The sequence below is a fragment of the Paraburkholderia sp. 40 genome (genome assembly GCF_050434105.1).
Taxonomy (GTDB): domain Bacteria; phylum Pseudomonadota; class Gammaproteobacteria; order Burkholderiales; family Burkholderiaceae; genus Paraburkholderia; species Paraburkholderia tuberum.
The window spans coordinates 3,547,437-3,662,779 of the sequence record NZ_JBNPVY010000004.1; the positions used below are offsets into that span (position 1 = coordinate 3,547,437).

At 64.4% G+C, this 115,343-nt stretch carries 97 protein-coding genes, 1 tRNA gene and 4 pseudogenes (1 of these 102 only partly in view); 46 read left to right on the forward strand and 56 right to left on the reverse strand.

The window, feature by feature from the left end; genetic code table 11:
- The first annotated feature begins 259 nt into the window (after positions 1-259).
- Together gloA and OKW28_RS38425 are read left to right on the forward strand one after the other, a co-directional pair.
- Positions 260-655 (forward strand): lactoylglutathione lyase, encoded by a 396-nt coding sequence (gloA, locus tag OKW28_RS38420; protein WP_018419422.1) that lies wholly within the window; start codon positions 260-262, stop codon positions 653-655.
- Between the two features lie 354 nt (positions 656-1,009).
- Complete coding sequence (locus OKW28_RS38425; protein WP_429453193.1) at positions 1,010-1,957, forward strand: DMT family transporter; 948 nt, start codon at positions 1,010-1,012, stop codon at positions 1,955-1,957.
- Between the two features lie 42 nt (positions 1,958-1,999).
- Here the strand turns inward: OKW28_RS38425 and rsmA are convergent, their stop codons facing one another.
- The 4 genes from rsmA to OKW28_RS38445 form a co-directional block, all read right to left on the reverse strand.
- Positions 2,000-2,842: a 16S rRNA (adenine(1518)-N(6)/adenine(1519)-N(6))-dimethyltransferase RsmA gene (gene rsmA, locus OKW28_RS38430; RefSeq protein WP_184034614.1), complete on the reverse strand. Its 843-nt coding sequence runs from the start codon at positions 2,840-2,842 to the stop codon at positions 2,000-2,002.
- 108 nt (positions 2,843-2,950) lie between these two features.
- The gene (pdxA, locus tag OKW28_RS38435) at positions 2,951-3,961 is read right to left on the reverse strand and encodes a 4-hydroxythreonine-4-phosphate dehydrogenase PdxA (protein WP_429453195.1); all 1,011 of its coding nucleotides are present in this window, start codon (positions 3,959-3,961) and stop codon (positions 2,951-2,953) included.
- A gap of 13 nt (positions 3,962-3,974) precedes the next feature.
- Entirely contained in the window at positions 3,975-5,339 is a 1,365-nt protein-coding gene (locus OKW28_RS38440; RefSeq protein ID WP_429453197.1) for a peptidylprolyl isomerase, read from the reverse strand.
- A 65-nt stretch (positions 5,340-5,404) separates the two neighbouring features.
- Positions 5,405-7,777 carry an LPS-assembly protein LptD gene (locus OKW28_RS38445; RefSeq protein WP_429453199.1) on the reverse strand — a complete coding sequence of 791 codons (2,373 nt, stop codon included), beginning with the start codon at positions 7,775-7,777 and terminating at the stop codon, positions 5,405-5,407.
- 224 nt (positions 7,778-8,001) lie between these two features.
- On the opposite strand from OKW28_RS38445, the gene OKW28_RS38450 reads away from it, so the two are divergent.
- Together OKW28_RS38450 and murU are read left to right on the forward strand one after the other, a co-directional pair.
- The gene (locus OKW28_RS38450) at positions 8,002-9,069 is read left to right on the forward strand and encodes an aminoglycoside phosphotransferase family protein (protein WP_429453201.1); all 1,068 of its coding nucleotides are present in this window, start codon (positions 8,002-8,004) and stop codon (positions 9,067-9,069) included.
- A gap of 3 nt (positions 9,070-9,072) precedes the next feature.
- On the forward strand, positions 9,073-9,786 hold the full coding sequence (gene murU, locus OKW28_RS38455) for an N-acetylmuramate alpha-1-phosphate uridylyltransferase MurU (protein WP_429453202.1): 714 nt from the start codon (positions 9,073-9,075) through the stop codon (positions 9,784-9,786).
- 3 nt (positions 9,787-9,789) lie between these two features.
- Here the strand turns inward: murU and OKW28_RS38460 are convergent, their stop codons facing one another.
- Positions 9,790-11,688 carry an ABCB family ABC transporter ATP-binding protein/permease gene (locus tag OKW28_RS38460; protein ID WP_429453204.1) on the reverse strand — a complete coding sequence of 633 codons (1,899 nt, stop codon included), beginning with the start codon at positions 11,686-11,688 and terminating at the stop codon, positions 9,790-9,792.
- 206 nt (positions 11,689-11,894) lie between these two features.
- Here OKW28_RS38460 and OKW28_RS38465 point away from each other — a divergent pair, with 206 nt between their 5' ends.
- Both OKW28_RS38465 and OKW28_RS38470 read left to right on the forward strand, forming a co-directional pair.
- On the forward strand, positions 11,895-12,290 hold the full coding sequence (locus tag OKW28_RS38465; protein ID WP_429453206.1) for an acyl-CoA thioesterase: 396 nt from the start codon (positions 11,895-11,897) through the stop codon (positions 12,288-12,290).
- A 123-nt stretch (positions 12,291-12,413) separates the two neighbouring features.
- Positions 12,414-13,025, forward strand: a complete 612-nt coding sequence (locus OKW28_RS38470) for a glutathione S-transferase family protein (RefSeq protein WP_429453208.1) — start codon at positions 12,414-12,416, stop codon at positions 13,023-13,025.
- A gap of 61 nt (positions 13,026-13,086) precedes the next feature.
- Here the strand turns inward: OKW28_RS38470 and OKW28_RS38475 are convergent, their stop codons facing one another.
- Positions 13,087-16,275: a sensor domain-containing protein gene (locus OKW28_RS38475; RefSeq protein ID WP_429453210.1), complete on the reverse strand. Its 3,189-nt coding sequence runs from the start codon at positions 16,273-16,275 to the stop codon at positions 13,087-13,089.
- Between the two features lie 225 nt (positions 16,276-16,500).
- Positions 16,501-16,977: a nitrate reductase associated protein gene (locus OKW28_RS38480; protein ID WP_429453212.1), complete on the reverse strand. Its 477-nt coding sequence runs from the start codon at positions 16,975-16,977 to the stop codon at positions 16,501-16,503.
- 157 nt (positions 16,978-17,134) lie between these two features.
- Between OKW28_RS38480 and fdhD the strand changes: the two genes are divergently transcribed.
- Positions 17,135-18,019, forward strand: a complete 885-nt coding sequence (gene fdhD / locus OKW28_RS38485; RefSeq protein ID WP_429453214.1) for a formate dehydrogenase accessory sulfurtransferase FdhD — start codon at positions 17,135-17,137, stop codon at positions 18,017-18,019.
- 67 nt (positions 18,020-18,086) lie between these two features.
- On the opposite strand, the gene OKW28_RS38490 is transcribed toward fdhD, so the two are convergent.
- The 18 genes from OKW28_RS38490 to OKW28_RS38575 form a co-directional block, all read right to left on the reverse strand.
- The gene (locus OKW28_RS38490) at positions 18,087-18,857 is read right to left on the reverse strand and encodes an enoyl-CoA hydratase (protein WP_429453216.1); all 771 of its coding nucleotides are present in this window, start codon (positions 18,855-18,857) and stop codon (positions 18,087-18,089) included.
- A gap of 116 nt (positions 18,858-18,973) precedes the next feature.
- Positions 18,974-20,173: an acetyl-CoA C-acyltransferase gene (locus OKW28_RS38495; protein WP_429453218.1), complete on the reverse strand. Its 1,200-nt coding sequence runs from the start codon at positions 20,171-20,173 to the stop codon at positions 18,974-18,976.
- Positions 20,174-20,299: 126 nt separating this feature from the next.
- The gene (locus tag OKW28_RS38500) at positions 20,300-22,735 is read right to left on the reverse strand and encodes a 3-hydroxyacyl-CoA dehydrogenase/enoyl-CoA hydratase family protein (protein ID WP_429453220.1); all 2,436 of its coding nucleotides are present in this window, start codon (positions 22,733-22,735) and stop codon (positions 20,300-20,302) included.
- 123 nt (positions 22,736-22,858) lie between these two features.
- The gene (locus OKW28_RS38505; RefSeq protein WP_429453222.1) at positions 22,859-24,646 is read right to left on the reverse strand and encodes an acyl-CoA dehydrogenase C-terminal domain-containing protein; all 1,788 of its coding nucleotides are present in this window, start codon (positions 24,644-24,646) and stop codon (positions 22,859-22,861) included.
- A 98-nt stretch (positions 24,647-24,744) separates the two neighbouring features.
- Positions 24,745-25,344, reverse strand: a complete 600-nt coding sequence (locus OKW28_RS38510) for a TetR/AcrR family transcriptional regulator (RefSeq protein WP_184027146.1) — start codon at positions 25,342-25,344, stop codon at positions 24,745-24,747.
- Between the two features lie 294 nt (positions 25,345-25,638).
- Complete coding sequence (gene clsB, locus OKW28_RS38515) at positions 25,639-26,898, reverse strand: cardiolipin synthase ClsB (protein ID WP_429453224.1); 1,260 nt, start codon at positions 26,896-26,898, stop codon at positions 25,639-25,641.
- A complete protein-coding gene (nudB, locus tag OKW28_RS38520) occupies positions 26,895-27,410 on the reverse strand; it encodes a dihydroneopterin triphosphate diphosphatase (protein ID WP_090803007.1) in 516 nt (171 codons plus the stop codon). The genes clsB and nudB overlap by 4 nt, the downstream gene beginning before the upstream one ends.
- A 220-nt stretch (positions 27,411-27,630) precedes the next feature.
- The gene (aspS, locus tag OKW28_RS38525) at positions 27,631-29,430 is read right to left on the reverse strand and encodes an aspartate--tRNA ligase (protein ID WP_429453226.1); all 1,800 of its coding nucleotides are present in this window, start codon (positions 29,428-29,430) and stop codon (positions 27,631-27,633) included.
- 75 nt (positions 29,431-29,505) lie between these two features.
- The gene (locus tag OKW28_RS38530) at positions 29,506-30,162 is read right to left on the reverse strand and encodes a DUF502 domain-containing protein (RefSeq protein WP_429356582.1); all 657 of its coding nucleotides are present in this window, start codon (positions 30,160-30,162) and stop codon (positions 29,506-29,508) included.
- Positions 30,163-30,237: 75 nt separating this feature from the next.
- On the reverse strand, positions 30,238-30,555 hold the full coding sequence (locus OKW28_RS38535) for an FmdB family zinc ribbon protein (protein ID WP_429453228.1): 318 nt from the start codon (positions 30,553-30,555) through the stop codon (positions 30,238-30,240).
- A gap of 172 nt (positions 30,556-30,727) precedes the next feature.
- Positions 30,728-31,348, reverse strand: coding sequence for a methyltransferase domain-containing protein (locus OKW28_RS38540; protein WP_429453230.1), 621 nt, complete (start codon positions 31,346-31,348; stop codon positions 30,728-30,730).
- A gap of 6 nt (positions 31,349-31,354) precedes the next feature.
- On the reverse strand, positions 31,355-32,932 hold the full coding sequence (gene ubiB, locus OKW28_RS38545) for a ubiquinone biosynthesis regulatory protein kinase UbiB (RefSeq protein ID WP_429453232.1): 1,578 nt from the start codon (positions 32,930-32,932) through the stop codon (positions 31,355-31,357).
- Between the two features lie 15 nt (positions 32,933-32,947).
- Positions 32,948-33,592: a ubiquinone biosynthesis accessory factor UbiJ gene (locus OKW28_RS38550; protein WP_184027113.1), complete on the reverse strand. Its 645-nt coding sequence runs from the start codon at positions 33,590-33,592 to the stop codon at positions 32,948-32,950.
- 174 nt (positions 33,593-33,766) lie between these two features.
- A complete protein-coding gene (locus OKW28_RS38555) occupies positions 33,767-34,768 on the reverse strand; it encodes a TIM44-like domain-containing protein (RefSeq protein ID WP_429453234.1) in 1,002 nt (333 codons plus the stop codon).
- Between the two features lie 37 nt (positions 34,769-34,805).
- Entirely contained in the window at positions 34,806-35,537 is a 732-nt protein-coding gene (ubiE, locus tag OKW28_RS38560) for a bifunctional demethylmenaquinone methyltransferase/2-methoxy-6-polyprenyl-1,4-benzoquinol methylase UbiE (protein WP_429453236.1), read from the reverse strand.
- 66 nt (positions 35,538-35,603) lie between these two features.
- Positions 35,604-36,017 carry a gamma-butyrobetaine hydroxylase-like domain-containing protein gene (locus tag OKW28_RS38565; protein ID WP_429453238.1) on the reverse strand — a complete coding sequence of 138 codons (414 nt, stop codon included), beginning with the start codon at positions 36,015-36,017 and terminating at the stop codon, positions 35,604-35,606.
- A 97-nt stretch (positions 36,018-36,114) separates the two neighbouring features.
- Positions 36,115-36,543, reverse strand: coding sequence for an HIT family protein (locus OKW28_RS38570; RefSeq protein WP_429453240.1), 429 nt, complete (start codon positions 36,541-36,543; stop codon positions 36,115-36,117).
- Positions 36,544-36,576: 33 nt separating this feature from the next.
- On the reverse strand, positions 36,577-40,683 hold the full coding sequence (locus tag OKW28_RS38575) for a DUF3683 domain-containing protein (RefSeq protein ID WP_429453242.1): 4,107 nt from the start codon (positions 40,681-40,683) through the stop codon (positions 36,577-36,579).
- Between the two features lie 502 nt (positions 40,684-41,185).
- Here OKW28_RS38575 and ilvA point away from each other — a divergent pair.
- Genes ilvA through queF form a run of 3 tightly spaced genes read left to right on the forward strand, consistent with a single transcriptional unit; the run spans position 41,186 to position 44,498 of the window.
- Positions 41,186-42,751 carry a threonine ammonia-lyase, biosynthetic gene (ilvA, locus tag OKW28_RS38580; RefSeq protein WP_429454595.1) on the forward strand — a complete coding sequence of 522 codons (1,566 nt, stop codon included), beginning with the start codon at positions 41,186-41,188 and terminating at the stop codon, positions 42,749-42,751.
- Between the two features lie 23 nt (positions 42,752-42,774).
- Entirely contained in the window at positions 42,775-43,677 is a 903-nt protein-coding gene (locus tag OKW28_RS38585; RefSeq protein WP_429453244.1) for a 5'-nucleotidase, read from the forward strand.
- Positions 43,674-44,498, forward strand: coding sequence for an NADPH-dependent 7-cyano-7-deazaguanine reductase QueF (gene queF, locus OKW28_RS38590; RefSeq protein ID WP_429453246.1), 825 nt, complete (start codon positions 43,674-43,676; stop codon positions 44,496-44,498). Before OKW28_RS38585 ends, queF begins: the two co-directional genes overlap by 4 nt.
- A gap of 92 nt (positions 44,499-44,590) precedes the next feature.
- Here queF and OKW28_RS38595 read toward each other — a convergent pair whose 3' ends face one another.
- The 3 genes from OKW28_RS38595 to OKW28_RS38605 all read right to left on the reverse strand — a co-directional run bounded on the left by OKW28_RS38595 (position 44,591) and on the right by OKW28_RS38605 (position 47,424).
- Entirely contained in the window at positions 44,591-44,977 is a 387-nt protein-coding gene (locus OKW28_RS38595) for a RidA family protein (protein WP_008923846.1), read from the reverse strand.
- A 71-nt stretch (positions 44,978-45,048) separates the two neighbouring features.
- Positions 45,049-46,530, reverse strand: coding sequence for an N-acyl-D-amino-acid deacylase family protein (locus OKW28_RS38600; protein ID WP_429453248.1), 1,482 nt, complete (start codon positions 46,528-46,530; stop codon positions 45,049-45,051).
- Between the two features lie 3 nt (positions 46,531-46,533).
- Positions 46,534-47,424 (reverse strand): MurR/RpiR family transcriptional regulator, encoded by an 891-nt coding sequence (locus OKW28_RS38605; protein WP_429453250.1) that lies wholly within the window; start codon positions 47,422-47,424, stop codon positions 46,534-46,536.
- Positions 47,425-47,579: 155 nt separating this feature from the next.
- Here OKW28_RS38605 and OKW28_RS38610 point away from each other — a divergent pair, with 155 nt between their 5' ends.
- Positions 47,580-48,857 (forward strand): amino acid deaminase, encoded by a 1,278-nt coding sequence (locus OKW28_RS38610; RefSeq protein WP_429453252.1) that lies wholly within the window; start codon positions 47,580-47,582, stop codon positions 48,855-48,857.
- A gap of 104 nt (positions 48,858-48,961) precedes the next feature.
- Here OKW28_RS38610 and OKW28_RS38615 read toward each other — a convergent pair whose 3' ends face one another.
- Together OKW28_RS38615 and OKW28_RS38620 are read right to left on the reverse strand one after the other, a co-directional pair.
- Positions 48,962-49,462 (reverse strand): MarR family winged helix-turn-helix transcriptional regulator, encoded by a 501-nt coding sequence (locus tag OKW28_RS38615; RefSeq protein ID WP_429453254.1) that lies wholly within the window; start codon positions 49,460-49,462, stop codon positions 48,962-48,964.
- Between the two features lie 30 nt (positions 49,463-49,492).
- Positions 49,493-51,088, reverse strand: coding sequence for an MDR family MFS transporter (locus tag OKW28_RS38620; RefSeq protein ID WP_429453256.1), 1,596 nt, complete (start codon positions 51,086-51,088; stop codon positions 49,493-49,495).
- Between the two features lie 137 nt (positions 51,089-51,225).
- Here OKW28_RS38620 and OKW28_RS38625 point away from each other — a divergent pair, with 137 nt between their 5' ends.
- Complete coding sequence (locus OKW28_RS38625) at positions 51,226-52,065, forward strand: EcsC family protein (protein WP_429453257.1); 840 nt, start codon at positions 51,226-51,228, stop codon at positions 52,063-52,065.
- Here OKW28_RS38625 and OKW28_RS38630 read toward each other — a convergent pair.
- The 8 genes from OKW28_RS38630 to OKW28_RS38665 form a co-directional block, all read right to left on the reverse strand.
- The gene (locus OKW28_RS38630; protein WP_184067089.1) at positions 52,032-53,000 is read right to left on the reverse strand and encodes an alpha/beta hydrolase; all 969 of its coding nucleotides are present in this window, start codon (positions 52,998-53,000) and stop codon (positions 52,032-52,034) included. The two genes, OKW28_RS38625 and OKW28_RS38630, sit on opposite strands and share 34 nt — an antisense overlap.
- A 143-nt stretch (positions 53,001-53,143) precedes the next feature.
- Positions 53,144-53,578 carry a CHRD domain-containing protein gene (locus tag OKW28_RS38635; RefSeq protein ID WP_429453260.1) on the reverse strand — a complete coding sequence of 145 codons (435 nt, stop codon included), beginning with the start codon at positions 53,576-53,578 and terminating at the stop codon, positions 53,144-53,146.
- A gap of 449 nt (positions 53,579-54,027) precedes the next feature.
- A complete protein-coding gene (locus OKW28_RS38640; protein ID WP_429453262.1) occupies positions 54,028-58,440 on the reverse strand; it encodes an ATP-binding protein in 4,413 nt (1,470 codons plus the stop codon).
- A gap of 149 nt (positions 58,441-58,589) precedes the next feature.
- A complete protein-coding gene (aqpZ, locus tag OKW28_RS38645; protein ID WP_429453264.1) occupies positions 58,590-59,336 on the reverse strand; it encodes an aquaporin Z in 747 nt (248 codons plus the stop codon).
- A gap of 242 nt (positions 59,337-59,578) precedes the next feature.
- Positions 59,579-60,223, reverse strand: coding sequence for a response regulator transcription factor (locus OKW28_RS38650; RefSeq protein ID WP_184053864.1), 645 nt, complete (start codon positions 60,221-60,223; stop codon positions 59,579-59,581).
- Between the two features lie 108 nt (positions 60,224-60,331).
- Positions 60,332-61,021 carry a response regulator transcription factor gene (locus tag OKW28_RS38655; RefSeq protein ID WP_090802973.1) on the reverse strand — a complete coding sequence of 230 codons (690 nt, stop codon included), beginning with the start codon at positions 61,019-61,021 and terminating at the stop codon, positions 60,332-60,334.
- 136 nt (positions 61,022-61,157) lie between these two features.
- Entirely contained in the window at positions 61,158-61,826 is a 669-nt protein-coding gene (locus tag OKW28_RS38660; RefSeq protein ID WP_429453266.1) for a response regulator, read from the reverse strand.
- Positions 61,827-62,092: 266 nt separating this feature from the next.
- Complete coding sequence (locus OKW28_RS38665; RefSeq protein WP_429453268.1) at positions 62,093-63,457, reverse strand: MFS transporter; 1,365 nt, start codon at positions 63,455-63,457, stop codon at positions 62,093-62,095.
- A 95-nt stretch (positions 63,458-63,552) separates the two neighbouring features.
- On the opposite strand from OKW28_RS38665, the gene OKW28_RS38670 reads away from it, so the two are divergent.
- The 7 genes from OKW28_RS38670 to OKW28_RS38700 all read left to right on the forward strand — a co-directional run bounded on the left by OKW28_RS38670 (position 63,553) and on the right by OKW28_RS38700 (position 70,230).
- Positions 63,553-64,440 carry a LysR family transcriptional regulator gene (locus OKW28_RS38670; protein WP_429453269.1) on the forward strand — a complete coding sequence of 296 codons (888 nt, stop codon included), beginning with the start codon at positions 63,553-63,555 and terminating at the stop codon, positions 64,438-64,440.
- Between the two features lie 500 nt (positions 64,441-64,940).
- Positions 64,941-65,666 (forward strand): c-type cytochrome, encoded by a 726-nt coding sequence (locus OKW28_RS38675; RefSeq protein ID WP_429453270.1) that lies wholly within the window; start codon positions 64,941-64,943, stop codon positions 65,664-65,666.
- Positions 65,663-67,012, forward strand: coding sequence for a c-type cytochrome (locus tag OKW28_RS38680; protein ID WP_429453272.1), 1,350 nt, complete (start codon positions 65,663-65,665; stop codon positions 67,010-67,012). The genes OKW28_RS38675 and OKW28_RS38680 overlap by 4 nt, the downstream gene beginning before the upstream one ends.
- Before the next feature lie 51 nt (positions 67,013-67,063).
- Positions 67,064-67,240 (forward strand): hypothetical protein, encoded by a 177-nt coding sequence (locus OKW28_RS38685; protein WP_429453274.1) that lies wholly within the window; start codon positions 67,064-67,066, stop codon positions 67,238-67,240.
- A 2-nt stretch (positions 67,241-67,242) separates the two neighbouring features.
- Complete coding sequence (locus OKW28_RS38690; RefSeq protein ID WP_429453276.1) at positions 67,243-67,815, forward strand: cytochrome C oxidase subunit II; 573 nt, start codon at positions 67,243-67,245, stop codon at positions 67,813-67,815.
- Positions 67,802-69,427: a b(o/a)3-type cytochrome-c oxidase subunit 1 gene (locus OKW28_RS38695; RefSeq protein ID WP_429453278.1), complete on the forward strand. Its 1,626-nt coding sequence runs from the start codon at positions 67,802-67,804 to the stop codon at positions 69,425-69,427. The genes OKW28_RS38690 and OKW28_RS38695 overlap by 14 nt, the downstream gene beginning before the upstream one ends.
- Positions 69,424-70,230 (forward strand): c-type cytochrome, encoded by an 807-nt coding sequence (locus tag OKW28_RS38700; RefSeq protein WP_429453280.1) that lies wholly within the window; start codon positions 69,424-69,426, stop codon positions 70,228-70,230. Before OKW28_RS38695 ends, OKW28_RS38700 begins: the two co-directional genes overlap by 4 nt.
- Positions 70,231-70,275: 45 nt before the next feature.
- Here OKW28_RS38700 and OKW28_RS38705 read toward each other — a convergent pair whose 3' ends face one another.
- Complete coding sequence (locus OKW28_RS38705; protein ID WP_429453282.1) at positions 70,276-71,922, reverse strand: methyl-accepting chemotaxis protein; 1,647 nt, start codon at positions 71,920-71,922, stop codon at positions 70,276-70,278.
- Between the two features lie 261 nt (positions 71,923-72,183).
- On the opposite strand from OKW28_RS38705, the pseudogene OKW28_RS38710 reads away from it, so the two are divergent.
- Positions 72,184-72,983, forward strand: a pseudogene (locus OKW28_RS38710) (hypothetical protein).
- 149 nt (positions 72,984-73,132) lie between these two features.
- On the opposite strand, the gene OKW28_RS38715 reads toward OKW28_RS38710, so the two are convergent.
- Both OKW28_RS38715 and OKW28_RS38720 read right to left on the reverse strand, forming a co-directional pair.
- Positions 73,133-73,663: a single-stranded DNA-binding protein gene (locus OKW28_RS38715; RefSeq protein ID WP_090802962.1), complete on the reverse strand. Its 531-nt coding sequence runs from the start codon at positions 73,661-73,663 to the stop codon at positions 73,133-73,135.
- A 146-nt stretch (positions 73,664-73,809) separates the two neighbouring features.
- A complete protein-coding gene (locus OKW28_RS38720) occupies positions 73,810-74,997 on the reverse strand; it encodes an MFS transporter (RefSeq protein WP_429453284.1) in 1,188 nt (395 codons plus the stop codon).
- Between the two features lie 302 nt (positions 74,998-75,299).
- Between OKW28_RS38720 and uvrA the strand changes: the two genes are divergently transcribed.
- The 3 genes and pseudogenes from uvrA (at position 75,300) to OKW28_RS38735 (ending at position 80,802) form a co-directional block, all read left to right on the forward strand.
- Positions 75,300-78,173 (forward strand): excinuclease ABC subunit UvrA, encoded by a 2,874-nt coding sequence (gene uvrA, locus OKW28_RS38725; protein WP_429453286.1) that lies wholly within the window; start codon positions 75,300-75,302, stop codon positions 78,171-78,173.
- A gap of 34 nt (positions 78,174-78,207) precedes the next feature.
- Positions 78,208-79,293 (forward strand): AI-2E family transporter, encoded by a 1,086-nt coding sequence (locus OKW28_RS38730; RefSeq protein ID WP_429453288.1) that lies wholly within the window; start codon positions 78,208-78,210, stop codon positions 79,291-79,293.
- Between the two features lie 283 nt (positions 79,294-79,576).
- Positions 79,577-80,802: pseudogene (locus tag OKW28_RS38735) on the forward strand (PepSY-associated TM helix domain-containing protein).
- Positions 80,803-80,860: 58 nt separating this feature from the next.
- Here the strand turns inward: OKW28_RS38735 and purU are convergent.
- From purU to OKW28_RS38760, 5 genes are all read right to left on the reverse strand, one after another.
- Positions 80,861-81,730, reverse strand: coding sequence for a formyltetrahydrofolate deformylase (purU, locus tag OKW28_RS38740; protein ID WP_429453290.1), 870 nt, complete (start codon positions 81,728-81,730; stop codon positions 80,861-80,863).
- A gap of 84 nt (positions 81,731-81,814) precedes the next feature.
- The gene (locus OKW28_RS38745; RefSeq protein ID WP_429453292.1) at positions 81,815-82,693 is read right to left on the reverse strand and encodes an NUDIX hydrolase; all 879 of its coding nucleotides are present in this window, start codon (positions 82,691-82,693) and stop codon (positions 81,815-81,817) included.
- A 73-nt stretch (positions 82,694-82,766) separates the two neighbouring features.
- Positions 82,767-83,381, reverse strand: coding sequence for a LysE family translocator (locus tag OKW28_RS38750; RefSeq protein WP_429454597.1), 615 nt, complete (start codon positions 83,379-83,381; stop codon positions 82,767-82,769).
- A 172-nt stretch (positions 83,382-83,553) separates the two neighbouring features.
- Entirely contained in the window at positions 83,554-84,120 is a 567-nt protein-coding gene (locus OKW28_RS38755) for an adenine phosphoribosyltransferase (protein ID WP_184062472.1), read from the reverse strand.
- 81 nt (positions 84,121-84,201) lie between these two features.
- Positions 84,202-86,199 (reverse strand): cation:proton antiporter, encoded by a 1,998-nt coding sequence (locus tag OKW28_RS38760; RefSeq protein ID WP_429454599.1) that lies wholly within the window; start codon positions 86,197-86,199, stop codon positions 84,202-84,204.
- Between the two features lie 206 nt (positions 86,200-86,405).
- On the opposite strand from OKW28_RS38760, the gene kdsD reads away from it, so the two are divergent.
- The 11 genes from kdsD to OKW28_RS38815 all read left to right on the forward strand — a co-directional run bounded on the left by kdsD (position 86,406) and on the right by OKW28_RS38815 (position 95,850).
- On the forward strand, positions 86,406-87,389 hold the full coding sequence (gene kdsD, locus OKW28_RS38765; RefSeq protein WP_090802947.1) for an arabinose 5-phosphate isomerase KdsD: 984 nt from the start codon (positions 86,406-86,408) through the stop codon (positions 87,387-87,389).
- Positions 87,389-87,949 carry a KdsC family phosphatase gene (locus OKW28_RS38770; RefSeq protein ID WP_184026959.1) on the forward strand — a complete coding sequence of 187 codons (561 nt, stop codon included), beginning with the start codon at positions 87,389-87,391 and terminating at the stop codon, positions 87,947-87,949. The genes kdsD and OKW28_RS38770 overlap by 1 nt, the downstream gene beginning before the upstream one ends.
- On the forward strand, positions 87,946-88,533 hold the full coding sequence (lptC, locus tag OKW28_RS38775; RefSeq protein WP_429453294.1) for an LPS export ABC transporter periplasmic protein LptC: 588 nt from the start codon (positions 87,946-87,948) through the stop codon (positions 88,531-88,533). The genes OKW28_RS38770 and lptC overlap by 4 nt, the downstream gene beginning before the upstream one ends.
- Positions 88,534-88,572: 39 nt before the next feature.
- Positions 88,573-89,244, forward strand: a complete 672-nt coding sequence (lptA, locus tag OKW28_RS38780; protein WP_429453296.1) for a lipopolysaccharide transport periplasmic protein LptA — start codon at positions 88,573-88,575, stop codon at positions 89,242-89,244.
- Positions 89,245-89,261: 17 nt separating this feature from the next.
- Entirely contained in the window at positions 89,262-90,038 is a 777-nt protein-coding gene (gene lptB, locus OKW28_RS38785) for an LPS export ABC transporter ATP-binding protein (RefSeq protein WP_090805577.1), read from the forward strand.
- 193 nt (positions 90,039-90,231) lie between these two features.
- The gene (locus OKW28_RS38790; RefSeq protein WP_429454601.1) at positions 90,232-91,749 is read left to right on the forward strand and encodes an RNA polymerase factor sigma-54; all 1,518 of its coding nucleotides are present in this window, start codon (positions 90,232-90,234) and stop codon (positions 91,747-91,749) included.
- A 170-nt stretch (positions 91,750-91,919) separates the two neighbouring features.
- Positions 91,920-92,276 (forward strand): ribosome hibernation-promoting factor, HPF/YfiA family, encoded by a 357-nt coding sequence (gene hpf, locus OKW28_RS38795; protein ID WP_027199628.1) that lies wholly within the window; start codon positions 91,920-91,922, stop codon positions 92,274-92,276.
- A 342-nt stretch (positions 92,277-92,618) separates the two neighbouring features.
- Positions 92,619-93,134, forward strand: a complete 516-nt coding sequence (locus OKW28_RS38800; RefSeq protein ID WP_184026940.1) for a PTS sugar transporter subunit IIA — start codon at positions 92,619-92,621, stop codon at positions 93,132-93,134.
- Positions 93,135-93,214: 80 nt separating this feature from the next.
- Complete coding sequence (hprK, locus tag OKW28_RS38805; RefSeq protein WP_008921706.1) at positions 93,215-94,183, forward strand: HPr(Ser) kinase/phosphatase; 969 nt, start codon at positions 93,215-93,217, stop codon at positions 94,181-94,183.
- Positions 94,184-94,281: 98 nt separating this feature from the next.
- Positions 94,282-95,175 carry an RNase adapter RapZ gene (gene rapZ / locus OKW28_RS38810; protein ID WP_041734268.1) on the forward strand — a complete coding sequence of 298 codons (894 nt, stop codon included), beginning with the start codon at positions 94,282-94,284 and terminating at the stop codon, positions 95,173-95,175.
- 39 nt (positions 95,176-95,214) lie between these two features.
- Positions 95,215-95,850, forward strand: coding sequence for an LON peptidase substrate-binding domain-containing protein (locus OKW28_RS38815; RefSeq protein ID WP_013088324.1), 636 nt, complete (start codon positions 95,215-95,217; stop codon positions 95,848-95,850).
- A gap of 68 nt (positions 95,851-95,918) precedes the next feature.
- Here OKW28_RS38815 and mutY read toward each other — a convergent pair whose 3' ends face one another.
- Positions 95,919-97,052 carry an A/G-specific adenine glycosylase gene (gene mutY, locus OKW28_RS38820; RefSeq protein WP_429453298.1) on the reverse strand — a complete coding sequence of 378 codons (1,134 nt, stop codon included), beginning with the start codon at positions 97,050-97,052 and terminating at the stop codon, positions 95,919-95,921.
- Between the two features lie 7 nt (positions 97,053-97,059).
- A complete protein-coding gene (gene mutM, locus OKW28_RS38825) occupies positions 97,060-97,890 on the reverse strand; it encodes a bifunctional DNA-formamidopyrimidine glycosylase/DNA-(apurinic or apyrimidinic site) lyase (protein ID WP_184053933.1) in 831 nt (276 codons plus the stop codon).
- 87 nt (positions 97,891-97,977) lie between these two features.
- Here mutM and OKW28_RS38830 point away from each other — a divergent pair, with 87 nt between their 5' ends.
- The 8 genes from OKW28_RS38830 (at position 97,978) to hisC (ending at position 105,233) form a co-directional block, all read left to right on the forward strand.
- The gene (locus tag OKW28_RS38830; protein WP_429453300.1) at positions 97,978-99,819 is read left to right on the forward strand and encodes a tetratricopeptide repeat protein; all 1,842 of its coding nucleotides are present in this window, start codon (positions 97,978-97,980) and stop codon (positions 99,817-99,819) included.
- Entirely contained in the window at positions 99,819-100,451 is a 633-nt protein-coding gene (gene lolB / locus OKW28_RS38835) for a lipoprotein insertase outer membrane protein LolB (RefSeq protein WP_429453302.1), read from the forward strand. The genes OKW28_RS38830 and lolB overlap by 1 nt, the downstream gene beginning before the upstream one ends.
- An 89-nt stretch (positions 100,452-100,540) precedes the next feature.
- Positions 100,541-101,422, forward strand: coding sequence for a 4-(cytidine 5'-diphospho)-2-C-methyl-D-erythritol kinase (gene ispE, locus OKW28_RS38840; protein WP_429453304.1), 882 nt, complete (start codon positions 100,541-100,543; stop codon positions 101,420-101,422).
- A 52-nt stretch (positions 101,423-101,474) separates the two neighbouring features.
- Positions 101,475-101,551 (forward strand) — tRNA-Gln (locus OKW28_RS38845).
- Positions 101,552-101,611: 60 nt separating this feature from the next.
- Entirely contained in the window at positions 101,612-102,568 is a 957-nt protein-coding gene (locus OKW28_RS38850) for a ribose-phosphate pyrophosphokinase (RefSeq protein ID WP_008921698.1), read from the forward strand.
- Positions 102,569-102,731: 163 nt separating this feature from the next.
- A complete protein-coding gene (locus tag OKW28_RS38855; RefSeq protein WP_429453306.1) occupies positions 102,732-103,349 on the forward strand; it encodes a 50S ribosomal protein L25/general stress protein Ctc in 618 nt (205 codons plus the stop codon).
- 148 nt (positions 103,350-103,497) lie between these two features.
- Positions 103,498-104,103: an aminoacyl-tRNA hydrolase gene (gene pth / locus OKW28_RS38860; protein ID WP_429453308.1), complete on the forward strand. Its 606-nt coding sequence runs from the start codon at positions 103,498-103,500 to the stop codon at positions 104,101-104,103.
- A gap of 50 nt (positions 104,104-104,153) precedes the next feature.
- Positions 104,154-105,233 (forward strand): histidinol-phosphate transaminase, encoded by a 1,080-nt coding sequence (gene hisC / locus OKW28_RS38865; RefSeq protein ID WP_429453310.1) that lies wholly within the window; start codon positions 104,154-104,156, stop codon positions 105,231-105,233.
- Between the two features lie 78 nt (positions 105,234-105,311).
- Here the strand turns inward: hisC and OKW28_RS38870 are convergent, their stop codons facing one another.
- The 3 genes from OKW28_RS38870 to OKW28_RS38880 form a co-directional block, all read right to left on the reverse strand.
- Positions 105,312-105,569, reverse strand: coding sequence for a YfhL family 4Fe-4S dicluster ferredoxin (locus tag OKW28_RS38870; RefSeq protein WP_429453312.1), 258 nt, complete (start codon positions 105,567-105,569; stop codon positions 105,312-105,314).
- A gap of 33 nt (positions 105,570-105,602) precedes the next feature.
- Positions 105,603-106,220 carry a hypothetical protein gene (locus OKW28_RS38875; protein ID WP_429453314.1) on the reverse strand — a complete coding sequence of 206 codons (618 nt, stop codon included), beginning with the start codon at positions 106,218-106,220 and terminating at the stop codon, positions 105,603-105,605.
- A 991-nt stretch (positions 106,221-107,211) separates the two neighbouring features.
- Complete coding sequence (locus OKW28_RS38880) at positions 107,212-107,592, reverse strand: hypothetical protein (RefSeq protein ID WP_429453316.1); 381 nt, start codon at positions 107,590-107,592, stop codon at positions 107,212-107,214.
- 240 nt (positions 107,593-107,832) lie between these two features.
- On the opposite strand from OKW28_RS38880, the gene OKW28_RS38885 reads away from it, so the two are divergent.
- Positions 107,833-108,180 carry a winged helix-turn-helix domain-containing protein gene (locus tag OKW28_RS38885; RefSeq protein ID WP_429453318.1) on the forward strand — a complete coding sequence of 116 codons (348 nt, stop codon included), beginning with the start codon at positions 107,833-107,835 and terminating at the stop codon, positions 108,178-108,180.
- Between the two features lie 35 nt (positions 108,181-108,215).
- Here the strand turns inward: OKW28_RS38885 and OKW28_RS38890 are convergent.
- The 3 genes and pseudogenes from OKW28_RS38890 to rsmD form a co-directional block, all read right to left on the reverse strand.
- A pseudogene (locus tag OKW28_RS38890) lies at positions 108,216-108,376 on the reverse strand (porin); the annotation flags it as partial.
- A gap of 296 nt (positions 108,377-108,672) precedes the next feature.
- Positions 108,673-109,182, reverse strand: a complete 510-nt coding sequence (gene coaD, locus OKW28_RS38895; RefSeq protein ID WP_062125937.1) for a pantetheine-phosphate adenylyltransferase — start codon at positions 109,180-109,182, stop codon at positions 108,673-108,675.
- Positions 109,183-109,282: 100 nt separating this feature from the next.
- Positions 109,283-109,897 (reverse strand): 16S rRNA (guanine(966)-N(2))-methyltransferase RsmD, encoded by a 615-nt coding sequence (gene rsmD / locus OKW28_RS38900; RefSeq protein ID WP_187619203.1) that lies wholly within the window; start codon positions 109,895-109,897, stop codon positions 109,283-109,285.
- A 250-nt stretch (positions 109,898-110,147) separates the two neighbouring features.
- On the opposite strand from rsmD, the gene ftsY reads away from it, so the two are divergent.
- Complete coding sequence (ftsY, locus tag OKW28_RS38905) at positions 110,148-111,299, forward strand: signal recognition particle-docking protein FtsY (protein WP_429453320.1); 1,152 nt, start codon at positions 110,148-110,150, stop codon at positions 111,297-111,299.
- Positions 111,300-111,411: 112 nt separating this feature from the next.
- Here the strand turns inward: ftsY and maiA are convergent, their stop codons facing one another.
- Both maiA and OKW28_RS38915 read right to left on the reverse strand, forming a co-directional pair.
- Positions 111,412-112,056 carry a maleylacetoacetate isomerase gene (gene maiA / locus OKW28_RS38910; protein WP_429453322.1) on the reverse strand — a complete coding sequence of 215 codons (645 nt, stop codon included), beginning with the start codon at positions 112,054-112,056 and terminating at the stop codon, positions 111,412-111,414.
- 34 nt (positions 112,057-112,090) lie between these two features.
- Positions 112,091-112,789 (reverse strand): fumarylacetoacetate hydrolase family protein, encoded by a 699-nt coding sequence (locus tag OKW28_RS38915; protein WP_429453323.1) that lies wholly within the window; start codon positions 112,787-112,789, stop codon positions 112,091-112,093.
- A gap of 222 nt (positions 112,790-113,011) precedes the next feature.
- Here OKW28_RS38915 and ybiB point away from each other — a divergent pair, with 222 nt between their 5' ends.
- Together ybiB and OKW28_RS38925 are read left to right on the forward strand one after the other, a co-directional pair.
- Positions 113,012-113,983 (forward strand): DNA-binding protein YbiB, encoded by a 972-nt coding sequence (ybiB, locus tag OKW28_RS38920; protein WP_429453325.1) that lies wholly within the window; start codon positions 113,012-113,014, stop codon positions 113,981-113,983.
- A gap of 381 nt (positions 113,984-114,364) precedes the next feature.
- Positions 114,365-115,343: pseudogene (locus OKW28_RS38925) on the forward strand (2-isopropylmalate synthase) (its annotated part continues 8 nt past the right edge of the window); the annotation flags it as partial.

A 115,343-nucleotide genomic window follows, 5' to 3' on the forward strand; every position in this document is an offset into this window, starting at 1 on the left:
GATTGTCCGATATATCAGACTGCTATCTGACAAACCGGATTGATGCTGAGTGTTGGACACTAATATCAAACCGGCAACCGCACACAAACCCTTATTGCCTATACTTTTTTGTTCAAATAAGTCGGATCGAATTCCACGAGGCGCATCGAGTCCGCGGTGGGCCGGGCGGGCGGCGCGGCTTCGGGCTCAAGCTATACGGCAATCATTTACAATTGCCGCAGGTCGACGCATTTATCCACAAACTATCAAAGGAGTCCTCATGCGAATCTTGCATACTATGCTTCGAGTCGGTGATCTGGACGCATCGATCCGGTTCTACACCGAAGTTCTAGGAATGCGCCTGCTTCGAAAGAACGACTACCCGGACGGGAAGTTCACCCTCGCATTCGTCGGTTACGAGGACGAATCCGAAGGCGCGGCGATCGAACTGACATACAACTGGGACACGAGCAAGTACGACCTCGGAACCGGCTACGGTCACATCGCCCTCGAAGTCGACGACGCCTATGCGGCATGCGAAGAAGTGAAGAAACGCGGCGGTGTCGTTACACGCGAAGCTGGGCCCATGAAACACGGCACGACTGTCATCGCCTTCGTCGCCGATCCGGACGGGTACAAGATCGAGTTGATACAGAAGAAGGGGCGAGTCGACTGACGTCCGGTGGCGGGCACGAGTCGCGCTGGCAGCCAGAACGATGAAAACACAGCCCGGCTTCACGTTGCACCCGGCGAATTGACGCCGGGCGAATTCGCCCGGCAATCTTGCCTCGTGCCGACACCATTAAAAAACGCCGACGACTGACGCTCGGCGTTGCCCGCAAGAAAATCAGGCAACTCAGACGCATCAACGACCGGCATCCGAGCGCGCCCACCGAAATCTCTACGGCTCGGCGCACGCTCACAGAAGACAGGGCTTCGGCTCGCGCAGGCAGGTTTGCTATCGTATGGCCTTCGCCGCGCACCGGACCGACCGGCTCGGCGTGCACTCTCCACCTCTTCACCCACCGCCATGAGCACGACCACCGCCTTGCCCGCGCGCCGCGCCCCGGATAGCTTCGCGATCCTGTTGATGATCGGCCTGTGCGCAATCTGGGGGCTGCAGCAAGTCGCGATCAAGACCACCAATGCGGCGGTGCCGCCGGTCTTTCAGGCGGGACTGCGCTCGACGATCGCGGCGCTGCTCGTGTGGGCATGGGCACGCTCGCGCGGCACGCCGCTCTTTCGCGATGACGGCACGCTCGGCGCGGGCCTGCTCGCGGGCGTGCTTTTCGCGGCCGAATTCGTCTGCATCTTTCTCGGTCTGACGCTGACGAGCGCGTCGCGCATGGCGGTCTTTCTGTACACGGCGCCGTGTTTCACGGCACTCGGCCTGCACTGGTTCGTCGATGGCGAACGCATGCGGCGCATCCAGTGGCTCGGCATCGTCGTCGCGTTCGCGGGGATGGCGCTCGCGTTCGCGGACGGCTTCCTGCACACGGACGCGGGCACGGCTGCAAGCGCGGCCCACGGCTCGACGTTCGCGGGCGCGGCCGGCGATGCGCTCGGCGTGCTCGGCGGCATCGCGTGGGCCGCGACCACGGTGATCGTGCGCGGCTCGCGGCTCGCGCGGACGAGCGCGAGCAAGACGCTGTTCTATCAGCTGACTGTGTCGGCGGTGGTGCTGCTCGCGCTGGCGCTGGGGCTCGGCGAGGTGCGCGTGGAAAGCGTGACGCCGCTCGCGCTCGCAAGCCTCGCGTATCAAGCTGTGATCGTCGCGTTCGTCAGCTATCTGTTGTGGTTCTGGCTGTTGACGCGTTACATCGCGTCGAGGCTGTCGGTGTTTTCGTTTCTGACGCCGCTGTTCGGCGTCACCTTCGGCGTGCTGCTGCTCGGCGAGTCGTTCAGCGCGCGCTTTCTGATCGCCGCGCTGCTGGTGCTGACCGGCATCGCGCTCGTCAACGCGCCGGCGAAACGGTAAGCGGGCTCGACGGCGGCGCCCTGCCGCCGTCGAGCGTCGAGTCTATTCCGGCGCAGCGGCCGAGCGCGCCGCCACCGCCTGCGCCACACTCACGTATTCGGCGACCGGCACGTCCTCCGCGCGGCGTTGCAGATCGAAGCCGAGCGCGTCGAAATCGACGGTGTCGCGCAGCGCGGCAAGCGTGTTGCGCAACATCTTGCGACGCTGCGAGAACGCCGCCGTCACCACCCCGCCGAGCACGCTTTCGTCGACCACCGGCAGTTCGTGCCGCTCGTACGGAATCATCCGCACGATCGCCGAATCGACTTTCGGTGGCGGCTGGAACGACTCGGGCGGCACGTCGAGCTGCTTGTCGATCACGTAGCGGTACTGCAGCATCACCGACAGGCGACTGAACGCCTTCGTGCCCGGCTCCGCCACCATCCGCTCGACCACCTCGTTCTGCAGCATGAAGTGCTGATCGATCACGCGCTCCGCGAACGTCGCCAGATGAAACAGCAGCGGGCTCGAAATGTTGTACGGCAGATTGCCGACGATGCGCAGCGACGCCTTGTCGCCCGGTGCCGCGAGCGAGCCGAAGTCGAACTCGAGCGCGTCGCCCGCGTGCAGTTCGAGCAGGTTGCCGAACTTCGTCTTCAGACGGCCGATCAGATCGCGGTCGAGTTCGACCGCGTGCAGCGGCGTCTCGGGCGTCGCGAGCCGCTCGATCAGCGGCTCGGTCAGGGCGCCGAGGCCCGGCCCGATCTCGACCATGCGCTCGCCGCGCTGCGGCCGGATCACGTCGACGATCGAATCGATCACGCCCATGTCGACCAGGAAGTTCTGACCGAAACGCTTGCGCGCGAGATGGCCCTGGTGCCGGCCTTGCTGTCTGCTGGTGGACATCGGAGAAACGCTAGAAAGAAAACTGCTTGAGAATGAAAGACGTCACGGTGGAAACACGACGCCACGCGGCGCGTCACGAGCACCGCGACCGCCCACGCTACTCACGCCTCAGCCCGCGCGACGATGCTGCGCCATCGACACCGCCGTGTCGATGGCGGCCATCAGGCTACCCGCGTCGGCGCGGCCGGTGCCGGCCAGATCGAGCGCGGTGCCGTGATCGACCGACGTGCGGATGATCGGCAGGCCGAGCGTCACGTTGATCCCTTCGCCGAACGTCGCGAATTTCAGCACCGGCAGGCCCTGGTCGTGGAACATCGCGAGCACGCAGTCGGCTTCGTCGAGATAACGCGGCTGGAACAGCGTGTCGGCCGGATACGGACCGCGCGCGTCGACGCCCTCGCCGTTCACCTGCCGCAACGCCGGCATGATCACGTCGATTTCCTCCCGGCCCAGATAGCCGTTTTCGCCAGCGTGCGGATTGAGCCCCGTCACGAGGATGCGCGGCGCGGGCAAACCGAAGTGGTGACGCAGGTCGTGATCGATGATGCGCAGCGTTGCAACGAGGCTTTCGATCGTCAAAGCCGCCGACACGTCCTTCAACGGCAGATGCGTGGTCGCAAGCGCGACGCGCAGCGGCCGCTTGCCGGTGCCCGCGAGCATCATCACGACGCGCGGCGTATGGGTGCGCTCGGCCAGATATTCGGTGTGGCCGGTAAACGGCACACCGGCGTCGTTGATCGTGCTTTTTTGCAGCGGCGCGGTGACGATCGCGTCGAACCTGCCGGCCACCGCGCCGTCGATCGCCGCATCGAGCAGATCGAGCACATAGCGGCCGTTCGCGGCGTCGAGCTTGCCTGCCTGCGCTGGTGCGCCCAGCGAGTGATGTTCGAGCCGCACGCGCGGGCCTGGCGCGAGCAGCGCCGCCCAATCGACGCCGACCGCGCGCGCGCGCTCAGCGAGCAGTTGCGCATCACCGAGCACGGTGAACTGCGCGTGAGGCCAGTGCGCCGCCGCGCCGGCCAGCGCCTGCGCGGTCAGCTCGGGACCGACGCCGGCGGGTTCGCCGGTCGTGATCGCGATCTGCAGCGGGCGGTGGGGGGGCTGGGCAGCGCTCGTCATCGCATTGGCTCTGTTATTGCACGTTCGCCGTGGCCGGCTTCACTTCGACGTACGCGGTATCGCGCAGCTCGCGCAGCCAGTCGGCATACGCCTGTTCCGCCTTGCGCTGGCCGATGGCCTGACGCGCGAGATCCATCTGCTGCGCAATCGAGCCTTCCGCATCGCGGCGGCCGAGCACCTGAATCAGGTGGTAGCCGTATTCGCTGCGCACCGGGTCGCTGATCTGACCGTCCTGCAGCGAGTTCATTGCGCGCTCGAACTCGGGCACCGTCTCGCCCGGGCTGACCCAGCCGAGGTCACCGCCTTGCGACGACGAGCCGTCCTGCGAGTAGGTGCGCGCGAACTTCGCGAAGTCGCCGCCGGCGGCGATCTGGTTGCGGATGTCGAGCAGCTTCTGGCGTGCCTGCGGTTCGGACAGACCGTCGCCGACGCGCAGCAGAATATGGCGCACGTGCGTCTGCACGAGCTTCGGCGCCTCCGCGCTGGTGCCCTGGCCGGCACGGCGCTCGACCAGACGCACGATCTCGAAGCCGTCGTTGGTGCGGATCAAATCCGGATTGATCTCACCCGGACGCAGTGCCGACGCGGCCTTCACGAACTCGGGCGGCAGCTTCGACGGCGCGAGGAAGCCGAGATCGCCGCCGTTCTTCGACGCGTCCGGCGCCTGCGAATTGGCTTTCGCGAGCTTTTCGAAATCCGCGCCGCCCTTCGCTTCGGCGAGCAAACCCTCGGCCTTCTTCTGCGCCGCCTCGATGTCGGTCTCGGACGCGTTCAGCGGCGCCTTCACGAAAATGTGCTGGACGTGCAGGTCGTTCGTCTGGCCAGCGCCCGGGCCGCGCTGGCTGGCGATATAGTTCGCGACCTCGGCGTCCGTCACCGTGATCTTGCTGTCCACTTCCTTTTCGCGCAGACGCGACAGCGTCAACTCCGTGCGCGCGTCGCTCGAGAAGGTGGTCCAGGGCACTCCTTGCGCTTCGATGCGCGCGCGGTACATGGCGAGCGACATGTTGTTCGCCTGCGCGAGACGCTCGAGCGTGCGCTGCACGGCCGCGTCGTCGATGGTGATGCCGTCTTCCTTGGCCTTCTGCAGCTGGATGCGCTCCAGCACCATCTGCGTGAGCACCTGCTGGCGCAACTGGTCCGTCGGCGGCACCGGAGCGTTCTGCTGGTTCAGCCGGTGCGCGATCAGACCGACCCGCTCGTCGAGCTCGCGCTGCGTGATGACACCGTTGTTGACCACTGCGGCGATGGTGTCCACCGTCTGGCCGCTATTGCCGGCCAATGCCTGCGCCTGTACCGACGCGACTGGAACGAAGGACGCCGCGGCGACGAGACCCGCCGCGAGTATTGCCAAGCGAAGCTGTTTCATGATTGCCACAGATACTCCAATGATGTCGGGCGCTTCGCCCGTCTTTTCGCAAGCCGTGAATGACCGGGCGACCGTCATTCGTAGTTGGTGAACCGCGACTCCGGCGGTGGCGGTGGCGGCAACGGCATGTAGCCGGCCACACTGCTGCGGAACGCGGTCATCAGCCCGTTGTCGACGCTCGACAAGCCCTTGAACGTCAACTGCGCCAGAAACCGTGTGCTCGACTGATTCTGTCCCGACGAGTTCAGGCCGTTCGCGTAGCGCTGGATGCCGGCGCCGAGCGTCCAGCAGTCCGCGTCGTATTGCAGGCCGACCAGGCCGTCGACGACACGGTGGCCACCCAGGTCGTAGTTGAACCGGCCGACACCGTACATCCGGTGCGTCAGCGGCCATTGGCCCGAAATCAGCACCTGATTGATCGGCTGGTTGTCGAGCGTGGTGTTGGCGCGCGTGTAGCGGTACGCGACGTTGATGACCTTGCCGGTCTCCGGACTGAACCCGAAGCCGACACTCGTCTTCGTGAGCTGGTTATTGTCCGCATTATATTGGAACGCCGTTTCCGAAGCGAAACCGGCGCCCAGCTTGATCGACGCGCCCGCGATCAGGTCCGAGTGCGTGGCCTGGGTACTGGTCTGGGTCGGCGTCAGCGTGACGCGCTGATCCCGGAAGTAATACTGCTGCGCGATCACGAAGCGCGCGCGCTCGTCGCCAGTGGACGGGTTGATGAAGCGCGTGGTGAGACCGGCGGTCAAGCGGTTCGCGTCGGCGATCCGGTCGTTACCGACGAACGTATTCGGCGTGAAGATTTCCGCGAGACCGAAGTCGGATTCGGCGGTATCGAACAGCGGCGCGTTGTTCTGGTTGCGGTACGGCGTGTACACGTAGTACAGGCGCGGCTCCAGCGTCTGGATATAGTCCGCGCCGAAAATGCGCACCGAGCGCTCGAACGTCAGTCCCGTGTCGAACGTGAAGGTCGGAATCGACTCGGTGAAATTCTTCTGCGCCCCCGGCACGTTCGCCAGATCGGTGCCGATGTTGTTCAGGTTGTACGACGCAAAGTGCCACTGCACCTTCGGCGTGACGAAGTAGCCCGGCCCCACCACCGAATACGACAGGTACGGGTTGAACAGTACCCGCTGGCCTTCGCTCAGATCCGCGGTGGTGATGCGGAAGTTCGTGTAGTCGGCTTCGGCGCCGAAATCGAAGCCGCCGATGTTGTACTTCGCGTACTTGACGTTCAACTGCGGCTCGCGGCCGTACGGCGCGACCGACGGCTCCAGCGTCTGCCAGTGCTGCTCACGCGCGAGCACGGACCACGGTCCGTTGTTGTAGGTCAACCCGGCTTCCTGCTGATACAGGAGCTGGGTGCCGTTCATGAACTGGTTGACCGACGACGACAGGTCTTCCGGATAGGTGTTGTCCGAAACCTTGTTGTAATAGATGTAGCCGCCGAAGCCGTTACCGAAATTCTGGTTGTGCTGGATGTACAGCGCGTAGCGGTTGGTCTTCGTCAGGCGATCGTCGGGCAGAAATTCACCGGTGATCGACCCGGAATACGTCGGCGACAGATAGCGGAACGTGCTCTGCAACTGCACACCGCGCTTCGAGATCAGACGCGGCGTGACCGTCAAATCGCGATTCGGCGCGATGTTGAAGTAATACGGTACCGACAGCTCGAAACCGTTCGTCGAGCTCAGCGAGAACGTGGGCGGCAACAGGCCGCTGCGCCGATCGCCCGACAGCGGGAACGACAGCCACGGCGAGGCGAACACCGGCACGCCCTGGAAGAACAGCACGCTGTTGTAGGCGACGCCTTCGTCGGCGCCGGTGTCGAAATCGAACTCGCTGCCCTTGATGTACCAGGCCGGATTGTCCGTGCACGCGCACGCCGTGTAGGTGCCCTTCGTGAACACGGAGCGCTCGGCGTCGAGCAGGTCGACGCGCTGCGCGCTACCCGAGCCGCCCGTCAGCGTGAAGTGGTATTTCGGCGCGGTCATGAAGCCTTCGGTCGAATCGACGCGCAGATGCGCTTCGGGTCCGATGAAGGTATTGCCGGTATTGATCACGTGGACATTGCCGTACGCATCGGCCATGTCCGTGTCCTGATCGTAGTGCAGGTCGTCGGCCTTGATCACGGACGTGTTGTGCCGCACTTCCGCCGAGCCCTTGGCGGCCAGATCCTGGTCGATCGTGCCGCTCGCGTGGTCGCCGAGCACAAAGGTGGCCGGCCGCTGGCCCGTTTGCAACGGATGATCCTCGAGCTGCGGCGCAAGCTGCATGCCCCACGGCGGGTAGACCGCCTGCGGTTGCGCAGCTTCCCCCACCAGCTGGGCGTGCGCAAGCGCGGGCATCAGGCCCGGAACGGCGATCAGCGCCGCGACGAGCCGCCTTTTGCGCGGCACTACTGCACAGGAAGGAGTGGTATCGGAAAGCTGTCTGGGCGGCATGTATCGTTTGGCGAGTCGACCCGTGCGCAAGCTTCCGTCGTCACGATCCACCGCCTGCACACCGCGACCGTTAGAGTCGGCTGCACGTCTGGATTCCCAATTTGCCGAGTGATAAGGCGGGCGGTAAAACGGAGCACGCGAAAGCTGGCGTGTGAGTCGCGTCAAAAAAGTCGTGGGGTATTATATGGCAAGACGTTGTCCCCAAGAATTTGCCGCCGCTTTTCATGACGCTGCCTTCCACCCAAGATTTCACCGACACCCGTCTCTCCCTGCTCAAGGCCTGGCTGCAAGGCCACGCGGCGCGCCATGCGCTCGAGCCCGACACCCTCGTTCCGGCCTCGTCCGACGCCAGTTTCCGCCGTTATTTCCGGCTCGCCGGTAAGGCGGCGCAAGGCAATGGCGCGGCCACGCTGATCGCCGTCGACGCGCCGCCGCCCGAAAAATGCCGCGAATTCGCACAGATCGCGCAATTGCTCGCCGCCGCCGGCGTGCACGTGCCACGCGTGCTCGAGGTCGACTTCGACGCGGGCTTCATGCTCGTCACCGATCTCGGCACCGCGTCGTATCTGGGCGCGCTGACCGACGCGCAGGCCGCGGGCGACACGCGCGCGGCTCGCGCGCTGATGCGCGACGCGCTCGACGCGCTGATCCGCTGGCAGCTCAGCTCGCGCGAAGACGTGCTGCCGCCGTTCGACGAAGCGTTCCTGCACCGCGAGCTGGAGCTGATGCCCGAGTGGTTCATCGGCCGGCACCTTGGCCGCGAGGTCGATGCCGCTACGCGCGCGCTGCTCGATCGCACGTTCGCGCTGCTGATCGCGAGCGCACGCGCGCAGCCGCAAAGCTTCATGCTGCGAGATTTCATGCCGCGCAATCTGATGATCGCCGAGCCGAACCCAGGCGTGCTCGACTTCCAGGACGCGGTGTACGGGCCGATCACGTACGACGTCGTGTCGCTGCTGCGCGACGCGTTCCTCAGCTGGGACGAGGAGTTCGAGCTCGACTGCTTCGCGTACTACTGGGAGCGCGCCAAAAAAGCCGGCCTGCCGGTCGATGCCGATTTCGGCGAGTTTTACCGCCAGCTCGAATGGATGGGGCTGCAGCGGCACATCAAGGTGCTCGGCCTGTTCTGCCGCATCAACTACCGCGACGGCAAGGCGCATTACATGAACGACCTGCCGCGCTTCATCGGCTATGCACGCAAGGTGGCGGAGCGTTACGCGCCGCTGCGCGGGTTCGCGAAACTGCTCGACGACCTCGACGGCCGCGCGCAGGAAATCGGCTACACCTTCTGACCGATGACGATGTCCGTAAAAAAAGCGATGATTTTCGCCGCGGGCCGCGGCGAGCGCATGCGTCCGTTGACCGACGCGTGCCCGAAGCCCTTGCTCGAAGTGGGCGGCAAGCCGCTGATCGCATGGCAGATCGAACGGCTCGCGCGGGCCGGCATCCGTAGCATCGTGATCAATCATGCGTGGCTCGGCGCGCAGCTCGAAGCCGCGCTCGGCGACGGTTCGCGCTGGCAGGTCGAGCTGCGCTACTCGCCCGAGCACGAGGCGCTGGAGACCGCGGGCGGCATCGCGCAGGCGCTGCCGCTACTGACCGACGACGGCGCGGATCAGTTGTTCGTCGGGGTGGCCGGCGACGTGTACACCGATTACGACTACGCCGCGCTGCACGCGCACGCCGGCCGGCTGAAGGCGCTGCCCGTGCCCGGCATGCATCTGGTGATGGTGCCGAATCCGGCGTTTCACCCGAACGGCGACTTTGGTCTCGTCGACGGCGTGCTGTCGCTCGATGCGCAGCCGCGCCTCACGTTCGGCAGTTTCGGGCTGTACGACACGCGCATGTTCCGCGATCTGCCGCGTGGCACCCGGCGCGCGCTGAGCCCGTATTACCGCGCGACCATCGCGCGTGGGCTCGCGAGCGGCGAGCTGTACGAAGGCTTGTGGGAGAACATCGGCACCCAGGCGCAGCTGGAAGCGCTCGATCGGCTGCTGCGCGCGCGCTGAGCTTTACTTCGCCGGGCTCTCACCTGCCCCGACTGCTTCCGCTCTTTCCACCGCATCCGTGGTCTGCGCGGCGCGCTGCTGCAGCGCCCACATCTGCGCGAACAAACCGTTCGCGCGCAACAGCTCCGCGTGCGTGCCGCGCTCGACGATGCGCCCTTTGTCCATCACGATGATCTGCTGCGCGTGCACGACCGTCGACAGCCGGTGCGCGATGATTAGCGTCGTGCGTTCGCGCGCGATCAGGTCGAGCTCATGCTGGATCGCGCGCTCGGAGCGTGAATCGAGCGCGGACGTCGCTTCGTCGAACAACAGGATCGGCGGATTCTTGAGTATGGTCCGCGCGATCGCGACGCGCTGCTTTTCGCCGCCGGACAGCTTGAGCCCGCGCTCGCCGACCGGCGTGTCGTAGCCCTTCGGCAGACTCTCGATGAACTCGTGGATATGCGCGGCGCGCGCCGCCGCGATCACTTCGTCGCGCGTCGCCGACGGCCGACCGTACGCGATGTTGTAGTAGATAGAGTCGTTGAACAGCACCGTGTCCTGCGGCACGATGCCGATCGACGCGCGCAGCGAATCCTGCGTGACGTCGCGAATATCCTGGCCGTCGATGCGGATCGCGCCGCCCGTCGCGCGGTCGAGATCGTAGAAGCGGAACAGCAGCCGCGCGAGCGTCGATTTGCCCGAGCCGCTGTGGCCGACCACCGCCGTCGTCGTGCCGGCCGCGATCGTGAAGCTCACGCCGTGCAGAATCTGCCGCGAAGGCTCGTACGCGAAGCTCACGTCGTCGAAGCGCACCTGCGCGCCGCTCACTTGCAAAGCCACCGCATTGGGCGCGTCGGGCACTTCCCGCGGTGCGCCGAGCAGCGAGAACATGCGGTCCATGTCGGTCAGGCTCTGCTTCAGCTCGCGATAGACCACGCCGAGAAAATTCAACGGAATATACAGCTGCAGCATGAACGTGTTGATCAGCACCAGGTCGCCGAGCGTCAGACGCCCGGCCATCACGCCCTGGGTGGCGCGCCACAGGATGAACACGAGCCCCGTGCCGATGATCGCCTGCTGCCCGAAGTTCAGCGCCGACAGCGAACGCTGCGACTTGATCGCCGCCGCGCGATAGCGCTTCAGGTTCTCGTCGTAGCGGCTCGCTTCCCACTCCTCGTTGCCGAAGTACTTGACGGTCTCGTAGTTGAGCAGCGAGTCGATCGCGCGCGAATTCGCCTTCGAATCGAGCTCGTTCATCGTGCGGCGAAAGTGCGTGCGCCACTCGGTGACCTTCACCGTGAACGCGATGTACACCGCGAGCGCGACGAACGTGACGATCGCGTAATAGGCCTCGTATTTGACGACGAAAAAGCCGAGCACGAGACCGACTTCGACGAGCGTCGGCAGGATGCTGTACAGCGAATAGGAAATCAGCTGCGTGATGCCGCGCGTGCCGCGTTCGATATCGCGCGACATGCCGCCCGTCTGCCGCTCCAGATGAAAGCGCAGCGACAGTCCGTGCAGGTGGCGGAATACTTTCAGCGCGAGTTGGCGCACCGCGCTTTCCGTCACTTTCGAAAAGAGGACTTCGCGCAGCTCGGTGAAAAACGACGTGGACAGCCGCACCACCGCATACGCGACCACCAGCAAGCCGACGCCGCCGAGCAGCACGATGCCGGGCGAGTCCTGCGCGCGGCCGAGCGCGGTCAGATGCCGGACCGACGCGAGACTGTCGACGATGCGCTTCATCACGATCGGCACGCCGAGGTTCGCGACCTTCGCGCCGATCAGGCAACTGAGCGCGAAGCCGACTCGCCATTTGTAGGTGGCAAGGTATGGCAGCAGCGACAGGATCGTTTGCCAGTCGTTGCGGGGTGTGGTGGAAATCGGCGAGGGTTCGGACGAAGGAGCGCGGCGCATAAATCGTGGGGAGAGTGTGGGGCTGCCGGAGTTCGCAGCGGCGCGCGGCTCGCGCGCTTCGCTGGGTGCTTTCCCGTACAATTCCTGATCTTTCTATTGTCGCAGAAGCCGGCTGGCGGCGCTTTGCATGGCCTACTGTCGAACTGGCCCAGCCATTGCGTCAATGTGCGTCAATACACTCGAACACGTTTCCCAAGGATGTCCCGATGACCGATCTTCTTCAACTTCCGTCCAAGCCGTGCGCGCTGCGCGTAATGCCGCAGCCATCGGACGCGAACATTCATGGCGACGTGTTCGGCGGCTGGATCATGGCGCAGGTCGACATCGCCGGCTCGATTCCGGCAAGCCGTCGCGCGAATGGGCGGGTCGCGACGATCGCGGTTAATTCTTTTCTGTTCAAGCAACCGGTGTTCGTCGGCGATCTGCTGAGCTTTTACGCGGATATCGTGAAGACCGGCAATACGTCGGTGACAGTGTCGGTCGAGGTCTACGCGCAGCGGTTGAGGCTCTCGCAGGAAGTCGTCAAGGTCACGGAAGCGATCCTCACCTACGTTGCCACCGACAGCGACCGCCGTCCGCGCGCGCTGCCCGTGCTGGACTGAGCCGGCGAGGATGCTTAAGCTAGCGATTCCACGCGTCACGCGCCGCGCCACCCGCTAGCCGTTCCAGCCGATCAGCGCACGAGGCCCGGGGCGCCCCATAGTCGCTCTTATCATGGAAACGAGATGAAACTGATCGGAATGCTCGACTCGCCCTACGTGCGGCGCGTCGCCATCTGCATGAAGCTGCTCGCGCTCGACTTCGAACACGAGTCGATTTCGGTATTCCGCACCTACGACCAGTTCGCGAAGATCAACCCGGTCGTCAAGGCGCCGACGCTCGTCGCCGACAACGGCGCGATCCTGATGGACTCGACGGTGATCCTGCAGTATCTGGCAGCGCTCTGCGGCCCCACCCCGCTGTTCCCGACGCAAGCCGACGCGGCGTTGCGCGCCGCGCGTCTGACGGGTCTCGCGCTCGCCGCGTGCGAAAAGAGCGTGCAGATCGTCTACGAGCGCAATCTGCGGCCTCAGGAGAAGCAGCATGAACCGTGGGTCGAGCGCGTGCGCGCGCAACTGCTCGCCGCCTATGCCGAACTCGAACGCGAGTTGGGCGAAGGGCCGCTGCCCGACAAGCAGCAGCAGTTCAGCGCGGCGGACGTGGCCGTCGCCGTAGCCTGGCAGTTCACGCACATGATGCTGCCGGAGGCGGTCAGCAAGGCCGATCATCCGCGGCTCGAGAAGTTTTCCGCGTTCGCGGAAAGCCTGCCGGTGTTCAAGGACACGCCGGCTCAGTGACCAGCGTTGGACGCGGCACACGGCGACGCGCGGCGACACCCGTCGCCGCGTCACGCTCCCCTCACGCCGGCTCCAGCTCCGGCACCAACCCGCCGTGCAGCAGTTCGGAAATCGCTTCCGTCGATAGCGGCTTCGCGAAATAGAAGCCCTGCATTTCGTCGCACGCGCGTTCCTTCAGGAAGTCGAGTTGCGCCGACGTTTCCACGCCCTCCGCGATCACCTGCAACTTCAGCGAATGGGCGAGCGCGATGATCGCCGACGTGATCGTCTCATCGTCGCCCGATACACCGATATCCGACACGAACGAGCGGTCGATCTTCAAGCGGTCCACCGGGAAGCGCTTCAGATAGCTGAGGCTCGAATAGCCGGTGCCGAAGTCGTCGATCGCGAGACCGATGCCGAGCGCGTGCAGTTCGTTGAGCATCGACACTGCTTCTTCCGCGTTGCGCATGATCGTGCTTTCGGTCAGCTCGAGTTCGAGGTACTTCGGTTCGAGTCCGGTCTCGTCGAGCACCTGCATCACGAGCTTCGCGATGTCACGCTGCTGGAACACCCGCGCCGACAGATTCACCGACACGCGCGCCGGCCGCAAGCCCTGATCCTGCCACGCCTTGTTCTGCCGGCACGCCTCGCGCAGCACCCACTCCGACAGCGGCCCGATCAGCCCGCTTTCCTCGGCGAGCGGAATGAACGACGACGGCAGCACGAGCCCGACCTCGGGATCGTGCCAGCGCACCAGCGCCTCGATGCCGACGATCTGTCCGCTGCCGATATCGACCTGCGGCTGATAGTGCAGCAGGAACTCGTTGTCGCGCAGCGCGCGGCGCAGGCGTCGTTCGAGATTCAGGCGCGCGCCCGCGCTCGCGTTCATCTCCGGCTGATAGAACTGGAAAGTGTTGCGCCCCATGTCCTTCGCGCGATACATCGCGACGTCGGCCTTCTTCATCAGCGTTTCGGCATCCTCGCCGTCCTGCGGGAACAGGCTCGCGCCCATGCTGCAGCCGACGTACAGCTCGGTGCCGTCGAGCCACACCGGCTCGGCGATCGACGCGCGCACGCGCTCCATCCACGTGATCAGCGATTGCTCGTCGACGGTGTCGGTCATCACGATCACGAACTCGTCGCCGCCGTGACGCGCAACCGTGTCGCTGGTGCGCGAGCAGCGCGCGAGCCGTTCGGCGACCACCCCGAGCAGCCGGTCGCCGACGCTATGGCCGAGGCTGTCGTTGACGTTCTTGAAGCCGTCGAGATCGAGGAACACGACCGCGACGCCCGAATGATGCCGCTGCGCGACGACGAGCGCATGTTCGAGCCGGTCGCGCAGCAGGTTGCGGTTCGGCAGCCGCGTAAGGCCGTCGTAGTTGGCCTGGTATTCGAGCTGCTCCTGATAGCGGATCAGCTCGGTCACGTCGTTGATGACGCCGATATGATGGGTGATCACGCCTTCCGCGTTCGGCACCGGCGCGATGAACAGCTGATTCCAGAACAGTGCGCCGTCCTTGCGATAGTTGCGCACCACCGCGCTGACCTCGCGATTCGCCGCGAGCGCCTCGCGGATCAACGCGACGCCTTCCTGGTCACGGTCGTCGCGTTGCAGCACGCGGCAGTCGTGGCCGATCACCTCGGCGGGATCGTAGCCGGTGATGCGCATGAACGCCGGATTCACGTATTCGATCAGATTGCCCGACGGCGACGGCGCGGTGATCAGGATCGCGTTGACGCTCGCGTCGAGCGCCCGGCTTTGCAGACGCAGCGCGAGATCGGCGCGCTTGCGCTCGGTGATGTCGGTGTACGAGCCGAGCACGCCGATCACCTGACCATCGCCGTCGGTGAACGGCAGCTTGCTCGTGACCGTCGTACGATGCACGCCGTCGATCACGAAGTCGACCTCGAAGTTCATCTTGGGCACGCCGGTGCTCGCGACTTCGCGATCGTGCTCGGTCAACAGGTCGGCGAACGCGCGCCACGCCAGGTCGGCGTCGCTCTTGCCGACCACCTGTTCGGGATACGCGAGCCCCGCGTCGCGCGCGAATGCCATGTTGCAGCCGAGATAGCGCGAGTTCAGGTCCTTCCAGAAGATGCGCTGCGGAATGTTGTCGATCACCGCTTCGAGCATCTGATTCGAGCGCTGCGCTTCGGCTTCGGCGTTGATCTGGTCGGTCACGTCGTCCGCCAGCACGAACGAGGCGTCGCGGCCCATGAAGTTCAGTGCGTGATAGGACACGTTGACGCTGAGGATCGAGCCGTCCTTGCGCCGATGCCGCCAGATGCCCGCCATCGTGTGGCTCTGGCGGAGGCCGGCGCTACGCTGCAGATGCGTCTCCAGGCGGCCGATTTCCGAGTTCGGGCGGATCGCGCGGATCGTCATGCCGAGAAACTCGTCTTCCGTGTAGCCGTATTGCTGGATCGCGGCCTTGTTGACGGCGAGAAAGCACAGCGTGTCGCGATCGAAGATGTACATCGGCACGGTGTGATCGTCGAACAGGCTGCGAAAACGCTCGTCGTTGCGCACCAGCGCGCGGGCGCTGCGCAGCTTTTCGCGCGCGCTGTTCTCGCGCACGCCGAACGTGAGGAACAGCAGCACGCTGCCGGTGAGCATCGTCACGAGCAGCACGAACATCGCGCGCTCGCTGTCGCTCGCCGATGCCGCGAGCGAGGTCTGCAACGAGCGGTTCTCCTCGCTGCGCAACGTGGCGAGCGCGGCGTCGACACGTTCTAGCGCGGGGGCAAGATGCGAGTTCGACGGCGCAAGGTCGAGGGATGCCTCGAATGGCGCGTCGAGGGGGGCCGCCCCTGGTGCTTCGGTCGATGCCGCGTGCGCCACGCCCGACGCCGCGCTTGCCGCTCCGGGCAGGTCACTCGCATGGTTGCGCAGCGTGTCCTCGAGATCGTGCTGCAACGCGTGCCGCGCCGCGCTCAGGCTGGCGAGCGCCCCCGACATGTACGGCTCGCTCGCGAGCTCGTCGCGCAGTGATTGCTCGCGGCTCGCGAGTGTGTTCGTCATCGAAGCGGCCGCGTCGGGCGGCACCGGCTTGCCCGATTCTTTCAGGCGGTGCAGAGCGGCGAGCGCGTTATCGAGCGCGGCGTGATACGCATCGAGGTTCTGGCGCACGCTGGTCGAGCGCGCGAGGCGCGCATCGGCGTCGCGCTGCCCGCGAATCTGCGTGTACGCGACGAACGCGTTTGCACCGACCGCGACGACCACGACCGCAATATTGATCAGCAGTCGCTTCGATAGAAAAGGATTCATGGGTTCCGAACGTCAATCGTTCCGAGGGCGGGAGAGCGCGCTCGCTGCCGGTGCGTCGGGCCGCATCGATGCAAGTCTTTTACGCGCCATCCTTTGGATATCGGCAGCGACCGGAAGCGGGTTGAGGGTCGGCGTGAAAAAAATCTGATGATTTGGGGGAAGGCTGCGAGTTGGTGGGGGCGCCTGGCTGGGAGCGGCTGGCCGGCCGCGCCTAGCCGGCCGCGCCTAGCCGGCCGCTCCAAATTCCTTCATCGCCGGGACGAAATCGTGGCTCGCCTCGGGCTTGCGCGACAGCTTCGCGAGCACATAGCGCTTGAAAGGATCGAGCTCGGCCCAGCGCGCGACGCTCGGCGCGGCGAGACCGGCCAGCCCCGCCTGATGCGCGACACCGTCGGGCACGCTGTCGGTTTGACGCCAGGCCGGCGACTCCTCCGGCGTAAACCACTCCGGTTCGACGTTCGCGTGCGTGCGCAGCATCTCGAACAGCGCGTGATCGAAATTCGGTTCGATCTGCGTGTCTTCTTCGACCGGGAAACGCGCGAGCAGCTTACGATCTTCGAGCGGCAGTTGCTGCCACTGCACGAGCGTGATGCGCAGCCCGAAACGGTCGAGATTGAAGCGCACCGACATCGGGATATAAGTGAAATTCTCCGAAGACGCGACTTCGAAGTCGAACAGAAGCGGTGCTTCGTTGAGTCCCATGTCAGTGCTCCTTGTCGGTGGCGGACAGCGTGCGGGCGTCGCTTGAGGTATTTTAGAACTTATTCGCGCGACGGCGCCCCGCGCGGCAGCCGCCGCGAAGCATACGGCGAGGCCGGCGCACCCTTTGACGCGCGGCATGGTACAGGAGTGAAGCAGCTTGAACGGACAGGAAAACGGGCGCGCAACCGAGCGGGCGGACGGCCAGCCCAACGCCCTCGACAGCGACGAACAACCCGGCGTAGTGCAACTCGAAGTGCGCCGCCATCGCGGCGCGGCGGTTGAAACCGCCACCGATCACGTCGGCCAGGAGTGGCCGGTCGCGCTCGTGTTCAACGGCATCTCGCACGCGGTGATGATGTGCACGCCGCGCGATCTCGAAGCGTTCGCGGTCGGCTTCTCGATTTCGGAGGGGATCGTCGAGCGCGGCAGCGACATTCAGGACATCGAGGTCGAACTGCATGAGCACGGCGAGCTGCCGCATGCCGAGGTGCAATTGCAGGTCGTGCAGCAGGCGTTCGCCGGTTTGAAGGAAAAGCGCCGCGCGCTCGCCGGGCGCACCGGCTGCGGCGTGTGCGGCATCGAAAGCATCGATCTGCTGGATCTGAAACCGCAGCGTGTACTCGACACTGGCTTCTTGCAGCGGCTCGCGCCCGATGCGATCGCACGCGCCGCGCGCGCGCTGCCCGAACACCAGGCGCTCACTCGTTTGACGGGCGGCCTCCACGCGGCCGCGTGGTGTGATGCGCAAGGCGCGATCCACTATGCGTTCGAGGACGTCGGCCGCCACAACGCGCTCGACAAGCTGATCGGCCAGCTCGTGCTCGACCGCGCCGATACGCGCGACGGTTTCGTGTTTCTGTCGAGCCGCGCGAGCTACGAGCTGGTGCGCAAGGCCGCGCGCGTCGACGTGCCGATGGTCGCGACGATCTCGGCGCCGTCGTCGCTCGCGATTGCGATCGCGCGTGAGGCGGGCGTGCGGCTCGTGAGCTTCTGCCGCGAAGGCAGCTACGTCGATTACGACACGTGGCAGCAGCAAGTTTGAGCGATTGACGCGGCGCAGCGACGATTCACGGCTAACCCACCCGAAGCCCGCCTGCGTCGCACACCCCTCAGTCGAACCGCCGGAAATCCGGCTTGCGCTTCTCGAAGAACGCCTTGAACGCCTCGCGCGCTTCGGGCGCAAGCAGCATCTTGCCGAAGTGCACGGCTTCCTCGGTCATCTGGGTCTGCAGTTCCTGCTGGCTCGCGCGCTTCATCAGGCTCTTCGTCACGCGCAACGACGACGCCGGCAGCGCCGCCAGCTTCGCGGCCTGCGACGCCGCGAACGCGTCGACTTCGCCCGCCGGCAGCACGCGATTCACGAAGCCCATGCGGTGCGCTTCGGCGGCGTCGAACGCCTCGCCGAGCAGCAGTTTTTCCGCCGCCGCCTGATAGCCGGCCACGCGCTGCAGCAACAGGCTCGACGCTGCTTCCGGGCACAGCCCGAGTTGCGTGAACGGCAGCGAAAAGCTCGCGGTGTCGGCCGCGTAGACCAGATCGCAATGCAGCAGCAGCGTCGTGCCGACGCCGACCGCCGGCCCCGCGACCGCCGCCACCACCGGTTTTTCCGCCGAACATAGCGCGCGCAGGAACTGGAACACCGGCGGGGTTTCGCCAACCGGCGGCGACTTCATGAAGTCCTCGAGATCGTTGCCCGCGCTGAACATGCCCGCGCTGCCGCGAATCAGGATCGCGCGCACCGACGCGTCGCCCTGCGCTTCTACGAGCGCGTCGGCCATCGTCTGATACATCGCGGCCGTGAACGCGTTTTTCCTGCCGGGCCGGTTGAAGCTGATGGTCAGCAACGCGTCGGCGCGCTCGACCAGAATATCCGTCGTCATCCCGTTCATCTCCTTGTGCTCCTGCTGAATGTAAAAACGGTTCGCAAGCCGGGCGGCCTGCGAACCGTTGCGCGGTCCTTGGTGGATCACAGAAGGACCCCCGTTCGATCAGCGGCTCACAGACGCTCGATGATGCCCGCCGCGCCCATGCCAGTACCGACGCACATCGTCACCATGCCGTACTTGTAGTTGCGGCGGCGCAGGCCGTGCACCACGGTCGCCGCACGAATCGCGCCGGTCGCGCCGAGCGGATGGCCCAGTGCGATCGCGCCGCCGAGCGGGTTGATCTTCGACGTATCGAGGCTGAGGTCCTGGATCACCGCGAGCGACTGCGCGGCAAACGCCTCGTTCAGCTCGATCCAGTCGAGGTCGTCCTGCTTCAGGCCCGCGGCTTTCAGCGCGGCCGGAATCGCTTCCTTCGGGCCGATGCCCATGATTTCCGGCGGCACGCCGCGCACCGCGAAGCTGACGAAGCGCGCGAGCGGCGTCAGGTTGAACTGCTTGAGGATCTTTTCCGATACGACGATCAACGCACCCGCGCCGTCCGACGTCTGCGAGCTGTTGCCGGCCGTGACCGAGCCTTTGTTCGCGAACACCGCGCGCAGCTTCGCGAGGCCTTGCATCGAGGTGTCCGCGCGCGGACCTTCGTCGAGCGACACCTCGCGCGTTTTCACGTTGATCTCGCCGGTCGCGAGATCGGGGACGCGATCGACGATCGTGTACGCGGCGATTTCGTCGTTGAATTCGCCGGCTTGCTGCGCGGCCATCGCGCGGCGGTGCGATTCGACCGAGAACGCGTCCTGCGCTTCGCGGCTGATCTTCCAGCGCTCGGCGACTTTCTCCGCGGTCAGGCCCATGCCGTACGCGATGCCGACGTCTTCGTTGCGATCGAAGATATGCGGCGACAGCGACGGCTTATTGCCCATCATCGGCACCATGCTCATCGATTCGCAGCCGCCCGCGATCATCGCATCCGCCTCGCCGACGCGAATGCGGTCCGCGGCCATCGCGAGCGCGGTCAGACCCGACGCGCAGAAGCGGTTCACCGTGACGCCGCCGACCGTGTTCGGCAGACCTGCCAGTAGCGCGCCGATCCGTGCGACGTTCAGGCCCTGCTCCGCTTCCGGAATAGCGCAACCGACGATCGCGTCTTCGATCACGCCGGTGTCGAGGCCGGGCACCTGAGCGACGGCCGACCTGATCGCGTGAACCAGCAGCTCATCCGGACGTGTGTTCCTGAACATGCCGCGCGGCGCCTTGCCGATCGGCGTACGGCTCGCGGCGACGATGTATGCGTCTTGCAATTGCTTTGCCATTTGGGAATCTCCTTTGTCGACCAGAGTTGGCGCTTTAGCTGTCGATCCGGAGTTGGCGCTTTAGCGCTTACTCCGGTCCCATGCAAAGCTCTTACTCTGGTCCCATGCACATTGTGCGGTCGCCGCTTAGTTGCGCACCGGCTTGCCGGTCTGCAGCATGCCCATGATCCGTTCCTGCGTCTTCTGCGTGCCGAGCAGCTCGACGAACGCGCGACGCTCGAGTTGCAGCAGCCAATCTTCGTCGACGAGGCTGCCCGCTTCGACGTCGCCGCCGCACACCGCTTCCGCGATGCGGCTCGCGATCAGGAAATCGTGCTCGCTGATGAAGCGGCCGTCGCGCATGTTGACGAGCGACGCCTTGATCGTCGAAATCGCCGAGCGGCCCGCGACCGGCACCTGGGTCGCGCGTAGCGGCGCACGGTAGCCCGCCGCGGCGAGCGCGCGCGCTTCCTTCTTCGCGACGTCGAGCAGTTCGAACACATTGAAGACGATCGTGTCGGAAGGCTTCAGGTAGCCCATCGCGCGGGCGTCGAGCGCGGAGGCCGACACCTTCGCCATCGCCGCGTTCTCGAACGACTTCTGCAGGAACTTCAGCAGATCGTTCGTCGCGCCGACCTGGCTTGCCGCTTCGGCCGCGCGCAGCGCCGCTTCCTTCAGGCCGCCGCCCGCCGGCACGAGACCCACGCCGACTTCGACGAGACCCAGATAGCTCTCGATGTGCGCGACGCGCTTCGCGCTGTGCAGTGCGAGTTCGCAGCCGCCGCCGAGCGCGATGCCCGAGATCGCCGAGATCACCGGCACGTTCGCATACTTGACGCGCAGCATGCCCTGCTGGAAATTCTTCACGAACGGCTCGATGCCCTTCGCGCCGCCCATCATGAACGCGGGCATCGCTTCTTCGAGGTTCGCGCCCGCCGAGAACGGACCGCCCGGCGTGCCGAGCTTCAGCGATGTGGGCTGCCACACGACGAGGCCCTTGTAGTCCTTCTCGGCCAGTTCGATCGCCTGCGTGAGCCCTTCGATCACCGCCGGTCCGATCGTGTTCATCTTGCTCTTGAACGACACGATCAGCACGTCGTCCTCGCCCGCGCGATCGTCGACCCATGCGCGCACCGCATCGGTCTCGAACAGCGTCTTGCCGTAGGTCTTCGGATCGGCGCCGGTTTCGCCGACGAGCGGCGCGCGGAACACCTGCTTGCGGTACACGTCGAGCGACGAGCGCGGCACGAAGGTCTGCGTGGCCGGTGACCACGAGCCTTCGGCCGTGTGCACGCCGCCCTTCTCGTCAACCGCGCCTTCGAGCACCCACGACGGCAGCGGCACGTTGGCGAGCGCCTTGCCCGCGGCGATGTCTTCCTGCACCCATTCGGCGACCTGCTTCCAGCCGGCCGTCTGCCAGCCTTCGAACGGGCCTTCGTTCCAGCCGAAGCCCCAGCGGATCGCGAGGTCGACGTCGCGCGCATTGTCGGCGATCGATTCCAGATGCACGGCGATGTAGTGATAGACGTCACGGAAGATCGACCACAGGAACTGCGCCTGCGGGTGCTGCGTTTCACGCAGCAGCTTCAGACGCTCGGCGGCCGGACGCTTCAGAATGCGGCCGACGAGTTCGTCCGCCTTCCCGCCGCCGTCGATATATGCACCCGTGTTCGGATCGAGCACCTTGATCGCCTTGCCTTCCTTCCTGTAGAAGCCGCCGCCGGTCTTCTGACCGAGCGCGCCCTTCTTCACCAGTTCGGCGAGCACGGCCGGTGTTTCGTAGACCGGCAGAAACGGATCGTCCGGCAGCGTGTCCTGCATCGTCTTGATCACGTGCGCCATCGTGTCGAGACCGACCACGTCGGCGGTGCGGAACGTCGCCGACTTCGCGCGGCCGAGGCGCGCGCCGGTCAGGTCGTCCACTTCGTCGAAACGCAGGCCGAACTTCGCGGCTTCGGCAATAACCGCAAGGATCGAGAACACGCCGACGCGGTTCGCAATGAAGTTCGGCGTATCTTTCGCGCGCACGACGCCCTTGCCGACCACGCTGGTCAGGAAGGTTTCGAGCTGATCGAGAATTTCCGGACGCGTCGTCGCGGTCGGGATCAGTTCGACCAGATGCATGTAGCGCGGCGGATTGAAGAAGTGCACGCCGCAGAAGCGCGCCTTCAGTTCGTCCGCGAAACCTTCGGACAGTGCGGTGATCGACAGCCCCGACGTGTTGGTCGCGAAAATCGCGTTCGGGCCGATGTGCGGCGCGACCTTCTTGTACAGGTCGTGCTTCCAGTCCATGCGTTCGGCGATTGCTTCGATCACGACGTCGCACTCGGCGAGCTTGTCGATGTCGTCGTCGTAGTTCGCGGGCTGGATGTATTGCGCGTCGTCCTTCACGCCGAACGGCGCCGGCGACAGCTTCTTCAGATTTTCGATCGCCTTCAGCGCGATCCCGTTCTTCGGGCCTTCCCTGGCGGGCAGGTCGAACAGCAGCACGGGCACCTTGGCGTTGATCAGGTGCGCGGCGATCTGCGCGCCCATCACGCCGGCGCCGAGCACGGCTACCTTGCGAATGATCAGATTGCTCACGTCGTTTCTCCGGAGAGTTGTGCGATGGCGCGAAGCGTCAGCCATGCTTCGCGCGATGTGTGTGGTCGGCAGCGAGGCACCTTGGGTTCAGTACGCGCAGGCGCCTCGCTCGATGTGCGAGCGTCAGAACAACGCTTCTTCGACGTCCATCATCGGCTTCGAACCTGCGCGCGCCTGGCGGATCGTCATCGCCGTTTCGGGTAGAAGCTTCGCGAAGTAGAAGCGCGCGGTCGCGAGCTTCGCCTTGTAGAACGGATCGCCCGATGCCTCCTTGTCCAGCGCGATGCGCGCCATGCGCGCCCAGAAATACGAGAACACCAGATGGCCGACCGTGCGCAGGTACGGCACGGCCGCGGCGCCGACTTCGTCGGGGTTCTGCATCGCCTTCATGCCGATTTCCATCGTCAGCTTCTGCACCTTTTCGCCGATCTCGGCGAGCGGGTTCACGAACTCCTGCATTTCCGGCTTGATGCCTTCCGCTTCGACGAACCCGGCGACGAGCTTGCCGAACTTCTTCATCTTCGCGCCCATGTCGCCGAGCACCTTGCGGCCGAGCAGATCGAGCGACTGGATGCCGTTGGTGCCTTCGTAGATCATGTTGATGCGCGCGTCACGCACGTACTGCTCCATGCCCCATTCGGCGATGAAGCCGTGGCCGCCGTAGATCTGCATCGCGTGATTGGTGCCTTCGAACGCGTTGTCCGACAGGAACGCCTTCAGGATCGGCGTGAGCAGCGCGACCAGGTCGGCGGCTTCCTTGCGCTCGGCTTCGTCGGCGTGCGACAACTCCTTGTCGATCTGCAGCGCCGACCAGTACGAGAACGCGCGGCCGGCTTCGGCGTAGGCCTTTTGCGTGAGCAGCATGCGGCGCACGTCCGGGTGCACGATGATCGGATCGGCGGCCTTTTCCGGCGCCTTCGGGCCGGTCAGCGAACGCATCTGCAGCCGCTCTTTCGCGTACGTGAGCGAGTTCTGATATGCGACTTCGGTGAGACCGAGGCTCTGCATGCCGACGCCGAGACGCGCGGCGTTCATCATGACGAACATCGCGTTCAGGCCCTTGTTCGGCTCGCCGACCATCCAGCCCTTCGCGTTGTCGAGATTGATCACGCAGGTCGCGTTGCCGTGAATGCCCATCTTGTGCTCGATCGAACCGCACTTGACGCCGTTGCGCTCACCGGGCTCGCCCGCTTCGTTCGGCACGAACTTCGGCACGATGAACAGCGAAATGCCCTTGGTGCCCTTCGGCGCATCCGGCAGACGCGCGAGCACGAGGTGAACGATGTTCTCCGCCATGTCATGCTCGCCGCTCGAAATGAAAATCTTCGTGCCGCTGATCGAGTACGAGCCGTCGCCATTCGGTTCGGCCTTCGTGCGCAGAATGCCGAGGTCGGTGCCGCAATGCGGCTCGGTCAGACACATCGTGCCGGTCCAGACGCCTGCGACGAGCTTCGGCAGATAGCGCTGCTGCAGTTCCGGCGTGCCGTGCGCGTGCAGGCATTCGTACGCGCCGTGCGACAGGCCCGGATACATCGTCCACGCCTGATTCGCCGAGTTCAGCATTTCATAGAGCGCGTTGTTGACGAACGCGGGCAGTCCCTGGCCGCCGAATTCCGGGTCGCAACCGAGCGCCGGCCAGCCGGCTTCGACGTATTGCCGGTAGGCTTCCTTGAAGCCCTTCGGCGTGGTCACGACGCCGTCGCCGGCATACGTACAGCCTTCCTGGTCGCCGCTGAGGTTGAGCGGGAACAGCACTTCGGAGCAGAACTTGCCGGCTTCCTCGAGCACCGCGTTGATCGTGTCGGCGTCGAGTTCGGCGTGCTTCGGCATTTGCCGAAGTTCGGCCTCGACGTTGAGCAGTTCGTGCAACACGAATTGCATGTCGCGCAGCGGCGCGGCGTACTGTCCCATGACTCTCTCTCCCTGGTTTGACAAAAAGCCAGGCCGTTGGCCGGGTCCGTGGTCGGACCTTCTGCGCCGCGCGTTTCCGGTAGATTCCGGCGACGCCGCTAACGGCTTTCGCTTTGATACGAATTAATCAGTTTTTCCAGTGCGGCCCACGTGAGACGCACCGCATCCGGCAGATGCAGAAAGCGCGCGTCGTGATGCAGGCCGAGCGTGACGCTATACAGTTCGAACAGCATCAGCTGCGGGTCGGTATCGGCGCGCAGATGCCCTTCTTCCATTGCTTGCGAGATCGCGCGCGTGAGCGCCGCACGCCACGTCGTCACGCTCGACACCAACTGCTCGCGCACCTGGCTATCCGCGCGGTCGTCGTATTCGACGGCGCCGCTGATGTAGATGCATCCGGTCGTGACTTCCTGAATGCGTTTCTCGATCCAGCGGGAAATCATCGCGCGCAAGCGCGGCAGACCACGCGGCTCGCGCAGGCTCGGGAAAAACACCTCGTCTTCGAAACGGCGGTGGTATTCGCGCACGACCTCGATCTGCAGATCCTCGCGCGACCCGAAATGCGCGAACACACCGCTCTTGCTCATCTGCATGCGCTCGGCCAGCAGACCAATCGTCAGACCTTCCAGTCCGTCTCGGCCTGCCAGATCGAGTGCTGCGTCGAGAATCGCGGCTCGGGTTTGTTCGCCTTTTCGCATAGCTGTTTTACCGTTCTAATGTGACCGAATTGAAAATCGAACGGCCGTACTATTATTGAGTGCTTGCCGTCCGCGAAACAAGGACTTTATTAGAAACTGGTTTCTAACCGGCTTCTAATTTTGCGGCTTTCGACCATCAGATCAATCAGATTTTTAGAGGCGTTTGCCTTGAATCGATGGGTGCCGATCGGCGCGCGCGTGTTCTCGCGCGTGTTCTATTTCTTTGCCCCGGTTCGCTGGCGCCGATTGATGGCCGACATGATGCGGCAAGCGCGGGCTCTCGTGCGAGCGGTATTAGTCGTAGCCGCCCACCGTCAGCAGCTTCATCGCGACGCGGTAGCTCGTGTACGCGATCCAGCTCAGCGCGCGCACGCGCGCCGGTCGCGATTCGTAGTGCGCTTCATCGATTGGGCGCGCGTCCGTGAACGCGTCGAGAATCGCGTCGCGCAGTTTGGGGATCGACGGATCGTTCACGAGCACGACGTTCGCTTCGTTGTTCAGCATCAGGCTGAGCGCATCGAGATTCGACGAACCGACCGTGCCCCAGTTCGAATCGACCACCGCGACCTTGCCGTGTAGCAGCGTCTTCTCGTATTCGGCGATCTGCACGCCTGCGCGCAACAGCGCGTGGTACAGGAACGGCACGGCGTAATCGAGCGCCTTGAACTCCTTGCGCCCGATGATCAGCTTCACGACCACGCCGCGCCGCGCCGCGAACACCAGCGCGCGACGCAGCTTGCGTCCCGGCATGAAGTACGGATTCGCGAGCAGGATTTCATGGCGCGCCTGGCCGATCGCGGCCAGATAAGCTTTTTCGATCGCGCGGCGGTTGATCAGGTTATCGCGCGCGACGAATGCGACGCACGGCTCGCCGCCGGCCCACAGTGCCTCGTTGCGGCGTCGCCGGCGTCTGCGCAGACTGCCAAGCGAGTTGGCGTCCTGCGACGACAGGTCGGGCTTCATCGAATCGAGCGGCCGATGGCCGACGCGAATCCGCCGCCACTGCACTTCGATCGCATCGCGCACGTCGGCGACCACCGGCCCGCGCAGTTCGACCGCGAAGTCCCAGCGCCGGTACGGCAGCTTCTCGCCGTTGTTCTCGTAATCGTCGACGATATTGATGCCGCCGCAATATGCGATCTGATCGTCGATCACCGCGAGCTTGCGGTGCGTGCGCGAAAAGCCGAAGCGGCCGAACAGATGCGGGTTGTAGATGCGATGCTCGATGCCGCCGGCCGGCCATTGCTCGAACATCGTCAGGCGCGCGGTGCCGACGCCATCGGTGATCACGCGCACTCTGACGCCGCGTGCGGCAGCGCGAAGCAGCGCCTCGCTGACCGCGTGGCCGGCTTCGTCGTCGCAGAAGATGTAGGTTTCGAGCGCGACGTTGTGCTCGGCCGCGTCGATGCGCTCGATCAGCGCATCGAAGAAATCGTCGCCGGAGCGCAGCAGCTCGACCTCGTTGTTACTGGTGAAGCGGTAGCGCTGCCAGTAACGACGGCCGAGCAACGTGTGCCGCAGAAGCGCGAAACGGCCCGAGCCGCCTGCGCTCACTGGCCACGCTCCCCGGCCAGCGGGCCGGATTGCGGGTCGACCGGGCGTGCGGCGAGCCGCCGCGGCAACTGCAGGATCGCATCGGCATTCGACGACGAAAAGCAGCGCGATGCGGCCTCTTCATATGGCAGCCACATATACGCGGTGTGTTCGCGCGGCGCGAGCGTCACGTCGATGCACTCGGGGACCTGCAGGCTGAACCAGTGCTCGGTGTTGTAGAGCACGCCCGCTTCGTAGCGGTAACGAAATTCCGGGTAGATCTCGTAGTCGATCGAGTAGTGCCAGTCGAACAACCCGCTGCGCGGCACCAGTGCGCCGCCGATCATGATGCCGGTTTCCTCGCCGACTTCGCGCACCGCCGTGTCGGCGAGCGGTTCGTCGAGCCGGTCTTTCGAACCCGTCACCGACTGCCAGAACGCCGCATGATCGGCGCGCTCGAGCAGCAGCACGTCGAGCGCAGGCGTATGAATGATGACGAGGACGGACTGCGGAATTTTCGGCGGTTTCGGCATGGCTCAAACTGGGCGCGACGATACGCGCGGTACATGTCGGATGACGGTCGAAAGGGTCTGGAAAGCGGTGGCTTCACTGTAACGCAAAAAATGAAAAAGGCGCTGAGGTGGAGATCACCTCAGCGCCTTTTCGTTTCGCTCGTGTGGTTTTTTTGCGGCCGCCGCCCCGCCGGCCGGCACACGCAAGACCGCTTGCCGGCCGCGCGCAGCGGCCGCGGCTTTATGCCTTCGGTTCCGGCGTACGCAGACGGATGTGCAGTTCGCGCAGCTGACGCTCGTCGACTTCGCTCGGCGCCTGCGTGAGCAGATCCTGCGCGCGTTGCGTCTTCGGGAACGCGATCACGTCGCGGATCGAGTCGGCGCCGGCCATCATCGTGACGATGCGGTCCAGACCGAACGCGATACCGCCGTGCGGGGGCGCGCCGTATTGCAGCGCGTCGAGCAGGAAGCCGAACTTCGCCTGCGCTTCTTCCGCGTTGATCTTCAGCGCGCGGAACACCTTGCTCTGCACTTCCTCACGGTAGATACGCACCGAGCCGCCGCCGATTTCCCAGCCGTTCAGCACCATGTCGTAGGCCTTCGCGAGGCAGCGCGCGGGGTCCGTTTCGAGGTACTCGAGGTGCTCGTCCTTGGGGCTCGTGAACGGGTGATGCGCGGCGACGTAGCGGTTGTCTTCCTCGTCGTATTCGAACATCGGAAAGTCGACGACCCACAGCGGCTTCCAGCCGGACTCGGCCAGGCCGTTGGCCTTGCCGAATTCCGAATGACCGATCTTCAGACGCAGCGCGCCGAGGCTGTCGTTGACGACCTTTGCGCGATCCGCCGCGAAGAAGATGATGTCGCCGTCTTGTGCGCCGGTGCGCTCGATGATCGCCTTCAGCGCTTCGTCGTGCAGGTTCTTCACGATCGGGCTTTGCAGACCGTCACGGCCCTTCGCCGCTTCATTGACCTTGATCCACGCGAGACCCTTCGCCCCGTAGATGCGCACGAATTCCGTGTAGCTGTCGATGTCGCCACGCGACAGCTCGCCGCCCTTCGGCACGCGCAGCGCTGCGACGCGACCGTCCTTCGTGTTGGCCGGGGTGCTGAACACCTTGAAGTCGACGTCGCGCATCGCATCGGTCAACTCGGTGAACTCGAGCTTCACGCGCAGGTCCGGCTTGTCCGAACCGAAGCGGCGCATCGCTTCCGCGTATTCCATGACCGGGAATTTCTGGTCGAGCTCGACGCCGATCGTCGTCTTGAACACGTGACGGATCATCGCCTCGAACAGATCGCGGATTTCCTGTTCCGAAAGGAACGAGGTCTCGCAGTCGATCTGCGTGAATTCCGGCTGACGGTCGGCGCGCAGGTCTTCGTCGCGGAAGCACTTGGTGATCTGGTAGTAACGGTCGAAGTTCGCGACCATCAGCAGCTGCTTGAACAGCTGCGGCGACTGCGGCAGCGCGAAGAACTGGCCCGGGTTCGTACGCGACGGCACGAGGTAGTCGCGCGCGCCTTCCGGCGTGCTCTTCGTGAGCATCGGCGTTTCGATGTCGATGAAGCCCTGCTCGTCGAGGTACTTGCGCACTTCGATCGCGACGCGGTAGCGCAGACGCAGGTTGTGCTGCATCTGCGGACGGCGCAGGTCGAGCACGCGATGCGTGAGGCGCGTGGTTTCCGACAGGTTGTCATCGTCGAGCTGGAACGGCGGCGTGACCGACGCGTTCAGCACGATCAGCTCGTGGCACAGCACTTCGATCTTGCCGCTCTTCAGCGAGGCATTGGTCGTGCCTTCCGGACGGCCGCGCACGATGCCCTTGACCTGCACGCAGAACTCGTTGCGCACGCCTTCGGCGACCTTGAACATGTCAGCGCGATCCGGATCGCAGACGACCTGAACGAGCCCTTCGCGATCGCGCAGGTCGATGAAGATGACGCCGCCATGGTCGCGGCGGCGGCTTACCCAGCCGCACAGCGAGACGGATTGGCCCAGCAGTTCTTCGGTCACCAGACCGCAGTATTCAGATCTCATCGACATGATGTTTGTCTTTCGTTTTGCATTGGTTGAACGGCGCGCCGCAGACGATCCTGCATGAAGCGTTGCGCGCCGGCATTAGAGCGGAGGCTCGACGGTGGCGCGGCGCACCGGCGCCGGCGGCGGCGCGGACGGCGCCACGACGCCCATCGAGACAATGTACTTGAGCGCAGCGTCGACCGTCATGTCGAGCTCGATCACTTCGCTTTTCGGCACCATCAGGAAGAAGCCGGACGTCGGGTTCGGCGTGGTCGGCACGTATACGCTGACGTAATCTTCCTTCAGATGGTTGGCCACGTCGCCGCCCGGGATGCCGGTCAGAAATGCGATCGTATAGGACCCGCGGCGCGGGTACTCGATCAGCAGCGCCTTGCGGAATGCATTGCCACTGCTCGACAGCAGCGTGTCGGACACCTGCTTCACGCTGGTGTAGAGCGGGCCGACCACCGGAATGTGCGCGACCAGCAGTTCCCACCACTTCACGAGCTTCTGCCCAATGAAGTTCTGCGTCAACAGCCCGACGACGAAGATGAACGCGAGCGTGAGCACCGCGCCGAGGCCCGGCAAGCGATAGCCGATCGTGCGTTCCGGCTGCCACGAGGTAGGCAGCAGCAACAGCGTCTGGTCCATCGTGCCGATGACCAGGCCGAGCACCCACAGTGTGATGGCCAGAGGCACCAGCACCAGCAGGCCGGTCAGAAACACCGATTTGAGCGTGAATTTCTTCGTCGTCATGTGTACCGCCAGAAAGCTGCGCGGGCCGAAGCCCATGCGCGGTAGATACGCCGCCCGCGCGGGGCGGGAGTCCCACTAGGCGCTGCCGGAACCGCTCGGGCTCGTGGCGGCGGGCGCTGCGGCGGGGGCCGCGGGCGCGGCAGCCGACGCAGCCGGGGCAGCGACTGCGGCCGGCTCGGACTTCGCTTCCGACGCGGCCGGCGCGCTCGTGCCGCCGCGGAAATCGGTCACGTACCAGCCGGAGCCCTTCAACTGGAAGCCGGCGGCGGTGAGTTGTTTGCTAAAGGTGTCTTTTCCGCACTCGGGACACTGCGTCAACTGGGGATCGCTCATCTTCTGGAGCACGTCCTTCCCGAAACCGCATGACCCGCAACGATAAGCGTAGATCGGCATGATCCTTTCTTACTCCAAATCCTACTGAAATCTTGTAAACGCTTGCAAAGCCTTGAATTATAGCCGCAAACAATGTCCGTTCCCCGGATTTCGGGAAGCGGACGCACGACGCGCCCGCCACCGCGCCAGATGGGGACGACCCCCGGACCTCTCAAGAGCGGCGCGCGTGGCGTTAGCCGCGACGCCGCCAGGTGAGCCAGCGCTCGCGTCCGGCGAATACGGCGATCGAGTCGTCGACCGCTTCGTCTTCGACCAGCTCGAAGTGTGGCGTGAGCAGCGCATCGAGCTCGCCGCGTTCGATGCCGAACGGCGGCCCTTTCGGCGTCGCGCCGATGAAAAAGATGCCCGCCAGCAACCCGCCGGCCGGTAGCAGTTCGCTCATGCGCTGCGCGTAGTCGGCGCGGCGCGCCGGCGGCAGCGCGCAGAAGAATGCGCGCTCATAGATCCATGCCGGTGCGAACGGTGGCGCATAGGTGAAGAAATCCGCCTGTTCGACCAGCGATGCATGCGCGCCGAGCTGCTCGCGTGCCGCCGCCACGGCGGCTGCCGAGAAGTCGATCGCGCGTACCGGGTTGCCCTGGCGCGCGAGCCATACCGCTTCGTGCGCGCTGCCGCAGCCTGGAATCAGCACGGCCACGTCGCGGTGCCGTTCGGCGAATGCGCGAAACGCGGATGGCACGCCCGCCTGATCCCACGGCGTGAAATGGCGCTCGAAGCGTTCGTCCCAGAACTCGGGCGAGCCGGGATCGCGGGTTGCGAAATCGGGCGCGGCGGGTTGGGTCGGATCGCTCATCGGAATCTATCCTCCATAAGCCAGTACCAGGAACGCACGCGCCAGCATCGCGCCGACGCCGACCGCCACGCCGAACAGCAGCAGGCCTTGCAGCAGACGGTTGGTGCGCTTTTGCTCGAGCAGGATCTGGCGGATCACGTCGTCGTTCGCGCCGCCCACCGGATGATGGCGCTCGGCCAGCATGTTATGGACGAGGCGCGGCAACTGCGGCAGCGTCTTGCTCCACTGCGGCGCCTCGATCTTCAGACGCTCGTACCAGCCGCGCAAGCCGATCTGCTCGTTCATCCAGCGCTCGAGATAGGGCTTCGCGGTCTTCCACAGATCCAGTTCGGGATCGAGCGAACGGCCTAGGCCTTCCACGTTCAGCATCGTCTTTTGCAGCAACACGAGCTGCGGCTGGATCTCGACGTTGAAGCGCCGCGACGTCGAGAACAGACGCAGCAGCACCTGGCCGAGAGAAATGTCCTTCAGCGCGCGATCGAAATACGGTTCGCAGACGGCGCGGATCGCGCTTTCGAGCTCCTCGACACGGGTGGTCGGCGGCACCCAGCCCGACTCCAGATGCAACGTCGCGACGCGATGGTAGTCACGCTTGAAGAACGCGAGGAAGTTCTGCGCGAGGTAGTTTTTGTCGAAGTCCGACAGCGCGCCGATGATGCCGAAGTCGAGCGCGATATAACGGCCGAAGTGCGCGGGATCGAGGCTCACCTGGATGTTGCCGGGGTGCATGTCGGCGTGGAAAAAGCCGTCGCGGAACACCTGCGTGAAGAAAATTTCGACGCCCTCGCGCGCGAGCTTCGGGATGTCGACACCCGCCGCGCGCAACGTATCGACCTGGCTGATCGGCACGCCGACCATGCGCTCCATCACGAGCACCGTGGGCGTGCAGAACTCCCAGTACATCTCGGGCACGAGCAGCAGGTCGAGCCCCAGGAAGTTGCGCCGCAACTGGCTGCCGTTGGCGGCCTCGCGCATCAGGTCGAGTTCGTCGTGCAGGTATTTGTCGAATTCGGCGACCACCTCGCGCGGCTTCAGGCGCTTGCCGTCGGCCCACAGACGCTCGGCCCACACGGCGATGTCGCGCAACAGCGCGAGGTCGGAATCGATCACCGGCAGCATCTTGGGGCGCAGCACCTTCACCGCGACCGCCTTGCCCGCATGCTGGCCGGCCTTCACCTTCGCGAAGTGGACCTGTGCGATCGACGCGCTCGCGACCGGCACCCGCTCGAAATCGTCGAATAGCACGTCGACCGGCGCGCCGAGCGACTTCTCGACGAGCGCGATCGCGACCGCCGAATCGAACGGCGGCACCTGGTCTTGCAGCTTGGCAAGTTCGTTGGCGATATCGACCGGCAGCAGATCGCGACGGGTCGACAGCACCTGGCCGAACTTGACGAAGATCGGCCCGAGGCTTTCGAGCGCGAGCCGCAGACGCACGCCCCGCGGCGCATCGAACTTGCGGCCGAGCGTCGTGATGCGCAGCAGCAGACGCACGCGCCGGTCGTTGATGCGGCTCAACATCATTTCGTCGAGGCCGAAGCGGATGACCGTGAAAAATATCTTGAGAAAACGCAGAAAACGCATGGCTGGGCCCGGTGACTAGCGCGTGCCGCGCGACGTGGCGGCGCCGCCCGGCGTTTGCGCGCCGCGGACTTCGACCTTCTGTTCGATGCGCTCGATGCGCTTTTCGACGCGCGCGAGCGAATCGCGCGCGCGCGCCAGCTCGACGTTGAAGTCCGCGAGCGCGGTGCGGCGCACCAGCTGCGGATTTTCGTCGAGCAGGTACTCGGCGGCGGTGTCGAGCAGATTGCGACCGGTGCGCTGCACATGCTCGCCGACCGAGCGGACTAGTGACGTGATGCGCCACGCGGGTCCATCACCGATCAGCTTCGCGAGATCTTCCTCCGGCTCCCAGCGCAGATGCTCGGCGAGCTTCGCGATCACGGTCGCGAACTCGGCGTCGCCCTCGATCTTCACGTGCTTCATCACCGCGGCCTGGCCACCTTGCAGGAAGGCCGGCAGTGCGTCGGACGGCACCGAGATCGTCACGTCGAACTGATGCGCATCGGCTTCGTCGAGCGTACCGAGATAGCCGTCGGGCTGCACGAGCAGCGCGAGCACAACCGGCGGACATGACAGGCGAGCGGTCTTGCCCGCGTACGGGGCGAGGCGCTCGCGGGCCCACGATTCGCGGGCGAGCAGATGATTGACAGCAGCAGCGAAGGGCTTGGCGGCGAGGGTCATCGAAGGTGGCAAGAAAAAACCCGCGCGAGCAAGGTGCTTGCGCGGGCTCCCATTGTAACGTCCGTTCGCTTCGCGGCCTGCTATGCCGAACGGCCTAAGCCATGCGCGAGGTCACGAATCGCTATGCCGTGGCCGGCTCTTTTCGAGGCAAACGCGACTCGATGCTTCGGCATGTCAGTGTTGCTCGACCTGCTGGATGCCGGCAAGCAGCCAGCCTTCGCCAGTGCGGTTCGCCTTCGTCAGATTCCAGACTTCGACGAACGGCTCGGCCGCCGCGCCCGGCTCCTCGCGGATCAAACCGGAGAAGCGCACGCTCGCGAAGTATTCGTTCGCGCGCTCCTCGACGCCGAGCAGCTCGGCGTTCAACTGCACGACGTCGGTCTGGGTCGGCTGCGTGCCGCGCGACGCGAGATCGACGCGCACTTCGGCGAACATTTCCGGCGTCGTGAATTCGCGGATGTCCTCGACGTTGCCGACGTCCCACGCGGCCTGCAGACGCACGAAGTACACCTTCGCGTTACGCAGAAACGCTTCCGAATCGAAGCCGGCCGGCACCGACGGCGTCGCGCCGAGCGATGGCGTGGTCAACGGGTTGCCCTGCGGTTCGAGATACGAGCCGGTGGGCGGCGCCGTGTAACGCGGCTCCTGAATATAGTCAGTGCCTTTCGTGTTCAGCGACGGCGCCGTGCCCGCGTAGGCAGGCTGCGCCGCATCGCGCTTACGGCCGGTGAAGCGGCGGATGAGCCAGATCACCACAATTGCGATCAACGCGATCACGATCACGTTCGCGAGCATGCCGGCGAACGCCTCGCCGAGCCCGAAATGCGACAGCAATGCGGCGATGCCGAGACCGGCCGCGAGACCGGCGATTGGCCCGAGCCAGCGATTGCGGTTCGGTGCGGCGGGCGGCGTGGGCTTAGTCGCAGGCCCCGGCTGCGCGCTTTGCTGCGTGGCCTGATTGTTCTGCGCCGGCTGGGACGGCGGCGGCGTCTGGCGCTGCTGCTGCAGACTGTTCGATTGACGGCCGAAGCTGCGGCCTCCGCCCATGCGGCGTGCTTCGGCGTCGAGAGAGGCAAGAGTGCCGGCCATCAGCAGACCGACCATCGCGATCAGTCCGATTCTTCTCGCCAGCGACCCCTTAACCTTACGAGTAGATAACAAATTCGAATCGGACATTTCGCACTTTCCTTTAAAAATCGATGGGTTAGGGACTCTAGTATTTGATCCCCACATGCAAAGCTACCACGCCAGCTGACAAATTGTAATATTTGACGCCGTCGAGACCAGCTTGTTCCATCATGGTTTTCAAAGTTTGCTGGTCCGGATGCATGCGGATCGATTCCGCCAGGTACTGGTAGCTTTCCGCGTCCTTGGCGAAGCGCTCGCCGAGCCACGGCAACACCTTGAACGAATACAGATCGTAGACCTTCTTCAGCGGATCCCATACCTTCGAGAACTCGAGCACGAGCAGCCGCCCGGCCGGTTTCAGCACACGACGCATCTCGGCGAGCGCGATGTCCTTATGTGTCATGTTGCGCAAGCCGAACGCGACCGTCACGACGTCGAAGTAGTTGTCCGGAAACGGGATTTTCTCGGCATCGCACAGCAGCGTCGGCGTGATGATGCCCTTGTCGAGCAGCCGGTCGCGGCCCACGCGCAGCATCGATTCATTGATGTCGGTATGCCAGACCTCGCCCGTTTCGCCCGCCTGTTTCGCGAATGCTTTCGACAGGTCGCCCGTGCCGCCCGCGATGTCGAGCACCTTGTAGCCCGGCCGCACGTTCGCCTGGGCGATCGTGAACACCTTCCACGCCCGGTGCAATCCGCCCGACATCAGGTCGTTCATCAGGTCGTAGTTGGCGGCCACCGAGTGGAACACCCCCGCCACCTTCTGCGCCTTGTCCTGTTCGTCGACCGATTGAAAGCCGAAGTGGGTTTTGCTCATCGCGCTCGTCCTTTCGCGTGTTCTTGAATGTTGCGCCGCTCGAGCGGCGTTCGGGGGCGAATCGTATCAGTGACAGTGCCCGTGCGCAGCCGCGGCGGGCACCATCGGCGTGTCGCGGTCGATGCCGGCCGCTGCCAGTTTGGCGAGATACGCGCGCCAGAGTTCATCCTGACGCACGGCCATGTCGTACAGCAGGTCCCACGAGTAGATGCCGGTGGCGTGTCCATCGGAGAAGGTCGGTTGCAGCGCGTAATTGCCGACGCCTTCGATCATCGTGATCGTCACGTCGCGCTTGCCGGTCTGCAGGGTTTCCTGGCCGGGCCCGTGGCCCATCACTTCCGCCGACGGCGAATATACGCGCAGCAGTTCGAACGGTAGCCGATACGCTCCGCCGTTCGCGTACTGCAGTTCGAGCACGCGCGACTTCGAATGCACGATCACGCCTGTCGGCACCGGCGTCTCGGGAGTCAATCCGCTCATGTTGGCCTCATCAGATAACGGCGGGTGATAACGTCGGATTGGCCGCCTCGCACGCCGACGGCAGTCCGGCGATACGCGGCGACGGGTTCAGCGACGCTCAGCCCAGCACCTGTTCGATTTCCTGCCGCACGGCTTCGCGCAGCAGCGTGGCTTGCGCGCGGCGCGACGACAACATCGCTTCGGACACCGTGCGCTGGCGCGGCGCCCAGATCGGCAGGGGGAAATGCGCGTCGTTCGAGAAACGCGGAATCACGTGCCAGTGCACGTGCGGCACCTGGTTGCCGAGGCTCGCGAGATTGACCTTCGCGGGCTGCATCACGCGTCGCTGCGCACGCTCGACCGCGTACACGGCCTTCATCACGTGATCGCGCTCGTCGGCAGAAAGATCCGAAAACTCGGCGACGTGAGCGTTCCAGATGACCCGGCAAAAGCCCGGGTAGTCGTGTTCGTCGGCGAGGACGACTCGCAGCGCGTCGTCCTGCCACAGCACATCGCCGCCGTCTTCACGGCAAAAAACGCAGTCCATCGTCGTCCTCGGCAAAAATCCTTGGTCGTGCCATTAAACCAGCACGCGCTCGATTCCGCCATTGTTCGCCCGTTGAACGTAGTCCGCCATCCAGTTTTCGCCCAGCACGTGACGTGCCATCTCGACCACGATGTAGTCCGCCTCGGTACCCGCGTCTTCGTTGTAGCGCGACAGCCCTTGCAGGCACGACGGGCAACTCGTGAGGATCTTCACGTCGGTCACGCCCGCGTTTCCGGAATTGGGCTGCGGACCGTCGCCGGCCTTCAGCACCGAACCGTTCGACGCGCCCGCGGCGCCGGCCGATGCATTGGCCGGATTGATCGCGTTCGCGCCCGCTTCGGCGACGAGAGGAATGCCGCGCAGCTTCGCCGCGCCCTTGCGGATCTCTTCTTCCTTGCGGAAGCGCACCTGAGTCGAGATGTCGGGACGCGTGACCGCGAGCGTGCCCGATTCGCCGCAGCAGCGGTCGTTCTTCTCGATCTTGTAGCCGTCCTGCTCCGAACCCATCAGCTGATTGACGAGCTTGACCGGGTCCATCGTCTTGATCGGCGAATGGCACGGGTCGTGATACATGTAGCGCACGCCGTTCACGCCATCGAGCTTGATGCCTTTTTCCAGCAGATACTCGTGGATGTCGATGATCCGGCAGCCCGGGAAGATCTTTTCGAATTCGTAACCGGCGAGCTGGTCGTAGCACGTGCCGCACGACACCACCACCGTCTTGATGTCGAGGTAGTTCAGCGTATTGGCGACGCGGTGGAACAGCACGCGGTTGTCGGTGACGATCTGCTCGGCTTTGTCGTACTGCCCCGAGCCGCGCTGCGGATAGCCACAGCACAGGTAGCCCGGCGGCAGCACGGTCTGCACGCCCGCCTCCCACAGCATTGCCTGGGTCGCGAGACCAACCTGCGAGAACAGCCGCTCGGAGCCGCAGCCCGGGAAGTAGAACACCGCTTCGGTGTCGGCGGTGGTCGTCTTCGGATTGCGGATGATCGGGACGATCTTGTTGTCCTCGATATCGAGCAAGGCGCGCGCGGTCTTCTTCGGCAGGTTGCCCGGCATCTTCTTGTTCATGAAGTGGATCACCTGCTGCGTGATCACCGGCTTGCCGACCGTGGCGGGCGGATGCGCGGTCTGCTTCTTCGCGAACTTCTTCAGCACTTCATTGCCGAGGCGCTGCGCCTTGTAGCCGACGCCCATCATCGCGGTGCGCGCGAGGTTGATGGTCTGCGGGTTGGTCGCGTTCAGGAAAAACATGCCCGCGGCGTTGCCCGGGTTGAACTTCTTCTTGCCCATCTTGCGCAACAGGTTGCGCATGTTCATCGTCACGTCGCCGAAGTCGATCTTCACCGGGCACGGCGTCACGCACTTGTGGCAGACAGTGCAGTGATCGGCGACGTCGTTGAACTCGTCCCAGTGCTTGATCGACACGCCGCGGCGCGTCTGCTCTTCGTACAGGAATGCCTCGACCAGCAAGGACGTGGCGAGAATCTTGTTGCGCGGGCTGTACAGCAGGTTCGCGCGCGGCACGTGGGTCGCGCAGACGGGCTTGCACTTGCCGCAGCGCAGACAGTCCTTGATCGACTCGGAAATCGCGCCGATATCGGACTGCTGCATGATCAGCGATTCGTAGCCCATCAGGCCGAAGCTCGGCGTGTACGCGTTGCGCAGGTCCGCGCCTTCGAGCAGCTTGCCCGCGTTGAAGCGGCCATGCGGATCGACGCGCTGCTTGTACTTGCGGAATTCGCCGATCTCGTCGTCGGTCAGGAATTCGAGCTTCGTGATGCCGATGCCGTGCTCGCCGGAGATCACACCGTCGAGCGAACGCGCGAGCTTCATGATGCGCGCGACCGCCGTGTGCGCGTCCTGCAGCATCTCGTAGTTATCGGAGTTGACCGGCAGGTTCGTGTGGACGTTGCCGTCGCCCGCGTGCATGTGCAGCGCGACGAACACGCGCCCGCGCAGCACCTGCTTGTGGATCGCCTGGGCTTCGTCGAGGATCGGCTCGAACTCGCCGCCGTTGAAAATCTGCCGCAATTCGGCGCGGATTTCCTGCTTCCACGACACGCGAATCGTGCGGTCCTGCGCGAGGTGGAACACGGTTGCGTCGGGTTGCGCGTCGACGCGGTCGGCGAACTTTTCGGCGAGCGATTCGTAGCCGAGGCCGACCAGGTAGTGCTGCGCCTCGCGCAGCGACAGGTCGAGCTTGCCGCGCACGAATTGCCAGCGCGTGCGCACACGCGCGAGTAGATCGAGCGCCTGCTGCACGCGGTCTTCGAGCAGCTCGGCGCTCGGGATTTCGTTCGCGTCGTCGCTCCTGCCGAGCGGCAGCTTGCCGCCCTTGAAGAACACTTCGAGCGCGTCGACCAGTTGCAGCTTGTTCTTCAGCGACAGCTCGATGTTGATGCGCTCGATGCCGTCCGTATATTCGCCCATGCGGTCGAGCGGAATCACGACGTCTTCGTTGATCTTGAACGCGTTGGTGTGCTTGGCGATCGCGGCGGTGCGGCTGCGGTCGAGCCAGAAGCGCTTGCGGGCCTCGGCGCTGATGGCGACGAAACCTTCGCCGCTCTTGCCGTTGGCCATGCGCACGACTTCCGAGGTGGCCTGCGCGACCGCGTCCGCGTCGTTACCGACGATATCGCCGATCAGCACCATCTTCGGGAACGCGTTGCGTTTGCTCTTGGTCGCATAGCCGACCGCGCGCAGATAGCGCTCGTCCAGATGCTCGAGACCCGCGAGAATCGCGCCGCCCTGGCGCGACGTCTCGAACAGATAGTCCTTGATCTCGACGATGCTCGGAATCGCCTCGCGCGCCTGGCCGAAGAACTCGAGACAGACTGTGCGCGTATGCGCGGGCATCTTGTGCAGCACCCAGCGCGCGGACGTGATGAGGCCGTCGCAGCCTTCCTTCTGCACGCCCGGCAGACCGGCGAGGAATTTGTCGGTGACGTCCTTGCCGAGGCCTTCCTTGCGGAACACGCGGCCCTTGATGTCCAGCGCTTCGGTGCGCAGCAGCTTCTCGCCCGCCGCGTAGTTGCCGTCGAACCATTTGAGCTCGAAACGCGCGACTTCGATGTCGTGGATCTTGCCCATGTTGTGCTCGAGACGCGTGACTTCGAGCCAGTTCCCTTCCGGGTCGACCATGCGCCACCACGCGAGGTTGTCAAGCGCCGTGCCCCACAGCACCGCCTTCTTGCCACCCGCGTTCATCGCGACGTTGCCGCCGACGCAGGACGCGTCGAGCGAGGTCGGGTCGACCGCGAACACGAAGCCGGCCTGCTCGGCCGCTTCGGTCACGCGGCGCGTGACGACGCCCGCGCCCGAGAAAATCGTCGCGACCTTGCGATCGACGCCCGGCAGCTGGGTCATTTCGACCGGGCCGAGCTGTTCGAGCTTTTCGGTGTTGATGACGGCCGAGAACGGCGTGAGCGGCACCGCGCCGCCCGTGTAGCCGGTGCCGCCGCCGCGCGGAATCACCGTCAGCCCGAGTTCGAAGCAGGCCTTGACCATGCCGGCGATTTCGGCCTCGGAGTCCGGCGTCAGCACGACGAACGGGTATTCGACGCGCCAGTCGGTCGCGTCGGTCACGTGCGAGACGCGCGACAGGCCGTCGAACTTGATGTTGTCTTTCTGCGTGACCTTGCCGAGCACGCGCGTAGAACGGCGGCGCAGGTCGTAGGTCTGCTGGAATTCGCTGGCGAACTCGTCGATCGCGCGGCGCGCGGCCTGCACCAGCTTTTCGACGCGCGCGGCGCGCTCGACGCCGGCTTCGTCGCCGTGTTCGCGCAGATCGGCGCGGCGGCGCTTCTCGATTTCGGCGAGACGGTGATTGAGCGCCTCGATCAGAAGCGCGCGGCGCTTCGGGTTGTCGAGCAGGTCGTCCTGCAGATACGGATTGCGACGCACGACCCAGATATCGCCGAGCACTTCGTACAGCATGCGCGCCGAGCGGCCGGTACGGCGTTCGGCGCGCAGTACGGCGAGCGCGTCCCAGGCGTCGTTGCCGAGCAGGCGGATGACGATTTCGCGGTCGGAGAACGACGTGTAGTTGTAGGGAATTTCGCGCAGACGCGCTTCGGGATCGGCGGCCACCGCGCCGGCGGCGCCGTGCGGATCGAAAACTTGAGGTGCGTTCATGGTTGGACGACTCGGTAGGTCAGCCTGGCGCACTCGTCACGAGGCGTCGGCGGACAATGCGCGTGGGGCGCAATGCTTGAAATCTTCTAGTGCTTCAAGGGGAGCGAGCACGACCGGCGGCCAACTCACGGCGGTCGCTTCGCGGCACTCAGAGACAGCTACACGATCGCGCGTGGCGGACATGCCGTTCCGCCGCGGGGCAGGATTCGCGCGGGACGGGCATTAAATGGGCGATCCGAGGCTGCCAGTGCATCTTCCGATCCTTATTCCAAAACGAAATTCTACCGCATCATTCCCCCACGCGTTGACGGTGGGAATCGGGCGGCGGCGGGGGTTCGGAGGTTTTGGCGATGAATCCGGCGGCGTTTTCGCATACCGTCCATTGACCGGCCGGACGGTTGGCCGAGCTTCGATCGCGCGATTCCGATACGGCCCGGTTAAGTGCACGGCACCCGTCCGCGGAGCGCGCGCAACGGCCAGAGCGGGCACCGTTGGCGCTATCATTGACGTCTTCCCGTTTTACACAGCGCACCGCGCCACCCGCATGGCTTCCCACGATTACCTGAAAAAGACTCTGACCGCGCGCGTTTACGACGTGGCGCGCGAGACCGAACTCGAACGCGCGCCGAACCTGTCGGCGCGGCTGCGCAACCCGGTCTATCTGAAGCGCGAGGACAACCAGCCGGTGTTCTCGTTCAAGCTGCGCGGCGCATACAACAAGATGGCGCATATTCCGGCCGAGGCGCTCAGTCGCGGCGTGATCACCGCGTCGGCGGGCAATCATGCGCAGGGCGTGGCGTTATCGGCGGCACGCATGGGCGTGAAGGCGATCATCGTCGTGCCGGTGACGACGCCGCAGCTCAAGGTCGACGCGATCCGCACGCACGGCGGGCCGACCGTCGAGGTCGTGCAGTTCGGTGAGTCGTATAGCGACGCCTATGGTCACGCGGTCAAGCTGCGGGAAGAGCGCGGCCTGACCTTCGTGCATCCGTTTGATGACCCCTACGTGATCGCCGGCCAGGGCACCGTCGCGATGGAAATCCTCAGCCAGCACCAGGGGCCGATTCACGCGATCTTCGTGCCGATCGGCGGCGGCGGTCTCGCGGCCGGTGTCGCCGCATACGTGAAATCGGTGCGCCCCGAGATCAAGGTGATCGGCGTGCAGACCGACGATTCATGCGCGATGGCCGCGTCGTTGAAGGCGGGCGAGCGCGTGACGCTGAACGAAGTGGGCCTGTTCTCCGACGGCACCGCGGTGAAGCTCGTCGGCGAAGAAACCTTCCGTCTGTGCCGCGAATATCTCGACGAAGTGCTGCTCGTGAACACCGATGCGCTGTGCGCCGCGATCAAGGACGTGTTCCAGGACACGCGCAGCGTGCTCGAACCGGCGGGCTCACTCGCGGTGGCCGGCGCCAAGCAGTATGCCGAACGGGAAGGCATCGAGAACCAGACGCTGATCGCGATCACGTCGGGCGCGAACATGAACTTCGACCGCATGCGCTTCGTCGCCGAACGCGCGGAAGTGGGCGAAGCGCGCGAAGCGGTCTTCGCGGTGACGATCCCCGAAGAGCGCGGCAGCTTCAAGCGCTTCTGCGAGCTGCTCGGCACGCGCAGCGTCACCGAGTTCAACTACCGGATCGCCGACGCGAACTCGGCGCATATTTTCGTCGGCGTGCAGATCCGCAATCGCAGCGAATCGGCGCAGATCGCCGGCGCCTTCGAAGCGCACGGTTTTGCCACCGTCGACCTGACCTTCGACGAACTGTCGAAGCAGCACATCCGCTACATGGTCGGCGGCCGCTCGCCGCTCGCGCGCGACGAACGACTGTTTCGCTTCGAGTTTCCGGAACGTCCGGGCGCGCTGATGAAATTCCTGTCGTCGATGGCGCCGAACTGGAACATCAGTCTGTTCCACTACCGCAACCAGGGCGCGGACTACAGCTCGATTCTGGTCGGCATTCAGGTGCCCGGGAGCGACCACGCGGCGTTCGAGCGCTTCATCGAAACGCTCGGCTATCCGTGCTGGGAAGAGACGAAAAATCCGGTCTATCGTCTCTTCCTCGCCTGATCTCTTCGAACCGGAACGCAACGATGGCGCTTTCGCTCGTCGACAAACTGGTGGTCGCAATCTCGTCGCGCGCACTGTTCGACTTCGAGGAAGAGAACCGTGTCTACGAGGCCGGCGACCTGAAGGCTTACGAAGCGTTGCAGCGCGAGCGTCTGAACGTGCCCGCGAAACCGGGCGTCGCGTTTCCGCTGATCCGCAAGCTGCTTGCGCTGAACGCCGGCGGTCATCGCGTCGAAGTGGTGATCCTGTCGCGCAGCGATCCGATCAGCGGTCTGCGCGCGTTTCATTCCTGCCGCGAACACGGGCTCGCGATCGAGCGCGGTGTGTTCACGCGCGGCCGCGCGCCGTTCGCTTATCTGAAGCCGCTGAACGCTTCGCTGTTTCTGTCGGCGAATCAGCAGGACGTGCGCGATGCGCTCGCCGCTGGCTTCCCAGCCGCACGCGTGTTGCCGGAATCGGCGAAGATGGCGAGCAAATACCCGGACGAAATCCGCATTGCGTTCGACGGCGACGCGGTCTTGTTTTCCGACGAAGCGGAACGTATCTTCCAGCAAGACGGCCTGCGCGCGTTCGTCGGTCACGAGATCGACAACAAGCATCTGCCGCTCGCGGACGGTCCGCTCAAACCGCTGCTCGAAGCACTGCACCGGCTGCAAAAACTCGCGGACGCGGCGGCGCCGATGCGCATTCGCACGGCGCTGGTGACGGCGCGCTCGGCTCCCGCGCATGAGCGCGCGATCCGCACCCTGATGGCATGGAACATCGAAATCGACGAAGCGATGTTCCTCGGCGGCCTCGACAAAAGCGCATTTCTGCGCGAGTTCGAGCCCGACTTTTTCTTCGACGACCAGATCGGCCACTGCGAATCGGCCCGCGTCGTAACTGCGACCGGGCACGTGCTGAGTGGCATCGTGAACGCATCATGACACCCGAACAATCCCCGCTCGGCAAGTCCTCGACTTACACCGAACAATACGATCCGACGCTGCTGTTTCCGATTGCGCGCAGCAATGCGCGCGAGGCGATCGGCATTACCGCGCGACTGCCGTTTTTCGGCACCGACATCTGGAACGCCTACGAGCTGTCGTGGCTGAACGCGCGCGGCAAGCCGCAGATCGCCGTCGCGACGTTCTTCGTGCCGGCCGACTCGCCGAACATCGTCGAGTCGAAATCGTTCAAGCTGTATCTGGGCTCGTTCGCGCAGACCGCGTTCGACTCGGCCGAGAGCGTGCGCGACACGATCAGGCGCGACGTGTCCGCGTCGTGCGGCGCGACCGTGTCGGTACATCTGAGCACGCCGCACGAATTCGGCAAGCTGAAAATGGAAGAATTCGACGGTCTGTCGCTCGACCGGCTCGAACTCGAGGCGAGCGTCTATCAGCCGGACGCGTCACTTTTGAGCGCGGCGCGCGACGAAGCGCCGGTCGCGGAAACGCTGTTCTCGAACCTGCTGAAGTCGAACTGCCCGGTGACCGGTCAGCCGGACTGGGGCAGCGTGCAGATCCACTACACCGGCCCGCAGATCGATCACGCGGGCCTCTTGCGATACATCATCTCGTACCGCAATCACACCGGGTTTCATGAGCAATGCGTCGAGCGAATCTTCGTCGACATCATGAAGATGTGCAAACCGCTGAAGCTCGCCGTGTATGCGCGCTACACGCGCCGCGGCGGGCTCGACATCAACCCGTTCCGCACCAACTACAACCTGCCGATGCCGGACAACATGCGGCTCGCGCGGCAGTAACTCCAACACAAAAAACAGCGGTAAACGCGACGAGGGCGCCGCAGGCCATCACGACCTGCGGCGCCCTCGTCACATGAAAGCCATCAAAGCGATCAGGCCGCCGGCTTCTTATAAGCGACGCAATCCACCTCGACCTTGCAGTCAATCACCATCGACGACACCACGCACGCGCGCGCCGGCGGATTCTCGCCGAAATACTCGCGAAACACCTTGTTGAACGACGCGAAGTCGCGCGGATCGTCGAGCCACACGCCGCAACGCACGACGTGCTCGGCGCCATAGCCCGCTTCCTTCAGGATCGCGAACACATTCTGGATCGCCTTGTGCGATTGCTCGACGATGCCGCCGTTGATCACTTCGCCGTTTTCCATCGGCGTCTGGCCCGACACGAACAGCCAGCCGTCCGCCTCGACCGCGCGCGCGAACGGCATCACCTGACCGCCCGTTCCCTTTCCGCCTTCCACGCCATATCGCTTCATCGTCACACTCCTTAAAAAGTCGGGCACGCGCGGCGCCCTCGCCGCGCGTGCCGCCATCAATCGATAAAAAATCAGAACGCGCCCTGCGCATCGCCCTTCGACGGCGCGCCGCGCGTGACGAACCGGCCAGCCCGCTCGCCCGTCACCGCGCCATCGCGATACGACAGCACGCCGTTGACCCACACCGCGTCGATACCGGCAGCGGGCTGCTGGGGCTTGTCGAACGTCGCCACGTCATGCACTTTCGCCGGATCGAACAGCACGAGGTCGGCGTGATAGCCGATATGCACTTCGCCGCGTTGCGCGAGTCCGAAGCGGCGCGCGGACAGGCTCGTCATCTTGCGCACCGCTTCCTCGAGCGGCAGCAAAGCGGCATCGCGCGCATAGTGACCGAGCACGCGCGGAAACGCGCCCCACAGCCGCGGATGCGGCAGCGGATCGTTCGGCAGGCCGTCGGAACCGACCATCGTCGCCGGATGCGACAGGATGCGCCGCACGTCGTCTTCGGACATGTTGTGATAGACCGCGCCGGCCGGCTGCAGGCGCTTGCCCGCCTCCTGCTGCGAGACGCCCCATTCGGCCGCGACTTCCTTGATCAGCTTGCCCGCCATTTCCGGATGCGGCTCGGACCACGTGATCGTGATGTCGATGTCGCCTGTCACCTGCTTCAGATCAAGCGTCGACGAGCTGCGGTTGTACGGATAGCAGTCGCAACCGACCGGCTGCCCGCCGCGCGCGCCTTCGAGCGACTTCAGCACCTCGACGCTGCGCCCCCAGTTCGACGGCCCCGCGCACTTCAGATGCGAGATCACGACCGGCACACGCGCATGACGACCGACGCGGTAGGCCTCGTCCATCGCGTCGAGAATCGCGTCGAACTCGGTGCGCATATGGGTCGTGTACAGCGCGCCCGCGGCCGCGAGCGGCTCGGCGAGCGCCATCACTTCCTCGGTCGGCGCGGCGAACGCCGAACCGTATGCGAGCCCCGAGCTGAGACCGAGCGCGCCGTGCGCGAGCGCTTCCTCCAACTGCACGCACATGCGCTCGATTTCCTCGGCAGTCGCCGCGCGATCGAGCCGGTCCATCTGGTTGTTGCGCAACGCCGTGTGGCCGATCAGCGCGCCGACGTTCACCGCCGGCCGCGCGGCGTTCACCGCGTTCACATAGTCGGCGAAGGTCGGGTACTGGAACGCGTCGCGCTCGCCGAGCAGGTTCATCGGATCGGGCGGATCGCCCTTCAGCGATACCGGCGACGCGCTGATCCCGCAATTGCCGACGATCACCGTCGTCACGCCCTGGGTGATCTTCGGCAGCATCTGCGGCGAGCGGATCACATGCGTGTCGTCGTGCGTGTGTACGTCGATGAAGCCCGGCGCGAGCGCGCGCCCCTCGGCCTCGATCACCTCTTCGGCGAGCCAGTTCGACAGATTGCCGATCGCGGCGATGCGCCCGTCGCGGATCGCCACGTCGCGCTCGACGGGAGCCGCGCCCGTGCCGTCGTACAGTTGCGCGCCGACGATCAGCGTGTCGGCGGCTTCGGGATGCGAATGCATGGATCAATCTCCTAACGGTTGTCGATCGCCGCCGCCGCGGTGCGCGTCGAGCGCGTGCTTCATGCGGCGCAGCAATTCGCGGCTCTCGTCGCCCTGACTGACGGCGAGTTCGGTGACGAGCACATCGAGCGCCATCATCATCGCGTAACGGGACGACGACGGCTTGTAGATGAAATCGGTTTCGAACGCGACGATCGGGATCAGCCAGTTGGCGAGCTTCGCCAGCGGCGACGCGGGCGCCGTCAGCGCGACCACCGTCGCACCGTAGCTGCGCGCGATCTTGCAGTTCTCGACCATCTCGGGCACGCGCCCCGTGGTAGACAGCGCGATCACGACGCACTCGCGCGACACCGTGCTCGCCACCATGCGCTGCAACAGCCCGTCCTGATAGGTTGCGACCGGGCGGCCGAGGCGCACGAGCCTGAAACGCATTTCGTCAGCGAGCGCGGTCGAGCCGCCGCCCATGCCGAACACGTAGATCATGCGCGCATTGCGCAGCGCGGTCGCCGCTTCGGCGAGCGGCGCCTGGCGCAGCAGTTGATGATTGTGCGCGAGCGCCGTTTGCAGCTCGTCGAAGACGCGCGTGGCGATCGGCTCGGGTGCGTCGCTTGCGGAGTCGCGCTCGAGAAACCGCTGACCGACCGCGGCCGCCTGCGCGAGTCGCAGCTTGAGTTCGCGCACGTCGCGGCAGCCGACCGCCTTCGCGAAGCGCGTGACGGTCGCGATGCTGACCTCGGCCTGCTGTGCCAGCGCGCCGATGCTCGCGCGCGACGCGCCGGTCAGATCGTCGAGGATCAGCGCGGCGACCTTGCGTTCGGCCGAGCGCAACTCCGGCGCGCACTCGGCAATGCGCGCGACGATGTCGAAAGCGAGCGGTTCGGCGCTACGGTTCATGGCAGGCGGTGGGGTTCGCGGCACGGCTTTCGCGGCCCTTTGCGGCGGCCTTCGAAACCCATGGTACTAAATAACATTCTTTCAGACATCGTACTTTCGGTAACATGGTAAAGTCAAATCTGACTCAATTTACCCGGACGATGGAGCACGGAGACATGAAAGTTACAAACTATCAGGGCGCGACGATTGATCCTTATAGCAAGGGCTTGGGCATGGTTCCGGGCACGAGCGTCCAGCTGAAGGACGCCGCGCGCCTCGAGTGGAACCTGCTCGCCGAGGACGTCAGCCTGCCGGCTGCCGTACTGTACGAGGATCGCGTCGAGCACAACCTGAAGTGGATGCAGGCGTTCGTTGCCGAATACGGCGTCAAGCTCGCGCCTCACGGTAAGACCACGATGGCGCCGCAACTGTTTCGCCGTCAGCTCGAAACCGGTGCGTGGGGCATCACGCTCGCCACCGCTCATCAGGTGCGCGCGGCGTACCACGGCGGCGTCTCGCGCATCCTGATGGCGAATCAACTGGTCGGCCGTCACAACATGACGATGATCGCCGAATTGCTCAGCGATCCGGATTTCGAATTCTTCTGCCTCGTCGATTCGGCTGAAGGCGTCGAGCAACTCGGCGAATTCTTCACCTCGGTGAAGAAGCCGCTGCAGGTGCTGCTCGAACTCGGCGTGCCGGGTGGACGCACCGGCGTGCGCGACGATGCGCAGCGCAACGCGGTGCTGGACGCGATCGCGCGTTATCCGGACGTGCTGAAGCTCGCGGGGGTCGAACTGTACGAAGGCGTGCTGAAGGAAGAACCCGAAGTGCGCGCGTTCCTGCAAGGCGCGGTTGCGGTCACTCGCGAACTTGTTGAGCAGGGGCGTTTTGCGCGCTCGCCGGCGGTGCTCTCGGGCGCGGGATCGGCATGGTACGACGTGGTCGCCGAAGAGTTCGCGCAGGCGACGCAATCCGGCAAGGTCGAGGTCGTGCTGCGTCCCGGCTGCTATCTGACGCACGACGTCGGCATCTATCGCAAGGCGCAGACCGACATCTTCAAGCGCAATCCGGTCGCGAAGAAAATGGGCGAAGGCTTGCTGCCGGCGCTGCAATTGTGGGCGTACGTGCAGTCCATTCCCGAGCCGGATCGCGCGATCATCGGCCTCGGCAAACGCGACTCCGCGTTCGACGCGGGCATGCCGGAGCCGGCGCGCCACTATCGCCCGGGCCAGCAAGCGCCGCGCGACATCGCCGCGAGCGAGGGCTGGGAAATCTTCGGTCTGATGGATCAGCACGCGTATCTGCGGATTCCCGCCGGCGCCGATCTGAAAGTGGGCGACATGATCGCGTTCGACATCTCGCATCCGTGCCTGACGTTCGACAAGTGGAAGCAGGTGCTGGTCGTCGATCCGCAGTATCGCGTGAAGGAAGTGATCGAGACGTTCTTCTGATCGGACCACGCCGCGCTGACTGAAGCGCGATCTGTTCCACTAAACAAAAAGGCTGTTCGCCCTTGGGCTCACAGCCTTTTTTATCGCCACGCGCGGACTAAAAATCACATGCGCTGCGCCGCCTCGTCGCCAGCGGTCTCCTGCGGCGCGGCGGCCACAGTCGCGGCGCCGGCGTTGGCCGTCACCTCGCCGATCCGCGTCTCCAACATTTTCAGCGCGCTCGACAACGCCGCGAGCGCCTCATCCGGCAACCCGGCCATCGTGTTGTGCAAGAACGCGTTGCGACGCGGCAGGCTCGCTTCAGTCGCGGCGTGGCCCGCTTCGGTCAGGCGCACGTTGGTCACGCGGTTATCGCGCGTATCCATGCTGCGCGCGATCCAGCCCAACCCTTCGAGCGCCTTCAGCTGTCGCGTGAGCGCGCCAGGATCGACGCGCAACCGCTCGACGAGCCGCTTCTGCGACGACTCGCCGGCCTGCTCGCGCAGCGCGAGCAGAATGCGCCAGCGTGGCAACGGATGCCCCACCTGGGCCTCGAATGCCGACATGAACGCCCGATACGTGCGACCAAATTGCTGCATGACGGCGACGCGGTCCTGTTCTTCCATAATCTGCCTGTCCAACACCAAGTTCAAAAATCAGTCTGCGTGAATCACCGGCTCGAGCTTGCGCTGCAGCTTGATCGGCGGCACGCGGCGGGTTTGCCACACCGACACGACGGCGATCACCGCGGCCATCGCGAGACCCAGATGAATCGCCCCGACCAGCGCCTCGCGCGCACTTTCGAGCAACATCGCGCCGTTGTGGCCAGCATGGGTCAACTGGTCGACGAGCGTGGTCTGCGCATCGCGGTTGATCAGGATCTGCGGATCGCCGAGATCGGCGAACCAGTGCGACGCGCCCGCGCCTTCGAGCGCATTGCGCACACCGCTCTTGTACATGTGGGTCACGAGCGTGCCGGTCAGCGCCGTGCCGATCATGCCACCGATCATCCGCAGCGACTGCAGCAGCGCGGTCGCGATGCCGAGGTGTTCGCGGCCTGCGGTCTGCTGCGCGAAGATCGTCAGGTTCGGCATCACGAAGCCGAGCCCGAGGCCGCCGACGACCATGAACGACATCAGCACCCATTGCTGCATCGAACGGGTCGCGACGACGATGCCAAGGCATGACAGCGCGACCATCGCAAAGCCGATGTACAGCATCAGGTTCGGATTCTTCACCCGCGACACGACGCGCCCGTTCGCGATACTGCCGATCGTGATGAACACGACGAGCGGCGTGATCACGAGGCCCGCCTCTTTCGGCGACATGCCGAAGCCGCCCTGGAACAGCAGCGGTGCGTAGAACAGCAGCGAGAACATCGTGAAGCCGCCGAGCACGGCCAGCGTGAACAGCGCGGCCAGACTGCGGTTGCGGAACATGTCGACGGGCAGGATCGCGGTCGGGCAACGCTTTTCCCATTTCCACAGCGTGACGGCCGACGCGACGGCGAGCCCGAGCAGCGCGAACGCGCTCAGCGTGATGCCGTGCTTCGGCAGCAATTCGACGAACAGTTGCAGTGAGCCGAGCGCGATCGCGATCAGCAGCGCGCCGGGCCAGTCGAGCCGCATTTTGCCGGTATGTTCGACGTGCCGCAGATGCGGCAGGAAACGCCAGACGAAAAACAGCGACAGCAGCCCGACCGGCAAATTCACATAGAACACCGAGCGCCAGCCGTAGTACTGCGTGAGAAAACCGCCGAGCGACGGGCCGACCGCATTGGCGATGCCGAACGCCGAGCTCATCAGCACCTGCCAGCGCAGCCGCACGACGGAATCGGGGAACAGATCGGGAATGCATGCGAACGCGGTGCCGACGAGCATGCCGCCGCCAATGCCCTGCAACCCGCGCGCGAGCACGAGAAACAGCATGCTGTTGGCCGCGCCGCACAGCACCGAGGCGGCGGTAAACACGACGATCGACGCAATCACGAACGGCTTGCGCCCGTAATAATCGCCAAGCCGCCCGAAAATCGGCACGGTGATCACCGAGGTCAGCAGATACGAGGTTGCGACCCATGCGTACAACTCGAAGCCTCGGAGTTCGGACACGATGGTGGGCAGCGCGGTGCCGACCACGGTCTGGTCGAGCGCGACCAGCATCGTGACGAACGAGATGCCGAGCATGGCCAGCAGGGATTCGCGGAACGGTAAGACTTGCCCACTCGAATGGTGGGCGGCGGTATGGACAGCCATTTTTGATGGAGCAAAAGTTGACATGTCAAAAGATTGGGGATCATACCATGGTGCGACGCTCCAAGCGGGACGGAACGCGTCTTGCAACGCGGTAGACTGACTCCACGTACCCAAGACACGACATGCCAGGGAGGCCCATGCAGCTGAGTTCGCTCGCAGCACCATCCTTATCGGAGCAGGATCTCGCCGCGCTGCGGCGCGCGAAACACCAGCTCGAAAGCCCCGCGCTCACGATGAAGCTCGCGAGCGTCGTCGGCGCGCCGATCGAGAAGCTGCTGTCGCGCATTCCGGCGTTCGCCAATCAAAAAGTGTCCGATGCGACGCAGGCCGCGTTGCGCAAATGTCTGTCGATCGCGCTACGCACGCTCGGCCGGCGCGACGACGCCAAGCTTCTCGCGCCCGACAAGCCGAACAACCTGCTGCACAAGTTCGCGGTCGCGACCACCGGCGCGGCCGGCGGCGCGTTTGGATTGGTCGCGCTGCCGGTCGAGCTGCCGGTCACGACTACGCTGATGTTCCGCTCGATCTGCGACATCGCGCGCAGCGAGGGCGAGGACCTGACCTCGGTCGACACGCAGCTGCAATGCCTGACCGTGCTCGGCATGGGCGGTACATCGAGCGAGGACGACGACGCCGACCTCGGCTACTTCTTCATGCGCGGCGCGCTAGCGCAGGCGGTGTCGAAGGCGTCGTCCGAGGTGGCCAGCAAGGGCTTCACGACCCACGGCTCGGCGGCGCTGCTGCGGCTACTCAACGCGATCGCCGCGCGCTTTTCGGTGCAGGTCAGCGAACAGATCGCCGCCAAATCGATTCCCGCGATCGGCGCGGTGCTCGGCGCGATGGTCAACACCGTGTTTATCGATCGCTTCCAGCAGGTCGCGCACGGGCACTTCACCGTGCGGCGGCTCGAGCGGCAATACGGCCAGCAAACGATCGAAGCCGTCTATCGGACGCTCGACGTCACGCTCGACGCCTGAGCCCTGTTCGCGGCGCGGCTCGTCGCACGTCGCACGAACGCCGCCGCGCGATCGAGCGCGCGGTTCGCCTCCGGCATGAACGGCGCGAACATCGGCCACACGTGCGGCAGGTTTTTCCACACTTCGCATTCACAATCGACTCCTGCCGCGTGTGCATGGTCGGCGACGCGGCGCGCGTCGTCGAGCAGCACCTCGGTGCTGCCCGCCTGCAAGAACAGCGGCGGCAGACCGCGTAGGTCCGCGTAGACCGGCGACGCGTACGGATGCGTGGCCGGCGCGTCGCCGAGATAGACCTTGGCCGCGCGCTCGATCGAGGCGCCACAGAACATCGGATCGACGCTGTCGTTGGTGCGCAGGCTCGCGCCGGTCGTTGCCAGATCGGTCCACGGCGAGAACAGCAGGCCGCCAGCGGGCATCGGTGCGCCGGCGTCGCGCAGCGCGACCAGCGTGGCGAGCGCGAGGCCGCCGCCGGCCGAGTCGCCGGCGACCACGATCGAGCTCGGCGCGATGCCCATCGCGAGCAGCTGTCGATAGGCGGCGGTGGCGTCGTCAAGCGCGGCCGGAAAGCGATGCTCGGGCGCGAGGCGGTAGTCGAGGGAGAAGAGCCGCGCGTCTGCGCGGGTAGCGAGAGCAAACGTTAGCGACCGATGCGTGCGCGGCGAGCAGAAGTAGTAGCCTCCGCCGTGGCAATACAGCACCGTCGGCTCCGCGCCGCCGGCCGTGCCGCCGTCCACGCGTTCCAGCCATTCGCCGACGAGCGGCGCCTCGCCCGCGCCATACGTTTCGCGAAGATGCCAGCCGCGCGGCACGCGTGGCGACCACACCCGCTTCGAGGTCAGCGCGCGCGCCCGCTCGACGTTGATAGACGGCTTGAGGGTTTCGGGCCGGAACTGCCTGCGCAAATACCAGCAAGCGAGCGCGCTTTGCCAGCTCATCGGGACATGCTCCTTCGTTGAAGTCCCGTCATGGTACGGGCGGTGGCGGGGGCGCCGTTGGTTGGCGGGTTCTAACGGTGTGAAGCTGCTTTTGGCCGCGGCACTCGCGCTCGGCCCACGCGACGCACACGCGAGGCCCACGCCTAGTTCGCCGGCAACACCTGCCCGCGAATTTCGCCCGTCGGATTCTGCGCGGTATGAACATTGAAGTACCACTGCCCCGCCATCAGATCCGTGACCTGCTGCTCAGTCAGCTTCGCCGTGCCTTTGATCGGACTCGCGAGGCCATTCTTCTCGATCGGCACCTGGACCTTCGCGTTCTGGCCAACCGGCGCGGGACCGTGGAAATGCGCGGCGGTGACCGGACCGCTCAAGCCTTCGTAAGTAGCAGTCCACTGCAGCGATTGGGTGGATGTGTCGAAGGTCGCATTCAGCACGCCGTGCCCGTGACTCACGCGCGGCGGCACTTCGCTCGACGGCTGGAGATCCGCCTTCAGCGCAACCGTATCCGCGAACGCAGCGCCCGACGCAAGCGCCCACACCACCACGGCCAGATTCAATTTTCGCAGCGAAATCATGGTCTTCTCCGGACATTGACGCGCCGCCGCGGCACCCGTGTCGGCCGTGCGGAGCTTCCACATACTAGTGCAAATCATTTGGAGCCGGTGAGGTTGGGATGGTGGCTTGCGCGGGCCGCTTTAATTCGAACCGGACTGTGATTGAAACAGAAGGCCTGATGGGCAACGTGCGCATTGCGCACAGGCGTTCGTCACGATATGCCTAAAATACCGGCAAAAACGTAGTGCGAAATCGTTTTAATCGATTTAATCGAAAAGTTAATTGCGCGATTTGTAATGAATAAATGACGCTGTTCCTGGTATGCTTCGATTTGCGAGAAGTGACTCCTTCATCGAAGGATGTCTCCAAATCTTTAACGCGGCTTCGGCCGCGTTTTTTTTTCGTCCCGATTTTGGTCGCGGCCGTTTGAATCGGCCGCGTATTCGCACGAGGTCACCGCCCGCCGCAGCTAGGCGAGCAATGCGGCCTGCTGTTCGATGCCATCGAGCATCGCCTCGCATTGGCGGATTAGCGCATGCCCCTCGTTACGCAACTGCTCGGGCGACTTCGCGACAATGTCGCGACGATAGGCTTCGAGCACGTGTACGAGCGGCTGATACTGCAGCACGCTGGCCGCCCCCATCACCCGATGCAGCCACTCGGGCACCCGCCCCGTGTCCGCGCGTTCGAGTAACGTCGCAAGCGCGTTGAAGTCTTCGCGCATCGACGAGACGAATGAACCGAGCAACGCCTTGACCGTCGACTCGCTTCCCCATAACTGCGTCATGTGTGCCAGTTCGATGGGCACGTACGGTTCGACACCGACGCGCTGCGTGATCTGCCGCTCGCCGGCCGGCGCAGACGATTCGCGACCGCATGTTTCTGCCGGCACGGGGTGCCGAACGGTGTCGGTGCCAAACCAGCGGCTCAGGTAGTCGCGCAACGTGGCGAGCCGAGTCGGCTTGATCAGACTGTCGTCCATGCCGGCTTCGCGGCACAGCCTCAGGTCGTCGGGCGCGGTGTTGGCCGTGATGCCGAGTATCGGCAGACGCTGCGCGCCGCCGCGCAGTGCCTCCGCTTCGCGGATACGGCGAGTCAGTTCGTAACCGGACAGGTTCGGCATGTGACAGTCCGTGATCAGGCAGCCATAGCTCGTGCGCTCGAGCGCGAGAAGCGCTTCGGCGCCGTCGTTCGCGACGTCGCACGCGAACCCCAGCAGGGCGAGTTGATGGCGGATCAACTCCTGATTGACTGGGTGATCTTCCGCGACAAGAATCAGTCGCCCGCTCGCGATCGCGCGTTCACGATCAGGCGGCGGCGCGACGCCATCGGTCGAGAACGGCACGCCTGGCGCTCGCGGTACCATCGGGGACATCGACGACAGGCCCGTCATCGCGGCCGCGCATGCGGCGCCGAGGCCGCGCCACGAAATCGGATTGATGCTCACGCGCACCTTGTCGTCGAGGATGCGGTAACCCGTCGGCATCGGCTTTTCGGTCAGCGTGACGACACGCGCATTTGCGCCGATCTGTACGGGCAACGTGACGTCCTCGCCGACGAACATCATATCCGCGCGGCTCAGCACGTCGCTTTTGCCCTGCGTCGCCGCAGCGGCCGAGAGGCGGCGCAGTTCGAGCCCGAGCGCCTCGCCGAAGTGTGCGAGAGCGCGGCCGATGCGCGGATCTCGCGTGATCACGACGGCGCGTTTGCCGCGCAGACCGTTGATCGAATAACGCCGTTCGACGATCGGCATCGTCAGCCGCACGATCATCCTCGTGCCGTGGCCGGGTTCGCTGCGCAGCGCGAGCGTGCCGTTCATCAGGTCGATCAGCTTGCGGCAGATCGTCAGCCCAAGGCCCGTGCCGCCGAAGCGCCGCGTGGTGGACGACTCAGCCTGCACGAACGGCTCGAACAGGCCCGCCTGCACATCCGGCGCGATGCCGATGCCGGTGTCCTCAACGGTCAGCTCCAACGTCTGCGAGTCCGCGCGATCCTGGACGACCGCTACGCTCACACCCACCTCGCCCTTCGGCGTGAACTTGATCGCATTGCCGAGCAGATTGAACAAAATCTGGCGCAGACGCACGCTGTCGCCACGGAGCGTCGCGGCGGCGTCGGTCGCGATGTTGACGCGCACTTTCAGCCCTTTTTCGTGGGCGCGCCCCGCGAGCAGGCCGACCGCGTTATCGACGAGCTCGCGCAGATCGATCGGCTCGGCTTCGAGCGTGAGCCGCCCCGCCTCGATCTTCGAATAATCGAGCAAATCATCGAGAATCTGCAGCAGCGCGCCCGCCGACTCATGGATCATGCCGAGCATTTCGCTCTGATCGGTACTGAGCGGCGTGCGCTCGAGCACTTCGACGAGACCGAGCACACCGTTCATCGGGGTGCGGATCTCGTGGCTCATCATCGCGAAGAAGTCGTCCTTCGCGCGCGAGGCCGCCTCGACCACATCGCGTGCCCGCGCGAGTTCCTCCGAACGCGCGCGCTCGACGCTCGCATCGACCCAATAGCCGCTCCAAACGACGCTGCCATCGGCTTCTCGCCGCGGCACCAGCTCAGCCCGCACCCACTTTAGTTGACCGGCGTTTTCGAGGCGGAACTCCATATGCACTGGGCAGGCGCAGCTCGCGGAACGCTCGAGTTCGGCGAGAACGCGCGGCCGATCCAGCTCCGACACTCGTTGGAAATCGACTCGTGCTCGCCCCTGCCAATCACCCTCGCCGAGCAGATGCCGCGTGTCGCCGCCGATGTACGGGAAGGAATACGCGCCGGACGGCGAGCGCCGCAACTGGAACACGACGGCGGGCAACGAGCGCGTGACGTCGAACAGGCGCCGTTCGGTTTCGCGCGCGCGCATTTCAGCGCGCCGGATGTCGGTGATGTCGACCATCGTGCCAAGCACGTACGCCGGCTGCCCATCGCTGGCCTCGCAGACGCTCGTCCAGAAAATTCCATGCCGCGTCTCGCCAGCGCCGTCCTCGAACTCGAGTTCGACTTTCGCGATGCCGCCGCCGCGCAGGATCTCGCCCGTGATGTCGTCGAGCACGCGGCTGTTTGCGTCGCCCCATGTGCCGACCTCGGTCGTCGTGCGCCCGAGCACGTCCTTCCGCTCCAGTCCGCACGCTTTCTCATAGGCCTCGTTGATCGCGATGTACCGTCCGTCCAGGCCTTTCGCGATGAGCGGATACGGCACCGTCTTCATCATCGTTTCCTGGAAGTTCAATTGCAGTGCGAGTTCGCGCTCGGTCTGCTTGCGTAGCCGGACTTCGCGTTGCAGCAGCACGTACGCGCGCAACGTGACCAGCAGCACGACGCCGATGCCGATCAGCACCGGCAGCAGCCGCACCGCAGTCACGCTCCATACGGCGTTGTCCGGCGCGGCGGGACTCACCCACTTGCGCCGGATGCGCTGCTTTTCGGCTGCCGGCATCGCCTGCAACGCGCGATCGATCAGTTCGACGAGCGGGCTCAGATCCTCGCGCACAGCAAAATACAACGAGTCGGATTCGCCGAGCGAGTCGAGCACCCTGAGCGCGCCGACGTAGTGCTGCCGCAGTTGCACGTTGATCGCGGCAGCGTTGCCGACCAGCACGTCGGCCTCGCCGCTCGCGACCATGCGCATCGCCTCGCCCAGGCTCGCCGCGACGACGATGTGATCGACCGGCACCGTTTCCAACGCGAGCGGCACCGAGCCGGCCACATGCGGCGACATCACGACGCGGCACGACGTGATGTCGTCGAACGAGCACGGGGGCGGCGCGCCGCTCCGCCCGACGATCACCAGCGGATCGCTCTCGTACACACGGCTATGGTCGGCGCCTACCAGAAGCGCGCCGCGACTCGATGTGGAGGACAGCATCGCGAGGTCGCCACGCTGGAACGCTTCGACGGCGGCGGCCCAGTCGGCCATGCGCGCGCGGTTGAACACGACACCGAGCGTGCTGCTCAGGTACGCGAGGTAATCGGCGGTCAGACCGACGGGGCGACCTGCGGAATCAACATAGCTGAACGGCGCCCAGTCGTTGTCGAAGCCGACCTGCAACGGCGGCAGCGAACGCAGCCAGTTCTTCTCTTCCGGCGTCAACGTGAAGCGTGCTGCATGCGGCGTGGGCGCCGCGTTGAAGTTGCCGGACAGCCAGCGCGCGCGTATCGCGGCGGCCTCGGCAGGATTCATCGACACGAGCGCGCGGTTCAACTGATCGCGCAAAGCAGGCTGGCGAGGCGATACGGCAAAGCGCAGGTCGAGCGCTTTGCCGCCTTGCTCGAACGCTACGCGCAGATTGCGATACGCGTCGGTCGCCAGTTCGTATTGCACGACCGGCGTGAAGCCGAAGTAGACGTCTGCATCGCCATGCAGTAGCGCGTTCAGCGCTTCGTGCGTGCTCGCGAACGAGACGATACTCGCGCGAGGAAAACCTGCGCGCAACAAACGCTCACGCGCAAAACCGCGCTCGATCGCGATACGCGCGCCAGCGAGGTCGGTGGGGTTCACATGCCGGGCGTCGTCGCGACGCACGACGGCCGAGGCGAACGAGTGGAAGTAAGGAGCCGTAAAGCTGAGGCAGCGCTCGCGCTCCGGCGTGCGCGCTATGCTCATCAGCAGGTCGACCTCGCCGGCGCAAGCCGCGGCGACCAGCTTGGCCATGTCGGAAAAGCTCTTCGTCTCGATGACGACGTTCGGCCCCACGAGCGCGCGCAACAGGTCGCCGCTGACGCCGGCGAGCCGGCCGCCCAGCGGAATGTCGAACGGCGCCCAGCCTCCTTCGAGAATGCCGACCGTCAATCTGGCAGGAAATGCAATGGATGACGACGCGGAAGAACCCGCTCCCACTGCGGAAATTACGGGTGGCTGTGACGCAGCGCCGGCAGGTCCGGCCATGCAGACCGCATCCGTAACCGCCAGCAGAAAAAACGCGAGCCAATGCGTCATTGAGTGGCGCGGCGAGCGCGGCCAAAGACACCGCAACAAACGCCGCAGCCCCAATGTCAGCACCGCATCGACCGGAAGCGGTGAGTACCGTCCCTCGCTCACGAAACGTCACCCTGCCCGTCCACCAACGACACCGAAGACGAATCGGCTCCGCCGTCCAGAAACGAGAACAGCACGCCAGCCGCGATTGCTCCGGCCAACGGCGCGGCCCAGAACAGCCACAACTGATCCAGCGCCCAGTTGCCGACGAACAGCGCCTGCGCGGTCGAGCGTGCGGGATTGACCGCTCCATTGGTGATCGGAATGGACACCAGGTAGACGAGCATCAGACATGCGCCGGTGATGAACGGCGCAATCGTTGCCACCTCTTTTCGAACGACGACCAGCAGGCATGCTCCGACAAACACGAACGACAGCACGAATTCCACGACGAGCGCCGTATGCAATGGATAGTCGGCGGGCGAATGAGCGCCGAAGCCGTTCGCCGCGAATTCACTCGCGGAGAGTTCGAAACCTGGCCGGCCGCTGGCGAGGCAGGCGAGCAGCGCCGCGGCGACTATTGCGCCCCAGATTTGCGCAGCGATATAGGGCAAGACATCACGCACGGGAAAGCGCTGCGCGATCGTCAGGCCGATGGTGACGGCAGGATTGAAATGCGCGCCGGAAATCTTGCCGAAGGCATAGCTGCCGGTGGCGAGCGCAAGACCGAACGCCAACGACATTTGCAACGCGCCAGTGCCCTGCAGCACGCCTGTGGTGTCTAGCACCGTACTGCCGCAGCCGACGAACACGAGCCAAGCCGTACCCACACCCTCGCTGCACAATCGCTTGCCTAGCGCAACCATCTCTATCCCGTCCATCAAGTATGAGGCACAGACGCCAAACGATCGCGCGAAGAGGTCTGCACCGGATTCCCCTGATCCATTGGTAATCGGATCACGAACCAGCCACTTGGCAGTTGCGGCGCAAGGCGCGCAATGACAGGCGGCCAGGATTATTGGGTGCCACCCACGCCACGGCAATCAGATAAGTCTGATAAGGGCTACCTCAAAGCCATCGAGAAAGAATTTGTGACCGTTGCTGCGCCTCATATCAGCCCAATCTGAGTGGCGTAGTTGATCAGGTCGGCTTCTGTTTCCAGTCCGAGCTTGCGCATCGCGCTGCGTTTTTGCGTGCTGATGGTTTTGTCGCTACGTCGCAGACGTGTGGCGATCTCGTGCACCGCGAGGCCTCGCACATAGAGTTGAAACACCTCCCACTCGCGTGCGCTCATCACACCGCCGCGCCGCGGCGGCGCAGGCTCCGCGGTCGCGAGTGCGGCCCGAACCTGTTCCGATAGATGGGTGCCCCCAGCGGCAACGGCTTCGATTGCGTCGATCAATGCGTCCACGGCGTCGCGCTTGTCGACGATTCCAGTCACGCCGATATTGCGCAAGCCGGCCAACACATGCGCGCGCCCAATCATGGTCAGCACGACCACGTGGGGATGCGGCGTGCGCCGTAGCAGCCGGCGCAATAGCGGCACCGCGCTGGTGTCTCCGTCGAGTCCAGGCATGCCGATGTCCGACACGACGACGTCGCATGCGCAGGCATCGAGCAGCTTCGCGAGACCACGGGTGTCGGCAGCTTCGCCGACAATTTCGATATTCGGCTTGTCGCGCAGCAGAGATCGGACGCCCGCGCGAATGGAGTCGTGATCGTCCGCCACGACGACGTGAATCTTGTTTGGCATTCTTTTCCGTGACTTTTTTATGGTGTCGATCGGGCATACCGCACGAAATGTGTCCCCCGGTTATGCCGATATATTCGCCGCGCGCCTGCGCAGTATGTTGCCGCCCGCTTAACGGCTTTGACCAAGCCCTTCTGGCACTACGCCATACTCGACTGCGAAGCGGAACAGTTCGGCGTCGCTATTCAGCGACAGCTTGCGCATGGCCATGCACTTCTGCGCGCTGATCGTCTTCACACTACGTCCCAGCCGCGTGGCGATTTCCGTGACGCCGAGTCCTGACGCGTATTGCGTAAAAACCTCGAACTCTCGGCGAGACAGGGTGGCGCGCACGAAGTCGAGACGTTTCGTCAGCGTGACATCGGCCAGCATGGCGCGCACCGCCGGACCGACAAAACATTCGCGCGCCAGCGCCATGACCACCGCCACATGGATCAGATCGATACGATCACGTTTGCTCAGCAGCCCATCCACGCCGAGCGACATCACTTTGCGCAGCGTCGCCGCCTCCGTTTCCATTGTCAGAATGACGAGCGCCACGTTGGGATAGCGCGCCTTCAACTGCCTGACGACGTCGAACCGGTTGTCGTTGTGCCCTCCTGGCATGTAAAGGTCCATCAGCACGATATCGCAAGGACTGCGATCGACTTCGATGAACAGTTCGGCGACATCCGCCGCACGGCCAACCACCTTCAGGTCTGGATAGTTGCCAATCAGATTTTCTATAGCCAGCAGAACCAGCGGATGATCATCCGCAATGATCGTTCGAACAGGCGAGCCTGATGCAGCCATGAGGTTCATCGTCTGGCGCTCCTCGATACTTTCATTTCTCGACACCTTGTTATGTGTGACCGGCGCTCACGCAATGGTCGAGCATTTCTATTGCGACAAACATCAGAGCGCTCTGAAATGGAACGAACAACCGTATGCCTGATGCTTAGTCTTCCGATTCGAGGAGGACCGTGCCGCAGGCGCGCACACAGGAAAAAAGCGCGGGGTCGTCGTTGACGCCAAGCCGCGCCATCGCTTCGCGCTTGTGCCGGCTCACCGTGCGGCGATGGCAGCCGAGCGCCGCCGCGATCTGCACGATGGACTCGCCGCTCACGAGCCTGCGCAGGATGTCGGTCTGCCGCTTCGACAGCAGCAGGGCCGACACGAACCGACCGTTGTCCGGCTGCAAACGCGCGAGCGTATCGACTACCGAGCGGCCCAGGTAGCGCGCGCCGCGCGCACTGTCGCAGACCGCTTGCGGCAGTTCCTCGAGCGAATCGGCTTTGCCGATCACACTGACCGCGGCATCGGCGACGACGACACGCAACATCGCGGCATTCGTCTGCCCGGTCACGACGACGACGCGCAATGACGGCCACTCGCCACGAATGCGCCGGATCAGGCCGAGTCCGTCGCCAATCTCGCCGGCGGGCTCCGGCATGGAAAGATCGACGACGAGCACGTCGCACGGTGTGTGTTGCAGCAATGCGATCAACGCAGTGGGCATCTGCGCCTGACCGACGACGGACAGACCTTCGTGCGCCTCCAGTGTCGATTTCAGGCCAAGCAGGACGAACGGGTGATCGTCCGCCAGAATGATTCGAAGATTTGTCACGATTAGTCTCGCTCGTTATAAGGATGGTCGAAATGCGCGCGGCAGTGGCTGTGCAGGCGGCAGGCATCGACCTGCGTCGCGACACTCAAGCGACGTGCCGGAAAAGCCATCTGATCACCCTCGCAAATTCACGACAATCGGAGCGTTCCTAATCCAAATCAATAATCGGGATAATTTATAGTTCTACCAAGCAATATGCGCACCGTGATTCGAATCGAATCAAAATCAATTCGGCAACGCAAAGCGGGCGCTGTTCGCCCCATGTCTCACGCCGCATCGCAAGCACGCGTCGCGCGCATCGCACGCGTCGACGCGGCGCGCGGAAACACCGGCAATGCGAGCAACGCGCAAGCGCTCGCCACCGTCCACACCAGCGGCCATGCTCCGATAGACAGCAGCGCCGGAATCGCGAGCGGCGTCACGAACAGCGTGAGGAACACGCAGGTGTTGCCCATCGCGAGCGCGGTGCCCGCGCGGCGAGTACCGGCGAGCGTCGCGAGTTCGGTGAACGCGACGCCGTGCCACGCCGACGCGCTAACTCCGCCGAGTACGATCATCAGCGCGAACGGCGCGACCGCCCCGGCGCGACGCGGGCCGATGAGCCCGGTCGCGAGCGCGAGCAGCACGAAGAGCACGGCGGTCAACAGACTGCATGCCCGCATATACGCGCGGCGGTTGCCGCGCCGGTCGGTCCACGCGCCGCTCCAGACCCGCGCGATCGCGGCGCCAGTCTGCACCGCGGCCATCGTCGCGCTGATCGCGAACACGCCGGCACGCCCGAAGTCGTGCAGGAACACCGTGCCGAATGTGATCACGGCAATCTGCGGCATGCACAGCGCGCCCGCGCCGAGCGCGACGCGCCAGATCGCGATGTCGCGCAATGGGGAGATCATCGGCGGCGGTGCGCTGACGTTCGAGGAGTCCATCCTCCGACCGTTGGCCGCCGCAGCACGGGCCGTCGCAGCCGCGCGCGCCCCTTTGGGCGCCGGCGTATCGTCCGCGTGTGCGGGCTCGTGCAGCCAGCGCCACGCGAACCATGCGGTGATCGCGCACGCCAACGCCAGCACCGCATAGGCGCTCGCAAAACCAAAGTGCGAGGTGAGCACCGGCAGGACCAATGCGCCGAGTCCACCACCCGCCGGCACGGCGGTTTGGCGGATGCTCATCGCGAGGCCGCGCTCGCCTTCGCGAAACCACGCCATCACCGCTCGGCCGCTCGATCCGTTGACGCTGCCGCCCAGCAGTCCGACCAACAGCAGCCCGAGCGCGAGCGGGACGATGCCGGGCACATGCGCGCCGCCCGGCGACACGAACAGCGCGAGACCGGCGAGCGCGACCGCGGTCGACAGCAAGCCGAGCAGCAGCACCCGGCGATCGCCCCAGCGGTCGGTTAGCAGCCCCCACGGCAACTCGCTGATCGCAATGCCCAGGCCGAGCATGCCGAGCACGAGGCCGAGCCCGTGGTTGCCCAAGTGGTAGTCCGAGCGCAGGAACACCGCTGTCGTCGGAATCCCCGAAAATGCCGCCGAAAAGCTCGCATTCGCGGCAAAACCAACGCCCAGCACCTTCCAGCGATGCCGCGCGCCGCGCTCGCCGGTGCCGCCCGACGCTGTCATCGATCCGTTTTCCATCACACCCTCCGTGTGTCATTCGGGGGTATGCTACGGCTGGGCATTCCATCGGCAAAGCCAGAAATTTAGATCGCTACCATCGGAAAAACCGAATCATGAGCCAGCGTGGTTTCGACCTTGCGCAGTTGCGGACCTTCGTCGCCGTCGCCGAATCGGGCGGGGTGTCGGCTGGCGCGCAGCGCGTGTTCCTGTCGCAGTCGTCGGTAAGCGAGCAGCTGAAGAAGCTCGAGGAGCGCGCCGGCCAGCCGCTCCTCGTGCGCGGCCGGCAGGGTGTGAGTCCGACGTCCGCGGGCGAGCGCCTGCTCGAGCATGCGCGCCGCATCATCGCGATGAGCGAAGCGGCCTTCGACGACCTGCAAGGCCGCTCGCTCGACGGCGAGCTGCGCATCGCGATCACCGATTACTACCGGCCGCACGACATCGCGCGCATCCTCAAGACGTTTTCGGAACAGCATCCGCGGCTGAAGCTGCACGTGACGGTGCTGCCGAGCGCGGTGATCGACAGCGGCGCGGACGATCACGCCTCGTTCGACATCGGTTTGTCGGCGCGGCTAGTCACAGGCCAGCTGCGTGCGCGCGGCGCCGGTGCCGGTGCCGCGAGCATCGTCGTGCGGCGCGAAAGGCTGCTATGGGCCAGTTGCGCCGATGCCGCCACCCGCCCCACCGCGCCGTATCAACTGGTGCTGCTGCCGTCGACGTGTCAGTTGCAGCGCTTCGTCGTCAAGCTGCTCGACGAACACAAGGTACCGTACGTGGTGTCGCATTCGGCATCGGGCGTCGCGGGCCTGCAGCTTGCCTTGAAGGCGGGGCTCGGGATTTCCTGTCTGAACGAGTCGTCGCTCGGCGGCGGCGTGGTGGCGTGTGCCGCGAACTTCGGCTTGCCACCGCTGCCCGCCATCGAGTTTCATCTGCTGCCCCGGCGTCCGGGCGAAAGCGAGTTGGTCAGCAATGCACGTGATGCGCTCGTGCGGCTCTTCGCATGACGCACAAATCAAATTCACAGCAAAATTTATCGATCGACATCAGCTAATCACATTTACATGATGCATTGCGATCGATAAGCCGCGGCGCCGCAAAATCCGGCGCGCTGGGGCCTGCATCCATGCTGGTCCACGATTATTGGAACGCCTGTTTTCCTTTGTATTCTCTATTGACGCGTCCGATAAATTGTTGCACGCTGCTGCTGGCTACCGGGCGTTTTCAGCGCCTCACGCGTCGCTCTTTGCAGCCAGAAAGCCGCCGTCCCAGGCGCATCCAGCGCGAATCATTGTCGCAGATCAAGGTTTTGGCCGGACAATTGCATCATCATTGCGCTTCCGTACTTCGCGGTCCCGAACAAGCCCGTTCCGAATAGCGGTTAATAGCAACTCAATTAAAAGCAGCTAGTCCCGAGATGCATCGTTTCCGGATTCATAAGGCAATCCGCACACGCGCGCCGGGTATATAAATCGAGCGATAAGAACGTTCCACAACGAGGCCCGGTGTGTATCGCAAAACTATCGGCGCTGCGGTCCTGTTCGTGCTGTGCGCGCTTCACGCGCTATGGAGCGGCGCGGCGTTCGCGGCCGCCGACGCGGCCGGCGCGATGCCCCCGTCGATGGACCAGCGCATACGCGCCTGCACGTCGTGTCACGGCGAGCAGGGCCAAGGCCGCAAAAACGACTACTTCCCGCGCATCGCCGGCAAACCGGCCGAGTACCTGTTCAACCAGCTGATCGCATTTCGCGACGGCGGCCGCACCTATCCGCCGATGGGCTATCTGCTCGCGTTCCTGCCCGACGACTACCTGCGTCAGATCAGCGAGTATTTCGCGGCCTTGCAGCCGCCCTATCCCGAATCCGACCACGCTGCCCTGCCGCCGAAGCTGCTCGCCGCCGGCGAAAAGCTCGTGATGCATGGCGACGCGGCGCGCGGCATACCGGCGTGCATCGCCTGTCACGGCGCGCGCATGACCGGCACGCAGCCGGGCATTCCGGGCCTGCTCGGCTTGCACGCGAGCTATATCGCCGGACAGATGGGCACCTGGCGCTCAGGCACCCGCCACGCGCTCGCACCGGACTGCATGCGGACGATCGCGCTCAAGCTGAACGACAACGACATCGCCGCGGTATCGAACTGGCTCGCGCGCCAGCCGCGTCCCGCCGATCCCCGGCCCGCACCGGCATCCGCCGAGCGGCTGCCCCTCGCTTGCGGGAGCCAACCGCAATGAAGCCGACACTTCGCCCGCCCGGTTGGCTGCGCCCGGCAAGCATGGCTAGCGTCCTTGCGATCGGCAGCCTCGCGCTCGCGTCGCTGCTCCATGCACCGCTCGCGACGACGGCGCATGCGGCGACCGCCGCACCTCAAGGCGCGGAAGCGACCGCCACGGCAGCCACAACTGGAGGCGGCGCCGACACCCGCCCGGAGATCGTCAGACGCGGTGAATACCTCGCTCGCGCGGGCGACTGCATCGCGTGTCACACCGCGCCGCGCGGGCGGCTGTTCGCCGGCGGCCTCGCGATGGAAACGCCGTTCGGCACGCTGTACTCGCCGAACATCACGCCGGACCCGCAGTACGGCATCGGCACGTGGAGCGAGGAAGCGTTCTTCAAAATGATGCGCACCGGCCGCAAGCCGGACGGCGCGCCGATCTATCCGGCGATGCCGATCGCCCAGTACACGAAGGTCACGCGCGAGGACTCGAACGCGATCTTCGCGTTCCTGAAGACGGTCGAGCCGGTGCGTCAGCCGAATCGCCCGCACACGCTGCGCTTCCCGTTCAATCAGCGCGATCTGCTGTACGGCTGGCGCACGCTGTATTTCCACGAGGGTGAGTTCCAGCCCGACCCGACCAAATCGGTCGAATGGAATCGCGGCGCGTATCTGGTCGAAGGGCTCGGGCACTGCACGATGTGCCACACGCGCATCAATATGCTCGGCGGCTCGTCGCCGCGCGAGCAGTTCGCGGGCGGGCTGATTCCGTTGCAGAACTGGTATGCGCCATCGCTGACCTCCGACAAGGACGGCGGCCTTGGCGACTGGAGCATCAAGGACATCGTCGATCTGCTGCAGACGGGCATCTCCGATCGCGGCGCGGTCTACGGCCCGATGGCCGAAGTCACCTATCACAGCCTCCAGCATCTGAGCGACGAAGACATCCGCGCGATGGCCGTCTATCTGAAGTCGCTGCCCGACCAGGGCGGCCGCAAGACCGGGCCGAGCGCAACGCCGGACCCGACGGTGTTCGCGCTCGGCAAGCGGATTTACGCTGAGAAATGCGCGATCTGCCACGGCGACAATGGCGAAGGGCAGGTGCCGCATTACCCGCCGCTCGCGGGCAACCAGTCGATCGAAATGGACTCGAACGTCAATCCGATCCGCATCGTGCTGAACGGCGGCTTCCCGCCCGGCACCAAACAGAATCCGCAGCCGTTCGGCATGCCGCCGTTCGGCCAGGAGCTGAACGACACCGAGGCGGCCGCCGTCGTCACCTTCATCCGCACGGCGTGGGGCAATCACGGCCTGCCGGTCACGGCCCACGAGGTCAACGAGTTGCGCAAGGCGCCGCTGCATTGAGGCGCCGCACCGAAGGGCCGTACCAAAACGTCGCATAGGAGAACCATCGACATGAAAGCGAACGACCCGCCCAGCGCCGCCCCGCCGACCGACGGCGAAGTCGAACGCGTCGTCGCGGCCGGTCCGCGCGGCGCGATCGCGCTGGCCGGCATCGCCACGGTCATCGTGATGGCGATCTGGTTCGCCTTCTACTTTTTCGCGTTTCTGCCGCGCGGCATCATCCACTGACCATGTCGACCGACTCTTCTCATCAACCCGGTAGCGGCCACGCGGTCGCATTGCGCGCCGAGCGGCGCTGGGCCATCTTCGCGGTCGCGCTGATCGTGCTGATGCTCGCCGTGATCGTGTTCTCGGGCGTGCATTGGGCGATGATGCCGCCGTCGCGCGTCGAGACGATCGATCCGTCGCGTCTGCAGCTGTCCGGCGAATTCGCCGAGGACAATCTCGGCAGCGCGGTGCAGCCGGACGGCTCGGTAATCGTGCGCTTCGTCGCGCAGCAGTACTCGTTCACGCCGCAGTGTCTGCTCGTGCCCGCCGATACGCCGATCACGATCCGCACCACCAGCGCCGACGTCGTGCACGGCCTGCTCGTCACCGACACCAACATCAACACGATGGTCGTGCCCGGCTACGTCGCGACGCTGAACACGCAGTTCGACCATCCCGCCGATCACGCGATGCCGTGCCACGAATACTGCGGCTTCGGCCATCAGACCATGTGGGCGAACGTGAAGGTGATCGACAAAGCCGCCTTCTTCGACCAGGCCCGACAATCACGGAGACTGAGCTGTGTTCCACGCTAAGCGACTCGTACTCGCGCATTTCTGGCTCGCCTTCATCATGTTCGCGATCGCGTTGTGCCTCGGCGCGTGGCAAATGCTGGTGCGCAGTCCCCTGTTGCCGTGGATCGCCGATCCTGAGCTGTACTATCGTTCGGTGACCGCGCACGGCACCGTGATGGCCTACGTAATGCCGACGCTCGTCTCGATGGGGTTCGGCTACGCGATCGTCGAGCTCGCGCTCGCGCAGCGCCTCGTCGGTCTCAAATGGGCGTGGGCCGCGCTCGTCACGCTGCTGGTCGGCGCCGTGATGGCGATGGTGCCGGTCGCGCTCGGCAAGGCGTCGGTGCTCTACACGTTCTATCCGCCGATGATCGGCAGTCCGTTCTACTACCTCGGCGTCGTGCTCGTGGTGGTCGGCTCGTGGATCTGGGTCGCGCTGATGCACGTGAACCTGCGCATCTGGAAGCGCGCGAACCCCGGCAAGCCGGTGCCGCTCGCGATGTTCGCGAACGTCGCGGGCGCCTACCTGTGGGCGTGGACCGCGGTCGGCGCGGCGCTCGAAATCCTGTTCCAGATCCTGCCCGTCGCGCTCGGTCTCGCCCATACGATCGACGCCGGCCTCGCGCGCGTGCTGTTCTCATGGACGCTGCACGCGATCGTCTACTTCTGGCTGATTCCGGCGTACATCGCGTACTACACCCTGGTGCCGCGCGCGATCGGCGGACGGCTCTACAGCGATTCGATGGCGCGCGTGTCGTTCATCCTGTTTCTCGTGTTCGCGATGCCGATCGGCATCCATCACCTGTTCGTCGATCCGCAGGTCGGCGCAGGCTTCAAGTTCGTGCATGCGGTGTTCACCGGCATGGTGTCGGTGCCGACGCTGCTGACCGTGTTCACGATCTGCGCGTCGGTGGAAATCGCCGGCCGGCTGCACGGCGGCAAGGGCGCGCTCGGCTGGCTCACCGCGCTGCCGTGGCGCAATCCGATGATGCTGGTCGTCGCGTTCTCGTTCGTGATGCTCGGCTTCGGCGGCGCGGGCGGCCTCATCAACATGAGCTATCAGCTGAACTCGACCGTGCACAACACGCAGTGGGTGACCGGCCACTTCCACCTGATTTTCGGCGGCGCGATCGTCATCATGTACTTCGCGATCGCGTACGAGCTGTGGCCGCAGCTGACCGGCCGCGCGATCGTGTCGGCGAAACTGGTGCGCACGCAATTGTGGCTGTGGTTCATCGGCATGATGGTGGTCACGATTCCGTGGCATTACGTCGGCCTGCTCGGCGCACCGCGCCGCATGGCCTTCTACGACTACGCGATGGCGGGCGTGCAGGGTCAGGGTGCGTGGGTCGTCATGTCCGCGGTGGGCGGGCTGATCCTGACGGTGTCCGGCCTGCTGTTCGTCTATATCCTCGCGAAGTCGCAATTCGGCCCCGTGGTGGAGCCGCAGACGTTCCGCTTCGCGAGCGCCGCGCACCCTGTCGAGCGCGTGCCCGTCGCGCTCAATAGCTTCGGCCTGTGGGTCGCGCTGATGATCGGGCTCACGGTCGTCAACTACAGCGTGCCGATCGTCCAGTTGCTCAGACTGCCGCAGACCTCCGTACCGGCGGTCGTCATCGGAGCGCAGCGATGAACGAAGAACGCCTGTTCACCCTGCGCAACCCGTGGTTCGTGTGGAGCGTCGGCAGCACGCTCGCGATTGCGATCGTCGCGATCCTGATCGGCTTCGTATGGCTGCCGTCGGCGAGCAGCGCGTTCGGCGACCTCAGCCTGTGGGCGAGAATTTGCGGCGCCGCCGGCGTGCCGTCGAGCTGGTACAGCGGCAACGAGACCAGCCACGTGCCGAGCGACGTCGTCGTCTTGCCGCCTTCGGGCACGAATCACGCGATAGCCGACGCGATCGGCCGCGGCGCGACGATCGCGACGCAGCACTGCTCGATGTGCCACGGCGTACTCGGCACCGTGCAGGTCACCGCGCCGGCGCTCGCCGGGCAGTACGCCGACGTGACCTACAAGGAATTGCGCGACTTCCAGAGCGGCCAGCGGCAAAGCGCGGTCATGCAGGCAATCATCGCGGGACGCAGCGACCAGGATCTGCACGATCTGGCGGTGTACTACGCGTCGCTCCCGCTCCCCGCGGCGGCCGAGAAGACCCGAGCCGGCGAAGGACCCGATGCGACCGCAACCAGGCTCGTGATGCAGGGCGACCCGCAACGCAATATCGCACCGTGCGCGGCGTGTCATGGCCAACTCGATCGCAAGGGCGCGGCGCCGTGGCTCGGCGGACAGTCGGCGGCCTATCTGGCCGCGCAGTTGCAGGCGTTCGCTTCGGGCGCGCGGCGCAACGACATCAACGAGCAGATGCGCAATGTCGCGCGGCAGATGACGCCCGAGGAAATCGATGCCGTGGCGAAGTATTACGCGGCCATGCAGTAGTGGGACGGTGAGAGGTCGCGGGTTGACGCAGCGCAACGGCTCGCGTTACGCCGCGACAAACTCGCTGTCCAGTCTCCGCTCGCCGACAACACCGGCCAGCTTCGCGCCGGGCGCCGGAGCACGGCTGCGCGATTCGCTGCCGGTCCGGAACACCGCCACCGCCGTCGACAGGCGCCGCGCCTGATCTTCCAGCGAACTCGCCGCCGCGGCCGCCTGCTCGACGAGCGCCGCGTTCTGCTGCGTGACCTCGTCCATCTGACCGACCGCGCGATTGACCTGATCGATGCCGGTGCTCTGTTCGAGCGCCGCCGCCGCGATCTCGTTCATGATGGAACTGACGCGCGCGATCGCCCCGACGATGTCGTTCATCGTCGTGCCCGAGCGCTCGACGAGCTGCGAGCCCTGCTCCACGCGGGTGGTCGACGCGTCGATCAAGCCCTTGATCTCCTTGGCCGCCGCCGCGCTGCGCTGCGCGAGCGAGCGCACTTCGCTCGCGACGACCGCGAAGCCGCGTCCCTGCTCGCCCGCTCGCGCCGCCTCGACTGCGGCGTTCAGCGCGAGGATGTTGGTCTGGAACGCGATGCCCTCGATCACGCCGACGATATCGGCAATCCGCCGCGAATCGTCGACGATGCCGTGCATCGTGCCGACCACCTGCTCGGTCAGCTCGCCGCCCCGCGCGGCCAGCGTCGAGGCGCCCTGCGCGAGCGAGCTCGCCTCTTTCGCGTTGTCGGCCGTCTGCTTGACCGTCGTGGTCAGCTCTTCGATGCTCGCGGCCGTTTCCTCGAGCGCCGCCGCCTGCTCCTCGGTGCGTTGCGACAGATCGGCGTTGCCGGCCGCGATCTCGCTGACGCCGGTATCGATCGAATCGGTACCTTGACGAACCGCGTTGACGGTCGCGATCAGCGACTCCTGCATCTTGCGCAGCGCGGCCGCGAGACGGCCCATTTCGTTGTCGCTGAGCACCTCGATGCGGCCGCTCAGGTCGCCATCGGCGATGCGCTGGAACCGCGCGATCGTCGCATCGACCGGCGTGACGATCGCGCGCACGAGCACGAAGCGGGCGAGCAGGCCGCCGACCAGCGACAGCGCAATGCCGATCGCCACCGCCGTGCTGATCGCGTAGAACAGGTCCTGCGCATCCTTGTAGCGCTGTGCGCCGTGATCGAGTTGCAACTGCTCGAGCGCGAGCATGGCCTTCTCGTACGCGCTGTACAGCGACGGCAGTTTATGCGCCTGCGATTGCTGGAAGGCGTTGGTGTCGCTCGACTTCAGCGCGGCGAGCGTCGGGTCGACGCCGTCGTGCAGGAACGCGTCGCGCTTCTGCTGCATGTCGGCGATCAGACGCTGCTCATCGGCATCCGTGCCCGCATGGCTCAAATAGTGGGCAAGCCGCTCGTCAGAGGCTTTGCGGTACTGATCGAAGCGCTTGAGCACGGCGCTCGCGCCGTCCTGATCGTTCAGCGCGACGAGCGACGCGTACGTCGCGAGCGCGAGCCGCAGGCGCAGCAGTTGGCCGGCGCTGCCTTCGAGGTCGGCGACGGCGGGCGTGTCGACCGTGTACATCTGTTGCAGCGACGCGTTCGACGAGCGCAGCGACAACAATCCCGCGGCCGCACCGAGCAGCAGCACGATGCCGAAGAACACGATCATCAGGGTAAGGCTGGTGCGAATCGACAGCTTTTTCAACATCGGACTGGTCTCCTTGGGCTGCCCGGCCGATGGTTCCGTATCGTTGACGATAGCTGCACGGCCACGCAGGCTGCGCCCACGCCGTTCGGCCCGGTCCGCAACTTGTCTGAAAATTAAGCAAACAGCACATTCGGGACAACGGCGTATCGGCCGAAAACTTTATGGTTGATCGCTCGTCCGGCTTGCGTTACATCAATAGAGTCTCGAAGCCCGTCTGCTGAAGCCCTTCTGTCGAAGCCCCTTCCTGCCCGGGGCGCGCCCATGTCGGAAATCGGTTCGGCCGTACTCGTGTTCGCGCTGCTGCTGATCGCCACCGGCCTCGGCGTCGGGGTGCGGCCGCTGCTGCCGGAAGAGCACAAGGCACACGAGACCGTACAGCTCGTGCAGCTCGTGATCGGCATGCTGGTGACGTTCGCCGCGCTGGTGCTGGGATTGATGACGGCATCGGCGAAAGCGAGCTTCGACACCGCGTCGAACGATATGCGCAGCTATGCGGCCGAACTGATCGAATTCGACTCGACGCTGCGCGAGCTCGGCAGCGCGGCCGACGAATCGCGGCGCCTGTTGCGCCAGTACACGGCGGCGGCGATCGCTTCGACATGGCCGCGCGAGCCCGCGCCGAGCGGCGACTATCCGCACGATCTCGGGCCGCCGGACAATCCGCAGCAACTCGAAAACGTGCGTCTGGGCGATATGCTGACCACGGTGGGGCGGCAATTGCGACAGCTGCGCACGCAGGATGCATTGCAGCAACGTGCGCTCGATGACGCGTTGACGCAGTACCGGCGCGTCATCGATGCGCGCTGGAAAATCATCGAGGAAGCGCACAGCTCGATTTCGCAGCCGTTCTTCAGGACGCTGACGTTCTGGCTAGGCGTGATCTTTCTGAGCTTCGGGTTGATCGCGCCGCGCAATGCGTTGGCGCTGGTGACGATATCGCTGGGAGCGGTGTCGATTGCTTCGGCGGTTTATGTGATCGTCGATCTCGACACGCCGTTCACCGGGCCGATCGTGATTTCGAGTCTGCCGTTGCGGATACGTTGGAGCATTTGAGTCGGTGAGTTTCTGACGGAATGCCCCGTCCGCGCGCGTGACGTAAAAAAAGCCGGCAAACAGAAGGCAGAAAAGCCCGCTTTCCTGGCAGAAAGCGGGCCTCTGTTTTTGTGTCGATCAGCGGGACGCTGGTCGGCTCGGCATCGAGCCGCAACGATCAGAACGGAATATCGTCGTCCATCTCGTCGAAGCCACCGCCAGCCGGCGCGCTCGGACGGCTCGCACCGCCACCGCCGCTACCGCCACGCGAACCGCCGCCCGACGACATCGCGCGACCACCACCGCCGCCGCTACGCTCCGACGGCTCGCCACGGCTATAACCGCCTTCATCGCCGCCACCCATCGACGCGCCGCCGCGGCCGCCGAGCATCTGCATCTGCTCCGCGACGATCTCAGTCGAATAGCGATCGGTGCCGTCCTGCGCCTGCCACTTGCGCGTGCGGATGCGCCCTTCGAGGTACACCGACGAGCCCTTCTTCAGATATTCCGCCACGATTTCCGCTAGGCGGCCGAAGAACGCGACGCGGTGCCACTCGGTCGCTTCCTTCATCTCGCCCGACGCCTTGTCCTTGTAGCGGTCCGTCGTCGCAAGGCGGATGTTCGCCACTGCGTCGCCGCTCGGAAGATAGCGGACTTCCGGATCGGCGCCGAGGTTGCCGACCAGAATGACCTTGTTCACGGATGCCATGAATTTCTCCTGTTGATTCCTGTTGCAGGCGGCGCGGCACTACGCGGTTCGCGTCTCACGGCCGGCAGGCCCGAGACCAGAAGAGCGCCTCTGCCCGCCGCCGGGTGAGTTCTGGATGATTCGGGAGGTGCCCCGAGCACGCTCTGTTACGCCTTGCGCGGCGGCTGTTTCATCTTTGCGGCGATTATAAGCCAGCAAAATACCAGCCCGGAGCAGGCGAAGAAAACCGCGCTCTGGCCGTTAACCTTCAGGAGCCAGCCGCCGATCATTCCGCCCAGCGCAAGACCGATCGACTGCGTGGTGTTGTACACGCCGGCCGCGGCTCCCTTGCGGGTACCGGGCGCGAGCTTCGACACCAGCGAAGGCTGCGAGGCCTCGAGAATATTGAAGCCGAGAAAGTACACGAACAGGATCGCCGCCACACTCAGAATCGTATGCGGAGCAACGCCCAATAACAACTGGCCGATCAGGATAAGAGCGATCGCCGACAGCAGCACGAACTTCATCTTGCCGCGCTTCTCGGCGGCGATGATCGCCGGCACCATCATCACGAACGACAGCCCCATCACCGGCAGATACACCTTCCAGTGTGAAGCGACCGGCAGCCCGCCCGCTTCGAGAATGCGCGGCACGACGAGGAACAGCGCGGTTTGCGTGGCGTGCAGCACGAGCACGCCGAAATTCAAACGCAGCAACTCGACGTTGTGCAGCACTTCGGCGAACGGCGCGCGCACATGCACCGGCTTCGGCGCATCGGGCACGACCCATATCACGACGCCGATCGCGAGAATCGAGAACACGCCGACCAGCGTGAAGAGCCCGCTCATGCCGAGCCAGTGGAACACGATCGGCGCGCCGACGATCGCGACCGCGAACGACACGCCGATGCTGCCGCCGACCATCGCCATCGCCTTCGTGCGATGTTCCTCCGAGGTCAGATCGGCGATGAACGCGATCACCGCCGACGACACCGCACCCATCCCCTGAATCACCCGGCCGACGATGATCCACGTCATGTCGTGCGCGGCCGCCGCGACGAAGCTGCCGATCGCGAAGATCAGCAGGCCCGTCGCGATCACCGGCTTGCGGCCGACCTTGTCGGAGATCCAGCCATAGAAGATGTAGAGCATCGACTGCGTGACGCCGTACGCGCCGAGCGCGATGCCGACGAGCAGCACGTTTTCGCCGCCGGGAATGGTCTTCGCGTAGATCGAGAACACCGGCATGATCATGAAGAGACCCAGCATGCGCAGCGCGAAGATGGCGGCAAGCGACACGGTCGCGCGCAATTCGGGCGCGCTCATGCGTGTGGAGATGGCGGACGGATTGGACATCGAAGCGTTGTTTGAATGAACCGGGCGGCGAGCCCGTGGGGACAGCCTTGGCCGCCGGCACAGTGGAGCAGAACGAACAGGCAGGCGGCTAGCCCCGGCATATCGGCGGGTCCGCGCCGACGAGACGCGCAAAGCCCGTGCCCCATCGCCCCCGCTCGCCCCTCGCGGCATCTTGTACTCACGGAAAACGGCCCCAGTTACGCCTTTTTCCCGCTATCAGCACACCGTAACGGCGGTCTGGAAAAGTCGTTATAGTAGCAGGTTTGGCCTCTTTCCCTTTCCGCAGTTCATGGAATAAATCCGTGGAACAAATCCGTATTCGTGGGGCTCGCACCCACAACCTGAAGAACGTCAATCTCGACCTACCGCGTCACAAGCTCGTCGTTATCACGGGGCTTTCGGGCTCCGGCAAATCGTCGCTGGCGTTCGATACGCTGTATGCGGAAGGACAGCGGCGCTACGTCGAAAGTCTGTCCGCCTATGCGCGGCAGTTCCTGCAACTGATGGAAAAGCCGGACGTCGACCTGATCGAAGGCTTGTCGCCGGCTATCTCGATCGAACAGAAGGCGACCTCGCACAATCCGCGCTCGACGGTCGGCACCGTCACCGAAATCCACGATTATCTGCGTCTGCTGTTCGCGCGCGTCGGCACGCCCTACTGCCCCGATCACGAGATTCCGCTCGAAGCGCAAAGCGTGTCGCAGATGGTCGACGCGGCGCTCGCGCTGCCCGAGGAAACGCGCGTGATGATCCTCGCGCCCGTCGTCAGCGATCGCAAGGGCGAGCACACGGATCTGTTCGAGGACATGCAGGCGCAAGGCTTCGTGCGCTTTCGCGTGCGCTCGGGCGGCGGCACCGCCAACGAAGGCACCGCGAAAATCTATGATGTCGACTCTCTGCCGAAGCTGAAGAAAAACGACAAGCACACGATCGACGTCGTGATCGATCGTCTGCGCGTGCGCCCCGACATGAAGCAGCGCCTTGCCGAATCGTTCGAAACGGCGCTGCGTCTCGCCGACGGCCGCGCGATCGCGCTCGAAATGGATACGGACAAGGAGCACCTGTTCAGCTCGAAGTTCGCCTGCCCGATCTGCTCCTATTCGCTGCAGGAACTCGAGCCGCGCCTGTTCTCGTTCAACAATCCGATGGGCGCGTGCCCCGAATGCGACGGCCTCGGCCAGATTACGTTCTTCGATCCGAAGCGGGTGGTCGCGCATCCATCGCTATCGCTAGCGGCGGGCGCGGTGAAGGGCTGGGACCGGCGCAACCAGTTCTACTTCCAGATGCTGCAGAGCCTCGCAGCGTTCTACGACTTCGACATCGACACCGCGCTCGAGGACCTGCCGGAGAAAGTCCGCAAGATCCTGCTGTACGGTTCGGGCAAGCAGGAAATTCCGTTCTCGTACATCAACGAGCGCGGCCGCACGTCGGTGCGCGAGCACGTGTTCGAAGGGATCATCCCGAATCTGGAGCGGCGCTACCGCGAAACCGATTCGTCCGCGGTGCGCGAAGAACTCGCCAAATACCAGAATAACCAGCCATGCCCGGCGTGCGCGGGCACGCGGCTGCGTCGCGAGGCGCGCTTCGTGCGCATCGGCGCGGACAGCGACGCGCGCGGCATCTTCGAGATCAGCGGCTGGCCGTTGCGCGATGCGCTCGGCTACTTCCAGACCCTGCGCCTCGAAGGCTCGAAGCGCGAGATCGCCGACAAGGTCGTCAAGGAAATCGTCGCGCGTCTGATGTTCCTGAACAACGTCGGACTCGATTACCTGTCGCTCGAACGCAGCGCCGAAACGCTGTCGGGCGGCGAAGCGCAGCGCATTCGCCTCGCTTCCCAGATCGGCTCGGGGCTGACCGGCGTGATGTACGTGCTCGACGAACCGTCGATCGGCCTGCATCAGCGCGACAACGACCGGCTGATCTCGACGCTCAAGCATCTGCGCGATCTCGGCAACTCGGTGATCGTCGTCGAGCACGACGAGGACATGATCCGCATGGCCGACTATGTGGTCGACATGGGCCCGGGCGCCGGCGAGCACGGCGGCATGGTGATCGCCGAGGGCACGCCGAAAGAGGTGCAGAAGAACGCGGCGTCGCTGACGGGCCAATACATGTCCGGCGCGCGCACGATCGAATACCCCGACGAGCGCAAGGATCCCGACGAGCGGCGCCTGCGCATCGTCGAGGCGTACGGCAACAATCTGCACAACGTCACGCTCGATCTGCCGGTGGGTCTTTTGACCTGCGTGACCGGCGTGTCCGGCTCGGGCAAGTCGACGCTGATCAACGACACGCTGTATCACGCGGTCGCGCATCATCTGTACGGCTCGGCCACGGAGCCTGCGCCGTACGAGTCGATCGAGGGCCTCGAGCACTTCGACAAGGTGATCAACGTCGATCAGTCGCCGATCGGCCGCACGCCGCGCTCGAATCCGGCCACCTACACGGGCCTGTTCACGCCGATCCGCGAGCTGTTCGCGGGCGTGCCGGCCGCCAAGGAGCGCGGCTACGATCCGGGGCGCTTCTCGTTCAACGTGAAGGGCGGGCGCTGCGAATCGTGCCAGGGCGACGGCGTGCTGAAGGTCGAAATGCACTTCCTGCCCGACGTGTACGTGCCGTGCGACGTGTGCCACGGCAAGCGCTACAACCGCGAAACGCTCGATATCCAGTACAAAGGCAGCAACATCAGCGAAGTGCTCGACATGACGGTCGAACACGCGTACGAGTTCTTCAAGGCCGTGCCGGTCGTCGCGCGCAAGCTGAAAACCCTGCTGGACGTGGGTCTCGGCTATATTCGCCTGGGTCAGTCGGCCACCACGCTGTCGGGCGGCGAGGCGCAGCGTGTGAAACTGTCGCTGGAACTGAGCAAGCGTGATACCGGTCGCACGCTATACATCCTTGACGAACCGACTACCGGCCTGCACTTTCACGATATCGCGCAGTTGCTGGAAGTCATACACCGGTTGCGTGACCAGGGTAATACCGTCGTGATCATCGAACATAATCTCGATGTAATCAAAACTGCGGACTGGGTCATCGATCTCGGCCCCGAAGGCGGCGCCGGCGGCGGGCAGATCATCGCCCAGGGCACGCCCGAGCAGGTCGCGAAGTCGAAGGCCAGTTTTACCGGCAAATATCTGGCGCCGCTGCTCAAGCGCGCCGCCACCACAAAGTAACGCTGCACTACCGAGGTTGGAGACGGGATAAGCCATGACCAAGCGTAATCAGGCGCGCGAAGAAGATCGGGTGCAGGACCTGCGCCCGCGCCCGGTCAGGCTGACCAGCGACATGAGTCTGCCGAAGCTGTCGGCGGTCGAGATCGGCAGCTACGTGGTGATGCTGTTCGGCATGTGGGCGGTGATCGAACTGAAGCTGCTCGGCGCGCTGCTCGCCGGGCTGCTGGTGTTTCAGCTCGTGCATATGATCGCGCCGCGCATCGAGCGTCACATGTCGAGCAAGCGGGCGCGCTGGCTCGCGGTGGTGATTCTGTCGACGCTGATCGTCGGCGCGCTGACGGGACTCACGCTCGGCATCATCTCGCATTTCGAGAACGACGTGCCGAGCGTGCAGGCTCTGCTCGATCAGGCCATGCAACTGATCGACCAGGCGCGCGGCAGGATTCCCCAATTCGTCGCGAACTATCTGCCGGTCGACACCGAGCAGATGAAGACGAAGGCCGCCGAACTGATGCACACGCACGCGAACATGCTGCAGCAAAGCGGCACGACCGTGGCGCGCGCGTTCACGCACGTGCTGCTCGGCATGATCATCGGCGCGATCATCGCGGTCGGCGCGCAAAAGCATATCCAGCGGCTGCCGCTGTCCACCGCGTTCGTCACGCGCGTCACGCGTTTTGCCGACGCGTTTCGCCGCATCGTGTTCGCGCAGGTGAAGATCTCCGCGCTGAACACGGTGTTCACCGCGATCTTCCTGCTCGTGATCCTGCCGGTTTTCCATGACCGGCTGCCGCTGTCGAAGACGCTCGTGCTCGTCACGTTCATCGTGGGTCTGCTGCCGGTGATCGGCAATCTGATCTCGAACACGATCATCGTCGCGGTCGCGTTGTCGGTGAGTTTTCCGGCGGCGATCATGTCACTTGTGTTCCTGATCCTGATTCACAAGCTCGAGTACTTCCTGAACGCGCGGATCGTCGGCGGGCAGATCGAGGCGCGCGCGTGGGAGCTGCTGATCGCGATGCTGGTGATGGAAGCGGCGTTCGGTCTCGCCGGGGTCATCGCGGCGCCGATTTTTTATGCGTACATCAAGCGGGAGCTCATTTATTTGCGGTTGGTGTGAGTTGGGCCGAATCGAGTAGCAAAAGTCAGCACTCACTAGCGCTCCGCAGCACACGCGGCAGTCCATGCAGGCGACGAAAGCACAAGCGGCACTTCGGTGCCGCTTTTTTTTGCTTCCGCGACCCTGCAGCGTCGCCTCTTGCTGACAGAAAACTTGCAGCCGACCGCGTCAACCCCCAAGATGCGAACAATTCCTATTTACACACCGTCCGCATCGTGACGTTTCACCTGATCGCCCACCCGCGTCTCCGTCTGGGTCCCTGTTGTGCGTTGCCGGCTCGCGCATGAGACGCCAGCTTGTCCGCCTGCACCGTTGGTTCGGCGTCGCGACCGCACTGTTTCTGTTCGTCGCGGGCCTTACGGGCGCGATCATCGCGTGGGACCACGAGCTCGATGCCGCGCTGAACCCGTCGTTTTACCAGGCTCGCACGGTCGGGCCGACGCTGTCCGGCCTCGAACTGGCGAATCGCGTCGAAGCCGCCGATCCGCGTCTTCGGGTGACCTATCTGCCGCTCGCGGTCGAACCGGGCCACACGCTGCAGATGATGGTGCTGCCGCGCACCGATCCGGCGACGAAGCAGCCCTATCCGCTCGATTTCAATCAGATCGCCGTCGATCCCGTCACCGGCGAGATCCAGGGACGCCGCGAGTGGGGCGCCGTGTCGCTCGCGCGACTCAACCTGATTCCGTTCATCTACAAGCTGCACTACACGCTGCAGTTGCCGTTTACCGGCGGTGTCGACCTTGGCACCTGGCTGATGGGGATCGTCGGCATCGTGTGGCTCTTTGACAGCGTGATTGCGCTGTGCCTGTCGTTTCCGAGCCGAAGGCCTGGCGCAAGTCGTTCACGTTCCGCCTGAAACGCGGCGGCTATGCGTTGACGTTCGATCTGCACCGCTCCGGCGGCGTATGGATCTGGAGCCTGCTGGCGATCGTCGCGCTGACGTCGATTTCGATGAATCTGTCGTCCCAGGTGGTGCGGCCGATCGTGTCACGACTGTCGACGCTGACACCCGATCCGTTCGGCGACCCAGAAATCCTGCGCGCGCCGCAACCCGGCGATCAGGTGCTGAGCCGCGAGCGCATCGTCGAACTCGCCGGGCAAGCCGGCAAGGAAATGCATGTCGCCGCGCCGCCGGGCGGGCTCTACTATGCCGAATTCATGCACGCGTACGGCGTCGGCTTCTACGCGCCCGGCAACGACCACGGCGACACCGGCCTCGGCAACCCGTGGATGTATTGGGACGCCGCCACCGGCAAGCGGCTCGCAGCGCGGATTCCCGGCCAAGGCACAGCCGGCGACATCTTCCTGCAGGTGCAGTTTCCGCTGCACTCGGGGCGCATCCTCGGTCTCGGGGGGCGGATCCTGATCAGCGCGGTGGGGGTGGCGGTGGCCATGCTGAGCGTCACGGGCCTGCTGATCTGGCTGAAGAAGCTGAACGCGCGCCGTCATTCCGCGCAAAACGCGAATCTCGCGAGAAGCACGGGCGGCGCGGCAGCGCGTTCGTAACACGAGCAGGTAAAGGACCGCGCCGACCTCGACCGTCGCAGCGTTACTGGCGCGGCTCCTAGCGGAACACCACCGTCTTGCTGCCGTTCAGCACGACGCGATGCTCCACGTGCCACTTCACCGCGCGCGCGAGCGTCACGCACTCGACGTCGCGGCCGATCGCCGTCAGTTGTTCCGGCGTCATGCTGTGGTCCACGCGCTCGACTTCCTGCTCGATGATCGGACCTTCGTCGAGATCGGTCGTCACATAGTGGGCGGTTGCGCCGATCAGCTTCACGCCGCGGTCGAACGCCTGGTAGTACGGCTTCGCGCCCTTGAAGCTCGGCAGGAACGAGTGGTGGATGTTGATCGCGCGGCCGGCGAGCGCCTCGCACAGATTCGGCGACAGGATCTGCATGTAGCGCGCGAGCACCACGAGGTCGGCCTGATGCTCGTTGATCACTTCGAGCACGCGCGCTTCCTGCGCGGTTTTCGCTTCGGGCGTGCCGCCGAGCAGCGGGAAGTGATGGAACGGGATGTCGTAACTCGCGGCGAGCTGGTAGAACTCCTTGTGGTTCGAGATGATCGCCGGGATGTCGATGTTCAACTGACCGGTGCGGTAGCGGAACAGCAGATCGTTCAGGCAGTGGCCGAACTTCGACACCATGATCACGACGCGCGGCTTCACGTTCGCGTCGTGCAATTCCCAGCTCATGCCGAACTGCTCGGCGAGTGTCACGAACGACGCGCGCAGCGCGTCAAGCCCCGGATCGCCGCCCACCTGCTGAAAATGCACGCGCATGAAGAACTCGCCGGTGCGGCTGTCGCCGAACTGCGCGGAGTCGAGAATATTGCTGCCCCGCTCGAACAGAAAGCCTGACACGGCGTGAACGATGCCGGGCCGGTCGGCGCACGACAGTTTGAGGATAAAGCTGTGATCGGTCGACATGACCTCGGTGACTCCCTTCTTCAATGCGTGGTTTGTTTCAGTGGGTACTGGCTGCACGGGTTGAGCTCGACTGATGAGCCTGAGCTAGGCCAGCGCCGGCGGCGCGAACAGCGCGTCGATGCCCTCGCACGCGTCCTCGTCGATCCAGCGGCGGCGCAGCAGGCAATCGAGCGTCGCGAGGCTGGCATCGACGGTCAACGCGCCTTCCTCGATCCAGCGCGCGACTTCGTCGATTCGCGCGAGCCGGTGTTCGCCCACTTCGCCGTCCTGGTTGCGCGGCGCGAAGTCGGCGGGCAGCGCGAGGTCGTAGATGAAAATCTGCTCGGCCTGCGTGCCTTCCGGCAGCGATTGCAGCACGTGCGCGGTGCGGCCGGCGACCGCACTCGCCGCGATCTGCGGCGGAATGCCCGCTTCTTCCCAGCATTCCTTGACGATCGTCTCGGCGATGCCGAAGCCCCAGCCGATCCCGCCTGCGACGACGTTGTCGAGCATGCCGGGGTCGGTCGCCTTGGTATCGCTGCGGCGCGCGATCCACAATTGCGGTGCGCCACGCGGCGCTCCGCCAAAGTGCGCTCCGCCATCCGCATATTCTACGACGCCGTTCAGATGCACCGCGTAGGTCATCGTGCCGAAGAAGCGCGACGCCGCGCGCTCGATATACGCGAGCGGCGGCGCGTCGAACGCATTGCGGATCGCGTACGTCTCGTTGCGCCAGCCGGGGATGCGACCATCGGCGGCGAGCGCGCCGATCACAGAAGCGAGCGCCGCGCTGCGCAGATCGACGGTATCGAACGTGGCGGAGAGCGTCACGCCTTCGTTCGCCATCTCGAACACGTCGGGCCAGCGCGCGAGCAGCGGCACGTCGCGCTCGCGAATCCACCCGACCTGTTCGGCGCAGATCAGAAACGGCCGATGCGCGCTCGCGTCGAAGCGGCGCGCGGCGGTGATGCAGGGCAAAGTCATCGGAAAACTCCAAACTGTCCGCCGTCGTGGCGAACCGGGGCAAAGCAGAAGCGGGCGGATTGCGTGACGACTGTCAGTCGCGCAAGGCGACGCGAATCCCGATCGCGATGAACGTCGCGCCGGCCACGCGATCGAGCCACAGGCCCACGCGCGGCCGCCGACTGAGCCAGCCGCCGATGATCCCCGCGCACACGCCGAATAGCGAAAACACCACGACGGTCTGCAGCATGAACAGCGCGCCGAGCTCCAGCATTTGCACGGTGACGCTCTGCGCGCCGTCCGGCTGCACGAACTGCGGCAGAAACACGACGAAGAACAGCGTGACCTTCGGATTCATCAGATTGCCGAGCACGCTCTGGCGAAACACCGTCGAAAGCGGCTGCGGCGCACGCTCGTGCGCGGTCGCGAGGCCCTGGCTGCGCAGCGCCTTGATGCCGATCCACACCAGATACGCGGCGCCGGCGAGCTTGATCGCTTCGAACGCGAGCGGCGACGAGCGCAGCAGCGCGGCGACGCCGAGCGCCGCGAGTGTCGTATGAAACGTGATGCCGGCGGCAAAGCCGAGCGCGGCGACCAGGCCGGCTGCGCGGCCCTGCGAGATGCCGCGCGCGAGCACCTGCAGATTGTCCGGGCCGGGCGCCACGGTGATCGCGATCGAGGTGGCAAGAAACAGCAGGAAGTTGGGCATCGTGGTGGCCTTCTGGTTGGGCGACTGGTGAACCATGATGGGTGAGCCATATCGTTGAGCCCGGTTGGTTTTGCTCGGCCAACAGGGCTTGTGCGGCTCGTGCGACTTTAGCCGCTGGTACGGCGGGAAACGCTACCGCGCGTCACGGCACGCGCCGTGACTACCTCCCGGTTCAATGACCGTCGAAACTCGTCACGGTATAGAGCGCAAGACCGCCCTCGCCCAGCAGCTTCGAGCCGCCCAGCTCCGGCAGATCGACGATCGCCGCACCTTCCACGACGACCGCGCCGAGCCGCTCGAGCAGCAGTTTGCCGGCCATCATCGTGCCGCCGGTCGCGATCAGATCGTCGATGATCACGACGCGGTCGCCCGGCTCGCACGCATCCTCGTGAATCTCGACGGTCGCGGTACCGTATTCCAGTTCATACGATTGCGAGATCCGCTTGTACGGCAGCTTGCCCGCCTTGCGAATCGGGATGAAGCCAACGCTCAACTCATGGGCGACGATCGGCCCGATGATGAAGCCGCGCGCATCGAGCCCGGCAATGTAGTCGAGCTTCGCGTCGATATAGCGCTGCACGAACAGGTCGATCAGCACACGCAGCGACTTCGGTTCGCGCAGCAGCGGCGTGATGTCGCGGAACTGCACGCCCGGCTGCGGCCAGTCGGGCACCGTGCGAATGTGACTTCTGATGTAGTCGGCCGCATCGAGCGGCGCGCTCGCGAGCGCCTTGGACATGATGTCTCCGGATGGACCTCGACAGGTCCGGTGAAAAGCTTGAATCAGGGTCGCCCGCCAGAACGGGCCAGGCTCACGGGTTCAGGCCGCAGCGGCGCGGCGATGCTTCGACAGCCGCTCCTCGGCTTGCGCCAGTTGTTCGGGCAGACCGCGCAGCACCACGATGTCGCTCGCGCGCAGTTTCGTCGACGGGTCCGGTTCGACGCCGCGGATGCCGTGCCGGCGGATCGCGGTCACTTCGACACCGAGTTCGTACAGGCCCACCTCGGCGAGCGTACGGCCCACCGCGTCGGCGCTCTCGTCGACCGGCACCGATTGTAGCCGCACCTGCTCGTGGCCGTCGTCGTCGTCGATGTCGTCGGCGCCGTGGAAATAGCCGCGCAACAGCGAATAACGTTCGTCGCGCATCTCCTCGACGCGCCGCACCACGCGCCGCATCGGCACACCCATCACGACGAGCGTATGCGACGCGAGCATCAGGCTGCCCTCGACGATCTCCGGAATCACCTCCGTCGCGCCGGCGGCGAGCAGTTTCTCCAGATCGGCATCGTCGACGGTGCGCACGATGACCGGCAGCGTCGGCTCCATCTCGTGAATGTTGTGCAGCACGCGCAGTGCCGACGGCGTGTTCGCGTAGGTGATCGCGATCGCGGCTGCGCGATGCAGGCCGGCGGCCAGCAGCGACTCGCGCCGCCCCGCGTCGCCGAACACGACCGATTCGCCGGCTGCCGCGGCCGCCGCGACACGGTCGGGATCGAGATCGAGCGCGACATACGAGAGCCCTTCATGCTCGAGCATTCGTGCGAGGTTCTGCCCGGCGCGGCCGTAGCCGCAGATGATTACGTGGCCGCTCTGCTTCAGGCTTTGCGTGGCGATGCGCGTCATCTGCAACGACTGCATCATCCATTCGGTCGACGACAGCCGCAGCACGACGCGGTCCGCGTTCTGGATCATGAACGGCGCGGCGAGCATCGACAGCAGCATCGCGGCGAGAATCGCCTGCAATAGCGTCGCGTCGACGAGATGCCGGTCGAGAATCAGGTTCAGCAGCACGAAGCCGAATTCGCCCGCCTGCGCGAGACCGATACCGGTGCGCATCGCGACGCCCGGCGTCGCGCCGAAGAGCCGCGCAAGGCCGGTGATCATGACTGCTTTCAGCAGCACGGGGCCGAGGAAAAAGGCCAGCACGACGAGCGGATGCTCCCAGATCACGCGCGGATTGAGCAGCATGCCGGTGGTCACGAAGAAGAGCCCGAGCAGCACGTCGCGAAACGGCTTGATGTCCTCTTCGACCTGATGCCGGTACGGCGTCTCGGCGATCAGCATGCCGGCGATGAACGCGCCGAGCGCGAGCGACAGTCCGAATTTGTCGGTGATGAACGCGGCGCCGAGCGTCACCAGCAGCAGATTGAGGACGAACAGCTCCTGCGAGCGCCGCCGCGCGACCACGTTGAACCAGCGCGTCATGAAGCGCTGCCCGACGATCAGCAGCAGCGCGAGGGCCACGACGATCTTGATCGCCGCGACGCCGAGCGCGCTGACCAGATTCTCGGAGCGGCCGCCGAGCGCCGAAATGATGATCAACAGCGGCACCACCGCGAGATCCTGAAACAGCAGCACGCCGAAGATATTGCGGCCGTGCTCGGTTTCGATTTCGAGCCGCTCCGCGAGCATCTTGCTGACGATTGCCGTCGACGACATCGCCAGCGCGCCGCCCAGCGCGACGCTCGCCTGCCACGTGATATGCACCCAACGCTCGAGCACGAAGCCGAGCGACACCGCCACCGCGACCGTGCCGATCACCTGCAGCAAGCCGAGTCCGAACACGAGCCGGCGCATCGTGCGCAGCTTGGCTAACGAAAACTCGAGCCCGATCGAGAACATCAGGAACACGACACCGAATTCCGCGAGATTCTGCGCCCCCGCCGAATCGGGAATCAGCCCGAACGCATGCGGCCCGACGACGATGCCGACCGTCAGGTAGCCGAGCATCGGCGGCAGATTCAGGAAGCGAAAGATCACCACGCCCGCCACCGATGCCAGCAGCAGAAACAGCGTCATTTCGAGCGGGGAAATCATCGGCAAAAACGCATGGGTCAAGCGTCCTCGTTCGTCAGCGGAACCGCGCACGAGAACGCCGTGCGACATGATTGATTGGGCCGGCAAAAAAGCTGCAAAAAGGCGGCAAAGCAGCTGAAAAAGGGATTGTCGACAGGCCGATGCAGACAGCGGCTCGGCACAGCAGGCCAGGGGCGGCGAACAGGCGCCTTTGCTATACTCCGCGAATGATAGCGAAAATCAATGGCGACAGGGCACTCACGCTTGCTCGCGACGTACTCGACATCGAAGCGGACGCCGTGCGCGCGCTTCGCGACCAGCTCGACGGCAGTTTCGTCGGCGCGGTCGATTTCATCCTGGGTTGCCGTGGACGCGTGGTCGTCTCCGGCATCGGTAAATCCGGCCACGTGGCCCGCAAACTCGCGGCCACGCTGGCAAGCACCGGCACACCCGCGTTCTTCGTGCATCCGGCGGAAGCAAGCCACGGCGACCTCGGCATGGTGACCGCCGACGACGTATTTCTCGCGCTGTCCAATTCGGGCGAAACCGAGGAGCTGATGGCGATCCTGCCGCTCATCAAGCGGATCGGCGCGAAGCTGATCGCGATGACGGGCCGTCCTGGCTCTAGCCTCGCGCAACTCGCGGATGTGCATCTGAATTCCGGCGTCGCGAAGGAAGCCTGTCCGATGAATCTCGCGCCCACCGCCAGCACCACCGCCGCGCTCGCGCTCGGCGATGCGCTCGCGGTCGCGGTGCTCGACGCGCGCGGCTTCGGCCGCGACGACTTCGCGCGCTCGCATCCGGGCGGCGCGCTCGGCCGACGCCTGCTCACCTACGTGCGCGACGTCATGCGCACCGGCGACCAGTTGCCGCAGGTCACCCCTGAGGCAACCGTCAGCGATGCCCTCTTTCAACTGACCGCGAAGCGCATGGGCATGACCTCGGTCGTCGACCGCGAGGGCCGTGTGACGGGCATCTTCACCGATGGCGACCTGCGCCGCGTGCTCGAACGCGACGGCGATTTCCGCCAGCTGCCGATCGCCTCGGTGATGACCGCGGGCCCGCGCACGATCGGGCCGGATCATCTCGCGGTCGAAGCCGTGGAACTGATGGAGCGTTATCGCATCAATCAGATGCTGGTCGTCGACGAAACGGGCAAGCTGATCGGCGCGCTCAACATGCACGACCTGTTTTCGAAGAAGGTGATCTGATGGCCGTTGCTCCCCCTACCGCTACCGAACGCGCAAGCCGCGTGAAGCTGATGATTTTCGACGTCGACGGCGTACTGACCGACGGCGGCCTGCTGTTCACGGCGGAAGGCGACACGATGAAAGGCTTCAACTCGATGGACGGCCACGGCATGAAGCTGCTGCGCCAGGCCGGCATCGAAACGGCGCTCATCACCGGGCGCAAGTCCGGCATCGTGGCCGCGCGGGCGAAAGAAATGAACATCGCGCATGTCTACCAGGGCGTGCAGGACAAGCCACAGGCGTTCGCCGACCTGCTGCGGCAAACCGGCCTCACCGCCGAGGACTGCGGCTACATGGGCGACGACTGGGTCGATCTCGCGGTGATGCTGCGCGTCGGCTTCGCGGCCGCGCCGGCCAATTCGCATCCCGAAGTGATCGCGCGCGCCCACTGGGTCAGCGAGGCGCGCGGCGGTTACGGCGCGGCGCGCGAAGTGTGCGACACGCTGCTGCGTGCCCAGCACAAATATGAAGCACTGCTCGCGGCGGCGTGCAGCGGCGAGCAACGGGGCCTCGTGGGATGAACCAGTTTCGCCTGACTTCGCTGATCCCGCTCATCGCGATGGCGGCGCTCGCCGGCATCACGTGGTGGCTGCTGCAAGCCACGTTGCCGCGCAAGACCGACGACGAGGTGCGCCCGAAGGAACACACGCCGGACTACTTCGCCGACGACTTTTCGGTGTCCGAGCTCGACCAGTCGGGCGCGACGCAGTACCGGCTGACCGCGAAGTCGCTGGTCCATTACGAGGACGACGAAATGAGCGACCTCGTCAAGCCGGCGATGCGTGCGTTCCAGCCCGGCAAGCCGATCGTCACCGCGACCGGCGACACGGGCACGGTCAACGCGGATGCGTCGATCGTCAATCTGTACCAGAACGCGCGCATCCTGCGCGCGCCCGGCGGCGGCGACCCGCAGATGCAGGCCGATTCCGAGCATTTCAGGGTCCTCGTCAACGACGATGTGATCGAGACTGAAAAGCCAGTTAAACTTCAGCGCGGCATGTCCGTGATGACTGCCAGCGGCATGAAATACAACAATGTCACCCGGTTTATGCAACTGTTCGGCAATGTAAGAGGCGCAATCGCCGCGTCCGATTCCGGCCACTAAGCCAACGCATACCGGGTAATCCATTCCAGGCGTGACTGCATGAACGAATCGCACCCCCGTTTTGATACCGGCCGTTCGCGCGCGCTGTCCGCGTGCCGCGCCGCACTCGCTGCGCTCGTCGTCGCGCTGCCGCTCGTCGGCTTCGCGCCGCTTGCGCACGCGGACCGCGCCGACAAAGACAAGCCGCTGAACATCGAAGCGGACAACATGACTTACGACGACCTGCGGCAGGTCAGCATCTTCACCGGCCACGTGGTGGCCACCAAAGGGACGATCCTGATCAAGGCCGATCGCGTCGAAGTGTCGCAAGACCCGCAGGGCTACCAATTCGCGACCGGCACCTCGAGCGGCGGCAATCTGTCGTATTTCCGCCAGAAGCGCGAAGGGCTCGACGAATACATCGAGGGTACGGCGATCCGTATCGACTACGACGGCAAGCAGGATCTGACCACGCTGACCACCAACGCGACGGTGCGCCGCCTGCAGAGCATGACGACGCTGCTCGACCAGGTGCACGGTAGCGTGATCACCTACGACGGCCAGAACGATTTCTACACCGCGAAGGCAGGCAAGGACGTCGCAGGTCCGGGCAACCCGACCGGCCGCGTGCGCGCCATGCTCTCGCCGCGCAACGCCGGCGCCGCGCCGCTGACCGGCGCGTCGGCCACGCTCACGCCGTCCAACTCGATCCAGGGAGCGCCGAACCAGTGAGCACCATGAGCAGCACCATCGCGCCCCTCCCCCATCGGAAGCCGGCCGGCACCAGCAGTTCGCTGGTCGTGCGCAATCTGAAGAAGCGCTATGGCTCGCGCACGGTTGTCAAGGACGTGTCGCTCGACGTGAAGAGCGGCGAAGTGGTCGGCCTGCTCGGCCCGAACGGCGCCGGCAAGACCACGTCGTTCTACATGATCGTCGGCCTCGTGCCGCTCGACGCCGGCGAAATCGATCTGGACGGCAAGTCGATCAGCCTGCTGCCCATTCACAAACGCGCATCGCTCGGCCTGTCATATCTGCCGCAGGAAGCGTCGGTGTTCCGTAAGTTGAGCGTCGAGCAGAATATTCGCGCGGTGCTGGAATTGCAGCACGACGAAAACGGCAAGCGCCTCGGCAAAGACGTGATCACGTCACGCACCGAAGCGCTGCTCGACGAGCTTCAGATCGCGCATCTGCGTGAAAATCCGGCGCTCTCGCTGTCGGGCGGCGAGCGTCGTCGGGTTGAAATTGCGCGCGCGCTGGCAACCAATCCTAGCTTCATTCTGCTCGACGAACCGTTCGCCGGCGTCGACCCGATCGCGGTGCTGGAAATCCAGAAAATCGTCAAGTTCTTGAAGCAGCGCAATATCGGCGTCCTGATCACCGACCACAACGTGCGCGAAACGCTAGGTATCTGCGATCACGCGTACATCATCAGCGACGGCAGCGTGCTGGCCGCCGGCGCGCCTAGCGACATCATCGAAAACGAAAGCGTGCGGCGCGTCTATCTGGGCGAGCACTTCCGCATGTAAGCACACACGGCGTCCCCGGCCACGCGAGCGCGCGCGGCCGGCCGCGGCGCCATTATTGCGGCACCCGCACATTCGTTGTCAGGCGGCGCAAGGTGGCGCCGCGCGGCGCGCCAAATTGGGCGTACCCAAAAATTGCGAGTGCCGCAAGGTATCGCGGTCGTGGCAAACTCTCTACAATGAATCTCAACTTGCCATGAAAGCCAGCCTCCAACTCCGCCTATCGCAGCATCTTGCGCTCACGCCGCAACTGCAACAGTCCATCCGACTGCTTCAGTTGTCGACGCTCGAACTGCAGCAGGAAGTCGCCATGGCGATCTCGCAGAATCCTCTCCTCGAAAACGAAGACGAGTGGATCGCGAGCCCGTTGCGGGTGGCAGGCGACGGTTCCGTGATCGCCCAGACACCGGGCTCCTCGGCGCCGGCCGATCCGATGGCCGGCAACGGTTCGGCATCGTCCGAGGGCAACGGCGAGCGAGCCGAAAGCGGCGAGCCGCAGGGTGTCGACGAATACAATGGCCTTTCGGGCGACGGCGGCGGCGATACCTCGCAGTGGAACCTGGACGACTACGGCCGCTCCGGCAACGCGTCGGACGACGACGACCTGCCCCCGCTGCAAATCCACGAATCGAGCACGTCGCTGCGCGACCACCTGATGGCGCAACTGCGCGTCACCCAGGCGAGCCAGCGCGACCGCGCGCTCATCACGTTCCTGATCGAATCGCTGGACGACGACGGCTATCTCGCCGCCACGCTCGAAGAAGTGCTGGCTGACCTGCCCGAAGAACTCGAAGTCGACGTCGACGAACTGAACGCCGCGCTTGCGCTGCTGCATAGCTTCGACCCATCAGGTGTCGGCGCGCGCTCCGCGTCCGAATGTCTGAAGCTGCAGTTGCTGCGGCTCGAGCCATCGCCCACGCGCACGCTTGCGCTAGACATTGTCAGCCATTACCTGGAACTGCTCGCCGCGCGCGATTTCACGCGGCTGCGCAAGTACCTTAAGGCCAGCGACGACGATCTGCGCGACGCGCATGTGCTGATCCGCTCGCTCGAACCATTTCCGGGCGCGGCCTATGGCAAGGCCGAAGCGGACTACGTGGTGCCTGACATCATGGTGCGCAAAACGGCACAGGGCTGGCAGGCGGAGCTGAATCCCGAGGTAGTGCCGAAGCTGCGGATTAACCATCTATACGCGAATATTCTGCGCAATAACCGCGGCGATCCGGGCAGTGGTTCGTTGCGCCAGCAACTGCAGGAAGCACGCTGGCTGATCAAAAATATCCAGCAGCGTTTCGAGACGATCCTGCGGGTTGCGCAGGCAATTGTCGAGCGTCAAAAGAGCTTTTTTGTGCACGGCGAAATTGCCATGCGCCCCTTGGTTTTGCGGGAAATAGCTGATACGCTGGGCCTACACGAGTCGACTGTCTCGCGTGTGACAACCGGCAAATACATGCTGACCCCATTCGGGACGCTGGAATTCAAGTACTTTTTCGGCTCACACGTTTCGACGGACACCGGCGGCGCGGCCTCCTCCACGGCCATTCGCGCGCTGATCAAACAACTGATAGGAGCGGAAAACCCGAAATCGCCACTTTCAGACAGTCGCATAGCCGAACTGCTGGCGGAACAGGGCTTCGTGGTCGCACGGCGTACCGTTGCGAAATACCGTGAGGCGCTCAGAATCCCGGCAGTCAACCTGCGCAAGTCTCTGTAGCCCGCCGCGTTTTGCAGCGGGCATTTACCGGCCGCTCCGCACCTGGCGGACAGGCCGGCCGCTGCGACCTGCCAGATGTCCGTCACCGGGGGGCGACACAGGCAAGCCGTCAGATCGACCGGACCTCTGTCATTGTGCGGACCAAGCGGCCATTAGCTTGGAGAAGCACTATGAATCTCAAGATCAGTGGACACCACCTCGAAGTAACGCCTGCGTTGCGCGAATACGTGATCACCAAACTGGACAGGGTGCTAAGACATTTCGATCAGGTCATCGACGGCAGTGTGGTCCTCTCGGTCGACAACCATAAGGAAAAGGACAAGCGTCAAAAGGTGGAAATCAACCTCCATCTGAAGGGTAAGGATATCTTCGTCGAGAGTTGTGACAGCGATTTGTACGCTGCAATCGATCTGATGATCGACAAGCTCGACAGGCAGGTGATACGCCACAAGGATCGTCTGCAAGGCCATCAGCACGAAGCGATCAAGTATCAGCCGGCGCCGCAACTGGACGTGCCGCCGCAATAGGAGAAATTAGAGGAAATTCCTCATTTCCCTTGAACTCGTCGAGCCGCCCGCGACCGGGCGGTTTTTCGTTTCAGCGCCCCGGTTCCCGCTCACCGCCGATGCGTCTCGCCGAGGCCGACCCCAACCATTCCCGCAGAGGTTTGCGCAGCGCGACATGTGCCGCGGCGCAAGCGCTGAAAAACCTGATATGCATAGATGGCGCGCCGCACCATCGGCCGTCACCCTGTTCTATAATGTTCCGGTTACCATCGGGGTCAAGCCAGCTCTGATGAAGTACGGCCGATCGAAATCTAACGCTTTCGCGATCGACGCTGACCGTCCGTCTTCGCCAGCATCGAACGAATGGAACGTCACTCAACCGCCCCGGTGGGGAGAACTCAGGCCACGTTTTCGCCTGTCAAAATGAATCGTTTAGCCAAATTTCTTCCCCTCGAGAACGTCGTCATCGGACTATCGGTCACCAGCAAGAAACGCGTGTTCGAGCAAGCGGGCCTGATCTTCGAGAACCAGAACGGCATCGCCCGCAGTACCGTCACAGACAATCTTTTTGCGCGAGAACGACTCGGCTCGACCGGGCTCGGCGAAGGCGTCGCGATCCCGCATGGGCGGATCAAGGGCCTCAAGCAGCCGCTCGCTGCATTCGTCAGACTCGCCGAACCGATCCCCTTCGAAGCGCCGGACGGCCAGCCGGTCTCGCTGCTGATCTTCCTGCTCGTCCCCGAACAGGCCACTCAACAGCACCTCGAAATTCTTTCCGAGATTGCGCAATTGCTGTCCGATCGCGACGCCCGCGAGCGGCTGCACACGGAAGAAGAACGCGAATCGTTGCATCGCCTGCTTACTCAGTGGCAACCTTGATGCAACGGCGGCAGTAGTTCATGCACGCACATACACGCAGGTAAGGCCCGGTAAGCGGCTCACACTGGAGTCACTGACTCATGGATACGTCCAGCATCAACGCCCAGAGCATTTTCGACGACAACGCCGCCATGCTGAAGCTCAGCTGGCTCACGGGGCATGAAGGCTGGGAGCGCGGCTTTTCTTCGGAATCGGTCGCCAATGCCACGTCGAGCGCCGACCTCGTCGGCCACCTGAACCTGATCCACCCCAACCGGATCCAGGTGCTCGGCGACGCTGAAATCGACTACTACAAACGTCAGACCGACGAAGACCGCTCGCGCCACATGGCCGAGTTGATCGCGCTGGAGCCGCCGTTTCTCGTCGTCGCGGGCGGAGTCGCGGCGCCGCCGGAGCTGGTGCTGCGCTGCACGCGCTCGTCGACGCCGCTGTTCACGACGCCGACCTCGGCGGCCGCAGTCATCGATAGTCTGCGTCTTTACATGTCGCGCATTCTCGCGCCGCGCGCGACGCTGCACGGCGTGTTTCTCGACATCCTCGGCATGGGCGTGTTGCTGACCGGCGACTCGGGCCTCGGCAAGAGCGAGCTCGGCCTCGAACTGATTAGCCGAGGCCACGGTCTCGTCGCCGACGACGCTGTCGACTTCGTGCGCCTCGGCCCGGACTTCGTCGAAGGACGCTGTCCGCCGCTGCTGCAGAACCTGCTCGAAGTTCGCGGCCTCGGTCTGCTCGACATCAAGACGATCTTCGGCGAAACGGCGGTTCGCCGCAAAATGAAACTGAAGCTGATCGTGCAACTGGTGCGCCGCCCCGACGGCGAATTCCAGCGGCTGCCGCTGGAAAGCCAGACCGTCGACGTGCTCGGCCTACCGATCAGCAAGGTGACGATCCAGGTGGCCGCCGGCCGCAACCTCGCGGTGCTGGTCGAAGCGGCCGTGCGCAACACGATTCTGCAGCTGCGCGGTATCGACACGCTGCGCGATTTCATGGATCGGCAACGTCTCGCCATGCAGGATCCCGATAGCCAGTTTCCCGGCAAGCTGATCTGAAGCCCGCCACAGCGCCATGAAGCGCCCGCAGAAGGCAGGCCGCGGGCACGCGCATGGAGGCCAGATGCTATGATGAAATCTACGCTTTCGACGACTCCATGCGCATAATCCTGATCACCGGTATCTCCGGCTCCGGCAAATCCGTTGCCCTGAACGCGCTCGAAGACGCGGGTTATTACTGCGTCGATAATCTGCCGCCGCGTTTTCTGCAGCAACTCGCCACCTACCTCGCCGCGGACGGCCAGGATCGTCTCGCGGTCGCGATCGACGCGCGCTCCGGTTCGTCGCTCGACGAAATGCCCGCGATGATCCGCGACCTCAAGCGCTCGCACGACGTGCGCGTGCTGTTCCTGAGCGCGAGCACGCAGTCGCTGATTCAACGCTTTTCCGAAACGCGTCGCCGCCATCCGCTGTCCGGCTCGCCCGCGCACGACGCGGACGTTGGCCTGCTCACGTCGCTCGCCGAAGCGATCGAACGCGAGCGCGAACTGGTCGCGGGACTTGCCGAATTCGGCCATCAGATCGACACGAGCAATCTGCGCGCGAACGTGCTGCGCGCATGGGTCAAGCGCTTCATCGAACAGGAGGACGCGGGGCTCGTGCTGATGTTCGAGTCGTTCGGCTTCAAGCGCGGCGTACCGCTCGACGCGGATTTCGTATTCGACGTCCGCACGCTGCCGAACCCATACTACGATCATGAATTGAGGCCGCTCACCGGCCTCGACAAACCGGTGATGGATTTTCTCGATGCGCAGCCGGTCGTCCACGAGATGATCGACGACATCGAGAAGTATCTGTCCAAGTGGCTGCCGCATTTCCGCGACGACAATCGCAGCTACCTGACCGTCGCGATCGGTTGCACGGGCGGCCAGCACCGCTCGGTATTCATCGCAGAGACGCTTGCCGCGCGTCTCGCAACATCGGCGAATGTGATTGTGCGGCACCGCGATGCGCCGGTCGACGTCGGCGAATCATCGAAGCTGGTGGCTTAACCGGCCGCATCGCGCGGCCTTAACCCGAAGCGTTGCGCCATGTCCTCTACGCCTACTGTGTACGCCGATTTGCCGCTGTTTCCGCTGCATACGGTGCTATTTCCCGATGGCTTGCTGCCGCTCAAAATCTTCGAAGCACGCTACCTCGACATGGCGCGCGACTGTCTGCGCGAAAAAACACCGTTCGGCGTTTGTATGCTGAAAAGCGGCGCCGAAGTCGCGCGCGAGGAAGAACCTTCGGTACCCGAAACGATCGGCTGTCTCGCCGAAATCGACGAGTGCGACGTCGAAGCATTCGGCATGCTGCTGATTCGCGCACGCGGCACGAAGCGCTTTCGTCTGTTATCGCATCGCGTCGAAGCGAGCGGTCTGCTGGTCGGCATGGCCGAGCCGCTCGCCGATGATCTCCCGCTCGAGGGCAATGAGCTATTGGCCAAATTCGGCGCGTGCGCGGAAGTGCTCGAGCGGATCATCGCAACGATCCGCGAACGCGATCCGGACAGCCTACCGTTCGCCGAGCCGTTCCGGCTCGACGATCCGTCGTGGGTGTCGAACCGTCTCGCCGAGGTGCTGCCAATCGCGTTGCGCGCACGGCAAAAGCTGATGGAATTAACCGATGCCGGCGCGCGCATCGACGTCGTGCATCACTACATGCAACAGCATCAGTTGCTGTGAAATCCTGAAGTCGTGAATGCTGCCGCGCCGGACCCAAGTCGCCCGCTCAGCACCTCCGATCCATTCCGCTAGAGCATCGAACCATGCAGACTGGCGAGCAGCTTGCGCACCGGCGCCGGCACGCCGAACGAATCCAGATTGCTGAGCGCAACCCATGCGGTGTCCGCATCGTTGAGCGCGGCCAGGGCGCCGACACCGCGATCAAACTCCGCAAGCCGCGGCTCGATATCGAGCTTGAAATGCGTGAATACGTGTGAGAACGACGCGAGCGCGGACACTTCGCCGTCGCCGCCGAACGCGCGCGCCCGCTCGGCCAGCGATGCTTCGTCGGCAGCTTCGGGCAGACTCCACAGACCACCCCAGATGCCCGACGGTGGACGCCGCTCGAGCATCACCGCATTGCCGTCGCGCAGCACCAGCATCCACGTACGGCGTGTCGGCACCGCTTTCTTCGGGCGCGCGGTCGGCAATTCACGTTGACGTCCGGTGACGTTGGCAACGCAGTCCGGCGCGAACGGACAGCGCGAGCAATGGGGTTTGCCACGCACGCACAATGTCGCGCCGAGATCCATCAAGCCCTGCGTGTACCCGCTGACCTCCGCGTTCGACGCATTCGACGGCAGCAGTGACTCCGCGAGCGTCCACATTGCGTTCTCGACTTTCTTCTCGCCCGGAAAGCCTTCGACGCCGAATACGCGCGCAAGCACGCGCTTCACGTTGCCGTCGAGAATCGTCGCGCGCGCGCCGAACGCGAACGATGCGATCGCCGCGGCCGTCGAGCGGCCAATGCCGGGCAACTCGGCGAGCTCATCGACCGACGCGGGAAACGCGCCGCCATGCTGCTCGACGACGACCTGCGCGCAGCGATGCAGATTGCGCGCGCGCGTGTAGTAGCCGAGGCCGGCCCACAGCGCCATCACGTCATCGGACGGCGCGGCGGCGAGCGCGGCGACATTCGGGAAACGCGCGAGAAATTTCGCGTAGTACGGAATCACCGTCGACACCTGGGTCTGCTGCAGCATGATTTCGGACAGCCAGATGCGATACGGATCGCGCGTGTTCTGCCACGGCAGATCGTGGCGGCCGTGCTGGCGCTGCCACGCGATCAGCCGCGCGGAAAACTCGGGCATCGGCGCAAACGCGGGCGTGGTGTCGGACGCGCTCGAGCGCGCGCCGGTCGTTGGGGTCAGGCGGGAAGGCATCGAGACTCTAGCGCTGGCAAGTGGGACAGAAGTACGTGGAGCGTTGCCCCTGCACGATCTGTTTGATTGGCGTTCCACACACGCGGCATGGCAGGCCAGCGCGATCATAGACGAAGTAGTCGAGCTGAAAATAGCCGCTTTCGCCGTCGCTGCCTACGAAATCGCGCAGCGTGCTGCCGCCCTTGTCGATCGCGGCGGCGAGCGTCACGCGCACGGCATCGGCCAGCAGTTCATAACGCACGAGCGACACGCGGCCCGCCGCGGTGGTCGGCCGGATGCCCGCGCGAAACAGACTCTCCGACGCGTAGATATTGCCCACGCCGACCACGATGTCCCCCGCCAGCAGCGCCTGCTTCACCGACACCTTGCGCCCGCGCGTCACCCGATGCATCAGCGCGCCCGAAAAAGCCGGCGAGAAAGGCTCGACGCCAAGGCTCGCGAGCAGCGGATGTTCGAGGATGTCGCCTGCTTCGCGCGGATGCCACAGCACCGCGCCGAAGCGGCGGGGATCACGATAGCGCAGGATAAAGTCGTCGAAGATCCAGTCGACGTGATCGTGCTTCGCCGCGGCAGGCGGATGCGGCACATGACGCAGAACGCGCAACGTGCCCGTCATGCCGAGGTGGACGATGAACCACCCTGCGTCGATTTCGAACAGCAAATACTTGCCGCGTCGCTCGACTTTGCGCACCACGTGACCGCGCAAGGTTTTCGCAAGGTCGGCCGGAATTGGCCAGCGCAGCGCGGCCGTCCGCACGTCGACGCGCTCAACCTTGCGCCCGGACACATACGGTTCGATCCCCCGTCGGGTAACCTCGACTTCTGGCAACTCTGGCATGGCTGATTGGTCTGCTACTTGCGTGAGTGGTTGTGCGCGTATTGTAGCGAGCGCGTTACAATCGACTGAAACATTGAACGGATTTCCATGAACGTGTCCTTCGTGAAGCTGCTATCAAAGCGCCGCGCGCGCGTGTCCAACGTGTCGCTCGCCGTGTTCGCTCGCCGGATGCTCGGTGCAGCCGCGCTCGGATTGTGGGCGCTGGCCGCCGTGCCCGCGCATGCGCAGGACCCGTCGCCGGATTCCGACGACACGTCGGTCACGATGCCGGACCCGCTGGGTCCGGCAACATCTGAAGAAGAAAAGTCGCTGCCCGGCGTACCGCTGTCGAGCCAGATCGTCTTTCAGGTGCTGGCCGCCGAGATCGCGCTGCAGCGCGACCAGCCGGCACCGGCCTATCAGACCTACCTCGCTCTCGCGCGCGATACTCACGACCCGCGCATGGCGCAACGCGCCACCGAAATCGCGCTGGCGGCGCAGAGCCCGTCGGACGCGCTCGCCGCCGCGCAACTGTGGCAACAGTACGCGCCGAGTTCGGAACGCGCCGCCCAGCTCGACGCGTCGCTGCTCGTGCTGTCTGGCAGGCCCGACGATGCGTCGCCGATCCTGTCGCAAGAACTGGCGAACGTACCCGAGGAAAATCGCGGCAGCGCGATCCTCGCGCTGCAACTGCTGTTGTCGCGCGGCCCGAACCGCGTCGGTGGCCTGCACGTGTTGCAGGACCTGCTGAAGAACGACATGAACCGGCCGGAGGCGCAACTGGCCCTCGCACGTCAGCAGCTGCTGGCCGACGACGCGCCGGGCGCGCACAAGTCGCTCGAGCAGGCGCTCACGATCAAGCCCGACTATCTGCCGGCGGCGTTGATGCTGTCGCAAATGGGTCCGGAGGAGCGCAAGGAAGGCATCGCGTCGCTCGAAAAGTACGTGCAGCAGAATCCGAAATCGCATGACGCACGGCTCGCGCTGGCGCAGATGTATCTTGCCAGCGACCGTCTCGACGACGCGCAGAAGCAGTTCGAGCTCATGCGCAAGGCAAACCCCAACGACTTGACACCGTTGATGGCGCTCGCGCTGATCAAGATCCAGCAGAAGAATCTCCCCGAAGCGCAGACGTATCTGGTGCAGTACGCGCAGCAGGCCGAGAAGACGCCCGGTGCCGATGCGGGCCAGGGCTACATCTACCTCGCGCAGCTAGCGCTCGAACAGAAGAATGAGGCGGCCGCGAGCGACTGGCTGAACAAGATCTCGCCAGCGAGTCAACAATACCTGGCCGCGCAGATTACCCACGCACAACTGCTCGCGAAACAGGGCAAGACGGAGGAGGCGCGCCAGTTGCTCTCCAACTTGCAGACCTCCGATCCGCGTGATGTGGCACTGATCGCGCGCACCGATGCGGCGATCCTGTTCGACGCGAAGCGCTACCCGGAGGCCGAAGCGCGTCTGCAGCAAGCCACGGCGAGCTTTCCCGACGACCCCGACCTCACCTACGACTACGCGATGGCCGCCGAGAAAACCGGCCATTACGACATCATGGAAGCGCAGCTGCGCAAGCTGATGCAGACGCAGCCGGACAATCCGCAGGCGTATAACGCGCTCGGCTATTCGCTCGCAGATCGCAACCAGCGCCTGCCAGAGGCGGACAAGCTGGTCGAGAAGGCCTCGGCGCTCGCACCGAACGATGCGTTCATCATGGACAGCGTCGGCTGGGTCAAGTACCGGATGGGTAACACGGCCGATGCGATCAAGCTGCTGCGCAAGGCATACAGCCTCCAGCCGAACGCGGAAATCGGCGCGCACCTCGGCGAAGTGCTGTGGAAGGCCGGCGAGCAGGAACAGGCGCGCGCCGCGTTTCGCGAGGCTCGCAAGCTCGAACCCGACAACGAGACTCTCGTCAAAACGTTGCAACGTCTTCAGGTAAACGATCTTTGATGCGTCTTTCCCGTTTGATTTCTTTTTCCAGGGCGCCGCGCGGCATGGCGGTTGGTTTCGCGGCGGCGGCGGTTGTCGCGCTGGCCGGCTGCGCGTCGGTGAAGCCGCAGGGGCCGTCCACGTCGAACGCCGCCACCGAAGTCACCGCGCAGACGAGCCGCTCGTATCAGGGCCGCTTCGCGATCCAATACAACGATCAGAACGGCCAGCAGCGCAACGCTTACGGCAATTTCTCGTGGCACGAAACGGGCGACACCGTCACGCTGCAGTTGCGCAATCCGCTTGGCCAGACGCTGGCCATCGTGACTTCGTCGCCGGCTTCGGCCACGCTCGAATTGCCGAACCGCCAGCCGCTCACCGCCGATAACGTGTCGACGCTGATGCAGAACGCGCTCGGCTTCACGCTGCCGGTCGAAGGGTTGCGCTACTGGCTGCAACCGTCGCCGGCGCCGACTTCGCGCGCGAAGACCGAGAAGGATCCGGAGCAACCGTCGCGCCTGAAGCAGATCACCCAGGACGGCTGGACGATCGACTATGTGGCCTATGCCGATGCACCAGCCACCGGCGTGAAGCGCCTCAATCTGAGCCGCTCGGAGCCGCCACTCGACATCAAGCTCGTGCTGGATCAGTGAGTCGTTCTTGCTGGGCCTTTTGTCCCAGCATCCGCTCACGTAACCTTGCTACCCGTTTGGCACCACCGTGGCGCATGTAGCCTTCACTCATGATCGAAACAACCAATTCGCTGCGCGACTGTCTCGCGCCAGCGAAACTCAATCTCTTCCTGCACATCACCGGCCGTCGGCCGGATGGTTATCACACGCTGCAGACGGTCTTCCAGTTGCTTGACTGGGGCGACACGCTGCACTTCACGCGACGCGACGACGGTCTCATCACGCGCCGCACCGAAATCGCCGACGTGCCACCCGAGCATGACCTGACCGTACGCGCCGCGACGTTGCTGAAGGTACATACGGGCTCCCGCGAAGGCGTCGATATCGAAATCGACAAGCGCCTGCCGATGGGCGCGGGCCTCGGCGGCGGCAGTTCCGATGCGGCGACGACGCTGCTCGCGCTCAATCGCCTGTGGAAGCTCGATCTGCCACGTCAGGAGTTGCAGGATCTTGCGTTGAAACTCGGCGCGGACGTGCCTTTCTTCGTATTTGGAAAAAATGCGTTTGCAGAGGGTGTCGGAGAATCATTAGACGTTGTACAATTGCCGCCGCGTCACTTCCTGATAGTGACGCCGAGGGTGCAGGTTCCGACTGCAGCGATTTTTTCCGAAAAAGCGTTGACAAGAGATACAAAGCCCCTCATAATTACCGACTTTCCCGCAGAACTCAGCTGCAACACTGAGTGGCCAGAAAGCTTCGGCCGGAATGACATGCAGCAGGTTGTCGTAGGAAAGTACGCGGAAGTAGCGCAAGTGTTGCGGTGGTTTGGAAGCATCGCGCCAGCGCGGATGTCCGGATCGGGTGCCAGTGTTTTTGCAGCGTTCCGTAGCAAAGCTGAAGCAGAAGCGGCGCAAGCCAAACTGCCCGGCGAGTGGAACAGTGCAGTAGCAGCGGGCTTGGATCAGCATCCACTCTTTGCTTTCGCGTCATAAGTTTTGCATCGTCGAACGAAACTCCACGTTCGGCGGAGCTCAAAGTTAGTGTAGGGGAGTCGCCAAGCTGGTTAAGGCACCGGATTTTGATTCCGGCATGCAAAGGTTCGAATCCTTTCTCCCCTGCCAAAAATTCTCGTAGTTCGCTGTATCGCATTTCTCCCGCCCCCAGCCTGAAGTAGGTGCACGATGAGCAGCCATGACGGCCTGATGGTTTTTACTGGCAACGCAAATCCCGCGCTTGCACAGGAAGTCGTCAAAAACCTCGGTATTCCCCTCGGCAAAGCAATGGTTAGCCGTTTCTCGGACGGTGAAATCCAAGTCGAGATTCAGGAAAACGTGCGCGGCAAGGATGTCTTCGTCCTGCAATCCACGTGTGCGCCGACTAACGACAATCTGATGGAACTGATGATCATGGTCGATGCGCTCAAGCGCGCATCCGCAGGCCGGATCACCGCAGCCATCCCCTACTTCGGTTATGCCCGTCAGGATCGTCGCCCGCGTTCGGCGCGCGTCGCCATCTCGGCTAAGGTCGTGGCGAACATGCTGGAAATCGCCGGTGTCGAGCGGATCATCACGATGGATCTGCACGCCGACCAGATTCAAGGCTTCTTCGACATCCCGGTCGACAACATCTACGCAACGCCCGTGCTGCTCGGGGATCTGCGCAAGCAGAACTACGACAACCTGATGGTAGTTTCGCCGGACGTCGGCGGTGTGGTCCGCGCCCGTGCATTGGCGAAGCAACTCAATTGCGATCTCGCGATCATCGACAAGCGTCGCCCGAAGGCGAACGTCGCCGAAGTGATGAACATCATCGGTGAAGTCGAAGGCCGCACCTGCGTGATCATGGACGACATGGTCGACACGGCTGGCACGCTGTGCAAGGCCGCGCAGGTTCTGAAGGAACGCGGCGCGAAGCAGGTATTCGCGTACGCCACCCACCCGGTTCTGTCGGGCGGCGCGGGTGAGCGTATCGCCGCTTCCGCACTCGACGAACTCGTTGTCACGGACACGATTCCGCTCGGCGAAGAAGCCCGTTCGTGCGCGAAGATCCGTTCGCTGACGAGCGCCGGTTTGCTCGCCGAAACGTTCTCGCGCATCCGCCGCGGCGATTCGGTGATGTCGCTGTTCGCTGAGAGTTAAGTATTTGCGAAGACACCGCGTACCGCTTCATGCGACACGCGGCGTTTTTGCACAATCGGCATGAACGAACGAAGGTTCTTGCCGCTATCCTGGGCCTCAGCCATTACGGCTTCGAGGCCCTGTTTTTACTGCCTGGTCGCGGGCAGTGCATTGGAGATTCAAAATGAAAGTAGTCGCTTTCGAGCGTTCCCTGCAAGGTACGGGTGCGAGCCGCCGCCTGCGTAACTCGGGCAAGACCCCGGGTATCGTTTATGGCGCCGGCGCTGACACGCAACTGATCGAACTCGATCACAACGCCCTGTGGCACGCGCTGAAGAAAGAAGTTTTCCACTCGTCGATCCTCGATCTGGAAGTGGCAGGCAAGTCGCAACAGGTTCTGCTGCGCGACGTGCAATACCACCCGTTCCGTCAGCTCGTGCTGCACGTGGACTTCCAGCGCGTCGACGCGTCGAAGAAGCTGCACACCAAGGTGCCGCTGCACTTCATGAACCAGGAAACCAACCCGGCAGTGAAACTGTCGAGCGCGGTGATTTCGCACATCCTCAACGAAATCGAAATCGAGTGCTTGCCGTCGGCACTGCCGGAGTTCATCGAAGTCGACCTCGCGAAGATCGAAGCAGGTCAATCGGTTCACGCGAAGGACATCCCGTTGCCGGCAGGTGTGGCGCTCGTGGCCCACGTCGACGCGGAAAACCCGGTGGTCGCTGCTGCAACGATCCCCGCTGGCGCAATCGCTGAAGACGCTGCTGCTGCTGAAGGCGGCGAAACGCCGGCTGCTTAAGAGCCTTCCGGTTCGAAGCAAGCAATCCTCTCGATCCGTTTCCTATGAAACGGTCGATGTGACCCGCCGAGGTTCGCCCTGGCGGGTTTTTTTTCGGCTTTTCTAGTCCGGTACGTTTCACTTCCGGACTTGGTGGACTCACGCAATCATGATCAAGCTGATCGTCGGGCTCGGCAATCCGGGCGCCGAATACACCGCGACGCGTCACAACGCCGGCTGCTGGCTGGTCGATCAACTCGCGCGCGAGGCTGGCACCGCGCTGCGCGACGAGCGGCGCTTTCACGGCTTTTACGCGAAAGCGCGGTTGCATGGCGAGGAAGTGCATCTGCTCGAGCCGCAAACCTACATGAACCGCTCTGGTCAATCGGTCGTCGCGCTCGCGCAATTCTTCAAGATTCTTCCCGACGAGATCCTCGTCGCGCACGACGAGCTCGACATGCCACCCGGCAGCGTCAAGCTGAAGCTCGGCGGCGGCAGCGGCGGGCATAATGGGCTGAAGGACATCAGCGCGCATCTGTCGTCGCAGCAATACTGGCGGCTGCGGATCGGCATCGGCCATCCGCGCGATCTGATTCCCGAAAGCGCGCGCGCCGGCGCGAAGCTGGACGTCGCGAACTATGTGCTGAAGCCGCCGCGGCGAGAAGAGCAGGCGGTCATCGACGCGTCGATCGAACGCGCGCTCGCGGTGATGCCACAGATCATCAAGGGCGAGCTCGAACGCGCAATGATGCAACTGCATCGCAACAACAGCTGACGCGCGCCACACTCATCGACACCCGCAATCGGCCCCGCAAGGAGAATCGCTTGAGCCGCTACTGGAGCGACATCGTTCACCGTCTGACGCCGTACGTGCCGGGCGAGCAGCCCGCGCTCGCGCATCCGGTGAAGCTGAATACCAACGAGAATCCGTATCCGCCGTCGCCGCGCGTGCTAGACGCGATCCGCCGCGAGCTCGGCGACACGGCCGACGCACTGCGCCGCTATCCCGATCCGAGCGCACGCAAGCTGCGCGAAACGGTCGCCGCGTATCACGGCATCCGCGCCGAGCAGGTGTTCGCGGGCAACGGCTCGGACGAGGTACTCGCGCTAACGTTCCAGGCCTTGCTCAAGCACGACAAGCCGCTGCTTTTTCCCGACATCACTTACAGCTTCTATCCGACCTACGCGAAGCTGTTCGAGGTCGACTACCGGACCATCCCCCTCGACGACAGCTTCGCGATCAACGTCGACGACTACACGGTGCACAACAGCGGCATCCTATTTCCGAATCCGAACGCGCCGACCGGCCGGCCGCTGCCGCTCGCGGAAATCGAACGCCTCGTCGCGAGCCATCCTGATTCGGTCGTGGTGATTGACGAAGCGTATGTCGACTTCGGCGCCGAGTCGGCGATTGCGCTGATCGCGCGCTATCCGAATCTGCTCGTCGTGCAGACCGTGTCGAAGTCGCGTTCGCTCGCCGGCATGCGCGTCGGCTTTGCGTTCGGCGATCCTGCGTTGATCGATGCGCTCAATCGCGTGAAGGACAGCTTCAATTCGTACCCGCTCGACCGCCTCGCGCAAGTCGCGGCCACCGCCGCCTATGAAGACGACGCGTGGTTTCGCGAATGCTGCGCGAAGGTAATCGCGAGCCGCGAACGGCTTGCGGCGGAATTGACCGCGCTCGGCTTCGAGGTGGTGCCATCGGCGGCGAATCTGCTGTTCGCGCGGCATGAGGGGTACGACGCGGCGACGCTCGCGTCGCGGCTGCGGCAAAAAGAAATTTTCGTGCGGCATTTCAACGCGCCGCGCATCGACCAGCATTTGCGGATCTCGGTCGGCACCGACGCCGAATGCGACATACTGCTCGACGCTTTGCGCGGCATTTTCAGCGCTTACGTCGGATAACGGAAACGCCGCCCCCCAAAAAAAACGGCGAAGGCCCGCAGGCCTTCGCCGTTTTCTTTTGCGCGTCACCCGCGAACGTCAGGTGCCCTTGGCGGCCTGCAACGCGTGATATTTCGCCATCAAACCTTCGCGCGTTTCCAAGTGGTTCGGGTCACGCGGGATGCACTCGACCGGACACACCTGAACGCATTGCGGCTCGTCGAAATGACCGACGCACTCAGTGCACTTCTTCGGGTCGATCACATAGATTTCCGGGCCCATCGAAATCGCGTCGTTCGGGCACTCGGGCTCGCAGACGTCGCAATTGATGCACTCGTCGGTAATCATCAGGGCCATGCCGCCACCAACTTTGCTAGAGAAAACAATACATTATAGCTTTTTCGCCCCCGCACGGCCATGCAATCCCACGCCAGGATCATGGACGGCTGCGCTTCTCGGCCAGGTAGCCTTCGTCGCAAACTGGTTGGCGTATGCGTTGTTCAACGCCAACTGGATGCTGAACATGCCATTCGAGACGCGGGAATTGCCGGGCTGTTTCGGCAACAAGGCCAGCAGTGCCTTGATCACATACAGAATGATTAGCGCGCCGGCCAGATCACCCACAAACATCGTGAAGAAGCTTTCGAACCAGTTCTTCGTCGTACCGGCCAGCGCGAACCACAGGTGGTGAAACAGCGTATTTGCTCCCGAATAGGCGACAGCCAGAACAAGCAGCCGCTTCGGCGTCAGGTTCGTCAGCGATGCGCGCAGATCGAAATACTCGAGCGCAAACCTGTAGACCAGATACGGTGCCAGTGACCCAAGCAAAGCGCCTGCTATTGCACGCACCGGGTCATGCGGAAACCAGTACAGAAAGTCTGTAATCAGTCCGGCAAGCAGCAGGCCGAGTGCACCATCGAACCCAACCAGCAACGTGCTGAGAAGCCGAACACCGGACGGCAGGAAAATCCAGTTGACGCCTCGCACGAAAGACGTGTGCGTAAACACCTCCTGATTGATCCACAGCGACGCCAGGAACGCGATCAGGGTCCCAGCGATCGACCAAAAATGCAAACGTAAGCTAGACATTGCGGTGAGCCATCCTCGGTTGCTTTTGCCGAATGCATCATAGCGTGCCCGTATGGCGTTCCGCGAGCACAAGCAGCAGGCTTTCGGTCACAGATATCGTGACGCTCACGGAAAAAATTTCGCGAGGCCCTCAAGTTCCGCGCGACGCGACCGAAAACCCATGTATAGCTTTATGCCCGGCTCGACAGGCATGCAGAGCCGCGTCCATATTGATATGCTTTTTATAGCGATGAACCTGAGAGAACAGGCTGGAACGGAACGCGCTATCCGGACGAACCGGTGGCTATCGGCACGCCGACCAGTAGGCCGCCCGCCTGCTGAATGGCTCGCGTGCTATCCCGTCTTTCAAGATGCGTTGCTCGGCTGCGAAACAAGGTTGGGGGCACTTCCTGACTTCGTCAGGCGCGCTGCTTTGGAAAGGCTGGGTGGCTCCAATTATTCGTGTGTGCCCACTTCAGTACTGGATGAAGTTCGCGCCTCTTACCTGGAACTTCGCAGCACATGCGTCGCAGAAGAAGTACGTCGATACCTGTCTGATACCGAGGACAGTCTGCTGGCGTCACGCGAATCGTCGGACGCCCTTGAAACCCTGGCGGCGGGAATGCCGCGGATGCTGGTTCCGCCTGTCGCTCGCCCTCCGTGTCTGCTGAGTTCTGGCAAGGGAATGTTTCTCGGGGGCTGGGCGCGGTTTGTTGCGTACTGGTGTCGGAAAGACCCAACGATTCCGCTACTCGCGGTAGATTGGCCGATCCTCCACGAGCACGTAGCGCCCTACAGCCTTCGCCACTTGATCGACGATCATAGTGTTGCATCGACCGGTTGAATCCGCCTTCGGAAAGCAGCCAATCGTCCTCCAGCGACGGCTCGAGCTGACCACCCGCACGAACCTTGCCAACGCGCGACTTTATCGTTATAGTTTTTGTAACGGCCAAACCTGAGAGAAATGGTTCGCGTGGAACGCGCTGTCCGGACCGACCGGTTTTCTGGCTCGCGCCGACCGGTCGGTTACGTTTGATCGGTTGCATAACGGCAAAAGCCCATGCTCAACCTGCTTTTCCCTTTTATACCCGTGCAAAAGAGTACGAGGCCGTACGCTGAGCGCGCCGGACGAATCGCCGCCACACATCAAGAAGAAGCTTTGGCGATACACCGCATACGGCGCCACCGTAGCGATAATTCCGCCGGCGATTGACCGCACAGGGTCGTGCGGGAAGAAATTGAAGAGGGCGACGAGCCAGCTCGCTAATAGCAAGCCGATTGCGCCATCGCCCCCCAGAAGCAAGGTGCTCAATAGTCTGACTCCTGACGGCCGGTAGATTCAGTTCATGCCCCGGACGAACTCGATGTGCGTGAAGACTTCCTGGTCGATCGAGAGCGACAGCGCGAACGCGATGGCCGTGCCCGCGACCGGGAGCAAATGCAAACGTAAGCTGGACATGGAGATAAAATAGGGAAGCCCGGTTGTCGCTGGGCAGCATCAAGGTTCGCTTTCCGCGCTCGGGTGAGCGGCGTTTTCGTTGGAGCGATGGTCATGGCCCGCCCTGCTGATATCTATCTTCGATTTCTTCAATTGACCGAAGCACTGCGAGGTCTTCCCTCACTTCCCGCGCTCGATCCGCTCGAAGAAAAGATCCTGGAGTTCGTTGCTCGCATGAGGCAAAAAAACGAACGCCTGTCGGTTCGAGACATGATGGCCCAAAGTGCGCTGGGGTCGCCGGCTACCTTGCATGCCCGTATCACGTCAATGCGCGAAAAGGGCTGGCTCCTGCTCAACGACACCGAAGACGCTCGCCGCAAACAGGTCGAGCTGACGCCCGCGGCCCTCCGACACTTCGACAAGCTTGCCGAGGCGTTCGCCAAAGCCACGAAGGGAAGCTGACATTGTTCAGCGTCGGTTAAGCCGGCACTATCCGGTTAGAAAAAACTCCTCATTCCTCTTGCAATGCCCGTCTGGTTGCTCCGCCCCGGCAATTCCACGTACGCGGCACCTGTCACCCTGTTGAAGTCCATCGTACCGTACTGGTGCGCTTCGTCAGTTCATACTCGGCGAATTGGACAAAGGTATATCGATTGCCCACGCCCGTGACTTTTTCCGGATAGGATTCCGCAGGAACCTGACAAGCCGGCGTGACTATTGATGATCGGCCCGTTTGCGATGAAGAAACAATTCTTGTTCTTCGCATCAACATTGACATCGCAGCTTGCGCGAACCATCGAATACAGTGATGCCCTTGCGTAACGACAGGATCGACGTTCGCCGCCAATACGGCTCGCCAACATTACTTAGAACAGCCGACCGATGCACCTGGCGCCGATAACCGAGGCCTGGCCGGTCTTGATCCGTCAAATCCGGCATTCGCGCGACTCAGGCTCAGGTCCCCTGAGCGCCGTCCTGCGGATCCAGCGAAGCGACCTTCTCCTTCAGCCATTTTTCGACGGACGGGAACACGAACTTGCTGACGTCGCCGCCCAATTGCGCGATCTCGCGCACGATCGTGCCCGAGATGAACTGATACTGATCGGACGGCGTCATGAACATCGTCTCGACGTCGGGCAGCAGATAACGGTTCATGCCCGCCATCTGGAACTCGTACTCGAAGTCCGACACTGCGCGCAGCCCCCTGACGATCACCCGCGCGTTGTTGGTCCGAACGAAGTCCTTCAGCAGTCCCTTGAAGCTCATCACCTGGACGTTCGGATAGTGGCCGAGCACCTCATGCGCAATCGCGAGGCGCTCCTGGAGAGTGAAAAACGGCTTCTTGGCACGGCTGTCGGCCACACCCACCACCAGCGTGTCGAAAATGCTCGACGCGCGCCGAACGAGGTCTTCGTGACCGCGCGTCAGCGGGTCGAACGTGCCCGGGTACACGGCGACTACCATGAGACTTCTCCTCACTTCAGACAAAAGGGCACTTCCGGGCGACACATTTCGCACCGGCGCGGATGACGATAAACCGCCCGGCCCTTTTTTGGAACGCGCATTATTCCTTATTTTCGCGCTGCAGCAAATGAAAGTGCACAGCGCCCGCTTTGCCCTGCCGCACGAGTTCCCAGCCTGACAGCGGCTCGTGAGCGGCCGGTTCGAGCGCTTCGCCGGCCTCGACATAAAGATAGCCGTCGGCGCGCACGAGCGGCACGGCCACCGCGAGCGCCTTGCCGAGCAGGTCGGCATCGAACGGCGGATCGAGGAACACGACGTCGAACGAGCCTGGCGCGAGACTCGCCGCAAGACGCAGCCCGTCCGCCTCGGCGATTTCGATCATGCGTGCATCGAGCCGCTGCTGGTTTGCGCGCAACTGGCCGGCAGCGCGCGCATGGCGCTCCACCATCAGCACGCGAGCGGCGCCGCGCGACGCGGCCTCGAAGCCGAGCGCCCCACTACCAGCGAACAGATCGAGGCAGTGCTGGCCGTCCAGACGCTGGCCGAGCCAGTTGAACAGCGTTTCGCGGACGCGGTCGGGCGTCGGGCGCAAGCCGTCCAGATCGAGCACGGGCAGCGGCGTGCGTTTCCAGTCGCCGCCGATGATGCGAATGGCATGCGGTTTGCCACTTTTGGACGAAGCGCCAGCGGCGCGTGAAGGTGCTAAACGAGGCATGCAGTATCGTGCAGTTTCAGCCAGGTGATGAACACGCCCGCGGCGTCGATGCGCGCGGGCCGGAGCGCTCACGTTACCACAGGGTTGGCGCGCGTCCAGCCTGGCCGAGCGGCCGATACGACGCGCCGCGGCACGCCTGATAAAATGTGCGGCTGCCAGCGCCCCGCCTTTTCGCATCCCGGCGCTGCCCACCGCTTCGCCGGTCCCGTGCCGGCTGCGCGCATCGGCGCCCTCTCCCATACGTCAGATCATGTTCAGCTTTTTCAAACGATTCAAGGGCTCGAAAGAGTCCGATACCGCCGCAGACGAATCGCTGGCGGCGCAAGACGGCGCGGCACCCGAGGCCGAGGTTGCGCCCGTTGCGCCCGCCGAACCGATCGAGCCTACCGCGCCCCCCGTTCCTCCTGTGGCCACGACGATCATCGAGCCGCAGCCCGAGCCGCCAGACGCCATGCTCGACACCGTCGAAATCGTCCCGCCGCCCGAGCAGGATGCCGGCGCGAAGCGCTCGTGGCTTACGCGTCTGAAGAGCGGCCTCGCGAAAACCAGTTCGAACCTGACCGGCATTTTCGTCGGCACGAAGATCGACGAGGACCTGTACGAGGAACTGGAAACCGCGCTGCTGATGTCTGACGCAGGCGTCGAGGCGACCGAATTCCTGCTCGAAGCGCTGCGCGAAAAAGTGCGCGGCGAACGCCTGACGGCCCCCCTGCAGGTCAAAACCGCCTTGCGCACACTGCTCGTCGAGTTGCTCAAGCCGCTCGAAAAATCGCTGATGCTCGGCCGCGCGCAACCGCTCGTGATGATGATCGCCGGCGTCAACGGCGCGGGCAAAACCACGAGCATCGGCAAGCTCGCGAAGCATCTGCAGAGCTTTGACCAATCGGTGCTGCTCGCCGCCGGCGACACGTTCCGCGCCGCCGCACGCGAGCAACTCGCCGTGTGGGGCCAGCGCAACAACGTGACCGTGGTCGCGCAGGAAAGCGGCGACCCGGCCGCGGTGATCTTCGACGCGGTCGGCGCCGCGCGCGCGCGCAAGATCGACGTGATGATGGCCGACACGGCCGGCCGCCTGCCCACGCAACTGCATCTGATGGAAGAACTGCGTAAGGTGAAGCGCGTGATTGGCAAGGCGCAGGACGGCGCGCCGCACGAAGTGCTGCTCGTGATCGACGCGAACACCGGCCAGAACGCGCTCACACAGGTCAAGGCGTTCGACGACGCGCTCGGGCTCACCGGCCTGATCGTCACCAAGCTCGACGGCACCGCGAAGGGCGGCATCCTCGCGGCGATCGCGCGGCAGCGGCCGATTCCGGTGTATTTCATCGGCGTCGGCGAAAAGGTCGAGGATCTGCAGCCGTTCAGCGCGGAGGAGTTTTCGGACGCGCTACTGGGCGGCTGATCGCGTGATCGTTGTGGCGCTCGGCGCTCGCGGCGAACCCAAGGAAAAGGGCACTCCGCGGAGCGCCCTTTTTTCGTTTCAAGCTGCCCTCGATGTGTCGGCGATCCCGGGCTCACTCCGCGTCCGGCTGCACGCCCGGCGCCGCGCGCGCGAACGCATCGAGTTGCATCGCGTGATCGTAGATGCGCTGGATCGTCGGAAACTTTGCGGTGTCGACCTTGAAGCGCTGCGCGTTGAATACCTGCGGAATCAGGCACGCGTCGGCGAGTGTCGGTGCGTCGCCGAAACACAGTTTGCCGGTGCGCGCGTCGCCGGCAAGATGCGTCTCCAGCGTCGCGAAGCCCGCGTCGATCCAGTGCCGGTACCACGCGTCCTTCGCGTCGTCGTCGACTCGCAGCGTGTGCTTCAGATAGCGCAGCACGCGCAGATTGTTCAACGGATGAATCTCGCACGCGACCTGCAGCGCCACCGAGCGCACATACGCGCGATCGAGCGGCGCCTTCGGCAGCAGCGGCGGCTCCGGGTGCGTCTCCTCGAGGTACTCGATGATCGCGAGCGACTGCGGCAGCAAATGACTGCCGTCGGCGAGCGTCGGCACGGTGCAGTCGGGGTTGATCTTGCGATACTCGGGCTTCAGTTGCTCGCCGCCTTCGCGCACGAGGTGCACGGGTACGTAGTCGTACGACAGGTTCTTCACGTTCAGCGCGATGCGCACGCGATACGACGCGGAGCTACGGAAATAGCTGTAGAGCTTCATGTTGTCTGCCTCCTCCACCTGCACGCAAGCCGTCTCAGACGACGCGCACGCTGAACTCGCCGAGCCCATCCACGCCGCCCTTCATCAGGTCACCCTTCACGACCGCGCCGACGCCTTCCGGCGTGCCGGTGAAAATCAGGTCGCCAGGCCGCAGTTCGAACAGCGTCGACAGATACGCGATCGTCTCGGCCACCGACCAGATCAGCTGCGACACATCCGCGCGCTGCTTGTCCTCGCCATTCACCGACAGCCAGATCTCGCCTTTGCCGATGTGACCAACCGTCGAAGCCGGATGGATCGGGCCGAGTGGCGCCGAGTGATCGAAGCCCTTGGCGGTATCCCACGGACGACCCATTTTCTTCGCTTCGCCTTGCAGGTCGCGGCGCGTCATGTCGAGACCGAGCGCGTAGCCGTAGACGTGGTCGAGCGCGCGGTCGACGGGGATGTCTTTGCCGCCCTCGCCGATCGCCGCGACCATTTCCATTTCGAAATGGACGTTCCTGGTCTGCGACGGATACGGGAATTCGCCGGTCGTGCCCGGCGCGACGTACACGATCGCATCGGCCGGCTTCGTGAAGAAGAACGGCGGCTCGCGGTCCGGGTCGTGGCCCATTTCACGCGCGTGCGCCTCGTAGTTGCGCCCCACGCAGTAGATGCGGCGCACCGCGAACTGCTCTCTCGACCCCACGACCGGCACCGCGACCTGCGGTGCGGGTGCAAATACGTAACTCATCCCGTTCTCCGTTTTCCGATGTGCGCCGCCGAGGCGGCGAGAAACATCGAGTTTAACGCGCGGCACGGCGCGGGGGCATGTCAGGCGGCCCGTCGCGCGCCACTGCGTGCCCGCTTCGTTGCTGTTCGCCCGCTCGCCATAGATGCGATACTCACACCGAACTGTTCCCCGAATGGCGTAGCGAACCGCCAAGCGCGGCACGCCACCCGCCTCTTGCGCACGATGACCGACTCCACCGATACCACTTCTCCCTTCCCCTGGGCCCGATTCATCAAGGAAATCGGCCGCGGCCCGAATGGCGCCCGCGCGCTGACCGCCGACGACACGCGCTCGCTCTACACCGCGATGCTCGACGGCCGCGTCGACGATCTCGAACTCGGCGCGGTGCTGCTCGCGTATCGCGTGAAAGGCGAAACCGCCGACGAACTCGCCGCGATGCTGGCCGCCGCGCATACGTCGTTCGAGCCGGTGCGGCTGCCGCACGGCGCGTTTCGGCCGGTGTCGATTCCGTCGTACAACGGCGCGCGCAAGCAGCCGAACCTCGTGCCGCTGCTCGCGCTGCTGCTCGCCCGCGAAGGCGTGCCGGTGCTGGTACACGGCGTCACCGAGGATCTGGGTCGGGTGACGAGCGCGGAAATCTTCACACATCTGCGCATCGCCCATGCGCAGTCGCACGCGCAGATCGAAGCTGGACTTGCGGAGCGCCGCGTCGCGTTCGCCTCGATCGACGTACTGGCTCCCAAGCTCGCGCGCCTGCTCGCGCTGCGCCGGCGCATGGGCGTGCGCAATTCGACGCATACGCTTGTGAAGCTGCTGCAGCCGTTCGCGCCCGCGGGATTGCGGCTCGTGAACTACACGCATCCGCCGTATCGCGACAGTCTCACTCAGCTGTTCATCACGCATCCCGATGCGGCCGTCGGCGGTGCGCTACTCGCGCGCGGCACCGAAGGCGAGGCGGTCGCCGATACTCGCCGCCAGGTGCAGGTCGACTGGCTGCATGACGGCATCTGCGAGACGCGGCTGCCGCACGAGCGCTCGTCGCCCGATGCGCCCGAAGTCGAGCTGCCCGAAGCGCGCGACGCGGCGACCACGGCCGCCTGGATCGACGCCGTGCTGCGCGGCGAAGCGCCGGTGCCTGGCGCGCTCGAGCGGCAGGTCGAGCTGATCGTCGATATCGCGAAGACGGCGGCCTGACGGCCGCGGGTTGACAGGCCAACGCACGCCGTCATACATTTGGCCTCATGCGTTCCCTTCCGAACACCCTCCGAATTATCTCCGGCCGCCTAGCGCGGCCCCTATCGCTACGCCTGGCGTAAGTCTCGCGTAGCGCCGCGCGCTGGCAGCTCCGGTTGCCGTCGGCGGTCCTCCCCGTAGTTCCCGCAGTTTCGCTTCGCCCCCGTCGTAGTTCTCCACAACCTGTCGTCGTTTGCATTCGTCCGTTTACCGCGCGGACGATGCGAGAGGATCAAATGTACGTTGCATGGGCAGCATCCGCAGCGTGCATGCGTGCACAGTCGGCCAACCGCTCGACGTCCCCACCCTCCGCCGACGACACCACGAATGAGGCACCTCACCGTGTTGCGCAATCCCGCTGAAAAGTACCGCCCTTTTCCCGCCGTCCGGCTGACCGGCCGCAAATGGCCGAGTCGCACGGTCGACGCCGCACCCGTCTGGATGAGCACGGACCTGCGCGACGGCAATCAGGCGCTGATCGAACCGATGAACGCTGCGCAGAAGCTCGAATACTTCGAGATGCTGGTCGCGATCGGTTTCAAGGAAATCGAAGTGGGCTTTCCGTCGGCGTCGCACACCGATTTCGACTTCGTGCGCAAGCTGATCGACGAGCGACGCATTCCCGACGACGTCACGATCGAAGTCTTCGTGCCGTCGCGCGCGGAGCTGATCGCACGCACGTTCGACGCGCTCGAAGGCGCGCCGCGCGCGATTGTGCATCTGTACAACGCGATCTGCCCGTCGTTCCGGCGCATCGTGTTTCAGCAGCCGAAGGATGAGATCAAGGCGCTTGCCGTCGAAGGCACGGGCCTCATCAAGGAACACGCGCAGGCGCGGCCGGGCACGCGCTGGACCTTCCAGTACTCGCCCGAGACCTTCAACACGACCGAGCTGCCGTTCGCGCGCGAGGTGTGCGACGCGCTCGCGCAAACGTGGCGGCCTACGCGCGATCACAAGATGATCGTCAACCTGCCGGCAAGCGTCGAAGCGGCCACGCCGAACGTGTTCGCCGACCAGATCGAATGGATGCATCGCAACCTCGGTTACCGCGACAGCATCGTGCTGTCGGTGCATCCGCACAACGATCGCGGCACCGCCGTGGCCGCGGCGCAACTCGCGCTGCTGGCGGGCGCGGATCGCATCGAAGGCTGTCTGTTCGGCAATGGCGAGCGCACCGGCAACGTCGATCTCGTCACAGTCGCGATGAATCTCGACGCGATGGGTATCGACAGCGGTCTGGATTTCTCGGATCTCGCGACGATCAGGCGCGTGGCGGAACGCTGCACGCGGCTTCCGGTTGCGGCGCGGCATCCGTATGCGG

Coding starts and splice junctions, on each gene's coding strand:
- gloA (WP_018419422.1), top strand. CDS start 260: ATGCGAATCTTGCATACTATGCTTCGAGTCGGTGATCTGGACGCATCG.
- OKW28_RS38425 (WP_429453193.1), top strand. CDS start 1,010: ATGAGCACGACCACCGCCTTGCCCGCGCGCCGCGCCCCGGATAGCTTC.
- rsmA (WP_184034614.1), bottom strand. CDS start 2,842: ATGTCCACCAGCAGACAGCAAGGCCGGCACCAGGGCCATCTCGCGCGC.
- pdxA (WP_429453195.1), bottom strand. CDS start 3,961: ATGACGAGCGCTGCCCAGCCCCCCCACCGCCCGCTGCAGATCGCGATC.
- OKW28_RS38445 (WP_429453199.1), bottom strand. CDS start 7,777: ATGCCGCCCAGACAGCTTTCCGATACCACTCCTTCCTGTGCAGTAGTG.
- OKW28_RS38450 (WP_429453201.1), top strand. CDS start 8,002: ATGACGCTGCCTTCCACCCAAGATTTCACCGACACCCGTCTCTCCCTG.
- murU (WP_429453202.1), top strand. CDS start 9,073: ATGACGATGTCCGTAAAAAAAGCGATGATTTTCGCCGCGGGCCGCGGC.
- OKW28_RS38460 (WP_429453204.1), bottom strand. CDS start 11,688: ATGCGCCGCGCTCCTTCGTCCGAACCCTCGCCGATTTCCACCACACCC.
- OKW28_RS38465 (WP_429453206.1), top strand. CDS start 11,895: ATGACCGATCTTCTTCAACTTCCGTCCAAGCCGTGCGCGCTGCGCGTA.
- OKW28_RS38470 (WP_429453208.1), top strand. CDS start 12,414: ATGAAACTGATCGGAATGCTCGACTCGCCCTACGTGCGGCGCGTCGCC.
- OKW28_RS38475 (WP_429453210.1), bottom strand. CDS start 16,275: ATGAATCCTTTTCTATCGAAGCGACTGCTGATCAATATTGCGGTCGTG.
- OKW28_RS38480 (WP_429453212.1), bottom strand. CDS start 16,977: ATGGGACTCAACGAAGCACCGCTTCTGTTCGACTTCGAAGTCGCGTCT.
- OKW28_RS38490 (WP_429453216.1), bottom strand. CDS start 18,857: ATGACGACGGATATTCTGGTCGAGCGCGCCGACGCGTTGCTGACCATC.
- OKW28_RS38495 (WP_429453218.1), bottom strand. CDS start 20,173: ATGGCAAAGCAATTGCAAGACGCATACATCGTCGCCGCGAGCCGTACG.
- OKW28_RS38505 (WP_429453222.1), bottom strand. CDS start 24,646: ATGGGACAGTACGCCGCGCCGCTGCGCGACATGCAATTCGTGTTGCAC.
- OKW28_RS38510 (WP_184027146.1), bottom strand. CDS start 25,344: ATGCGAAAAGGCGAACAAACCCGAGCCGCGATTCTCGACGCAGCACTC.
- nudB (WP_090803007.1), bottom strand. CDS start 27,410: ATGCCGAAACCGCCGAAAATTCCGCAGTCCGTCCTCGTCATCATTCAT.
- aspS (WP_429453226.1), bottom strand. CDS start 29,430: ATGTCGATGAGATCTGAATACTGCGGTCTGGTGACCGAAGAACTGCTG.
- OKW28_RS38530 (WP_429356582.1), bottom strand. CDS start 30,162: ATGACGACGAAGAAATTCACGCTCAAATCGGTGTTTCTGACCGGCCTG.
- OKW28_RS38535 (WP_429453228.1), bottom strand. CDS start 30,555: ATGCCGATCTACGCTTATCGTTGCGGGTCATGCGGTTTCGGGAAGGAC.
- OKW28_RS38540 (WP_429453230.1), bottom strand. CDS start 31,348: ATGAGCGATCCGACCCAACCCGCCGCGCCCGATTTCGCAACCCGCGAT.
- ubiB (WP_429453232.1), bottom strand. CDS start 32,932: ATGCGTTTTCTGCGTTTTCTCAAGATATTTTTCACGGTCATCCGCTTC.
- OKW28_RS38550 (WP_184027113.1), bottom strand. CDS start 33,592: ATGACCCTCGCCGCCAAGCCCTTCGCTGCTGCTGTCAATCATCTGCTC.
- OKW28_RS38555 (WP_429453234.1), bottom strand. CDS start 34,768: ATGTCCGATTCGAATTTGTTATCTACTCGTAAGGTTAAGGGGTCGCTG.
- ubiE (WP_429453236.1), bottom strand. CDS start 35,537: ATGAGCAAAACCCACTTCGGCTTTCAATCGGTCGACGAACAGGACAAG.
- OKW28_RS38565 (WP_429453238.1), bottom strand. CDS start 36,017: ATGAGCGGATTGACTCCCGAGACGCCGGTGCCGACAGGCGTGATCGTG.
- OKW28_RS38570 (WP_429453240.1), bottom strand. CDS start 36,543: ATGGACTGCGTTTTTTGCCGTGAAGACGGCGGCGATGTGCTGTGGCAG.
- OKW28_RS38575 (WP_429453242.1), bottom strand. CDS start 40,683: ATGAACGCACCTCAAGTTTTCGATCCGCACGGCGCCGCCGGCGCGGTG.
- OKW28_RS38585 (WP_429453244.1), top strand. CDS start 42,775: ATGGCGCTTTCGCTCGTCGACAAACTGGTGGTCGCAATCTCGTCGCGC.
- queF (WP_429453246.1), top strand. CDS start 43,674: ATGACACCCGAACAATCCCCGCTCGGCAAGTCCTCGACTTACACCGAA.
- OKW28_RS38595 (WP_008923846.1), bottom strand. CDS start 44,977: ATGAAGCGATATGGCGTGGAAGGCGGAAAGGGAACGGGCGGTCAGGTG.
- OKW28_RS38600 (WP_429453248.1), bottom strand. CDS start 46,530: ATGCATTCGCATCCCGAAGCCGCCGACACGCTGATCGTCGGCGCGCAA.
- OKW28_RS38605 (WP_429453250.1), bottom strand. CDS start 47,424: ATGAACCGTAGCGCCGAACCGCTCGCTTTCGACATCGTCGCGCGCATT.
- OKW28_RS38610 (WP_429453252.1), top strand. CDS start 47,580: ATGAAAGTTACAAACTATCAGGGCGCGACGATTGATCCTTATAGCAAG.
- OKW28_RS38615 (WP_429453254.1), bottom strand. CDS start 49,462: ATGGAAGAACAGGACCGCGTCGCCGTCATGCAGCAATTTGGTCGCACG.
- OKW28_RS38620 (WP_429453256.1), bottom strand. CDS start 51,088: ATGGCTGTCCATACCGCCGCCCACCATTCGAGTGGGCAAGTCTTACCG.
- OKW28_RS38625 (WP_429453257.1), top strand. CDS start 51,226: ATGCAGCTGAGTTCGCTCGCAGCACCATCCTTATCGGAGCAGGATCTC.
- OKW28_RS38630 (WP_184067089.1), bottom strand. CDS start 53,000: ATGAGCTGGCAAAGCGCGCTCGCTTGCTGGTATTTGCGCAGGCAGTTC.
- OKW28_RS38635 (WP_429453260.1), bottom strand. CDS start 53,578: ATGATTTCGCTGCGAAAATTGAATCTGGCCGTGGTGGTGTGGGCGCTT.
- OKW28_RS38640 (WP_429453262.1), bottom strand. CDS start 58,440: ATGGCCGGACCTGCCGGCGCTGCGTCACAGCCACCCGTAATTTCCGCA.
- aqpZ (WP_429453264.1), bottom strand. CDS start 59,336: ATGGTTGCGCTAGGCAAGCGATTGTGCAGCGAGGGTGTGGGTACGGCT.
- OKW28_RS38650 (WP_184053864.1), bottom strand. CDS start 60,223: ATGCCAAACAAGATTCACGTCGTCGTGGCGGACGATCACGACTCCATT.
- OKW28_RS38655 (WP_090802973.1), bottom strand. CDS start 61,021: ATGAACCTCATGGCTGCATCAGGCTCGCCTGTTCGAACGATCATTGCG.
- OKW28_RS38665 (WP_429453268.1), bottom strand. CDS start 63,457: ATGGAAAACGGATCGATGACAGCGTCGGGCGGCACCGGCGAGCGCGGC.
- OKW28_RS38670 (WP_429453269.1), top strand. CDS start 63,553: ATGAGCCAGCGTGGTTTCGACCTTGCGCAGTTGCGGACCTTCGTCGCC.
- OKW28_RS38680 (WP_429453272.1), top strand. CDS start 65,663: ATGAAGCCGACACTTCGCCCGCCCGGTTGGCTGCGCCCGGCAAGCATG.
- OKW28_RS38685 (WP_429453274.1), top strand. CDS start 67,064: ATGAAAGCGAACGACCCGCCCAGCGCCGCCCCGCCGACCGACGGCGAA.
- OKW28_RS38690 (WP_429453276.1), top strand. CDS start 67,243: ATGTCGACCGACTCTTCTCATCAACCCGGTAGCGGCCACGCGGTCGCA.
- OKW28_RS38700 (WP_429453280.1), top strand. CDS start 69,424: ATGAACGAAGAACGCCTGTTCACCCTGCGCAACCCGTGGTTCGTGTGG.
- OKW28_RS38705 (WP_429453282.1), bottom strand. CDS start 71,922: ATGTTGAAAAAGCTGTCGATTCGCACCAGCCTTACCCTGATGATCGTG.
- OKW28_RS38715 (WP_090802962.1), bottom strand. CDS start 73,663: ATGGCATCCGTGAACAAGGTCATTCTGGTCGGCAACCTCGGCGCCGAT.
- OKW28_RS38720 (WP_429453284.1), bottom strand. CDS start 74,997: ATGTCCAATCCGTCCGCCATCTCCACACGCATGAGCGCGCCCGAATTG.
- OKW28_RS38730 (WP_429453288.1), top strand. CDS start 78,208: ATGACCAAGCGTAATCAGGCGCGCGAAGAAGATCGGGTGCAGGACCTG.
- purU (WP_429453290.1), bottom strand. CDS start 81,730: ATGTCGACCGATCACAGCTTTATCCTCAAACTGTCGTGCGCCGACCGG.
- OKW28_RS38745 (WP_429453292.1), bottom strand. CDS start 82,693: ATGACTTTGCCCTGCATCACCGCCGCGCGCCGCTTCGACGCGAGCGCG.
- OKW28_RS38750 (WP_429454597.1), bottom strand. CDS start 83,381: ATGCCCAACTTCCTGCTGTTTCTTGCCACCTCGATCGCGATCACCGTG.
- OKW28_RS38755 (WP_184062472.1), bottom strand. CDS start 84,120: ATGTCCAAGGCGCTCGCGAGCGCGCCGCTCGATGCGGCCGACTACATC.
- OKW28_RS38760 (WP_429454599.1), bottom strand. CDS start 86,199: ATGATTTCCCCGCTCGAAATGACGCTGTTTCTGCTGCTGGCATCGGTG.
- kdsD (WP_090802947.1), top strand. CDS start 86,406: ATGATAGCGAAAATCAATGGCGACAGGGCACTCACGCTTGCTCGCGAC.
- OKW28_RS38770 (WP_184026959.1), top strand. CDS start 87,389: ATGGCCGTTGCTCCCCCTACCGCTACCGAACGCGCAAGCCGCGTGAAG.
- lptC (WP_429453294.1), top strand. CDS start 87,946: ATGAACCAGTTTCGCCTGACTTCGCTGATCCCGCTCATCGCGATGGCG.
- lptA (WP_429453296.1), top strand. CDS start 88,573: ATGAACGAATCGCACCCCCGTTTTGATACCGGCCGTTCGCGCGCGCTG.
- OKW28_RS38790 (WP_429454601.1), top strand. CDS start 90,232: ATGAAAGCCAGCCTCCAACTCCGCCTATCGCAGCATCTTGCGCTCACG.
- hpf (WP_027199628.1), top strand. CDS start 91,920: ATGAATCTCAAGATCAGTGGACACCACCTCGAAGTAACGCCTGCGTTG.
- OKW28_RS38800 (WP_184026940.1), top strand. CDS start 92,619: ATGGAACGTCACTCAACCGCCCCGGTGGGGAGAACTCAGGCCACGTTT.
- hprK (WP_008921706.1), top strand. CDS start 93,215: ATGGATACGTCCAGCATCAACGCCCAGAGCATTTTCGACGACAACGCC.
- rapZ (WP_041734268.1), top strand. CDS start 94,282: ATGCGCATAATCCTGATCACCGGTATCTCCGGCTCCGGCAAATCCGTT.
- OKW28_RS38815 (WP_013088324.1), top strand. CDS start 95,215: ATGTCCTCTACGCCTACTGTGTACGCCGATTTGCCGCTGTTTCCGCTG.
- mutY (WP_429453298.1), bottom strand. CDS start 97,052: ATGCCTTCCCGCCTGACCCCAACGACCGGCGCGCGCTCGAGCGCGTCC.
- mutM (WP_184053933.1), bottom strand. CDS start 97,890: ATGCCAGAGTTGCCAGAAGTCGAGGTTACCCGACGGGGGATCGAACCG.
- OKW28_RS38830 (WP_429453300.1), top strand. CDS start 97,978: ATGAACGTGTCCTTCGTGAAGCTGCTATCAAAGCGCCGCGCGCGCGTG.
- lolB (WP_429453302.1), top strand. CDS start 99,819: ATGCGTCTTTCCCGTTTGATTTCTTTTTCCAGGGCGCCGCGCGGCATG.
- ispE (WP_429453304.1), top strand. CDS start 100,541: ATGATCGAAACAACCAATTCGCTGCGCGACTGTCTCGCGCCAGCGAAA.
- OKW28_RS38850 (WP_008921698.1), top strand. CDS start 101,612: ATGAGCAGCCATGACGGCCTGATGGTTTTTACTGGCAACGCAAATCCC.
- OKW28_RS38855 (WP_429453306.1), top strand. CDS start 102,732: ATGAAAGTAGTCGCTTTCGAGCGTTCCCTGCAAGGTACGGGTGCGAGC.
- pth (WP_429453308.1), top strand. CDS start 103,498: ATGATCAAGCTGATCGTCGGGCTCGGCAATCCGGGCGCCGAATACACC.
- OKW28_RS38870 (WP_429453312.1), bottom strand. CDS start 105,569: ATGGCCCTGATGATTACCGACGAGTGCATCAATTGCGACGTCTGCGAG.
- OKW28_RS38885 (WP_429453318.1), top strand. CDS start 107,833: ATGGCCCGCCCTGCTGATATCTATCTTCGATTTCTTCAATTGACCGAA.
- coaD (WP_062125937.1), bottom strand. CDS start 109,182: ATGGTAGTCGCCGTGTACCCGGGCACGTTCGACCCGCTGACGCGCGGT.
- rsmD (WP_187619203.1), bottom strand. CDS start 109,897: ATGCCTCGTTTAGCACCTTCACGCGCCGCTGGCGCTTCGTCCAAAAGT.
- ftsY (WP_429453320.1), top strand. CDS start 110,148: ATGTTCAGCTTTTTCAAACGATTCAAGGGCTCGAAAGAGTCCGATACC.
- maiA (WP_429453322.1), bottom strand. CDS start 112,056: ATGAAGCTCTACAGCTATTTCCGTAGCTCCGCGTCGTATCGCGTGCGC.
- OKW28_RS38915 (WP_429453323.1), bottom strand. CDS start 112,789: ATGAGTTACGTATTTGCACCCGCACCGCAGGTCGCGGTGCCGGTCGTG.
- ybiB (WP_429453325.1), top strand. CDS start 113,012: ATGACCGACTCCACCGATACCACTTCTCCCTTCCCCTGGGCCCGATTC.